Here is a 115,343-nt window from a genome sequence, read left to right on the forward strand (position 1 = left end):
ACCGGAATGATATTGATGACCTGGTTTTGTTTGTGCGGGTACCTGTTTCGCTAGGTATTCCCGGCAACGGCTACAATGCCAACATTGGCAAAATGCGCAACGAGGGCTTCGAGTTTAACTTCACCTCGCAAAACATCAACCGCCCCGATTTCACCTGGTCGACTAACTTGAACTTCTCGACCAACAAGAACCGGGTACTGGAGCTCAACCAGGGGGAGGATATCCTCAACACCTATAACATCACCCGTGTAGGAGAGTCAATCGGCTCTATCTATGGTTACGATTTTGTAGGCGTAAACCCCTCCTTCGGCTATCCGATCTACCGTAAAGGCGATGGTTCGCTGGTGCAGGCCAACGTAGACAACAACACCTACTACCCCTACGACCCGAACAACACCGGTGCGGTGCTGGGCCCTGCCTCCGGTGCAACCCCCGCCGGTCAGGTGGCCCGTACCACGCCGCTGCAGGCCGATGCCGACCGCAAAATTTTGGGCAACTCCAACCCGACCTGGTTTGGTGGCATCGACAACAACTTTACGTTTAAGGGCTTCGACCTGAATATTTTTGCCCGCTTCTCGGGAGGAAACAAAATCATGAACGTGTCGCGCCAGCAGCTGGTGCGCATGGATTTTGTAAACAACGGCACCGAAATTCTGGACCGCTGGACGCCATCCAACACCAACACGGATGTTCCAAAGCTCAAGTTCCGGAACTCCGACTTCATTAACCTGAATAACGCCTCTGTTTCCCGCTTTGTAGAGAAGGGTGATTTCTTCCGCCTGCAGAACGTAACACTCGGCTACACCCTGCCTTCTACCATAGGTGGAGGCTTACTGAGCCGGGTAAGAGTGTTTGCTCAGGCACAGAATATCTTTACCATCACGAAATACAAAGGGCTTGACCCAGAAGTGAACTCGAACGGCGAAACCAACCAGCAGTTTGGCGTTGACTTCAACAGCAACCCGCAGCAGCGGGTATTCACGGGTGGTCTAAACGTTGCTTTTTAATTTTTTCTCAGCATGAATACTCGTTTTATATTTACTCCTCGGCCGGCTCGTCGACTAGCTCTGCTGGCTCTGCTGTCGATGGGAATTGCGTCCTGTGATGTGACGGACGTTTCGCCTCAGGACGCCCTGCCGGAAAGCTCCGCCTTTGAAGATGCGGCCAAGGCCAACCTGTCGGTAGCCGGCATGTACGACGCCGCGCAGTCGGGCTTCTACGACCCACTCAACGGAACGGCTATTGCCGTGCGCGGCTATCCTTTTGGGGCGGCTGCCAACGAGCTGGGCGACGTGCGGGGCGAAGACGTTGCGGACTTGGCCGGCTTCTTCGGCATTGTGTACCAGAATAACATTACCGCCAGCAGCCCCAACATCGTTAACATCTGGTCCACCCTATACTCGCTCATCAACCAGGCCAACGTGGTGATTGAGGGCGTGCAGGGAGCAGGAAAGCGGGGCGCACTCACGGCGGCTGATGCGGCTGCTTTCGAAGGCGAAGCACGCTTCCTGCGTGCCCTGGCTTACCATGAGCTGTTGCAGCACTTTGCCCGGCCTTTCGCCGACGGTGCCGGCAGCAAGCCCGGGGTACCGTACCGTGACTTTGCCATTAATACCATTGAAACCGTTGATAAAGCGCGGGGCCAAGGGCGCAATACGGTAGCGGAGGTATACGCTAAAATGCTCGAGGATCTGAAGTTTTCGGAAGACAACCTCCCGGCATCCCGTACTGGTTCGGCAACCGTAACCCGCGCTACCAAAGCAGCCGCTATTGCCCTTAAGCAGCGCATCTACCTGCACATGGGCAACTGGGCCGCGGTAGTGACAGAGGGTAACAAGCTTATTTCTGCTGCTGCTCCCTTCACCAGCCCGATTGGTGGTCGCGCACTTGCCCCCTCTCCCGGAGCTGCCTTCCCCGGCGGAACCGCTGTTACGTCCGAGAATGTTTTCTCGATCGAAAACAGCTCCGACGACAACCCGGGTGTGAATGGTGCCCTGCCTTCTATCTACGGCTCGCCCAACACAACTGGCAACGCGCTTCCCGGAGTACAAGGGCGGGGTCTGATTGCCATCAGCCCGACCCTGTTTAATGCATCCTTCTGGACCTGCTCGGATCTACGGCGGACCCAGCTGCTGCAAAATACGACAGCGCGTTACTTCAGCTTTAAGTACAAGGACGCTCCGAACAACTCGGACTTCGCGCCTATCATCCGCTACGCCGAAGTATTGCTCAATCAGGCAGAAGCTGAATCGCGTCTGGGCAATTCGACCCGCGCCTTAGCCCTGCTGAATGCGGTGCGCAACCGGTCTGTTGTAAATGTGGCAGATCAGTTCTCGACTGCTAATGGCAACGTACCAGCCGGCAACGCGCTTACCCGTGCAATTCTTAACGAACGCCGGATTGAGTTTGTGGGCGAAGGATTCCGTTGGGATGATATTCACCGTTTGGCGCTGGACCCTGACTTTGGCACAAAAGGCATTCCGAGCAAGCTCACGGCTACTCAGGCAGTATTGGCCAACTACAAGTGCCCTACCCCCGGTAACCCGGCACCGGCTATTAATGGAGGATACGCGGCCATTGCGTACGATGACTTCCGCTTCCTGTGGCCTATCCCTTCCATTGAAGTAGCCAACAACCCAACTCTCCGGGCGCAGCAAAATCCTGGTTACTAGCCTAGTGGCAGCCGTGCTAATGAGCGCAGGCACGGCACTGGCTATTAGCCAGGCAACATAAAAAGAGAAGGCCCTGATCAGATTGGTCAGGGCCTTCTCTTTTTATGTAACCAACGGTTCTACGAGCGACTTTGAGGAGCTATGGAACCTACACACAAATCTGGTATATCCAATTGTCAGTCACCCAAGCCTCAAAGCAGTTATAACTAATCCTACCATCATTCCGATGCTTTATCCACTTTCGGAAATTTGCTTGCGACACCTGCTATTTCGGTTCTTTATAAGTACTCAATCATACTTTTGAGTGCAAGTCGTCAATCCGCAACACCACCTCCGGCCCCAGGTCCGGCCCATTTAGCCACGCCATTATTTGCTCCGCTACCTCAACAGGTTTACGCAGCTGGCCCTGCTGGTAGAATTCAGCAAATTTATCGGCTTCGCTGAAGTTGAGGGCGTCGGCCGAGCGGATATGCTCCTGCATGGGTGTGTCGAGGATGCCGGGCGAGAGGCTGCGGATGCGGACGCTGCTACCGCGTAGCTCCTGCTCTTTCTGGGCCGTGCGCGAAAGGGCATCGAGGGCGGCTTTGGAGGCCGAGTAGGCCCCCCAGCCATCGACAGCGCGCTGGGCGGCCCCGCTGCTGATGTTGAGGATGGTGCGCGGTATTTCGCGGCCCTGATAGGCGCTCAGGAAGGTGTTCATGAGCATGGCCGGGGCCAGCAGGTTTACGTCGAACACGAACTCGAAGTGCTCGTTGGGCTGCTCGCCCAGGTAGCCGATTTCGCCCAGCACGGCCGCGTTGTTGATGAGCGTGAGGCTGGTGGCATCGGGGAAGCGGGCGAATACCTTGTGCAGGTTGTGCTGCACGGCGGCCAGGTCTGAGAGGTCGAGGGGTTGGTGCTGGTAGCGCGCGTGCTGGATGGTGGCGTGGCGGCAAATGCCGATAACGGTGGTATCGGGTCGGGCCAGGGCGGCCTCGGCCAGTGCCCGGCCCAGGCCCCGGCTGGCCCCGGTAATGAGGTAGTAGTTCATTTTAGGTGATGAAGTGATGGAGTAATGAGGTGAAATGGTGAGTGCCGTTCAATGTCAGCCCAGCCACCGCAATACTTACGCGGGTGTTTGGGCTGACGTTGAACGGCACTCACCATTTCACCTCATCACCTCATCACTCCATCACCTCATTACAGAATGTACTGGCTCAGGTCGCGGTTACGGACCATGTCGGTGAGGCGCTCCTCGACCAGGGCGCGGTCGATGAGGATGCGGGCGTTGGCGCCGATTTTGTCGGGCACGTCGAAGAGGATGTCGTTGAGCAGGCGGCTCATGACGGTGTGCAGGCGACGGGCGCCGATGTTCTCCACTTCGCTGTTCACCTCGAAGGCGATTTCGGCCAGGCGCTCCAGGGCTTCGTCCTCGAAAGTCAGCTCCACGTTTTCGGCTTGGAGCAGGGCCTCGTACTGCTTGGTGAGGGCGTTCTTGGGGTCTTTGAGAATCTGGTAGAAGTCGTCCTTGGTCAGGCTTTGCAGCTCGACGCGGATGGGGAAGCGACCCTGCAACTCCGGGATGAGGTCGGAGGGCTTGGCGACGTGGAAGGCGCCGGCGGCGATGAACAGGATGTGGTCGGTGTGGACGATGCCGTACTTGGTGCTCACGGCTGAGCCCTCCACGATGGGCAGCAGGTCGCGCTGCACGCCTTCGCGGCTCACATCGGGGCCGCCGCCGCCCTTGCTGCTCTTGCTGGCTACCTTGTCGATTTCGTCGATGAAGATGATGCCCGAGTTTTCGGCGTGACGCACGGCCTCGTCCTTCACCTCGTCCATGTCGATGAGCTTGGCGGCTTCCTCATCGAGCAGGATTTTGCGGGCCTCGGCCACGGTTACCTTGCGCTTGCGGGTTTTCTTGGGCATCATCGAGCCCAGCATATCCTGGATGCCGGCCATGCTGGCCTCGTCCATGCCGCCGGGGGCGCCCATTACGCTGATGCCGCCACCGCCCTGCTGCACCTGAATCTCGATTTTGCGCTCGTCCATTTCCCCGTTGCGGATTTTCTCGCGGAACCGCTCCCGGGTGCGCTCGTTGAGCTCGTGGTCGGAGTCGGGCACCTCGCCGGGGCTGGTGGTGGGGAAGCCCAGGGCCGGCTTGGGGGCCGCGCCAGACGCTGCCGTGACGGGCGGAATCAGGATATCGAGGATGAGCTCCTCCACGATTTCGGCGGCTTTCACTTTCACTTCCTCCTTGCGGCGGGTTTTCACCATGTTCACCGACTGCTCCACCAGGTCGCGCACCATGCTTTCCACGTCGCGGCCCACGTAGCCCACTTCGGTGAACTTGGAGGCTTCCACCTTCACGAAGGGCGAGTCGGAAATACTGGCCAGACGACGGGCAATTTCGGTTTTGCCCACGCCGGTCGAGCCAATCATGAGGATGTTGTTGGGCACGATTTCGTCGCGCATTTCGGGGGCGGCGCGCAGGCGGCGCCAGCGGTTGCGCAGGGCAATGGCCACGTGGCGCTTGGCCTCGTGCTGGCCGATAATGTACTTATCGAGTTCGACCACGATTTGGGCCGGAGTCAGAAAATCTGCGGATTCAAGCATGTAGGGGTAATGTGATTTAATGTAATGGTGTAAAGCCACCTGTCATCCGTCATCTGGCATCCGCGAAGCGAAGGATCTTATCACGTAAGCACAGTTTACGCGGACGTAAGAAGGTCCTTCGCTTCGCGGACGCCAGATGACAGGCTAAACAACAGCCAACGGCTACTGCTGTTTCTTGAACAGCGAGTCGAGGTTGCGAGCGACGGTGAAGTAGTTGGCGCCGCCCGAGGCGTGGTAGCCGGCATGGGTGTAGTCGAGCTGGAACTGGCTCAGGCGCAGCATCACGCCGAACGAGAAACCGGCCCCGCCGGCCGCATTATCAAGGCGCAGCTCGCGGCGCTGGAGGTGGTTGTAGCCGACGCGCACGTTGAGGTTCTTGCTCAGCAGCAGCTCGCCACCTACCACGAAATGCCGGGCCAGCTTGTCGCCCAGGGTCTTCCTGGGTTTTACCTCCTCGCCATTCTCGTCAATCTGACCGCGCTGGCTGGGGTCGAGGTACACAATATCGAGCTGCTGGAGGTGGTGGGCGGCCAGCGAGAAGCGCAGCGGCAGGTGCTCGGGCTTGATGGACGCGCCCAGTTCCACATCGAAGGGCATGGGCTCCCGGTCGGCGCCGTCGTAGGCCTTGAGCTGCACGCCGGCGTTGCGCACCACCAGGCCCACCGTGAAATCCTGGGTGGGGTGCTTGAACAGGCCGCCCACGTCGACCAGGGCGGCGTAGGAGTGGTTACCGGCAATGCCCGAGCCGGCCAGCCTGAGCGTGCCACCCAGCGTGAACACGCCCGAGGTGTAGGAGTCGGAGAGGCTCAACGCGTACTCGTTCACCGAAAACCGGCCCAGCGAGTTGCCGGCCGGGTCGAACTGCTCGAAGTCGCCGTAGTTGAGGTAAGTCAGCCCCACGCCTATGCGGCCAGCCTTGGCCGTGTTAAACACGTACACCGCCGTGCTCTGCCTGATGTCGGCCAGATAATCCACGAATCCCAGCGCCAGCCGGCCGTCCATATCGGCGTTAAGCAAAGCCGGGTTGGCGTAGAGCATGGTGCCGTCGGCATCGCGCGACGACGTATTGACGCCGCCCAGCCCGGCCAGCTTGGCGCTGGTGGGCAGGTTCAGGAACGAGAAGGCCCGCTGCCCCCCAATCTGGGCCTGGGCTGCGCCCAACGTCAGGCCCGAAACGGCGAAAAGAGCGGCGGTGCAGCGTAGGAGTTGGTTCATCAACGACAAGATAAAGCAGTTCCCGGACAGGACGTTGCGAGAGGGGAAATTATTGTGCTGACGTTTACCCCACCCCCGGCCCCTCCCCGGTGGGGAGGGGTGCCAGACGCGAGAACTGTTCTACTAGAACGCACCCCCTCCCCACCGGGGAGGGGGCCGGGGGGTGGGGTACCCTACTGCACTTCCACGCTCGGCCCTAGCGGCGCGGGCGCTTCGTCGCGGACGACCAGCTTCATGGGGTGAGCCACTTTCTCATCCAGCAGGGCCACGCGTAGCACGTCGTCTACGCGGTCGGCATAGTGGATGGTGAGGCCCTGGAGGTAGTGGGGGGCTATTTCGTCGATGTCTTTGCGGTTTTTGGGGCAGAGGATGATGTCCTTGATGCCGGCGCGGCGGGCGGTCAGGATTTTCTCCTTGATGCCGCCAACGGGCAGCACCTTGCCGCGCAGGGTTATTTCGCCCGTCATGGCCAGGTGGCTCCGGATTTTGCGCTGAGTGAACACCGAGGCGATGCTGGTGAAGATGGCAATGCCGGCGCTGGGGCCGTCCTTGGGCACGGCGCCCTCCGGAAAGTGGATGTGCAGGTCGTACTGGTCGAAGAGGCGGTAGTCGATGCCCAGCTCGTCGGCGCGGCTGCGCAGGTAACTCAGCGCCGTTACGGCCGACTCTTTCATCACGTCGCCGAGCTGGCCCGAGAGCGTGAGCTTGCCCCGGCCGCGGCTCAGCAGGCTTTCAATGAACAGAATGTCGCCGCCCACGCTGGTCCAGGCCAGGCCGGTTACCACGCCGGCGGTTTCGTTGTCCTGGTACTGGTCGCGGTCGAAAATAGGCGCGCCCAGAATGCGCTGTACGTCGGCCGGTTGCAGGGTGGCGGGGTAGGTTTCATCCATGGCCTTGCTTTTGGCCACGTTGCGCACCAGCCCGCCGAGCTTGCGCTCCAGGCTCCGCACGCCGCTTTCGCGGGTGTAGTCGTCAATCACGCGCTGCATGGCCGCGGTGCTCACCGTGGTATCCTTGGGACCCAGGCCGTGCTCTTCGAGCAGCTTGGGCCAGAGGTGCTTTTTGGCAATCTGGGTTTTCTCTTCGAGCGTGTAGCCCGTCAAATCGATGATTTCCATCCGGTCGCGCAGGGCGGGCTGGATGGTGTCGAGCGAGTTGGCGGTGGCGATGAACAGCACCCGGCTCAGGTCGTACTCCACCTCCAGGTAGTTGTCGGTGAAGGTCGAGTTCTGCTCGGGGTCGAGCACTTCGAGCAGGGCCGAGCTGGGGTCGCCCCGGAAGTCGGAGGCCAGCTTGTCAATCTCATCGAGCACGATGACGGGGTTGGATGCCCCGGCTTTTTTAATCTGAGCGATGATGCGGCCGGGCATGGCCCCCACGTAGGTTTTGCGGTGGCCCCGGATTTCGGCCTCGTCGCGCACGCCACCTAAGCTCAGGCGGGCATACTTGCGCCCCAGGGCTTTGGCAATGGAGCGGCCGAGGCTGGTTTTGCCCACGCCGGGAGGGCCGTAGAGGCACAGAATCGGCGCTTTCAGGTCATTTTTCAGCTTGAGCACCGCGAGGTACTCGATGATGCGCGCCTTCACCTTTTCCATGCCGTAGTGGTCCTGGTCGAGGATGCGCTGGGTGCGCTTGAGGTTGAAGTTGTCCTTGGTGTACTCGCCCCAGGGCAAATCGAGCAGGTACTCGACGTAGTTGACGCTGATGGGGTACTCGGCGGCCTGGGGGTTGAGGCGGCCGAGCTTGTCGAGCTCCTTCTCGAAGTGCCTGGCCACGGCCTCGGGCCACTTTTTGCCCTTGGCCCGCTGCCTGAGCTTGTCGGCGTCCTGCTCGGGGCCGTCGAAGCCCAGCTCGTCCTGGAGCACCTTTATCTGCTGGCGCAGGAAGTAGTCGCGCTGCTGCTGGTCGATGTCGGTGTGGACCTTGGTGTGGATTTCGCGCTTGATTTCCAGGTGCTGAATTTCCTTGAGCATCAGCTCCAGCAGCTTGGTGCCGCGCTCCACGCCGTCGTTGGTTTCGAGCAGCTGCTGCTTCACGCTCACCTCCACGTTGAGGTTGGACGAGAGAAAGTGCGTCAGGAAGGCCGGCGACTCGATATTATCCAGCGCCACCTGGGCTTCCTGCGGAATTTCGGGATTGAGCTTGAGCATGCGCGAGGCCGCCTCCTTGAGCGACGACACCAGCGCCTTGAGGCTCTTGGAGCTTTTGCCCGGAAACGCCTCCGGCGCGTAGCTCACGCGGGCTGTGTGGTAGGGCGTGCTCTGCACTTCCTCTTCGATGCGGAAGCGCGACTGGCCCTGAATAATGATGGTCGTGTTGCCGTCGGGTAGCACCAGCATTTTGAGGATGCGGGCCAGCGTGCCCACCTGGTACATATCGGCCAGGGTCGGGTCGTCGGACTCGCCGTTTTTCTGGGCCACCACGCCAATCAGCTTGTTGCCCTTGTAGGCCTTGCGCACCAGCCGGATGCTTTTTTTGCGCGTTACCGTAACCGGCAGCACCACGCCCGGAAACAGCACCGTGTTGCGTACCGGCAGCAGTGCCAGCACCGCCGGCTGCTCGCCGGGCGCCATCGGCTGGTCGGGGTCGGCGGCCACAATGGACACCATTTCGGTGGAATCGTCGGTCATCAACAGCAGCGAGGAAAGCGAGGCGTTCGGGGGGGTATAGGAACTCATGCGGGTAGTAAGTCGGGCAAAAAAGGAAGTCCGGGTGCCACAATGACAGGGCATTGCCCGGACCAGGGCTCCTTTGCGGCGGAGCCGGGCCGAAGGTAGGGCTTCGACAAGCGCCGTGCCACGGCCGCCTTTTGCCACATCGGCAGAAGGGCGGGCGGTGCATGAGCGAGTGAGTTGGTGAGTGAGTGGATAGGGAAGCAGATTGGATGGCGGTCATGCTGAGCGAAGCGGAGCGTAGTCGAAGCATCTCTACCGCAATGCTAATCCTGACGTCAGATAGTTACCACTGCCCGCGAGATGCTTCAACTACGCTCCGCTTCGCTCAGCATGACCGTTCTTTTAATCCCGGGCCTGACACCCCACCAACCACATCAAAATTTTCCTATTTTTGACGCCGGCCCGCTGACCATTGCCGGGGCACGCGTTTATTATGTTCCGATTCGCCTTTTTATTTCTAGTCGGCGGGCTACTGCTGGCCCTTGGCCGGCCGGTGCCAGCAGCCGCGCAGCAGAAGCCGCCCACCTACGCCCAGCGGCCCCTGTCGGCCAAAGTTATCCGCCAGTTGCGGGCCCGGCCCGACGCTACGCCGGTGTTTCCGAACGTGAACCGGCTGGCGTACTTCCGCGACAAAAAGGCCCTGCGCGCCATTCAGCAGGCCGAAAAGCGCAAGAACTGGCCGGCGGCCCGCAACCTGCTCGAAACCTACGTGGGCCAGTTCGGCATCGAGAATTTCTACCGCGACACCCCGCTGCTGTGGCGGCTGGGCCAGCTCTGGGACAAGGCTGGCGACGAGCAGCGGGCCCGCGCCTACTTCCGCCTCGCCCTCAAGCACCGCCGCCAGAGCCTGACCAAGGTGCAGCAGTACTACGACTCGCTCGAACAGAAGGAAACGGAGTTGTACGTGCCCCTCCAAAAGTACTACGAGCTGGTGGAGTACCGCAAGAGCATCGCCACCTTCCGCCCCCCGAAAGGCGTGTACACCAGCATGGGCGAGGCCATCAACTCCGATAAGGAGGATTACGGCCCCACGCTCAACGCCGACGCCAACCTGCTCTATTTCACGTCGAAGCGCAAAACCCGCGGCCGCTTGCAGGAGGTTTCCGACGAGGATATTTACCAGTCGCGCTTCGAGAACGGGCTCTGGACCGAAGCCGAGGCCCTGCCCAAGCCCATCAACTCATCGTACAACGAAGGCTCGGCCTGCATTACCAAAGACGGCAAAACGCTCTACTTCGCCCGCTGCGAGTGCCCCACCTGCCAGGGCAACTGCGACCTGTACGAATCGACCCTGCGGGACGGCAAATGGACCATGCCCAAAAGCCTGGGGCCCAACGTAAACTCGCCGGCCTGGGACTCGCAACCCACCTTGTCGCCGGGCGAAGACACGCTGTACTTCGCCTCCGACCGGCTCGGCGGCTTCGGGCTCTCGGACATCTGGTTCACGGTGAAAAACAAGGCCGGGCAGTGGCTGCCGGCCCAGAACATGGGGCCCGTGGTAAACACCCGCGAGAGTGAGGTGAGCCCGTTTTACCACCCGCTTTACCACGTGCTGTACTTCAGCTCGCGAGGGCAGCTGCTGAACTTTGGCGACTTCGACATCTATAAAACCTACCGCACCCGGGGCCGCTGGCAGGAGCCCATCAACATCGGGCCGCTGGTGAACGGCAAGGGCTCGGAGTACTATTTCACCATCGACGCCGACTCGAAAAACCTGTACTATGCCCGCTCGGAGCAGGCCAACATGAAAAACCTGGACCTCTACTCCTTCCCGCTGCCGATGGAGGCCCAGCCCACCGCCACCACCCACGTCGAAGGCTCGCTCATCGACTCGGTCAGCCGCAAGCCCCTCAATGGCCTGGTCAGCATCATCGACACCGACAACGGCATCGAGGTGGCCAGCAAGTACCTGCGCGACGACGGCACCTTCGATTTCGACCTTATGGAAGGCTCGCACTACGTGATGCTGATTCAGAGCCCCGACTTTTTCAGCGTCGAGAAAAGCTTTGCGCTGAAGAACGATACGGTGTTTCAGCTGATGACCAACGCCATCGACTACCAGCTGCCGATGGTGTTCCAGAACATCGAGTTCGACCAGGACAAGGCCACCATCCGGGCGGCCATGCATCCCACCCTCGACCGGATTACCACTTTCCTCGTCGACCACCCCACGTTCCGGCTCAACATTGCGGGCCATACCGACAGCCGCGGCGACATTGATTTCAACCTGAAACTGTCGCAGGACCGGGCCGAGGCCATCCGCCGCTACATCGAGCAGAAGGGCAAGCTGCCGCCCAACCGCGTGGAAAGCATGGGCTACGGCAGCGAAAAGCCCCTTAAAGAGGAGAGAACCCGCGAAGATGCCCGCACCAACCGCCGCGTAGAGTTCCGCATCATCAAGCCCGCCGGCGACGAGCAGTTCAAGGCTGACCCCGCACCTACCGGCCAGCCCGCGCCCAAGCCCGCCGGCGGGGATGATGGGTGGTAGCGGTGAGGCGGGATGATTGACCGAATTAATTGGCTGTCATCCTGAGCGGAGCGAAGGACCTTATCACGTTGGAACGAATCGTTGTTGCGATGGTCGTTCCAACGTGATAAGGTCCTTCACTCCGCTCAGGATGACAGACGGTTCTTGCCAGACCTCACCAACCCGCTACCACTTCAATTCCTGCTCCTCGTTGCCGCTGCGGAACAGGAAGCTTTCCTTTTGCTTGCCGGCGGTAAGGTTAACCAGGTTCATCTGGTCGGGGAAGATGGTCAGCAGCAGGCCCTGGCGGAGCGTAACGCTGGTGGCTGTGGCCGGCAGTGGGGCCGTGAAGAACAGCCAGTGCGAATCGGTTTCCTTTTGCAACCCCACCAGCGTGAGCGGCAGCGGCCGGCCGGGCTGGGCGCTGAGCTGCACCTCGCGCCGCAACAGATTCAGCAGCAGCGGGTCGAGTTGGGCGCGGGAAAGCCGGTCGATTACGTGGGGGGCGGGCTGACCCTGGGAAAGCGCGTTTTCCAGGTCGTCGGTGAAAACTTTGAGCGCTATTTCGAGCCGCTGCTTGTCGGGGTTGACGCGCACCTCCATCAGGCTGGCGTGGTAGGTATGGGCCCAGGCCGCAAGGCTGAGCAGCAGAAGCAGCGGCAGGATTCGGAGGAGTTTGGGCATATGGTTTCGGGAATAATTTCCCGCAGAGGCGCGCGGAGGGTATCGCGGAGATTGGCAGAGCCGTTCCGGAATGACCGCCGCGGGTTTCTGCGAGAAAGATACACGGCAAGAAAAAGCCGTGCCACCTAAACAGGGAGCACGGCTTTTTTTAATTCACGGCAACCAATTAGTGCCCGAAGGCTTTGATGAGCGGGTTGATGATGAGCGTGAAGGCCATCAGGCCCAGAATAATCAGCATGCCCACTTTCTGGGCGTTTTCCATAAAAGCGTCGGAGGGCTTACGGCCGGCCACCATCTCGTAGAGCAGGAACACCACGTGGCCGCCGTCGAGGGCCGGGATGGGCAGCAGGTTCATGAAGGCCAGCACCATCGAGAGCAGGCCCGTAAGGGTCCAGAACCGGAGCCAGTCCCATTTGCCCCCGTACTGCTGGGCAATTTCAATGGGCCCGCCCACCGATTTACGGAACGAGGCCTCGCCCCGGAAGATTTTACCGAAAGCCTTCATCTGGGTCGTGACGACGCCAAATGCCTGCTTGGTGCCCACCGGAATGGCTTCCAGCAGCCCGTAGTTGCGGGTTTCGAACTTGAGCAGCGACTTGGGCAGGAAGCCGATTTTGCCGTCCTCGTCCACCTTCACGTTCAGGCTCACGGGCTGGCCGGCCCGCTCCACGCGCACGGCCACCGGCTTGCCGGCCTGCTCCTTAAGCGCCTTCTGCAGCTCCGGGAAAAAGCGGATGCTTTGCTGGCCCACCGTCAGAATACGGTCCTGGGGCAGCAGGCCGGCTTTGGAAGCGGGGCTGCCGGCCACTACCTGGTCCACCACGAAGGGGTCGAGGGGCTGCACGAAGCGCTGTTCGCCCTCATCGGCCAAGCGGTCCATGAAGTTTTCGGGCACCGGCACATCCACCAGCTGGCCGGCGCGCTCCACGGTGTAGTAGGCGCTGGAGCCCAGGATCACATCGGGGCTGTACACGTCGCTGAAATCGTCGAAGGGCCGGCCGTTGATTTTCACGATTTTGTCGCCCTCACGGAAGCCCATTTCCTGGCCCAGCTCGCTCGGCACAATGCCATAGCGCACCTCCGAGGCCGGCAGGTAGCTCTGGCCATAGTTGAAGGTGAGCAGCGTGAAGATGACGATGCCGGTAATCACGTTCATGATGATGCCGCCCAGCATGACAATGAGGCGCTGCCAGGCCGGCTTCGAGCGGAACTCGTCGGGGGCGGGCTCGGCGGCCAGGCTGGCGGCGTCCTGGGTTTCATCGACCATGCCGTGGATGGCCACGTAGCCGCCCAGCGGAAACCAGCCCAGGCCGTATTCCGTCTCGCCGATTTTCTTTTTGAACAGGGCAAAGTTCATCACCCCCGGCAGCGGAAACAGGAAGTCGAAGAAGATGTAAAACTTATCGACTCGGATTTTAAAGTATTTGGCGGCCGCGAAGTGTCCGAACTCGTGCAGGCCCACCAGGAGCGAAAGGCCCAGCAGCAAGTTGCCGGCCATGATTAATCCTTCCAAAGGGGGTATTTATTAGGTGATGAGGTGAAAGGTGACAGGGAGCGGGGAGCAGATAAAGCAACGGTCATGCTTCATCTTGCGTCCGCGAAGCGGAGCGAAGTCGAAGCATCTCTACCGCTTCGTTGCGATGGTAAGCAGTCGGCAAGGTTAGCATTGCGGTAGAGATGCTTCGACTTCGGCTCCGCCTCCGCTCAGCATGACGTTCTTTTTTCCCTTACCAACGCGCCACCGCCCATCAAACAACGCGCCGCGGCCCCGGGTTCGCCGGATTCCGGTCAGCCTGTCAGGCGCGCACCGCGCCGAGCAGGTCGGCGGCTACGCGGCGCGTTTCCTGGTCGGTGGCCACGTAGTCGGCGAGGGTTGGAGCGGCAAGGTACGAAACCCGCGCGAGGCTGGTTTCTACCAGGTCCGACATCTGCAGGAAGCCGATTTCGTCGCGCAAAAAGGCGGCCACGGCTATTTCGTTGGCCGCGTTGAGGATGCAGGGCGCGTTGCCGCCCCGGCGCATGGCTTCGAAAGCCAGTCCCAGATTGCGGAAAGCGCTGGTGTCGGCGGCCTCGAACGTCAGCTGCGGGTAATCGAGAAAATTGAAGCGCGGGAATTCGTTGGATAGCCGTTGCGGGTAGCCCAGTGCGTACTGAATGGGCAGCTTCATGTCGGGCAGACCGAGCTGGGCCTTCAGCGAGCCATCCTCGAACTGCACCAACGAATGCACGATGCTCTGCGGATGCACGATGACTTCTACCTGCTCGTCGCGGAGTCCGAACAGCCACTTGGCCTCAATCACCTCCAGGCCCTTGTTCATGAGCGAGGCCGAGTCGATGGTGATTTTGGCACCCATGTCCCAGTTGGGGTGCTTGAGGGCCTGGGCGCGGGTTACCTGGGCCAGCTGCGCGCGGCTGCGACCCCGGAACGGCCCACCCGAGGCCGTGAGGATGATTTTCTCAATCGGGTTCTGCTCCTCCCCCACCAGGCACTGGAAAATAGCCGAATGCTCCGAATCGACGGGCAGCAGCTTCACGCCGTGTTCGCGCACCAGCTCGGTTATCAGCTGGCCGGCCACTACCAGCGTCTCCTTGTTGGCCAGGGCAATATCGTGGCCGGCCTTGATGGCGGCCACCGTGGGCAGCAGCCCGGCGTAGCCCACCATGGCCGTCAGCACCACGTCGGTTTCGAGGCGGCCGGCCACCTCGGTCAAAGCCGCCGCGCCGGCCAGCACCTCGGTTTCGGGCTGACTGGCCAGGGCCTCACGCACCTGGGCATAGCGGCTTTCATCACCAATAACCACGGCAGCGGGCCGGAACTCGCGGGCCTGGGCCACCAGCAGCTCGGCATTCGACTGGGCCGAGAGGGCCGACACGACAAAGCGGCCCGGCTGGGCGCGGAGCACGTCGAGGGCCTGGGTGCCGATGGAACCGGTGGAGCCGAGCAGGGCGACGCGCTTGGGGGGTTGGGGGGGCATGGGGCGGGATTGTTAGTGCTGTTGTTCCGGCGTTGCGCCTCACGGGGGCCTCGCGTGCGCCTCACCCCTAGCCCCCTCTCCGAAAAAGGAGAGGGGGAACTAGCACTAGTTTTCTAGTCTAGTCGGGGTTGCTTTAGTTTTAAAAGCTAGAAACTAGCCCCCCCCTCTTCGTTGAGGAGAGGGGGCTAGGGGTGAGGCGCACGCGAGGTGCCCGCGAGGCGCAACGCCGGAACAACAGCAAAACTACGGCTTCCGGCGGCTTATCGGCTTCGGCTTAACCCCCACGGCCCAAAAGCGCGTACTTTGGGCTTCCACCAGCCTTCTTCCCGCCGTGAGCACCTCCGCCGCCCCCGATACTGCCGCCTTCGACAAAGCCCGCACCGGCCTCTGGGCCAGCCTGCAAAAGCACCTGGCTTCCATCTACGCCGCCGAAACCGACTACCGCGCCGCCACCCGCTTCACCGACACGTTTCCGTTCTCCAACTCGGCCGCCACGCCCCAGCAGCTGCTCGACTACCAGCACCAGCGGGCGGTATTGCGCGACCTGTTCGTGGACGAAACCACCCAACTCGACACGCTGGTGAAAGCCATCCGCACCAAGGACTACGCCGAAACCGACAAGAAACAGCTACTGCTCCTGATTCTGGGCTACCTCGACCTGGCCGAAACCGTATTCGCCCTGCTCGACACCCAGCGCCCCAGCCAGCTCGAACCCGATGAGGAGCTGGACGAGGCCCGCGGCCGCTTCGAGCGCATCCGCAATTTCGTGCGCCTCAATATCCGGGGCGTAGCAGGGCTGCTAAAGGGAGTGTAGCCTTACCCCACCCCCGGCCCCTCCCCTCCGGGAGAGGGGTGACAGACGCGAGTTCAACGATTTGGTAGAACGCACCCCTCTCCCGGAGGGGAGGGGTCGGGGGTGGGGTGCTTCGTTCAACTAACAGCTAAAATCCGCACCGACTTCCCATTAAATACCACCGCTTCGCCCGCCCGCTTGCCGGCTAACGCCACCGCTACCGGCGCGGCGGCTGATACGGCGAAGTAGTCGGTGCCGTCGAGCGGGAGCTTGCCGGCGCTGATGCCGAGGTAGAACCAGCCCATCGAGGTGTGCACCAGCGCGCCGGGGCGCACGGCGTCACAGGGCAGGTCGGGGCTGATGCGCTGGATTTCGGCTAGCAACTGGCGGGCCTGCTGGAACTGGACCAGATTTCGGTCGCGCTCATTCTGGGCCATGGCGCGGCCGGTTTCGTACTTGTCGCCGGCGCTGCTCTTGGTTTCGGAGTTAGCCGACTCCTGGGCCGCATTGATGGCCGCCTGGATGGCGGCCAGCCGCTCGTGCACGTAGGCCAGGCACAGGGCGTGCAGGCGGGGTTTTATAGAGCTCATACTATAATTCAGGAAAGACGTAGCAAGCAGCAGCGCTAGGTAAAGGGGCTTTACAGGGTTGTTTTGAACTGTTTAAAGTTAGATTGACCGGGACTGATTACTATTGGAGGATATCATTTAAACTTTATTAATACAGACTATCGGAAAGCTGAATGCTGTCCGGCATCTTTACACCCTACTGCGAATTACCTTTTTTGGCTTTTGGCTATCTGCATGAAACAACATTATTTCTTCTTATTTCTACTGGCTGTTTCACTTGGCAGCTGCGGCAAGGACAGAGAAGACATTCCTTTGGTATTGGAAGGTGAGTATCGGGCGGACAACGTGCTACTTGCCGCCAACCCCATCATCATGTACACCCGTAACGGGCGGGTCGATAATCCAGCCGCAATCGACGGATTCATGAAACGCAACCAGTGGGCTGGCGTTACCGGATTTTCCCGCACTAACGTCGATATTTCCTCCGAAGCCACGTTTACTCTTGCTATTCGCGCTGATAACCGGGCAACGCTTGTTTCCCGCTACCAGACCAGCTATGATACCATCAAGGCGGAAATAACCAGCAAGGCGGTCAATCACTTTGTGTTGGCCAACGCAGATTCCCTTGGCCCCTTGTTGCTACCCAACGTTTCTAACACCTGCGTTCAGTTTATCCAGAAAGTTAAGCTCATTTATCCAGGCGAACAATGCAAACTCCTTTCACCAGCTACTGGCTACGGAAAGTCCTGTAAAATACGCCCTGTAAGAATAATAGGCGTCAAAGACCGAAAGCTGTTTATTCCGCAGTTCAGCTGGCTGTTTAAGAGTTCAGGCCCTAACTCCTGCGGCTATTCGCAACTAAACGAATGGAACTTCTTCAACACTGCCGCGCCAGCTCAATTGAGCAGCGGCGACACGCTGGTGATACAGGAGCGTCAGATACCACTACTAAAACAGTAATAGGCTGCACAGACCGTCAGCAATTGCGCTCCTTATATCGACTCCCAGTCCACGTCGGCTTATTCTTCCGGTAAAACCGAAACCCGCTTATTAAAGAGGAAGTCTCACCTTCAGCAGTAGTTTGCTTTCAGACTCTCAACCAAAAAAGCCGACCCCAACGGGCCGGCTTTTTACATGGTCGCGGAAATACGATAGTCGGTTTAGCGGTTGTCGGTTTTGGCAACGGGCAACGCTTTGCGAGGCAGTTTCTGGTCGCGCATGGCGGCCTGGTACACGAACGAGGCTACTACCACGGCGGCCTGCTTGAGGTCGTCGGCGGGCAGGCGCTCGTAGGTGTCCATGTTGGTGTGGTGGGTGCGAGTGCCGTAGTCGAGCGGGTCCTGGATGAACTGGAAGCCCGGCAGGCCCACCGCGTCGAAGGCCAGGTGGTCGGTGCCGCCGGTGTTGCGCAGCGTTACGGTGGTGGCGCCCATATCGGCGAAGGGCTTCAGCCAGTCGGCGAAAATGGGGGCGGCGGCCTCGTTACCCTGGGCATAAATGCCGCGGATTTTGCCGGCGCCGTTGTCGAGGTTGAAGTAGGCGGCCAGCTTCTCGTGGTCGGGCAGCAGCTGCATGGTGGCGGGGTCGGCGAAGTGGTTTTTCACGTAGTTGCGCGAGCCGAACAGGCCCTGCTCCTCCTCCCCCCACAGCGCGATGCGGATGGTGCGGCGCGGCTGCACGCCGGCCGCTTTCAGCAGGCGCATGGCCTCCATCATCACGGCCACGCCGGCCGCGTTGTCGGTGGCCCCGGTGGCGGCATGCCACGAGTCGATGTGGGCGCCAATCATGACGACTTCGTTTTTGAGCTTGCGATCGGTGCCGGCAATTTCGGCCACCACGTTGTAGCCTTTCAGGTCCTTGTCCTGGAAGCGGGTGCGGGTTTCCATCTCCACTTCCACCGGCAGGCCGGCGTCGGACAGGCGGATGAGGCGGAGCAGGTCCTCGGGGGCCATTTCTATTTCGGGCAGCACGGGCTTGGCATCCACGGCGTAGGGGGCACCGTTGGAGGTGAAAAACGTGCCGTCGGAGCCACCGCGGGTGCTGAGGATGGCGGCGGCTCCTTCGGCCTGCACCATGTCGAGCAGCTTGCCGCGCAGGGCGAACATAGCGCGGCGGTTTTTCAGCTGCTCATCGGCCTTGGGGTCGGCGGGCTTGGGCGCGGCGTTGGGGGCGGGCAGCTGGTAGTCGGCCATTTTCTGCAGCTCCTCGGCGGTGTAGCGCTTGGCATCGGGCTCGAAGGAGGGCGTGGGCGGGTTGGCCACGTCGAGCAGCACGATTTTGTCGCGCAGCTGGCCCTTGTACTTCTCCAAGTCGGCTTCGGAAGCGGCCTTCACCACCATCACCCGCTTTTTGAGCGCGCCATTGGTGCCGGGCGTCCAGGCCTTGGGGGCCCCGATGAGGGCGTGGTAGTAGGGGGCCGTCATGGCCAGGTACGATTTATCGATGTTCCAGCCGCGGCCAAACGTGCCCCAGGGCTCGATGTTGGCCTTGGTCAGGCCCCAGTCGGCGAGCTGCTTGCGGCTCCACTCGTTGGCACGGGCCAGGCCGTCGGATCCGGCCAGGCGCGGGCCGCTCACGTCGGTCAGGTAGAAGGCCGTTTCCATCACGCGGGAGCGGTTGAGGCCTTCATCTTTGATTTTGGCAAGCATGGCCGGGTCGGCCTTAGTGGCGCCGGATTGGGCCAGCGCGGGGGCGGAAACAGCCAGCGAGCCGGCCAGCAGCAGGAAACGGAAAGTGTGCAGCATAGAAAATAAGGAGAGGAGGAACAATCGGCCACGGAGCCAGCCCAAATACCCGCGAACCCGAATCGGGTTGCATCAGCAGGGGCTGATGGCTGCTGCATTCGGCCTTCAGCTCCGGCATTTCGTCACTTGAAACCGGGGGGCGTTTCCCGCCAACCCAACCCCGCCCCCGTTGCGCCCGTCTAACCGCATGCACTCCCAACCCCGCCCGCATGAGCCTCTGGCAGATTATTCAACGTCTTTTCCCGTACGTGCGGCCCTATCGCGGGCTGGTGCTGGGCACGCTGCTGCTCACGCTGGTCGGCTCGCTGGCGGCCCAGGTCAACCCCTTCGTACTGCGCTACACCGTCGATACGGTGCAGGGGCTGCTCAACCAGAACAAGGGCCTGGCCCAGGGCATGGATTTGCTGCTGCTGGTGAGCGGGCTGCTGCTGGGCAAGGAAATCATCTACACCTTCATTCAGTTCGGGCAGCGGTATTTCGGCGAGAAAATCCGCATCAGCGTGTCGGGTAGCCTTATGCACGAGGCGGTGCAGCGCGTGGTGGGCTACCAGCTGGGCTTCTACGCCGACACCGGCAACCAGACCGGCAAACTCCAGACCCGCATCGACCGGGGCGTGGAGAGCCTGATGAAGCTGGTGCAGAATTTCTTTATCGACATTCTGCCGCTGTTTGCCAACTCGGTGGTGGCGCTGGTGGTGATGTTTGCGGCCAACCTGTACGTGGGGCTGGTGGCCGTGGCGGTGCTGCCGGTGTACTTCTGGCTGAGCTTCCGGCAGGCCGACCGCCTCAACGGGACCCGCCGGGCGCTGCGGGGCCTGCGCGAGGCCCGCAGCCAGGGCCTGGTCAACCTCATCGATTCGGCCATCGTCATCAAAAGCTTCGTGCGCGAAGACTACGAGGCCACCAAGCAGAACCAGCTCCAGGACGAGCTCCAGGCCGCCCAGCTCCAGACCCGCCGCATCAGCTTCCGCTACGACGGCCTGAAAACCTTCACCGAGCAGATTGGCGTGGTGCTCATCATCGTGCTGACGGCCTACCTGGTGCTCGACGGGCAAATCAGCATCGGGGCCATCATGTTCCACATTCTGCTGTTCAACAACGTGTCGGCGCCCATCCGGCAGCTGCACCGCATTTACGACGAGATGAACGACGCCCTCACCTACTCCGAGGGCTTCTTCGACATCCTCGACGCCCAGAACGCCGTGGAGCCCACCGGCCCGCTACAACCGCCCCACCTGCACGGCACCTTCGACATCTGCAACGTCGATTTCACCTACCCCAGCGGCACCCAGGCCCTGCACGACGTGTGTCTGACCATCAAAGCCGGCAAAACCACCGCCCTGGTGGGCCTGAGCGGGGCCGGCAAGAGCACCATCATCAACCTGCTCTGCAAGTTCTACGCCCCCGACCGCGGCCAGATGCTACTCGACGGCCAGCCCCTGGCCGACTACGACACGCACGCATTGCGCCGGCAAATCGGGCTGGTGCTCCAGAAAAACCACATTTTCAAAGGCACCATCGAAGAAAACATCCGCTACGGCGTAATGGACGCCACCTTCGACCAAATCAGGCAGGCGGCTCGCCAGGCCTACCTGCACGAGCAGATTATGGAGCTACCCAAGGGTTACCAGAGCGACGCCCAGCAGCTCTCGGGCGGGCAGCAGCAGCGCATCGCCATTGCCCGGCTGTTTCTCAAAGACCCGCCCATCATCTTCCTCGACGAGCCCACCGCCTCGCTCGACGCCATTGCCACCGAGCAGATCAAGAACTCGCTCGACGCCATCAAGCAGGGCCGCACGGTGGTCATCATCTCCCACAGCCTCGCCCAGATTGTGGATGCCGACTGCATCTACGTGATGAAGCAGGGCCGCATGGTGGAGCACGGCACCCACGAGCAGCTCTACGACCAGCGCGGCACCTACCGCGAAATCTTCGACGCCTCGGCCCGCAGCCTCAACATCGAAAAGCTGGCCCGCGTGCTGGTCGATGACGGCGACGAGCTGGGCGACACTGCGGGGTAGCCGGGCAGTAACGCGAACTTTGTAGTTCGCGCCCCAGAACGACAGGCACCGAGCTGCAAACGACCAGTACAGGGCCTAGAAGAAATATAGGCGTAACCAGCGCGGGGCCGCGAACTACAAAGTTCGCGTTACTAGTCCAACGCTTCCGGCCAGTATGTGTAGGGCCATTGTTCCCAGCTTTCAACTAAGCAGGCTTTCACCGGGTTATTCACCACGTAGGCAACCACGCGCTGCATCTCTTCACCGCTGCGCACGATATGGTCGTAGGTTTCGCGCTGCCAGAACTGCCCGGTTCGGTTCAGCAGCTTATTGGCTTGCAGCGCCGTGTAGCCCTTGAGGCGTTGCAGCGTATCAGCCAGCAAAGGCGCATCTTCTGCCAAGGAAACAACAGCATGCACATGGTTAGGCATGATGCAGAAACAAATAAGGTGGTATGCTTTTCCATGAAAATGGCGTAGCGAAGCAGCTACCAATTCGGCCACAGCCGGCTCGCGCAGCCAAACGGGCCCGTGCGCCGCGCCGTCCAATAGCGCATCGAAGCGGCCGAAATAGCGGCGCTGCTGGGCGTAAGTCAGCTCGGCGCTATCTGCTTCGCTGCTCCGAAACTGATTCTGCAACCGGGCTACTACACTGCTGGGCAGAGAGTCCGCCAGACGGAAAGTCAAAAACAGATCGGCGCCGGGTGGCAGACGGTGCGGGAGGTTGCGCTCATAATGCAGCAGCTGTCTCATGCAGTTAAGATAAGACAGCAGCGTGAACTTTGTAAGCGCCGACGAACGACTGACATCGGGCTAATAGAGCGATAGTAGCGCGAACTTTGTAGTTCGCGGCCCCGAACGACCGACAAAGGGCAAAACCGAATTCATGCTACCTGCTACCCGGTCGTTCAGGGCCGCGAACTACAAAGTTCGCGCTACTACCGCTCTATTAGTTCACCATGACCCTCGACCTCACCGGCATTACCAGCAAAACCGCCATTCACCAGCTGTTCAAGGAGCAGCTGGGCTTTGAAGATTGGTATGGCCCGAGTTGGGACGCCTTCTGGGATTCTATCATCGCCATCGTGGAAATGCCGCTGGTACTCACGCTCACCAACTGGCAGGAATTCGCCCAACATTGCCCCCGCGACATGCAGATTCTGCGGCAGGTGATGCAGGACTACGCCGAGGAAATGGCCCTTAAGCGCATCGAGTTGGCTTAATAGTAATAGCCGGAGCAGTAGCGCCGGGCCAGCACTCTGCCTGACTCTTCGGACGTTTTGAACCGCAAAACAACGGCCTCCGGTTACCTGGGTGTTTGCGAATGATTTTGAGCGCCTATTTTGCCAATGCCGCAGATATCATATTTTAGCCCTCGGCCAGCTTTTGCTTAGGTCTTCAGCCATCCAGAAAATGCGCCATCGAACCTCGCGTACACTCTTTTTAGCCCGAATAATACTGGTGGCCCCTCTGGTGGCGGTGGCTGGCTGGGCTCAGGCCCAGACGACCGAGGAAGCCAGCGCCCTGTACCTGAGCGGCCAACTCGACCAGCTCATTGCGCAGGGCGAAACCTCGCTGCGGCAAAACGACGAGCAGCCGATTTTGCACCTGTTGGTCGGCCGCGCTTATGCCGACCAACACCGGTTTAATGAGGCGGTTCCGCATCTGGAGAAAAGCGGCCAGGTGCCGCCCGGCCCCGATGGCGTGCGCGCCTGGAGCCTGGGCTACCTGGGCCTGGCCTACTACTATACCAACCACCCCGATCAGGCCCGCACCGCCCTGGCAGTGTGCGTAGCCCTCAACAGCACCCCAAACGCTACCCGGTACGCGCAACGGCGGTTGCAGGCCTACCAACTCACTCCTTTTTTCGCCGAATGGAAAGTGGTGGAAACAGCCCACCTGCGGCTTCATTTCCAGTCGCCGGAACAGGTGCCGGCCCTGGCCCAGTATGCAGCCGACCGCGAGCGGGCCTACCAGAGTATTGAAGCTACCTTTCCGGTGCCCGCAGCCAAGAAACTCGACTTTTACGTCTGGAACAACACGGCCGATTCGAGGCCGGTTGTGCAGCGCAACCTGGGGTTTGCCGTGCCCGAATACCTGCTGGTGAATGCCCGCCAGAACCAGACCCGCGGCCACGAACTGGCCCATGTGCTGGTGCAGCACAGCCTGTCGCCCACGCACCGTAGCCAGCTCATCAACGAAGGTGTGGCAGTTTACCTGGACCAGACGGCCACCAACCGGATGCAGCGTGCCCGGCAACTCACGCGGGGCCGCACCGACGTCTGGCACCTCTGGGAACACCCCGAAGAAACCGACGAAGCAGTGCTCTACGCCGTGGGCGGGGCGCTGTTGGAGTACGTAGCCACCCACGTTCCGCCAGCCCAGTTCCGGGCCCTGCTGCAAGACCAACGGGCCGAAATGCACCGTTCCTGGCTTGCCCCGGTGGTGGCGGCTTTTGAGCACGAGCTGGCCCAACCCGAATAGCCCGCCCGGCAGCAGCCCATTTTACTTTCCGGCGGGCCGATTAGCGGCTCCGGCTGTTATAGCCCCTCCCGCCGCGGGTGCGGTGGGGCATCCCATCTGAATCTGAACCCCGGAAACATGAATAACGCCCTTGTAGTGGGTGCCAGCGGCATCATCGGCAGCAACCTGGCCCGCGAGCTGCTGGCCCATGACTGGCCCACCTACGGTCTGTCGCGCACGCCCCGCCCCGACGATGTGCCCGGCCTGCAGCCCGTCGCCGCCGATTTGCTCGACCCCGCCAGCCTGACCGCGGCTCTGGCCGGCCTCGCCCCCACCCACGTGTTCATTACCACCTGGATGCGCCAGGACACCGAGGCCGAAAACATCCGCGTCAATGCCCTGATGATTCGCAACCTGCTCGACGCGCTGGCCCCGCAACAATCGGTGCAGCACGTGGCGCTGGTTACCGGCCTCAAGCACTATTTGGGGCCGTTTGAGGCCTACGTGAACGGGGGCACGCCGCCACCCACGCCCCTGCGCGAGGAGCAGCCCCGCCTGCCGCTCGACAACTTTTACTACGCCCAGGAAGACGAGGTGTACGCCGCTGCCGCCCGCGACGGCTTCACCTGGAGCATCCACCGGCCCCACACCATCATCGGCAAGGCCGTGGGCAACCTCATGAACCTGGGCACCACACTGGCCGTGTACGCCAGCATCTGCCGCGAAACCGGCCGGCCCTTCCGCTGGCCCGGCTCGGAAGCCCAGTGGAATGGCCTCTCCGACGTAACCGACGCCCGCATTATCGCCCAACAATTGCGCTGGGCCGCCACTGCCGAAACTGCCCGCAACGAGGCCTTCAACATCGTGAATGGCGACGTGTTTCGCTGGAGCTGGCTCTGGCCCCGGCTGGCCGCCTGGTTCGGGGTGGAAGCTGTGGGGTTCGATGGCACCATTCACCCGCTGGAGGCCGAGATGAGCGCCGATGCCCCCGTGTGGCGCGATATGGCGGCCCGCTATCAGCTGGCCGAGGCCAACCTCAGCCGCCTGGCCTCGCCCTGGCACACCGACCTCGACCTGGGCCGCCCCATTGAGGTGATGACCGACATGAGCAAGAGCCGCCGCCACGGTTTCCTGGCCTACCAGACCACCGAGGACTCGTTCTTCGACCTGTTCGCCCAGCTCCGCACCGACCGCCTGATTCCGTAAGTGAAAGCTGAGAAGTGAGTACAGAGAAGTGAGCCGTGAGATATGGGGCAGTACCATGTATCACGGCTCACTTCTCTGTACTCACCTCGCACTTCTCACTACTCAAAAAACAACCTCTTAGCGCGGCTGCCAGGGCTGCGGGCCGCCGAAAACGCGCCGGGTGGTGTATTGCGCCGCTTCTTTGCGGCTGAGTTGCCGGCTCCAGGCCACGCGCCGGGCGGGTTGCGCACCGGGGCCGCGGCTCTGGTACTCGGCGTAGCGGGCGGTTTTCTCGTTGTCGGAGTTTTTCCAGTTGTCCCAGCCGGCGGGCCTGATATGCGGGCCCATTTCGCAGCGCAGGTAGGCCACGCTGGCCGCCGGCCGCCAGGGCCGCCCCAACGACACGTTGGTGGCCAGCGCCGAATCGGCCCTCAGCTGGCAGTTAAGAAACACGAAGCCGTAGGGCTGCTCCGGGGGCGTGGAGGCGGCTGTGATGTGGGAGTTCTTCTTGCTGACAATGGTGCATCGGTCGAATACAGCCGTGCTGGCCCCAAAAATAAAGTCGGTGGTGCCCTCGATGTGGCAGTTGAGAAAGTACTGCCGGGTGTGGCCGGCAGCCAGAAACAGCGTGTCCTGGTCGCCGACGATGCGGCAGTTGCGGAACACGGCGCGGTCGGCTTCCACGTGCAGGGCCACGGCCTGGCCGGCGGTGCGCCCGGCCGTATTGCGGAACGTCAGGTTTTCGGCCGTAAAGTTATTGCCCTGCACCAGCACCGAGTACGACGAGTAGGTATCAATGCCGTTGGCCCCGCTGTGGTCGTCGTAGGTGAGGATGGTCTGGTCGCGGTCTTCGCCAACGAGCGTGATGTGGGTTTTGAGCGTCGGCACCACCAGCTTTTCGCGATACACGCCCTTTCTGATGCGGATGACGGTGGTAGTGGCCCGCTGGTTGGGGACGGCATTTATAGCGGCCTGCACCGTGCGGTAATCGCCCGAGCCATCCGGGGCCACTACCAGCTCGGAGGCCGGGCGGGCCGCTGCCAGCAGGGCCAGTAGCAGCAGCAGACACACGGTCAGCAGGGTCGTTTTCATTGGGCTAGTCTTGGGTGGGGTCCCAGCCGCGGAGCACGGTGGTCAGGGTGTACTGGCGGGCTTCGGCGGCGCTCAGCTGGCGGCTCCAGGCTACGCGCCGGGCGGGTTGCGCACCAGGGCCGCGGCTCTGGTATTCGGCGTAGCGGGCGGTCTGCTGGTTGCTCTCCTTGTCCCAATGGTCCCAGCCGGTGGGCTTTATCTGGGGGCCCAGCTCGCAGCGCAGAAACACGGTTTTGGCGTAGGGCCGCCACGGCCGGCCCAGGTAAAAGCTGCCGGCGGGCGCGCTGCCGGTAATGATGCAGCGGTTGAACACGTAGCCGTAGCGGGTGCTGTCGGGGGTGGAAGCGGCCGTGAGGAAGCCGCTGGTTTTGCCGAAAATAGTGCACCCCTCAAACCACGCCGTGCTGCTGCCGAAGATAAAATCGACGGTGCCCTCGATGTAGCAGTTCTCGTAGTACTGGCGGCTGCCGTAGCCGTAGGTGTAGAGCGTATCCTGAAAGCCCAGGAAGCGGCAGTTCTTAAACCGGGCCCGGTCGCCGGCCACCCACAGGGCCACCGCCTGCCCCACCGGCCCCGAGGAGTTCTGAAACGTGAGGTTTTCGGCCGTGAAGTCGCCGCCGTAGATGTAGCAGCTGGCCGAGCCCGAGGTGCCCTTATCCTCCCCGAAAATGTTCTTTTTCTGGTTGTAATCGTCGTAGGTGAGGATGGTTTTGGCCGGGTCCTGCCCCACCAGCTTCACCAGGTTTTTGGAGCCGGCCAGCAGCAGCTTTTCCTTATAGATACCGTTTTTAATGAAGATGGTGGTGACTTTCTTGCGGAAGTCGGGCACGGCATCGAAGGCGGCCTGCACCGTCCGGAACTGCCCGCTGCCGTCCTGGGCCACCACAAAATCGTAGGCCGGCGGGGCTGTCGCCTGCACCCGGCCGGGCAAGCCGCCGGCCAGTAGCAGCAACAGCAGCAGCAAATGCCGGAGGCTGCAACGCCCGGGAAGCCGGGCCGGAAGGCGGAGGCGCATGGTTTTCGGGGGATGAGAAGGCATAACGGGCAGAACAGGCGCAACTAGCCTCCGGGGGCCAGCCCGGACCGGAGCCCCGGAGCACAGCAGCCGTTGCAGCAGCCCATAATACCGCTTCTGGCCGGCTTTTGACAGCAAGAGCCCGGCTATTTTCCCGCAAACGATGTCGGGAACGTTGCCGGCCCCGCCTTGGTTTCTGCGGCCCGTCGCCTTCCAGGAGAATAGCCTGGCCGTGGCCGGTTGCGGGCGCCGGGCCACCGCTCACGGCCTACCTTTGCGGGCGGCGCGGGGGGGGGGCAGTCGAAAGGCTGCGAACCTGTCTTTTTCCCGCGCGGTGTTGCTTATGAACTGGTTTCTCGTCTTTGTAATCCCGTTGCTGGCGCTGCTGCCCATCTCGCCCACCCATGCCCGGCCCACCCCGCCGCCGCTGACGCGCATCATCCGGCTACCTGCCGAGCTGGCCGAGCGCGAAAACCAGTTTTCGGGCCTCTGCACCTACCGCGGCCAGCTGCTGCTGCTCTCCGAAAGCCGCCTGCAGGAGCAGGCCGAAGCCAAAGTGTACGGCCTGGCTTTGGCTGACCTCGACCAGCAGTTGGCTGGCTCCACGGCGCCACTTCCTTTTCGCAAATACGCCATCCGGGGCCTGGCTGAGGCCCGCGCCCGCATCGATGGTACCGGCCCCATCTACGAGGGTCTGGAGGGCCTGACGATGCTGCGCGACACCGCCTATTTCTCCATCGAAACGGTTACGGCGGCCCCCAACTGCTACCTGGTACGCGGCGTGCTGGACCAGGCCCGGTCCGTCATCCAGCTCGACAGCAGTTATCTGGTAACGCTGCCCAAGCCCCGGCTGCCCGATGGCACCGTGGCCTACAACGCGGGCTTCGAGGCGCTGGCCACCTATCGCCACCGCGAGCTGCTGGCGCTGTTCGAGTACAACTACCTACCCCGCGGCAACGCGGCCCTGGCCCTGCGCAACGGCCGGCAGCGGCCCGTGGCCCTGCCGCCGCTGCCCTTCCGGGTAACCGACCTGGAGCCCGCCGGCCGCCGCCGCTTCACGGCCATCAACTACTTCTTCAACGGAGCTTCCGATGCCGTGTACCGCATGGCCCCGCCCGACCCCAACGCCCGCCTGATTCAGGACAGCACCGGCCGCTACCAGAGCTACAACCGCCTCATTAGCCTGCGCTACACCCGCCGCGGCATCAGCTGGAAGCCGCTGCTCACGCTGCCCGTCGAATATCAGACCTACAACTGGGAAGGCCTGGCGGCTTACAAGCGCGGCTATTTCCTCATCAACGACAAGTACGGCCCCTCGGGCCAATCAACGCTGCTGTACCTGCGGCGGCGGTAGGGAGTGGCTGGCCGTCGGCTGCTGCGCCTGCGACAAACTATTTTATTACCATTACCCGATATGCCCTCTCCATTATCCCGTTTTTTTCAGCAACATGCCTCCGCCCTCCCCGAGCCGAGCCAGCTTTCCTACCACCTCCCGGCCTGGGTCCGGTTCGACTTGCAGGGGGTTCTATCACCCGACGATACCGACTATTTTGCCCAGGTGCTGCATCGGGCTTCTACTTTGTTTGAGGCGTCATTCAGCCCTACTGATGAGGTGCTGCTGGTCTACCAGGAGCCCCGTTACAAACGAAGCCGCATCCGCAGCCGCAACTACCTGTTCCGGCAGCTGGGTATCGGCAAGTCTGACCTCACGTTCCGGAAAACCTGGGTTCCCAACAATCCCGAGGCCTACCACGAAGGACATTGGGTGCAGGCGTTCTTCTCCACTGCTGCCGCCCGCGTACCGCACCGGGCGCTGCTGGCCGCCATCAGCCACCTGGATTTTCCGGCTCCGGGCAGGCCCACCATCCGCGGCCTGCTTTACTTCTTCAACCAAACCCGGGGGCTGATTTTCTACATGTACGATGACCGCGGCCTGGTCATCAGCAGCGACTCACCCGAAACGATTCGGCCCTTCTACCAGCACTATAACGACTGGATTCTTGACTACGACCGGAAGCAGATAGATGCGTTGTTTGTCAACTCATAGCTTCCCCCCAAAACGCCACAACGCCCAGCCAAACCGGCCAGGCGTTGCTGTTTGCCAGAAAAAAAGCGAATTACGACTTCGCGCCCGTTACCAGCTCTACGATTTCCTCTGAGATGCCGGTGGTGCTGAAGCCGCCATCGTGCATGAGGTTCTGCATGGTCACATAGCGGGTCAGGTCGGAGAACAGGCTCACTACGTAGTCGGCGCAGGCTTCGGCGGGGGCGTTGCCCAGCGGCGAGAGGCGGTCGGCGTACTCGTAGAAGGCGTCGAAGCCGCTGATGCCGGTGCCGGCGGTGGTTTTGGTGGGCGACTGCGAGATGGTGTTCACGCGCACTTTCTTGAGCTTACCCAGGCGCTGGCCGTAGCTACGGGCAATGCTTTCGAGCATGGCTTTGGCCTGGCTCATATCGGTGTAGTCGAGGAAGGCGCGCTGGGCGGCAATGTAGCTCAGGGCCACGGCCGAACCCCACTCGTTGAAGGCGTCCTGCTTTTCGGCCACGGCCAGCATCTTATGGAAAGAAAGGGCCGACACGTCGAGCGTCTTCTGGTACCACTCGTAGTTCAGCTCGCCGTAGTGCTTGCCCTTGCGGATGTTGGCGCTCATGCCAATGCTGTGCAGCACGAAGTCGAGCTTGCCGCCGAGCTGCTCCTGGGCGCCCGAAAACAGGTTTTCCAGGTCCTCCATCGAGGTGGCATCGGCCGGAATGATGGGCGCGTTGCACTGCTCCGAGAGCTTGTTGATTTCGCCCATGCGCATGGCCAGCGGGGCGTTGGTGAGCACGAAGCGGGCGCCTTCGGCGTGGCACTTGAGCGCCACTTTCCAGGCAATGGATTCTTCATTGAGCGCGCCGGAAATGATACCGACTTTGCCCGCGAGTAGGTTACTGGCCATATGGGGAGGTGTGTAGAGTGTAGATTGGAACCACAAAAAAGGCGAAAAAATAGGGAATGGTCATGCAGAGCGGAGCGAAGCATCTCGCGTGCTAATGTTGCAGTGGCGACTTTTCGCGTTTGATCACCGCTGCAACATCAGCACGCGAGATGCTTCGCTCCGCTCTGCATGACGTTCTCTTATCCTCTCTCTACCCCGCCATTTCCACCCCGCGCAGGGCCAGCAGCTCGCGGGCGCTCTGTGTAGCGTGTAGCGTGGGGTTGGCGCCGGAAATCATCTGGGCAATTTCGTGGATGCGCTCCTCCTGATTAAGCTGGCGGATGCGGCTCACGGTGCGGTCGGCGCGGTCTTCCTTGTACACGAAGTAGTGGGCGTCGCCGGCGGCGGCCATCTGGGGCAGGTGGCTGATGGCAATGAGCTGGTGCTTTTTGGCCATCTGCTGCATCATGCGGCCCACTTTCAACGCAATTTCGCCACTGATACCGGTATCGATTTCGTCGAATACGATTGTCGGCAACGCGGTTTTATCGGCCAGCATGTACTTGATGCACAGCATGAGGCGCGAGAACTCGCCACCCGAGGCGGCCTTGCTCAGCGTCTGGGGCTCGGCGCCCTTGTTGGCCGTGAACAGAATGCTCACCACGTCGATGCCGCTGACGGCGGGGGCACCGGCCTCGTGGCTGACTACGATGCGGGCGTGGGGCATCCCGAGGTCGGTGAGCAACGCGGCCAGCTCCTTTTCAAACTTCGGGAAGGTCTTGCGGCGGGCTTCGGATAAGCGCAGGGCCTGCTTCTGCACGGTGGCCAGAGTGGTTTCCACGTCGCGGCGCAGGCGGCTGATTTGCTTGTCGAGGTTGAGCACCGAGCTGACCTTGTCGCGCAGGTCGGCGCGCACGGCCAGCAGGTCTACCACGTCGCGCACCTGGTGCTTGCGCTGGAGGCTGTAGAGCACGTTCAGGCGGCTCTGCACCTCATCGATGCGGGCCGGGTCGCCCTCGGTACGGCGCTCCACCTGCTCAATCTCGTCGGTGATGTCGCGCAGCTCAATCAGGCAGCTGTCGAGGCGGTGGCGCAGCTCCTGCACGGGCTCGGAGTAGGGCGCAATCTGGCCCAGCAGCACTACGGCATCCTTGAGGGCCCCGGTGGCGCAATACTCGCCTTCGCTCAGGCTTTGCAGGGCGTGGGTGAGCTTGTACTTGATTTCCTCGGCGTGCTCCAGCTCCTTCACTTCCTGCTCCAGCTCGTCCTGGCGCTCATTGTCGAGACTGGCTTCCTCCAACTCATTCAGCAGAAAGCTGTGGTAGTCGAGTTCCTTGTTGGCCTGGGCTACCTGGCTTTCGAGGGCCTGCAGGTCGGTTTCGAGCTTGCGGTACTGGCGGTAGGCGCTGCTGTATTGGGTGCGGGTGGGCACCAGATTGGCATACAAATCCAGCAGGTTCAGCTGAAACACGGCGTCGCCGAGCAGCAGCGTATCGTGCTGGGAGTGGATGTCCATGAGGTTGGCCCCGATGTGGCGCAGGGTTTCCAGCGTCACGGGCGTATCGTTCACGAAGGCCCGGCTCTTGCCATTCGGGCTCAGCTCGCGCCGCAGAATGCACTGCTGGTCGTAGTCCACGTCCTCGGCCTCGAAAATATCGCGTAGCTGGTAGCTGCTGATGTCGAAATGGCCCTCCAGCACGCACTTTTTGCTCGTATCGAAGAGCATGCGCGAATCGGCGCGGTTGCCGAGCAGCAGCCCGATGGCCCCGAGCATAATCGACTTGCCGGCCCCCGTTTCGCCGGTAATAATGTTGAGCAGGGCCGAGGGTTTCAGCTCCAGCTTCTCAATCAGGGCGTAATTCTGAATTCGCAAATCAACCAGCATACCGAACAACGTAAAGGCCGGAGCGCCGGCCGTGGCTACTAAAACGCAGCTACGGCCCCGTATCAAACGGCCGGGCCTAGCAGCATTAGCAAAGCTACTAGTTCGGTTAGTCAGATGCTAGTTATTTTCGCAGGAAAGGTTTTTTGAGCGGCAAGCTGCCAGCCACAAGCCGCAAGCCGACGTGCAAAGGCCTTTTTTAAGCGGCAAGCCACAAGCTTCAAGCGGCAAGCTGACGTTGAACATCAGCTTGCCGCTTGAAGCTTGTGGCTTGAAGCTCCTTAGGGCTGGCGCAGAATCGTTTCGTACTTGGCCGAGTTGGTGGGGTCGGTTTCGGAGAGCAGCGTGACGAGGCTGGTTTTCTGCTGCTGGTCGGGGCTGGTGCGGAAGACGTTGGAGATTTCGTCGGCTTTGGTCTGGAAGAAGGAGCGGGCGAACAGGGTGCCGGGGCGGCGCTGCACGGCCTTTTGCACGTCCTGCAGGGCCGTGAACATGTTGGTGCGGGCTTCTTCGGGCTTGGTAATGAAGATATCGAGGCCCTGGCGGTAGTAGGCGTACATGCCGCTGCGGAAGGCCTGCAGCTGCGGGTCCTGCAGGTTATTGAGCAGCCAGTAGCGGTTGCTGCTGTTCTCGTCCTTCCAGCCGGGGTCTGCCTCGTTGGTGATATTCTGCGAGGCGGCCGTGTTCAGAATCTGCCGGGCCCGGTCGTAATACGGGCCGCCGCTCAGGGGCGCGAAGCTGTCCTGGTCCAGCCCGATCATCAGGTAGGCGTAGAAGGAAAGCAGCGACGAGAGGTTGCCAACGAACGTGTTTTCGGAGTACTCCAGCGGGTTCTGGGGCGAGTAGTTGAAAATCCAGCCGCGGTCGGCGAAGCTCAGCACGTTGCTCTCGTAACCGGTGCCGTACACCGGCCGGGTGCTCACGATGCGCACCGTGGCGCGGTAGGTGCCGTTCTGCGGAATTTCGGTGATGCCCACAAACAGCCGGCAGCGGATGCGCTCCTCGGGGCGGTACGCCCGGTTGGTGAAGGCCCGGGTGTTGAGGAAGTTCTGCATGTCGTTGCGCAGATTCTGCACCAGCTGCGGGTCCGAAATGGTCACGTTTTCGGTCGAAACCGTGACTTCGGCCTGCAACTCCTGGGCCCGGACCGGGCGCAGCAGCACGAGCAGCGGCAGCAAAAACAGCAACGGGAACTTAGACATGGCGGGCGGCTAAACGGTCGAGCACGACGCCCACAATATCGAGGGCGACGCTGGTTTTGGATTTCAGCCCGAAGGCCGTGGCGCGGCCGTCGGCTTCGAGCAAAGTTACCTGGTTGGTGTCGTGGCGGAAGCCGGCACCGGCGTCGCGCAGCGAGTTAAGCACTATCAGATCAAACTTTTTGCGTTCGAGTTTGTCCAGCGCGTGGGCCTGCTCGTTCTCGGTTTCCAACGCAAAGCCCACCGAAAATTGTTCGGGGCGCTTGGTTTTTCCGAGCTCGAAGGCAATATCCACGTTTTTCACCAGCTCCAGCGTCAGCCGCTCGCCGCTTTTCTTGATCTTCTGGGCGGCCACCTCGGCGGGGCGGTAGTCGGCCACTGCGGCGGCAAACACCCACACATCGGCCAGCCGGGCCGCGTCGGCGGCGGCGGCGTACATCTCGGCAGCCGTCTGCACCCGCGTGGTCAGAATGTGCGGGCTGCTGGGGTCGGGCAGGTGGGTGGGGCCGCTGATGAGCGCCACTTCGGCCCCGGCCGCGGCAAAGGCTTCGGCCAGCGCGTAGCCCATTTTGCCGGTGCTGTGGTTGCCCAGAAACCGCACCGGGTCGAGCGGTTCGTACGTCGGGCCGGCCGTTATGAGTACGCGCATGCTTTTTGGAATTATGAATTATGGATTTTGAATTATGAATTCCGTTCAGCTAACCGAACGGCTCCTTCATATTTCTCAATTCAAATCCGGTGTTGAGGCAGGCTTTTACAGAACTAATTCATAATTCATAATTCATAATTCATAATTCATAATTCATAATTCATAATTCATAATTCATAATTCATAATTCATAATTCTTTCAACGATATCCTCGGGCTCCAGCATGCGGCCGGGGCCGCTCAGGCCACTGGCCAGTTCGCCGGTCGGCGACTCCCACACGGTGGTGCCGTAGCTGCGCAGGCGGGCCAGGTTGGCCTGGGTGGCGGGGTGCTGGTACATGTCGAGGTCCATGGCCGGGGCCACGAACACGGGGCAGCGGGCCGAGAGGTACACGGCGTCGAGCAGCGTGTCGCAGAGGCCCTGGGCCAGGTGGGCCAGCGTGTTGGCCGAGGCCGGAGCCACCACTAGCGCATCGGCCCACAAACCCAGCTCCACGTGATTGTGCCACTCGCCGGCCCGCTCATCCTTGAGAAAGCCCTGCAGCACCGGGTTCTTGGACAGTGTGGCCAGCGTGAGCGGCGTAACGAAAGCGGCGGCAGCGGGCGTCAGGATAACGCGTACTTCGGCGCCGGTCTTCACCAGCAGGCGCACCAGCGGCGCGGCTTTGTAGGCGGCAATGCTGCCACTGATGCCCAGCAGAATTTTTCGACCCGTTAGCGGCATAGCTGGCAGGTGGCGAAGCGCGGCTCCGCCTTCCGGTTAAAGGTAAACCCGGCCGGCGGCGGGGCGCTTTGCCCCACACGCCAAAGCCTCCCCGCCGGCCAGACGAATCCGGATGGCGGGGAGGCTGCGGCTGACCGGAGAGGCCAAATTACGCGTTCTTCTCGGCTTCCTGCTCGGGCGTGCTGTAGTACACCTTGCCTTCGAGGAACTCCTCGATAGCCAGGTTGGTCGGCTTGGGCAGGCGCTCGTAGTGCTTGGAAATCTCGATTTGCTCGCGGTTCTCAAACACCTCCTCCAGGTTGTCGACGGTGGTGGCAAACTCGGCCAGCTTGCCGTTGAGCTCCTCCTTCAGCTTGATGGACAGCTGGTTGGCGCGCTTCGAGATGATGGCGATGCTCTCGTACACGTTGCCGGTTTCGGGGGTGAAATCCGACATGTTGCGCGTAACGATGGAAGCGGAAGTGTTGGTGGGCGTCTTCATATGAGGAGTTTTCGGGGTTCTTAAATGGTAGCGGACGCAAAACGTCTTACTTGGCGGCGGCCGTTTCGGCCGCTTTCAGCTTGTCGGCCGCGGCGCGGGCGGTGTCGTACATCTTCTCAGCGTCTTTCAGCTGCTTGCTCTGCGGGAAGGTATCGATGAAGTTCTGGTAGAACGCCAGCGTCTCGTTGTAGCGTTCCAGCTGCTTTTCGGCTACCGACTCGGTGGCCAGATCGAACTGGGCGCTGAGCTTCAAAAAAGCCGCCTGCTCGCCGTAGGCCGAGGCCGGATACTGCTGCTGAAAGCCGGTCAGCGCCGTTACGGCCGACTGGTAGTAGCGCAAATCGTAGTAGAGCTTGGCCGACAGAAACGCCTTGTTTTCCAGCTTCTTCTGCAGCTCCTGCGACATGCCCTCTACCTCGGGCCGGAACTTGCTTTCGGGGTAGCGGTTGAGGAACTCCTGGATTACCTCCAGGGCCGTGTAGGTGTTGGTCTGGTCGAGCTGAAACTCGGGCGAGTCTTTGAACAGCGACTTGGCCTGCATGAAGTAGGCCTCCTGGGCGTACTCCGAGTTGGGGTAGGTGTCGTGGAAGGTCTTGAAATAATACGCGGCCAGCGTGTAGTTGCGCTGCCGGTAGTTGGTGTTGGCAAAGTAAAACTGCGCCTTTTCGGCCTCGGGGCGGCCTTTCAGCAGCGGAATCAGCTCCTCGAGCAGCGTACCGGCTTTAAAGAAATCCTCCTTCTCGTAGTACTGGATGGCAGCTTCATACTTTTTGTTCACATCGGTGCTCTTGAGCAGCTTCTGGTAGCCGGTACAGGAGCCGAAAAGCAGGGCGCTCAGCAGCAGAACAAAGAAAGCAGGACGGAATGACAGCATAAGGGCGCAAAGGTACGAATTAGTAGTTGGTAGTAGTTGGCCGGCCGCTCCAGGCTCCCAGGGCTGAAGCCCTGGGCTACGGAGCCGGGCCGAAACGCCGACTCGCCCGGGGATTCAGCCAAGGGAAACCCGAAACTTCGGGCTTATTTCCTGGCCGGCACTTTACCCCTGGATTTCACCGGCGGCTTTTTCGGGGCCGGTGCGGCTTTCTTCTTGGCCTTGGCCGGGGCCACGGCGAAGTGCTTGCCCAGGGTCTGAAGGCGGGTAGGCCGGTCGTCGGGCCGCCAGCGGAAATCCTTGAGCCGGGCTTCTTCGGGCTTCAGCTCGTTGGGCGGGATGAACTTGGCTTCGGGGTTGGTGATGAAACTGATGGTTTGCAGCTCGTCGTCGGCGAAGCGCAGGGCCATGGTGGCCGAAAGCGACTTGTTGACGCCCGAAACGGCCGTGTCGCCCTCAAGAGCATAGTAGAGGCTCTCGGCGTTGCCAACCACATTAATTTTTTTTATGGCCTTCTCCCCGAAGTACGCTACCATTGTGCGGCCCTTTACCTGGTTGTAGTTGCCCAGCGTGTCGATGCCAATGGTAAAGGCGTGGCCATAGAGCCGCATCTGGTCGACTTTGCCCCGGCGCTGGCGGATTTCCATCGAGTCGGCCGTGAGCTGGTTGTTCTTGTTCCACAGCACCGGGTCGTGGCTGAGGTAGATGATGGAATCCTGCCGGTCGTAGGTGAGCGAGTCGGCCCGGCCCTGCAGATCGGACCGGAAGATGCGGGCCTTTTTGTAGGCGTAAATCACGGCGCCCTTGTTGAGCGGCGGCTTGCCCTCGATGCTGACCAGCGTATCGGCCGTGAGGTAGAGCGTGTCTTTGCCCGAGATGTTGCGCATCACCGGCCGCGAGCCATACACCTTGGCGCGGCCCTGGGCCCGCCAGTAGCGCCCCACGTCGCCCCTTATTTCAAGGTTGTCTTTCTTGGAAATCATCGATACCCGGCCCGTAGCCACGCCGTAGGCGGTCAGCTCGTTGTAGAACAGCTGGTCGCCGCCGAGCAGGTAGGTGGGGGTTTCTATTTTGGCGTTGCGCCCGAAATTGGCCTCCTTGGTGACGGTGTTGTAGGTGCCGTTTTCGGCGTACAGGTTCTTGTCTTTGCCCGTGATGCGGGTGGGGCCGAAGAAGTAGGCCACCTTGCTGATGGTGTTGTACTGCAGCGTATCGGTGGTGATGACGTTTTCGGGCGTTACCAGCTTCACGTTGCGCTTGAAGCTGAACACTTTGCTGACGGTGTTGTAGTAGCCGAACTGGCTGTCGAGCGTGTTTTTGGGGTCCTGCAGGTGGCCGCCGGTGCTGTAGTAGGCAAGATTGTTGGCCAGGTCGTAGTCGAGCAGCTGGGTGGTCAGCGTCATGCGCGGGTCGCGCAGCGTTACATTGCCGGTCATCCGGGCCTTGCGGGTATCGCCGTCGTAGGTGCCCCGGTCGCCAGTGATGGTGATGGTGTCGTTCTGGATGATGCGCACGTTGCTGAAGGCCTCGATAGCGTTGCGGTTCAGATACTGGTACATCGAGTCAGCGTAGAGCAGCGTGGTGCCCTGGCGCAAACTCACGTTGCCCAGCAGCTTGCGGATTTCAACCCCATTAAAGGTGCCGCCCTCCAGCGACCCAGCAGTCAGCAGTTCAATGGGCTGGCCGCTGCCGGGCTTGGCCGCAGGCTTGCCTTGCGACCAAGCCAGCAGCGGCAGCACCAGCAGTAAAAGAAGAAAAACAGACTTAGACAACGACATTTCGGCGCAAAGGTAGGCAAGCAGGGTGGCTAACGTGTTTCTTTGTGGATTATTGAAAGGAGCTACTAGCTGATGGACTGCAATCCGTGGCTTCATGCTGTAGAGACGCAACATGTTGCGTCTCGTCGTTGCTGATGCTGGCTGTACGCGGCCGTTCAACAACGAGACGCAACATGTTATGTCTCTACACCGTGCTGGAAACTCAAACGCTCTACTCGTCCTCCTACTTACCGCTTAACGTCGCTATCAGCTACTAGCTAACAGCCCAAAACACATGCTCGACCAAGTCCAACAGTTCATTCAGGAGCACCAGCTCTTCTCCCCCACCGATACGCTGCTGCTGGCCGTCAGCGGCGGGCTCGATTCGGTGGTGCTGGCCGACGTGCTGCACCGGCTCGGGCAGCCGTTTGCCGTGGCCCACGGCCACTTCGGGCTGCGCGGCGAGGAAGCCGACGCCGACGAGGAGTTCGTGCGCAAGCTGGCCCAGCAGTACAAGGTGCCCTGCTTCGCCGAATTCTTCCAGACCAAAAAATTCGCCGAGCAGGAAGGAATTTCGACTCAAATGGCGGCCCGGGCCCTGCGCTACGAGTGGTTTGAGCGGGTGCGGGCCCAGCAGGGCTACGCCGCCATTGCCACCGCCCACCACCAGCGCGACACGGCCGAAACCATGCTGCTCAACCTCACCCACGGCACCGGCCTGGCGGGCCTGCACGGCATCCGGCCCAAAACCGGCCACCTCGTGCGCCCGCTGCTGGGCCTGAGCAAGCCCGATTTGTTTGATTACGTGGTGGAGCGCCGCCTCGTGTGGCGTGAGGATGCCAGCAACGACTCGCCGGTGTACCAGCGCAACCGCCTGCGGCTGGAGGTGCTGCCGGTGCTGCGCGACATCAACCCCAACCTCGACCAGACCATGAGCACCACGGCCGAGCGGGTGGGCGGGGCCGAGGAAATCGTGCGCCGCTACGTGGCCGATACCGCCGCCCAGGCCCAGCGCACCGAACCCGAAGCCACCTACCTCGACATCCGGCTGCTGCAAAACACGGCCGCCACGGCCCTGGTGCTGCACGAGCTGCTGCGCCCCTTCGGCTTCGCCTACCCGGTGGTGAAGGATATCGTGCGCAGCTTCGGGGCCGAGCCGGGCCGCCGCTTCGAGTCGCCGACGCATTTGCTGGTGAAGGACCGCGAGCAGCTGGTCATCACCCCGCGCCGGCTGACGCAGTTCGGCACCCACCAGCTGCAGGCGGGCCAGGAGGTGCTCAAAATTGATGGGCTGCACCTGCGCACCGAACTGCTCGAAGCACCCGAAGGCTACGAGCCGCCCCGCGGCAAAGCTCTGGCCGCGCTTGATGCCGACAAGCTGCGCTTCCCGCTCACGGTGCGCCCCTGGCAGGAGGGCGACTGGTTTATGCCCATCGGCATGAAGGGCAAAAAGCTGCTCTCCGACTTCCTCATCGACCAGAAAGTGCCCCTCAACCTGAAAGACAGCGTGTGGGTGCTGGCCACCGCCGACGGCAAAATAGCCTGGGTTATCGGTTATCGGCCCGACGAGCGGTTTAAGGTAACGGCCGAGACGGAACGGGTGCTGGTTGTAAGGAGGATGTAGGGTGAGCGAAGTGAGGCAACTTAACGTCATTCTTCGACTGCGGCTGCGGCTTCGCTCAGAATGACGTTTAGTTGTCTCACTTCTAAACTCTATGCCGTAGCTTTACGCCCGACCTAATAGTTCACCCCAAATTTCCCCGCTCAATGAAAGTTACCGTAGTTGGAGCCGGCAATGTAGGCGCGACCTGCGCCGATGTACTGGCCACCCGCGAAATTGCCAACGAGATTGTTCTGGTTGACATCAAGGAAGGTTTCGCCGAAGGCAAAGCCCTCGATATCTGGCAGAAAGCCCCCATTATCGGCTACGACTCGCGCACGGTGGGCGTAACCAACGACTACGCCCGCACCGCCGGTTCGGAGGTAGTGGTAATTACCTCGGGCCTGCCCCGCAAGCCCGGCATGAGCCGCGACGACCTGATTTCGACCAACGCCGGCATCGTGAAATCGGTGACCGAGCAGGTGGTGAAGCACTCGCCCAACGCCATCATCATCATCGTCAGCAACCCGCTCGACGTGATGACCTACCAGGCCCACCTGACCTCCGGCCTCGACCGCACCAAGGTATTCGGCATGGCCGGCATCCTCGACACTGCCCGCTACCGCGCCTTTCTGGCCGAAGCCCTCAACGTGAGCCCCAAAGACATTCAGGCCGTCCTGATGGGTGGCCACGGCGACACCATGGTGCCCCTGCCCCGCTACACCACCGTGGGCGGCATTCCCGTAACCGAGCTTATCGGCAAAGAGGAGCTGGACGCCATCGTGCAGCGCACGGCCGTCGGCGGCGGCGAGCTGGTGAAGCTGATGGGCACTTCGGCCTGGTACGCGCCCGGCGCGGCCGCGGCCCAGATGGTGGAAGCCATCGTGCGCGACCAGCGCCGCGTGTTCCCCGTCTGCGTAAAGCTCGAAGGCGAGTACGGCATGGACGGCGTATACCTCGGCGCCCCCGTTATCCTGGGCAAAAACGGCATCGAGAAAGTAATTGAGCTCCAGCTCAACGACGACGAGAAAGCCCTGCTCGAAACCTCCCGCGGTCACGTGAAAGAGGTAATGGACGCGCTGGACAAGATGAATAAGGCTAACGCTTAGATCTTAAAAGTATACCGGATTCCTGATTTTCAGTTGTGCTTTACGGCCGCCCTGCTTCTGCGGGGCGGCTGTTTGCATTGGTGGAGTGGGCGAAATGTGTACTTTTCAATCGTAAAGCACCCTATGCATTTTTACTTCACCGATACCAACCCCGACATTACGGCAGCCTGGGAACAGGTTTTCGCCGACGTACCCCAAGTGACCATCCGCCACGGCTCCATCTTCGAGGTGCCGGCTGATGTGCTGGTCAGCCCAGCCAACAGCTTCGGCTACATGAACGGCGGCATCGACTTCGCCATCTCCAAAACGCTGGGCTGGCACTTGGAGAAGGAATTGCAAGAAGTTATTCGTACCAAGCACTATGGCGAGTTGCTGGTGGGCCAAGCCGAAATACTACCCACTGGCCATGCGCAATTCCCCTACCTGGTAGCAGCCCCCACCATGCGCACGCCGATGACCATCACGCGCGGGCCCAACGTGTACCACAGCATGCGTGCCTTGCTTCTACTACTCGAACACGGCACCTTACCCGAGGGCCGTCTCATCCGCGACGTAGTGCGGACGGTAGCCGTGCCCGGCCTGGGCACCGGCGTAGGCCAGGTCCGGCCCCTGGTATGCGCACGCCAGATGCGCATCGCTTGGGAGGATGTGTACCGGCATAAATACGCCACCGTGGCCGGTTGGGAGGAAATGTGCGGCAACTACGCCTATTTCTACACCCACGAGCCGAAGGATATTCGGTATGACATCCCGTAATCTACTCAGCTACAATATCCCTTAATGAAGCCCCGCAGCCACCCCACATGAATGAGGTGGCCGTGGGGCTTTTGAAAACTTATCAAGAGCCAATAAGCAGGCATAAATCAGCGGCATCCAATCATCTGCAACATCTGTGATTTATTGTTGGCTGGCCTTGAAGAGCTTCTGCTTTTCCTCTTTGGAGAGGCTTTCGTAGCCGGAATGGGAGATTTTGTCGAGGATGAGGTCGATTTCGTCTTCGCCGGGGTGGGTGGCGCTGGCTTTGCGGCTGGCGGCGGGGGCGGTTGCGTTTTTGGCCGATGAAACCGCGGCCGGGGCTGGATTGCGGTGCGTAACGCGCAGGTTGGGGCGGCGCGAGAACACCCGGCCCAGCCAGTCGCCCACGGCCTGCACGGGGCGTCCCAGGTCGCGGCCGGCCCGCAGCTGCCGGATGAAGATATAGCCCAGCAGCGCCCCGCCAATGTGGGCGATGCCGCCGCCGGGGTTGCCCTGGTTGATGGCCAGCACCGACAGCACAATCACGACGGCGGCAATGTACTTGATGCGCACCGGCCCGAGCAGAATCAGGTTGAACTGGTACTCGGGCATGAGCGTGGCGGCAGCCATAATGATGGCCGTAACCCCCGCCGAAGCCCCCAGCAGCGGGATGCCCAACGATGGGCGCAGGGCCGGAATCAGGTTGTAGGAAAGCACGAAAAACAGCGCGCCGGCCAGCGCGCCCAGAATGTACACGCTCACCAGGCGCCGGTCGCCGAGGTACTCGCGCACCAGGGCCCCGAACCAGTACAGGTTGATGAGGTTGAAGAGGATGTGCAGAAAGCCCTCGTGGGTGAAGGCATAGGTGAGCACCGTCCAGGGGTGGCGCAGCAGGCCCGGCAGGTCGGAGGGCAGCTGAAACTGGCGGATGAGGTTGGGGTAATACTGCGCGTAGGTGCCCGTCAGCTTCATAATGGCTTCCGTGAACACCAGAAACACGAACACCAGCACGTTGATGAGCAGCAGCTGGTTCAGGGCATTATCGCGACGGTTGAAGGCGGTCCGGATGTCGTTGAAAACACTCATTTCGTTTCTCGTTTTTCGTTGCTCGTTATTCGCGGCCGGCTGCTCGTTGGCTGGTGCTGCTTTCCGCTGAATCCTTTAAACAACGAAAAGCAGAAAACGAGCACCGGAAAGCGAAATACTAGTAAAACTGCTTACGCCCCCGCTCCCAGAACATAACCAGCACGAAGCCCACCAGCAAACCGGCCACGTGGGCAAAGTGGGCCACATTGTCGCCGGGCGTTTGGTTGACACCGCTGTACAGCTCGTAGAGCCCGTAAAGCGGCACCAGGTACTTGGCTTTGATGGGCACGGGCAACGGGAATATAAAGAGCGTAGTGTTCGGGAACAGGTAGGCAAAGGCGAACAGCACCCCGAACAGCGCCCCCGAAGCCCCTACCATCGGCAGGTTGAGGCTAGCTTTATACGCTTTACCCATATCAGTAAGAATATCCTGAATCAGACGCTGGTCGTTAGGCGTTTCATGCAACTGATTTATGTTGGGTCTGTAAGCCTCAGTATAGGCTTTAAAATTGTTCTGCACGAAATCCATTAAATGCACATCTGAGGGGTCTTGTTGAAAGACCTCAATGTCATGGCGCATCTTATTCATCTCGTAGTAGCGCAGGCCCGAGTAGAGCATGCCCGAGCCGAGCCCGCAGACCAGCCAAAAAATCAGAAACCGCTGTCCGCCCCAGCGCTGCTCCAGCAGCGGCCCGAACACCATTAGGCCAAACATGTTGGAAAAAATATGTCCGATGCCGCCGTGCATGAACATATAGGTGAGGAACTGCCAGGGCTGAAAAAACTCGGAACCCACCGGATACAGCGCCAGCAAACCCAGCCCGCCCGGCAGATAATTGGCCAGCAGAAAAAATACCACGTTGGCGATGAGCAGGTTGCGGACCGTCGGCGTGAGTTGGAACATGTAAGAGGAGCTAGAAGCGGGAAATAAGGAACTGCAAGCGGCAAATGGAGAGCGAGCAGCAGAGAGTAAGAATACAAAGGAACGTCATGCTGAGCGAAGCGGAGCGGAGTCGAAGCATCTCTACCGCTTCGTTGCAGCCATTGGAGTTAGCATAGCACGCGAGATGCTTCGGCTCTGCTTTGCTTCGCTCAGCATGACGTTCCTTCAACCCCACCCCTACCCAAACAGCTCGCGCAGCTGGCCCAGCTCCAGTAGTACGATGGTGCGGCGGCCGTCGGGGGTGTAGTTGGGCACGGTGCAGGCGAAAAGCTTGTCGACGATGGTGGTCATTTCGCGCTCCGAGAGGCGGGCGCCGGCAGCGCTGGCTGCTACCCGGCGAGCCAGGGCACGGGCCATCTGCTCGCGCCGGTCGAGCCTGACCGGGCCGCCACCGCTGCGGAATTGCTCAATCAGGCCTTCCAGCAGCTCCTTTTCGTCGCGGGCCGGCACATCGGCCGGAATGCCCTCCACGGCAATGGTGTTCCGGCCGAAATCGGTGAAGCGGAAGCCCAGGGCCCGCAGCGCGTCCTCCACTTCGCGCAGAATAGCGAAATCCTGGGGCGTGAAGGTGATGGTGCGCGGGAACAGCAGCGTCTGGGAGGCACTCACGTCGCGCTCCAGGGCCTGGGCGTACTGCTCGAACAGAATCCGCTCGCGGGCCGCCACCTGGTCAATCAGCATCACGCCCGACTTCACCGGCACCAGTAGATACTGCTGGTGCAGTTGCAACACCTTGTTGCCCGGCCCGGTGCTCGACTCGCGCAAGGGCAGTTCGGGCGCGGCGGCCGTGCCCGGCAGCACCTCCAACGGCAGCGAGGCGGCCTCGGAGTTGGCCTGGGCGGCGGCAGCCGGGGCGGCGGGCAGCACTTCGCCCGTTTCGGGGTCCACGTTTTCGGGTGCGGGCGGCGGGGCCTGGGGCGGAGCGGCGGGGGCGGGCGGGGCCACGGGCACTTTGGGCACGGGTACGCCGGCGGCGGTGGCCTCGTGCTCCACGTCGGGCAGGCTTACGCGGCTCAGGCTGCGGTAGAAATCTTCCAGCTCCTGCTTGGCCTGCTCGGTGGGCCGGGGCGTGAGGGGCCGCTCGAAGGCGCTGGCGCCACTACTTCGGCCCGAAGTGCGCGGATTGGCTAAATGGTTGGCGGCGCTGGCGGCGGCGGCCAGCGCGTCGGGCCGGCTGCCGCTGCCGGTGCCGTCGTCGAAGGGGTTTTTCTCGGTGCCCGACAGCTGCAAGGGCCGGATGGCGCCGAAGTTCACGTCGCCCGCAAAATCGAGCGAGGGCGCCATGTTGTGCAAACCCAGGCTCTGCTTTACGGCCGAGCGCACGATGGCGTACACCGTTTTCTCGTCCTCGAACTTGATTTCCGTCTTGGTCGGGTGCACGTTGATGTCGATGCTCTTGGGGTCGAGCTCCAGAAACAGCACGTAGAACGGGTGCGTGTCTTTGGGTAGCAGGCCCTCGTAGGCCGTGAGCACGGCGTGGTTGAGGTAGGCCGAGCGGATAAAGCGGTTGTTGACGAAGAAGAACTGGTCGCCCCGGCTTTTCTTGGCCGACTCGGGCTTGCCGATGAAGCCGCGCACGGTCAGAAACGGCGTTTCCTCCTCTACCTGGGCCAGCTGCTCCTTGTAGCCGTTGCCCAGCAGGGCCACGATGCGCTGGCCCAGCTTGCCGGCCGGCAGGTTGAACACCTCCAAATCGTTCTGGAACAGCGAGAAGGCAATGCCGGGGTTAGCCAGCGCTACGTGCTGAAACTCGTCGAGGATGTGGCGCATCTCCACGGCGTTGCTCTTGAGGAAGTTGCGGCGGGCGGGCACGTTGAAAAACAGGTTCTTCATACTGATGCTCGTGCCGTCGGGGCAGGCCACGGGCTGCTGGCTCGTGATTTGGGAGCCTTCCACCAGCAGCAGCGTACCGGTGTCCTGGTCGCGGGTTTTGGTGCGCAGCTCCAGCTGGGCCACGGCGGCAATGGAGGCCAGCGCCTCGCCCCGGAAGCCCAGCGTGCGGATGCGGAATAGGTCGTCGGTGGTGCGGATTTTACTCGTGGCGTGGCGCTCCAGGCTCATGCGCGCGTCGGTCGGGCTCATGCCGGCCCCGTTGTCGACCACCTGTACCAGCTGCTTGCCGGCTTCCTTCACGATGAGCTGCACCTGCGTAGCGCCGGCGTCGACAGCATTTTCGAGCAGCTCCTTCACGGCCGAAGCCGGGCGCTGCACCACTTCGCCGGCCGCAATCTGGTTAGCCAGGTACTCGGGCAGCAGTTGAATGATATCGGGCATTTTATTTGGGGAGAGGCGAGGAGTTGGGAGTTAGCGGATAGAATAGGAGATGAAAGAACAAAGGCCGGCTGTCATGCTGAGCGCAGCACAGCGAAGTCGAAGCATCTCGCGTGCGATGATAACTCTAACGTTGAGCTAGCTTAGCAAAGTCAGCACGCGAGATGCTTCGACTCCGCTGTGCTGCGCTCAGCATGACAACCTTTTTACCCGCTTTTTTCCAACCGCTATTCACGAGTTATCCGCCTGATAACAACCGACGTCGGGAATTTCTCCGTAAGTTTGTAGCCAACTTTGGCCGGCCGTGCCGACACGAATCGGTTAGCTTCGGCGTTGGGCGAGGTGAGTGGCCGGGTTGGAAGGGCGGCAGCGCAACCCGCGGCCGACTTTTGCCCAGAACTTGATTGAAAGAGCAAAATTACTGTTTTTCGGCTCGTCATCCGCTAGTACCAATTTAGTCAGAATCACCGGGGCCGATGCGCAAAGAATTTAGGATTGGGCTTTTTTTGCTGGTCCTGGCCCTCACCGGCCTGTTTGTTTCCTCCTCCGCCCCCCCGGCGGCCGACATGGGCCGGCCCATGACCGCGGCCGAGCAGCAGTGGGTGGATAGCGTGTTTACGGGCCTGACGCCCGAGCAGCGCCTGGGCCAGCTGTTTATGGTGGCTGCCTACTCCAACAAAGACCGCAAGCACGTTCAGTACACCGAGTTTCTGGTCAAGAACTATGGCATCGGCGGGCTGATGTTCCTGCAGGGCGGCCCGCGTCGGCAGGCCAACCTCACCAACCGCTACCAGGCCGCCGCCAAGGTGCCGCTGCTCATTGCCATGGATGCCGAGTGGGGCCTCGATATGCGCCTCGATTCGAGCATGCACTTCGCCAAGGGCATGACCCTGGGCGCCATGAACGACGACGAGTACGTGTACCAGATGGGCCGCGAAATTGCGCTCAACCTCAAAACCCTGGGCGTGCACGTGAGCTTCTCGCCCGTCATCGACGTCAACTCCAACCCCAGCAATCCGGTTATCGGCAACCGCTCGTTTGGCGAAGACAAGGAGCAGGTGGCGGCCCGCGGCGTGCGCTACATTAGCGGCCTGCAGGACCACGGCGTGCTGGCCGTGGTCAAGCACTTCCCCGGCCACGGCGACACCGACGTCGACTCGCACGTGGCCCTGCCGGTCATCAACTCCGACCTGGCCCGGCTTACCAACATCGACCTCTACCCCTTCCGCAAGGCCATCGACCAGGGCGTGATGGGCGTGATGGTGGGCCACCTCTACGTGCCGCTGCTCGATACCAGCCGCACGCTGTCGGCCACCATTTCGCCCAACCTCGTTACCGGTTTGCTCAAGGAGAAAATGGGCTTCCGGGGCCTCGTGTTTACCGACGCGCTCAACATGAAGAGCGTGTCGAATCTCTACAAGGCCGGCGAGCTGGACGCGCTGGCGTTGCTGGCCGGCAACGATGTGCTGCTGTTTTCGGAGGATGTGCCCATGGCCATTCAGAAGATCAAGGAAGCCATTGCCAGCGGTAAAATTGCCCAGGCCGACGTGGATGCGCGGGTGCGCAAGATGCTGCGGGCCAAGTTCTGGGCCGGCCTCAACCGCTACCGCCCCATCGACGTGCCCAACCTGATGCAGAACCTGAACCGGCCCCTGAGCCGCATGGTGCAGCAGCAGATTTACGAGCACGCCGTGACGGTAGTTAAGAACGAGGACGATATTCTGCCCTTCCAGCGCCTCGACACGCTGCGCATTGCTTCCATCACCATTGGCTCGCAGGCCGACACCTACCGCGAGACTATGGGCAAGTACCAGAGCGGGCCGGTGTACGCCGTGCCCAACCGCTACGCCCCCGACTCCACCTTCAGCCGCATCAGCCGGCAGCTGGCGCCCTACAACGTGGTGGTGGTGAGCCTGCACAACATGAACAACACGCCCACCCACAACTACGGGCTGGGCGACGGGGCGCTGAAGTTTCTGAAGACGCTGCAGGCCAACCCGCGCCTGAAAACGGTGGTCGTGCTGTTCGGCAACGCCTACGCCCTCAAAAACGTGGAAACCAGCCGCAACCTGGTGTGCGGCTACGAAGACAACTTTGCCTCGCAGCTGGTGGTGCCGCAGGTGCTGTTCGGCGCTTTGCCGGCCAAGGGCCGCCTGCCGGTTACGGTGTCGGAAAACCTGAAGTACGGCCAGGGCCTGCCCACCCCCGATTTCCGGCGTCTGCGCTACGGCACGCCCGAAGAGGTCGGCCTCGACTCGCGCATTCTGGCCCAGATCGACAATGTGGCCCTGGAGGCCGTGGCCTACGCCGCGGCCCCCGGCTGCCAGGTGCTGGTAGCCAAGGATGGCATGGTGGTGTTCGACAAAAGCTACGGCTTCTACACCTACGACAAGGAGCAGGCCGTCAACAACGGCACGCTCTACGACCTGGCCTCCGTTACCAAAGTGGCCGGCACGCTCCAGGCCATTATGTGGCTCAAGGATGAGGGCCGCCTCAACCTCGATGAAAAGGTAGCCACCTACCTGCCCGAGCTGAAAACGACCAACAAAAAGGACATGACGGTGCGCGAGGTGCTCATGCACCACGCCGGCCTCAAGCCCGGCATTCCTACCTGGGAGCGAACCATTACCAGCAGCGGCCCCAAGCCCGAGTTCTACGCCAGCACCGAGTCGGCGCAGTTTTCGCGCGAGGTGACGCCCAACCTGTTCAGCGCCAGCTCCTCCGACGATACCGTGTGGAACTGGGTGCAGGAGTCGGCCCTGCTGCCCAAGGTGAAGGGCAAGTACCCCGTCGAGTACTCCGACCTCAGCTTTATTGTGATGAAGCGGCTGGCCGAAAAGCTACTCCAGCAGCCGCTGGAGCAGTTCCTGGCCAAGCAGTTCTACCAGCCGCTGGGCCTGGGCTCGATGACCTACAACCCGCTCGACAAATTCCCGAAGTCGTGCATCGCGCCCACCGAAAACGATAACTATTACCGCCACACCCTGCTACAAGGCAGCGTACACGACCAGACGGCGGCCCTGGTGGGCGGCGTAGGCGGCCACGCCGGCCTGTTTGCCAACGCCAACGACCTGGCCGTGCTCATGCAGATGAACCTGCAGAACGGTCGCTACGGCGGGCAGCGCTACTTCCAGACCCCGGTAGTAGCCGAGTTTGCCCGCGGCACCGAGGCCGGCAGCCGCCGCGGCCTGGGCTGGGACCGGGGCGACCCGAGCAAGCCCTCGGGCCCCACCAGCAACCTGTCGCCGGCCAGCACCTTCGGCCACACCGGCTTCACCGGCACCTGCGTGTGGATGGACCCGGAAAACAAAATCCTCTACATCTTTCTTTCTAACCGCGTCTACCCCGACGCCAACAACAAGAAGCTGGTGCAGTACAACATCCGCACCCGCATTCACGACGTGATTTACAAGGCCCTGCAGAAAACTTGATCACGGATTAGCACGGATTTCAGCGGATTTCACGGATTTTGTAGACGGCTCGACTTTTCTCACGCTATTCTTATCTGTTTTGCTGTCAGGTTCCCCGTGCTTATTTCTGCAACGAGTTTATCCATTCTGCTTAGCTACCACGTTTACTTCACTTCCTGCTCTGTCCCCACAGCACGGTTACGGTTACAAAATCCGTGAAATCCGTTAAAATCTGTGCTAATCCGTGATCCATGAACATCGGTATCGTTTGTTATCCCACTTTCGGCGGCTCGGGCGTCGTGGCCACCGAGTTGGGCAAGGCCCTGGCTCAGCGCGGGCACCGCGTCCATTTCATCACCTACAGCCAGCCGGTGCGCCTGGATTTCTTCAACGAGAACCTGTTCTACCACGAGGTCTACATTCCGCCCTATCCGCTGTTTCAGTTTCCGCCCTACGAGCTGGCGCTGGCCAGTAAGATGGTCGACATCACCCAGAACGAGAAGCTCGACGTGCTGCACGTGCACTACGCCATCCCGCACGCCTCGGCCGCCTACATGGCCAAGCAGATTCTGCTCACCCGCGGCATCCGTATTCCGGTGGTTACTACCCTGCACGGCACCGATATTACGCTCGTGGGCAAGGATGCCAGCTACGAGCCGGTGGTTACCTTCAGCATCAACCAGAGCGACGGCGTAACAGCCGTTTCGGCCGATTTGCGGCGCGAAACCTACGAGCACTTCGCCATCGAGAAGGAGATTGAGGTGATTCCCAACTTCATCAACCTGGAGCGCTTTCAGAAGCAGGCCAAAAACCATTTCAAGGCTGCCATTGCCCCCGAAGGCGAAAAGCTGCTGGTGCACACCAGCAACTTCCGCTCGGTGAAGCGGGTAGACGACGTGGTGAATATTTTTGCCGGCGTGCGCGCCCAGATGCCCGCCAAGCTGCTACTGGTCGGCGACGGCCCCGATCGGCCGCGCATCGAAAAGCTCTGCCGCGACATTGGCCTGTGCCAGGATGTACGCTTTTTGGGTAAGCTCGAAGCCGTGGAGGAAGTGCTCAGCATTGCCGATCTGTTCCTGATGCCTTCCGAGAAGGAAAGCTTCGGCCTGGCAGCTTTGGAGGCCATGGCCTGCGAGGTGCCGGTTATCAGCACCAACGCCGGCGGCATTCCCGAGCTCAACGAGCACGGCGTCACCGGCATGGTCAGCAACATTGGGGATGTAGAAGACATGGTGAAAAATGCCCTCTACATCCTCGACGACGAGAACCTGCCCCGCTTCAAGGCCGCCGCCCGCGCCCGCGCCGAAACCTTCGCCCTCGACAACATCGTGCCCCTCTACGAAGCCTGCTACCAGCGCGCCATCGATGTGGTGGCCGTGGGGGTTTGATGACCATCATTGCGAGCAAAGCACTTGAAGGAAGAACAACCGAACAAGTTGTGGCTTTTTGCAACTGATGGCAAAATGGATTTAGCTATCTGAAATAGCATTTAGACGATAGTGGACAAGAATAGGAGGCTAGAGGCTCCTCTTGAAATCGTCTCTTAGCATAAAAACGTTTCTCAGACTGAACTTGGAATAAGGACGGTTCTCTGCTTTCATCCGGAACGTGGCCGGCTCAGTACTTTAGCGGGGAATAGGCTCCATATTGGTCGTTTACGAAACTCATCTCCTTTGAGCATTTCGTAAACTTTGAATCGTAGACGAGTTTCTTAAACTCGCCCCGCCCTATTGGGGCCAACTAGCCACCAAGTACTGAGCAGCTGCGAGGTGTTCACGGAAAGGAGCCTTTAATCACTCCTAACCGTGGCTACCTTGGGCCTTTCGAATTGCCGTCCTTTCCATGCGTCGCTCCCTCTGGCTTCTTTTGCGCTTATTGCTCCTCGTGAGGTTGCCTGCGCTGCCAGTGGCGGCACAGCAACTTCCTCCGCCTCCCGATACCATCGCGGTGCCCTACCGCCTGCGCCAGGCAGATTGTGCCCTGTTTCCGGCAGCGGCCACCTTGCCGCCGGAACTGGCCAAGCTAGCGCCCTCACCCGGCCGCTTTACCCCGACCCGCCGGGACGTCCGGACCGCCGAAAAAGCCTTGCGCCGGGTCTCGCTAGCGCGGGTGAATGCCCAACTGCAACCGGCCTATTACGCGCAGTACCCCGCGCTCATCCAACAGCACTTGGCCGACTACCGGCGCCAATACTTTGGATTTGTCAATCCCGAAGGCCACCGCTGCCTCTTCCTCAATCTGTTTATTGAACAGCGAGAAGAGGTGCTGGGGAGCGTGCCGTTCTGGTTACGGCAAGCCGTCTGGACGTACGATGGGGGCAGTGCCTATTGGTCCATTTGTTACGATTTGACCACGCATTCATTCTATGATTTTCGTCACAACGACGAGGGATAAGACAGCTTGGCGGCGGAGGCCTGTGTTTGCGCAAACGGTGATTTGAGCAAACTAAATGTCCCATAAAACTTTACAAACGGTCATCTGGAAAACGTTATAAGCTCGCCCTACCTTAGAACGAGCAGTCTGAATCTCTGCCGGCTAAACGTGGTACGGCACCACTAAGGCGCAGTGCTTTGCAGGTCATTCTTGTGCTGTTCCGTCGCGCTTTAGCAAGGAGGAATTAACGCCGCTAACGGCTCTTAATATCGTACCTCCTCGTAATACCAACTCAATCCCCTTTAGAACATAGCCACCGCCTCGCGCTTTACGGCCAGGATGGCAGCGGCGGTGGGGTCGGGGAGCTCGTCGTTCATCATCGTTTCGAGGATGCGGCGGGCCAGCTCGGGGCCGCGGGTCTCGGCGGGGTTGGGCAGCTTCTGAAACTGGCTGCTGATGAGGTTGCTGATGCTGTTCTGGGCCTGCTGCACGGCGGCCCAGGTTTCGGGCTGCATATACAGTTGCTGACTGAGGTTGTGCTCCACTTCGGCCCTGATTTCCTGGAGCAGCAGCCGGTGGTAGTCGGCGGCCGGCAGGTTGGCGCTGCTCACCCGAATCAGCAGGTTCTGGGGGCTGAGGCGTTCGAGTAGCAGCGTGACGCGCTCCAGGGCTTGCAAACGAAGCGGCAGGGTGGTTTTGCTGGCTTCCAGGCGCATTTCCAGCAGGCGGCGCTGCTGCTCGCGCTCCAGAAACTGCTGAAACAGGAAGTAGATGGCGCCGGCTACAATCAGGGCGGGCAGAATGATTTTGAGCAGGTCGAAAATATACGCGGTAGTGTCCATGCGGGTAGATAGAGGAAAGAACGGGGCCCCGGAGCGGCGCTCCGGCAGCCGGCACGGCTTGGGGCCACCCGTTATGGGGCAAAGATAGGGCGTGAACCGGCGGGGCCAAGCCGTTGTTGTAGCCCCGAACGCCGGGCCTGCGCACCCTAGTGTGCCGGGCCGCCGTTGGCGGGGCCGTGCCCCGACTACCGCCGGCGTTGTATCTTTGCCTCCACTTCTCCTCAAAACGAAATCACTATGGCAACGGCCGTTTCCACCAAGCTTGCTCCGATTACCCTCACTCCCCGCGCCCTGGAGGAGGTTCGCAATATTCTCGTTGAAAAAGCGGTTCCCGGCGAATACGGCCTGCGCGTAGGCGTGCAGGGCGGCGGCTGTTCGGGCATGAGCTACCTGCTGGGCTTCGACAAGCCCAAGGAGCAGGACGAAACCTTCGACATCGACGGGGTGCTGCTCATCATGGATAAAAAGCACGCCATGTATGTGCTGGGCATGGAAGTCGACTTCCAGGACGGCCTCAACGCCCGCGGCTTCATCTTCAGCAACCCCCAGGCTAAAAGCACCTGCGGCTGCGGCTCCTCGTTCTCGGCCTAATCCCCGCTTTTTAGCTAGTTACTGGCTCTTTCCCTAAAGAGACTGATTGTAAAAAAGCAGGAGCCGCACCTGATTGGGTGTGGCTCCTGCTTTTTTACAATCAGTCTCTTCTTACTATCTATCTAGGCCACCTGAGGAACGCCGGGCAGCAGGGGTTTGGCCAGAAACGCGCGCACCTGGGCCAGGCGGTGGCGCACCTGGGCCTGCTCATAGGCGCGGGTGATGGTGGTGTCGGTGGCCTGCTCGATCAGGTCGCACTGCTTCAGCAGGCTCTGGCGGCGCGTGTAGGAGCCGGTGCGGCGGGCCACGGTTTCGAGGGCCGTGAGCTGGCGGACGAGGACGGCCACGTTATCGTCGCCGCAGCTGCGGATCTGGTCGAAGGCCAGGCGCACAAAGTCGCCGAAGTCGCGGGTGTGGGCAATAACGCGAACCTGGCCATCGGCGGCGCGCAGGGGCTGGTGCAGCGCCCGGCTGGCCAGAAACGCCAGCATGGCCCCCAGCCGGTCGATGCACATAATGGCCGTGGTAGTATCGTTGATGCCGGGCGAGAGGGCCTTGAGGGCAATGTCGACAATCTGGCGGAAGCCGAATGCCACGTCCTGCTGGTCGATGCTGCGCTGGCTGTCGATGGTGAAGTAGCCGTTGAGGCGGCGCTGCTCCTGCTCGCCGGGCGGCCGGTCGGCGGCGTAGTAAGCCACCGACAGCAGCGGCGTATCCAGGGTCACGAAGTCGCCGGGGCGGTGTTCGAGGCGGACTACCGCGTTCTGCTCACCGGCGAAATCGAGCAGCTCCTTGCTGGCCACCCCCTGCAAGTAGCCCGAGCCGGCGGCGGCCACCGGGTGCCAGCGCAGGTCGGCGGTGCGCAGGTTGTCCTCGGCCTCGGGCCCGGCTTCCTCCCCCACCTGCTTGGGGAAGATGCGCGTCATGCTCCTGATGGTTTCCTGGCCCGCCTCGGCAATAATGTTGGCCGCCTGAATGGAAGTGGCAATGTGGTGAATAAAGAAAATCAGCATCCCGATGCTTACCACCGCCATTAAGAGGGCAAACGACACGGCCAGCGGCGGGATGAAGCCGCCCTCGTCGCCGCCCCGAATTGTGCGCAGCACAATCAGGCAGTACACGAAAATGCTCACGAAAAAGCCCATCACCACCTGGTTGGCCCGGTCGCGCATGAAGTTGCGCAGGATGCGCGAGGTGTACTGCCCCGACACGGTGGCCAGGGTGGAAAGCGTGAGCGAGAAGATGAGGGCCGCCACCGTAATGGCCGAGCTGGCAATGGCCGAGAGCATGCCCCGGGCGCCATCGGCGCCGGCCCCAAACAGCAGCGGGTAGTCGGCCGTCCACTTGTTGCTGGTGCCCGCGTCGATAATAACCAGCCCGTAGGCCAGCAGCAGCGCCGCCACTACCATCAGCGTGGGCACAAACCACAGGCTGGCATTGAGGCGCAGCCACCAGGTTTTAATTCGGTTCATAGAGGGCTAGGTTTGGCTGAGTCGTCGGGCTTGGTTGGTGGGGCACCCGGCACGTTGGCCAGGGCCGACTGCGCGCCGGAGCTGGTGCTTTTGAGGGCCGTGAGGGTACCATCGTTTTCGAGCACGACGGCGGCCGTTTGCTCCAGCGCCCCGATGCCGTTCTGCCGGAGCGCCCCCAGAATTTCGCCCTCCGTGATGCGCTGCTTTTTCATGGCCGCGCGTAGCATCCGGCCCTCATACACGAGCAGGGTGGGCTCGGCCTTCACCAGTTTATCAACCGCCGTAAAGCGCACCGACAGCCAGGTAATCACGAATTGCAGGCCGATGAGCAGGGCCAGGGCCAGCAGGCCGTCGAGCAGGGGAACAGTTTTGCTCAGCAGCGTCGATGCCAGCGTCGAGCCCAGCGCCACGGTCACAATCAGGTCGAAGGCGTTCATCTTCGAGAGAGTGCGCTTGCCCGAGGCGCGCAGCATCAGCACCAGCCCGGCGTAGGCCAGCACACCTACTATCAGGAGCCGGATGATGCTGTCCCAACCAGTGAAGAAGATTTTATCCATGATTCGGGATTTGGTGCTCGTTGCTTCGTTTTTAGTGCTTCGGCAGTGCGCCTTCCCAGCTGTTGGCAACTGTCTGAAGCCGTTCGAATTAGCCTAAAGGGATAACAGAAAGCGGCAGCGACGCAATCCTTTGCGACTCTACATGGTGCCTGGTTAACGCAAACCGCTTTCTAAGCAGCCACAGCCAAGCCCGAAGCACAAAAGCGAAGCCCTAAACTAGCGGGCAGGCGGCGCGACATTAGGCGGCGAAGGGACCGGCTTCTTGGGGTCGTCGGGCGGGTCGGCGAGGGTGCCGGGCTCGGCCATGGCTACCTGCACGGGCAGGGCGGGCATTTTGGTGGGCAGGCGCAGCTCCAGAATATCGGGCGGCAGGGCGTAGCCACCGGCCATCAGAGCAATTTTCACCCGGTTCATTACCCGGCTGCGCAGCTCCAGCGTACCGCGGCGGTAATCTTCGGTGTTGGTCCAGAAATACACCTTCAGATTCACGGTGCTGGTGGCCAGCTCATCGACCACGGCAAAGGGCTCGCGCTCGGTGAGCACCTCCGATTCCTGGCGCACCTGCTCCAGAATCAGGGCAATGGCGGCGGCCACATCGTCGTCGTAGTCCACGCCCACCACAAACTCCTGGCGGATAAAGCCGTCGCGCGTGAAATTGATGAGCGGCTGCTTGAGCACAATGGCATTGGGAATGGAAATGTCGCGGCCGTCGAAGGTGCCCATTTCGGTGGTGCGCAGGTTGAGCTTGGTAATCTGCCCGAACATGTCCTGAATCTGCACCGTGTCGTTGACCCCAAACGGCCGGTTGAAGGCCAGGATGATACCGGCCAGAAAGTTCTCGGCAATGTCCTTGAAAGCAAAGCCCACCACGAAGGCCGACAGGCCCGCCGCGCCCAGAATGCCGCCCACCACGCCCGAAAAGCCCAGCACATTGAGCGCCAGCACCAGCCCCAGCAGCACCAGCACCCAGCGGCCCACCTGGGTGAGAAAGTCGGTCAGCAGCGGGTCGTCGGAGCGGACGCTGAGCTTGGCCGCCAGCCAGCTGCGCAGGCGGCTGGCGCCTATCCAGACCACGCCCATGATGACGGCCGCAATCAGCAGCCGGGGCAGCATGTAGAGAAACTGGTCCCAATACGTATGGAGCACCTGGTTGAAATCGTCGAGCATACGGTGGAGTTGTGGGGCGGTGCAGGTTGTACGGGGTTATCAGTTGCCAGTTGCTAGTTGCCGGTTGCCGGTTGCCAGTTGCCAGTTGCCGGTTGCTAGTTGCCGGTTGCTAGTTGCCGGGGCTGAAGCCCTGGGCTGGTCGGCGGACATTGTTGAGCGTTGCGTGGCCCGGGGCTGCTGGCCTGGGCCACGCAACGCCGGCAGTGGGCCGCCGGCAACTGCTGGCTGACAACTATCTTGCGGCTATGCGCCTTCCCCTTCTCACGTCCTTCCTGCTGCTGAGCGCCTTCGGGGCGCGGGCCCAGGCTTTCACACCCGCCGAGCTGGCCCGCTGGCAGCGGCAGGCCCGGCAGGTCACCATCACGCGCGACACCTGGGGCGTGCCCCACGTAAGCGGCAAAACCGACGCCGATGCCGTGTTCGGGCTGCTGTACGCGCAGTGCGAAGACGACTTTGCGCGGGTGGAGGCCAACTACCTCGACGCGCTGGGCCGTCGGGCCGAGGTGGAAGGTGAAAGCGCCCTGTACTACGACCTGCGCGCCCGCCTGTTCATGGACAGCACCCGGGCCGTGGCCGAGTACGCCCGTAGCCCTGCCTGGCTGCAACAGTTATTGCAGGCCTTCGCCGACGGCACCAACTATTACCTCGCTACCCACCCGCAAACCAAGCCGCAGCTGCTGCGCCGCTTTCAGCCCTGGATGCCGCTGCTGTTCTCGGAGGGCAGCATCGGCGGCAACGTGAGCGTGGTGCCGGTGGAGCGACTGAAGGCCTTTTACAGCCGCCAGGTGGCGCCCGGCACCGGCTGGCAGCCCCCGCAGCGGCCGCACGCTCCGGCCCGCGAAGACTTGCTCGACCGCTCGTCGCTGGGCTCCAACGGCTTTGCCATCGGGCCGCAGCTGAGCGCCAGCGGCCACCCGCTGCTGCTCATCAACCCGCACACCTCGTTCTACTTCCGGCCCGAAGTGCAGATGACCAGCCAGTCCGGCCTGAACGCTTACGGGGCCGTTACCTGGGGGCAGTTTTTCATTTATCAGGGCTTCAACGAGCACTGCGGCTGGATGCACACTTCCAGCTACGCCGACTCGATGGACGAGTACCTCGAAACCGTGGCCCAGCAGCCCGACGGCCGCTACACCTACCGCTACGGCGCCGAGCAGCGGCCGGTGCGCCAGCAGCCCGTGCGCGTAGCCTACCGCGCCGCCGATGGCCGCACCAGGTTCCGCGAGTTCACCGCCTACCACACCCAGCACGGCCCGGTGGTGGGCGAACAGGACGGCAAATGGCTGACGGTGCGCATGATGGACGCGCCGGTGGCAGCCCTGGAGCAGTCGTACCTGCGCACCAAGGCCACCGACTACGCCAGTTTCCGGGAGGTGATGAAGCTCAACGGCAACGCTTCCAATAACACCGTGTTTGCCGACAGCAAGGGCACCATTGCCTACTGGCACGGCAACTTTATGCCGAAGCGCGACCCGCAATTCGACTGGAGCCGGCCCGTGGATGGCAGCAACCCGCGCACCGACTGGCAGGGCCTGCACCCGCTGGCGGACATCGTGCAGGTGAAGAACCCGGCCAGCGGCTGGCTGCAAAACTGCAACGCCACGCCCTTCACGGTGGCCGGCCCCGGCAGCTCGCCCGCCCCGGCGGCCTACCCCGCCTACATGGCCCCCGACGCCGAAAACTACCGCGGCCTGAACGCCGTGCGCGTGCTCAGCCAGAAGGCGAAGTCGAAATTCACCGTCGATACGCTGCTGGCCGCCGCCCGCGACCCGCACCTGACGGCCTTCGACGAGCTGCTGCCGGCCCTGGCTGAGGCCTACCAGACCGTGGCCGACGGCCCCGACGCGCCCCAGGGCGACATCCGGGAGGCCATGACGCTGCTGCGGGCCTGGAACCACAACTACGCCACTACTTCGGTGGCCCAGACAGTGGCCACCTACTGGGCCGAGCGGCTGCTGCGCCTGGCCCGCCCCCGCGCCCAACCCGGCCAGCCCCTCGACCAAATGGCGCTGATTCGCTTCGCCATCCAAAGCACCACGGCCCCCGAAAAAGTAAACGCCCTCCAGGAAACCCTCGATGAGCTGACAACTTCCTTCGGCAGCTGGCGGCAGCCCTGGGGCGACATCAACCGCTTCCAGCGCCTCACCGGCCGCATCGACGAGGTGTACGACGATAAGAAACCCAGCCTGCCGGTGGCCTTCACGTCGTCGGCCTGGGGCTCGTTGGCCGCTTTCGGTTCGCGCGCCCGGGCCGGTACCCAGAAGCGCTACGGCGACGTGGGCAACAGCTTTGTGGCCGTAGTCGAGTTTGGCCCCCGCGTGAAGGCCCGCTCGGTGCTGGCCGGCGGCGTCAGCGGCCACCCCGATTCGCCGCATTTCCGCGACCAGGCCGGCCGCTACACCCAGCAGCAGTTCAAGGACGTCTGGTTCTACCCCGAAGACATCAGGCAGCACGCCGAGCGCACCTACTCGCCGGGGCAGTAAGGGTGCGTTGTGAGGGTGAAGGGGAAAGGGGAAAAGAACGTGTCATGCTGAGCGCAGCCGGAGGCGAAGTCGAAGCATCTCGCGTGCCATGCTAACTCTGTCGACTGCAACGAAGCGGTAGAGATGCTTCGACTTCGCCTCCGGCTGCGCTCAGCATGACACGTTCTTTTCCCCTTTCCCCTCCCCTGCCACCCTCCTTTCCCCACCTTCCTATGTCCCCATTCCACCGCCCTACCCTGCTGGCCCGGCTCTCCAGTGAGCCCGAGTGGGATTTGCTCGTTATCGGAGGCGGGGCTACGGGGCTGGGCGTGGCGCTGGATGGGCTGAGCCGCGGCTACCGCACGCTGCTGCTGGAGCGCGACGATTTTGCCAAGGGCACCAGCAGCCGCAGCACCAAGCTCGTGCACGGGGGCGTGCGCTACCTGGCCCAGGGCGACGTGGCGCTGGTGCGCGAGGCCCTGCACGAGCGGGGCCTGCTGCTGCAAAACGCGCCGCACCTGGTCAGCAACCAGGAGTTCATCATCCCGAACTACAGCTGGTGGGGCGGCCCGTTTTACACCATCGGCCTGAAACTGTACGACTGGCTGGCCGGCCGCCGCAGCTTCGGCGACTCGCGGCACCTGGGCCGCGCCGAAACGCTGCGCCGCCTCGGCAACCTGCGCCCGCACGGCCTGCGCGGCGGCGTGCTCTACCACGACGGCCAGTTCGACGATGCCCGCCTGGCCATCAACCTGGCCCAGACGGCCCTCGAAGCCGGCGGCACCGTACTCAACCACTGCGCCGTAACGGCCCTGCGCAAAAACGCCGCCGGCCGCCTGAGCGGCGCCCGGGCCACCGACCAGGAAACCGGCCGCACCTACGAGTTGCGGGCCAAAGTGCTAGTGAATGCCACCGGCGTGTTCGTGGATGAGGTGCTGCGCCTCGACGAGCCTGCTGCCCGCCCGCTGGTGCAGCCCAGCCAGGGCGTGCACCTAGTCGTGAGCCAGGATTTCCTGCCCGGCCCCGGCGCGCTCATGCTACCGCAAACCGACGACGGCCGGGTGCTGTTTGCCGTACCCTGGCAGGGCCGCCTGCTGCTGGGAACTACCGATACGCCCCTGTCCGCCGCCAGCCCCGAGCCCCGGGCCCAGGTGGCCGAAATCGACTTCATCCTGCGCACCGCCGGCCGCTACCTGCGCCGCGCCCCCACCCGCGCCGACGTGCTGAGCGTGTTTGCCGGGCTGCGCCCCCTGGCCGCTCCCGCCAAGGGCTCCACCAGCACCAAGGAAATCTCGCGCAGCCACAAAATTATCGTGTCTGAAAGCGGCCTGCTCACGATTACGGGCGGCAAATGGACCACTTACCGCCGTATGGGCGAGGATGCCGTGAACCGGGCCGTAGCGCTCGGCTCGCTGCCGCCCGCCCCCAGCCGCACGGCCCAACAGCCCATCCACGGCGCCCAGCCCACCCCCGACCACCACGCGCCCCTGGCCGCCTACGGCACCGACGCGCCCGCCCTGCGCCAGCTCATGCGCGAGCAGCCCGAACTGGCCGAAAAACTCGTGCTGGAATTTGCCTTCACCCGGGCCGAGGTAGTGTGGGCCGCCCGCCACGAGCTGGCCCGCACCGTGGAAGACGTGCTGGCCCGCCGGGTGCGGCTGCTGTTTCTCGATGCCCACGCCGCCATACAAGCCGCCCCTACCGTAGCCGAGCTGCTGGCCCGCGAGTTGGGCCACGATGCCACCTGGCAGCAGCAACAGGTTGCCGAATTCACGGAACTGGCCCGGGGGTACGTGCTGTAGCCAGCCGGTTCAAGTCGGCTTTCGGTGTCAGAAGATTGGCGGATGGTGGGTTGTTGGCGGGTCGACTTCCTCTAAGCCAGTTACTGCCTCCCAAAGTAACTTTCGAGTCGATAGTATATACACCGCTGTACAGACGCGACCCTTCGCGTCTCGTCGTTGCTGACATTGTTCAGTTGAACGGTCAGCATTCGACTGGCTCCCCCTCTCCTTTTTCATTCCGCGCATCAAGCGGCGTAGGGGGCCGGGGGGTGAGGCGCAACGTCAGCAACGGTAAGACGCAATAGGTGGAACATCGCCATTGAACCAACCCACCAATGTCAGCAACGACAAGACGCAAAGGGTTGCGTCTCTACAGCGGTATAGCAACCGGAAACCCGCGCTAGCTCTTCAGCTCGTGCGGGTAGCCGATTTGCTCGGCGTCGGCGGCCAGCTGGGGCCAGTCGGTGAGGTCGGGGTTCAGGGCCTGGGCGGTGGCTTGCGTGAGGGGCTCGTGCTGGTAGAAGCGGGCGACGTCGGCGGTTTCGAGGGGCTCGCGCTCGGTTTCGTCGAGGTAGTAGCCGTTGGCCCAGTCGGCGTAGGTTTCGGGGTTCTGGTCGAAAATGGCCATCAGGTCTTCCGAGCCATCGTCCTCCGCCTCATCCACTACGCCCGTCTGCCAGCCGTGGGCGGGCGTGTACCACAGGCAGAAGCTGGTGCCGATGGACTCCACCGGCTCGCCGAACATAAACTCCTCAAAGGCCGCCGGCAGGCCGCGGGTAAGCTGCTTTTTATCGGCCGGCTCGTGGCCCGAGAGGGAGCCGTTGATGCAGCAGCCTTCGGGCCGGAACAACACCAGCAACTGGTCGCCTTCGCCGTCGTTCATTTCCAGCAGCTGCTCGTCGGCGTCCCAGTGCGGGTCGTAGGTGTAGTAGCGGTATTCGGGGTCGGGCGAGTTGATGGCGTCGAGCATGGCCAAGGCCTGGCCGAGGCGTTGCAGGTCGGCGGCCGGCGGCAGGCCGGCAGGGTGATGGGTGGAAAGCATGGCGGCAGGAATCAGGAAAAAGTGGACGGCAGCGGAATGAAGCGCCGAAGATAGACTGCCAGTTTCTATATTGGCTGCTTCCTCCCCGCCAATGCAGCTCTACTCCTACTGGGCCCGCGCCACCTCCACAACGCCCGATGCCGACGGAACTCCGCTGGAACTCGTCGCCTACGCCGGCAGCGACGACAGCCCGGCAACCGCCCGCGCCCACGCCGAAGTGCTGGCCAATGAGCGGGCCCACCGGCTGCTGGCCGGGGAGGAAATCGTTGGCCAACCCGAAGATTACCCAACCGAGGGAGTCCCAATCCGCGAGCACGTGGTGCGGCGCCTGCCCGACGGCCGGGGCGGGCAGCTGGCGGCCGTCACCCGCAACCACTACGGCTGCCTGGTGCTCAGTACTGCCCGCTTCATGGTTATCGACGTGGATGACAGCGGTTTGCAGCAGGGAGAGCCCGCGGTAGCGTGGCGGGGCTTCCTGGATTTCTTTCAAAGCCTGTTCCGGCCTACGCCGCCCGCCCCCCCGCCATTGCCGCCCCGGCAGCAGCTGGAAATGCGGCTGGCGGCCTGGTTACAGCTCTACCCGGCCTGGAATTTCCGGCTCTACCGCACCCGCATGGGTTTCCGCCTGCTCGTCACGCACGAGCTGCTGGCCCCCGATTCGGCCACCGCCGGGGAGGTATTCCAGGCCATGCGCGCCGACAGAACCTACGTGCGCATGTGCCGCCGGCAACAGTGCTACCGCGCCCGCCTCACGCCCAAGCCCTGGCGCATCGGCTGGCACCGCCCGCCCTACCCCTTCCCGTTCGACACGCCCGAGCAGCAGCAGGAGCAGCAAACCTGGCAACAGGAGTACGACGCCCGCCGCCCCGGTTTCTCGGTCTGCGAGTGGCTGGGCGAGTACGGCAGCGGCCAGGTCCTGCCGGAGCTAAAACCCCTCATCCAGCTCCACGACACCGCCTGCCTGGGCAATTTGAAGCTGGCGTAGGTGAGAAGTGAGAAGTGAGAAGTGAGAAACGGTACGTCATGGCGAGGCCGAAGGCCGAGGCAGTCCGTGCGAGCAAAATATGAAGCCTTGATAAGCAAAAAGCCCCTACGTCTGTGCTGACATACGGGGCTTTGGGGTTCTCAATGGTTCTCATTTTGTCCGGCCAGATTGCTTCGGCCTCCGGCCTCGCCATGACGTACCGTTTCTCATATCTCACCTCTCATATCTCATATCTCATATCTCAATACGTCTTCGTCATATCGGCCGGCACGACCAGTACGAAATCGGCTTTCTGCTGATTATCCTTCTCCAGCTTGCCCAACTGCTCCTGCGAAACGGTGCTGATGGTCAGCACCTTCAACTGCGGGTTTTGCTGGCGCAGGTAGGCCAGGATGCCGTCGTGGTTGTCGGAGTGGTAGCTGCCGTTGAGGTGCAGCAGCAGGTGGTTGGCGGGCCGGGCCTGGTTCAGGAAAAAGGCCATGGCGGCGTCCTTGAGGGCCTGGGCCTGAATGATGTTCTGCACCCCGGCGGCGTGGGCCGCGTCGCCGCCGAACATCTTCACCATGTTCTGGTAGCCGGGTAGATCGTAATCCACCGTCAGCGGCAGCGGGGGCAGCCAGGCTTTGGTGGTGGCGCTCAGCGTATCGAGGGCGGCGAGGCTGCCTTTGGCTACCAGCGAGGCGTAGCGGCGCGGCACATTGGTGCCCACCACCCGGAATTTCTGTTTTCGCGCCAGTTGCAGCAGCGGCTGGTAGTCGGTGCCGTAGTTGGGCCAGGGGCGGCTGCCCGCCTCAAAGGCCTGGTCATCCAGCTCGCCGGTGGTGTACTGGTCCACGAGCGGCTGCACGTCGCGCTCGAACATTTCGAGGCCCAGCACCAACTGGCCCTGCTTCAGGCGCAGCAAATCCTGGGTGAGTTGCAGTTGCAGCCAGTGCGCGATGGGGTCGTTGTGCTGCTCACCGAAAAATACCACGTCGGCGGCGGCCAGCTTTCGGAGCATGGCCTCGTACCCGGTGGGTTTGCCGGCGTCCGTGAACAGGCGGTAAGCCGGCCGGTCCTGGCCCGTTGCCAAGAGGGAGCTAATGAGCAGGAATAGAAAGAGAAGCGTGCGCATCTTCCAAAGATACAAGCTCTGCGGACCTCTGCGAAACCCACTGCGCCCCTCTGCGGGAAATACCGTTGCTACGACGGGTTCCCGCAGAGGGGCGCAGTGGGTTTCGCAGAGGTCCGCAGAGCTGTTCTAGCCCTTATAAAACAGCCACTTCGACAGTTCCTTGTACGTAACTTTCTTGCCGTACATAAGCACGCCCACGCGGTATATGCGGGCCGCAATCCAGACGGTGAACACAAAACCGGCAATCAGCAGCCCGATGGAGAGGGCCAGCTGCCACACCGGCACGCCAAACGGCAGCCGGATAACCATGGCAATGGGCGAGGTGAACGGAATCATCGACATCCAGAAAGCCACCGGCCCGTCGGGGTTGCGCAGGATCACGCTCACGCCAATAATGTAGCTCAGAATCAGCGGCATGGTTATCGGGAACATGAACTGCTGGGTGTCAGTCTGGTCGTCTACGGCCGCCCCAATGGCCCCGAACAGCGCCCCATACAGCAGGTAGCCGCCCAAAAAGTAAATCACGAAGCCGAAGGCAATCATGCCCAGCGGCAGCCCGCGCAGGGCTTTAAACACGCTGAACCGCTCCGATACGGCGGCGGCCGCGTCGGGGGTGGTGGCGTTGTCGGTGCCGGCTACTTCGGCCCCACCCATTACCTTGGCGGCCCGCTCGGCACCGCCGGGATTGGCGGCAGTTTCGGTGGAAGCAGTGGCGGCCAGCTTGTCGGCAAACACCGCCGTTACGGCCGAGGTAGCACCCACCGACAAAATGCCCCAGAGCAGAAACTGGGTGAGGCCCACGGCCGCAATGCCCACAATCTTGCCCATCATCAGATCAAACGGCTTTACCGATGAAAGCATCACCTCCATAATCCGGCTCGATTTCTCCTCGCCCACGCCGCGCATAATCTGCACGCCGTACATGAAAATGAACAGGTAAATCAGCAACGCCAACGCGTAGGCAATGCCCGAGGTGGCCAGCGCATTGCTGTTTTTCTCCTTGCCGGTTTCATCGAGGTTGATGCTGGCTACGTCGATGTTGGTTTTCAGCGCATCAAGCTTTTCCTGCGACAAACCCGAGGCCCGCATCTTGTCTTCCGAAAACAGCTTGTCGAGGGCCGTTTCCACGGCCTGCTGCTTGCGGATGCTCACGTTGCCCTTGGCATAGAGCTGCACCCCCTTGGGCGCCTCCAGGCTCAGGCCAGCCGGCAGGTACAGCAGCCCGTCGTCCTCCGATTTCAGGTAGTCCTTTTTCACCGTTTCCAGCGTCCCCTGCACGGGCTTGAACTGCATCTGCTTGGTGGAAACGAGCCGGGCGCCGAGGTTCTGGCCGCTGGTATCGAGCACCTGCACCACGTCCTGGGTGTCGTTGTCGGAAGTGGCAATCTTGACGATGAAGAAGCCGAACGCAGCCACAATCAGCGGCACGAGCAGCGTCATAATCAGGAAGCTGCGCTTTTTTACCCGGGTCAGGTACTCGCGCTGGGCAATGAGCCAGAAGTTGGAAGGCATGGCTTTGAGAACGTAAGGTCTGGGAGTCTGGGATGCAATTAAAAACGGACGTCATGCAGAGCGCAGCGAAGCATCTCGCGTGCTGGCGTTGCAGCACTAACTTAACGTCAGCACGCGAGATGCTTCGCTGCGCTCTGCATGACGTTCTTTTACCGCTTTGGAAGCTACGCTGCCGGCGCTTCTTCGAGCAGCGTTTCGGGCATGGTTTCGCGCACCCGCCGGATGAAGATTTCGTTGATGCTCGGAATCAGCTCGCGGAAGGCGTGCACCTCCACGTTGCCGATGAGGTAGCGCAGCAAATCGTTGGGCGTGGTGCCGGCGTGCAGCCGGATGATGTCGTGGAAGTGGCCGTTTTCCCGCTCGTTGTGCTCCAGCACCTCAAAATCGGGGTGCATCACCATCAGCCGACCCTGGCCCTCTACCGAGTAGGTCTGAGTCCGGAAGGTGTCCTTCACGGCGCTGACGGGCCCGTCGAGCACCTTGCGCGAGCGGTTGATGAGGGCAATGTTGTCGCACATCTCCTCCACCGATTCCATGCGGTGGGTGGCCAGGATGATGGTGGCACCCTTGTCGCGCAGGGCCAGAATTTCGTCCTTGATGAGGTTGGCGTTGATGGGGTCGAAGCCCGAGAACGGCTCGTCGAGGATGATAATGCTGGGCTCGTGGAGCACGGTGGCGATGAACTGCACCTTCTGCTGCATGCCCTTGCTCAGGTCTTCCACGTTTTTTTCCACCCAGGGCGCCAGATCGAAGCGCTGCACCCAGGCCTTGATGCGCTGGGTGGCGTCGGTGCGGCTCAGGCCCTTGAGGCGGGCCAGGTACAGCAGCTGCTCGCCCACTTTCATCTTCTTGTACAGCCCCCGCTCCTCGGGCAGGTAACCGATTTCGGCAATGTGCTTCGGGGCCAGCTTCTCGCCCCGGATGCGGATTTCGCCCGCGTCGGCGCCGGTTATCTGGGTGATGATGCGGATGAGCGAGGTTTTGCCGGCGCCGTTGGGCCCGAGCAGCCCGTAAATGCTCCGGTCCGGAATTGCCAGGCTCACATCATTCAGGGCGACGTGCTCGCCATAGACTTTGCGCACGTTCAGGGCTTCGAGGGCTGGTTGCATTGATATTGAGCTGTTGGCTAGTAGCTGTTAGCATTGTGTTCCGAAGACAGCAATTCCCGGCCACGTACTAAGGGCGTTGCCTTTGACCGGAAGCTTAAATGTAGCGTTTTCTGAATTCTTAGTTGGACGATTTTCAACCAACCGGCCGCCTCAGTCCCGCAACTCGCGCAGGGCCGCTTCCAGCTGGTCGAGGTGCTGGCCATAAAGGCGCTGCAAATACCAATGGGTAAATCTTCGCGTCAGGAAGTAGGCACACAGGCCAGTAAATGCAAAGACCAACAGCAAAATGCTCATGCTCAGCAGCAGCTTCTGACCCTCAAGTTTCTGGGCGATGCGTCCGCCAATAAATAGGAGTCCAATTCCCAGCGATATGGGCAACGACCACATAGTTGCCCGAAAGTAAAGAGCAACCAAGCCGCGCAGGCTGGTAAGGCGCTGCTGTACTATGTCGAGCAGGGCACCGCTGGCATCACTCAAACTATACAGCAACGCCAGCTTATACCGAAAGTATAAGCCACTAAGCAGGCACATAATGGCCATCCAAGCGGCCATAGTCAGGTAATAAGCATCGTTAGAGACTATTGCAGCCGCTATGCACCCGGCAAAAATCAACACGACCATTCCAATTTCCATCCAGGCATTACGCCGCATCCTACCAACCGGGTTAGCGGAGTTGCGCGCCAGTAATAGGGCTAAACCGGCAGCATCGTGCGCATCGGCGGTGTCGGAAGCAGTTTGCGCCTGCCACTTACCACGTAAGTCATCGAGTTCCATCAGGCGGGTTGGGTTAGAAGTTGGCGAAGCTTTTCCTGCACGCGGTGCATTTTCACGCGCACATTGTTTGGGGTGATGCCGAGGATGCCGGCCATTTCGGCATAAGTTTTCTCTTCGAGATAAAGCAGCACAAAGGCTTTTTCGACGTCGGAGAGACGGGCAATAGCCCGGTAGAGCTCGGCCAGGTCGTCGGGGTCAGGACCTTCGGGCGGGGGCGCGGGAACCTCGGGCAGGCCGTCGGCGGGGCCGGGCAGGCGGGCGGCGGCCGGGTGGCGGGTGCGGCGGCGCAGGTCGGAGATGGCCACGTTCAGGGCCACCCGGTAGAGCCAGGTGCCTACCTGCACCTCGGGCCGGGCCTCGTAGCGCGGCCACGCCCGCCACAGCTGCAGCACGATTTCCTGGTACAAGTCCTGGCGGTCGTCGGCGTCGGGGCAGTACAAGCGCGCCACCCGCCGCAGCCGGGGCTGGTGGACGTTGAGCATTTCCAGGAATTCCGGCGCAAGCGGGGCAGATGCCATCAGGATAACATTTGCAGCATATATCGGCCGTTTCCGGCAAGCATTACAGAAGCAGGATAATTTATTTCCCTGCCAGATAACGTACCGTCGTAGCAACCAAGCGGCCTGATCCGTCAAAAGTGGCAACCGGTCGGCAAAACAGGCCGAAATTCATATCAGCAGTATGGCAAACCAAAACAAGCTGAACTGAAAACGCCCGCCTCCCTTTTGGGAAGCGGGCGTTTTCAATTCAGCTTGTATCAGGTCCGCGCTAATCCGCGTTCCTACTGAAAATACTCCTTCACTTTTTCGAAGAAGCCTTTGTCGTTTTTGCCGGGGCTGGGCATGAAGTTGCGGGAGTCGCGCAGCTTTTCGAGCAACTCGCGCTCCTCGCCGCTCACGCTTTTAGGCGTCCAGACGTTGAGGTGAATAAGTTGGTCGCCGCGGCCGTAGCCGTTGATGTCCTTGATGCCCTTGCCGCGCAGACGCAGGATTTTGCCCGGCTGGGTGCCCGGCTCCACCTTTATTTTCACCTTGCCTTCGATGGTCGGCACCTCGATGTTGGAGCCCAGCGCGGCATCCACAAATGAGATGTACTGCTCGAACATGATGTTGTTGCCCTCGCGGCGCAGCAGCTCGTGTGGCTCCTCCTCAATCTGGATGAGCAGGTCGCCGGGCACGCCGCCGCGCTCGGGGAAGTTGCCCTTGCCGGTCATGCTCAGCTGCATGCCCTCGGCCACGCCGGCCGGAATGTTGATGGGAATGACCTCCTCATGCAGCTGGCGGCCGTCGCCCTTGCACACGTCGCAAGTGCTGGTGACTACCTTGCCCTCGCCCTCGCAGGTGGGGCAGGTGCTGGCGCTCACCATCTGGCCGAGCATGGTGTTCACCACGCGCTTCACCTGGCCCTGGCCCTGGCAGGTCTGGCAGGTTTTCAGGTCGGTGCCGTTTTTGGCGCCGGTGCCCGAGCAGGGCTCGCAGGCCACGTAGCGCTTCACTTTTATCTTTTTCTCGACGCCATTAGCGACTTCCTCCAGATCGAGCTTGAGCTTGATGCGCAGGTTGGAGCCCTTGCGCACGCGCCGTCCGCCCTGCTGGCCCCGGCCGCCGCCGAAGAAGCTCTCGAAGCCCCCGCCGCCGAAAATATCGCCGAACTGGCTGAAGATGTCCTCCATGTTCTGGGCGCCGCCCCCGCCGCCGCCCATGCCGGCGTGGCCGTGGCGGTCGTAGCGGGCGCGCTTCTGCTCGTCGCTGAGTACCTCGTAGGCCTCGGCGGCTTCCTTGAACTTGTCCTCGGCCGTGGGGTCGTCGGGGTTTTTATCGGGATGGTACTTGATGGCCACCTTGCGGTAGGCCTTCTTAATCTCGTCGCCCGCCGCGTTTTTGGCCACGCTCAGCACCTCGTAATAATCTCGCTTGGTTGCCATAGTTGTTAGGCTGTTAGCTGACAGCTACTAGCTGTTAGCTTTTGTTCTGCTTTTTGTCTTCGACTGATGATTAAATCGAAAGCGGCATGTAGTTGTCCGGAGCGACTACTCGCTCTTGTTGCGCTCAGGCGCGGTGTTTGGTCAAACGGCACGAAAGCTAACAGCTAAAAGCTGTCAGCTCAGCCCTTACTGCCCCAGCACCACTTTGGCGTGGCGCAGCACTTTGTCGCCGAGGTAGTAGCCCTTCTCCACCTCGTCCACCACCTTGCCCTTAAGGTCTTCCGACGGGGCCGGAACCTGGGCAATGGCCTCGTGCAACTCGGGGTCGAAGGCGGTGCCCACGGCGTTCATCGGGGTCAGGCCCTTCTGTTCCAGGGTTTTAATCAGCTTGTTCTGGATAATATCGACGGCCTCGCGCACGGTGCCGGCATCCTGAGTGTCCTGGGTATGGTGGCGGGCCCGATCGAAGTCGTCGAGCACGGGCAGCAGCACGGCCATCAGCTCCTGGTTGGCGCTCTTGAACAAATCGATGCGCTCCTTGCTTGTGCGCCGCTTGTAGTTCTCGAATTCGGCCGCCTGGCGCAGGTACTTATCCTTAAGGTCGGCCAGCTCGGAGCCGGCCGCCGGGGCGTCGGTTTCGGGCGTCGTCTCGTCGGTCATTTCGCCAGCGGCAGCGGTGGCGGGGTCGGTCATATTGTCGTCCTGGGGCAGGTTCTGCTCGTCAGCCATAGTCGTAAAATATCGGCGGAAAGGGTTTTTCACTGGATTAGCCATGTAGGCAAGGGGCCGGTTGCAAGCAATAGGCCAAAGGCTGTCTGGCTGCCAGGTTGGCACAAAAAGCGAGTAGGGTGCGGGGCCTGTTCCCGCTCGTTGTTGACCGATACCGCCTAATCAAGCGAATACTGTTCGGTTACAACAAGCGGGAACAGGCCCCGCACCCTACTCGTTCAATCGGCCCTTTACTCCGCGTGCAGCGCCGTCCAGATCAGGTCCTTCAGCGGCTGAATGTTCTTGTTGGTGAGGCTGGAAATGAAGATGGTGGGCAGTTCGGTGGGCAGCGTGGCCCGGATTTCGGCCTCCAGCTCCTCATCGAGCATATCCGACTTGCTGATGGCTAACAGGCGCTTTTTGTCCAGTAGTTCGGGGTTGAACTGCTCCAGCTCGCTGAGCAGTACCTGGTACTCGGCGTTGATGTCGGGCGAGTCGCAGCTGATCATAAACAGCAGAATCGAGTTGCGCTCGACGTGGCGCAGGAAGCGGTGGCCCAGGCCCTTACCTTCGGCCGCGCCCTCAATAATGCCCGGAATGTCGGCCATCACAAACGACTTGTAGTCGCGGTAGGCTACCACCCCGAGGTTGGGCGTGAGAGTGGTGAAGGCGTAATCGGCAATTTTGGGCGTGGCGGCCGACACCACCGAGAGCAGCGTGCTTTTGCCCGCGTTCGGGAAGCCCACCAGGCCCACGTCGGCCAGCAGCTTCAGCTCCAGAATCACCCACTCGTCGATGCCGTCCTCGCCGGGCTGGGCGTACTGGGGCGCCTGGTTGGTGGCCGACTTGAAGTGGTCGTTGCCCAAGCCGCCGCGGCCGCCGGGCGTCAGAATCAGGCGCTGGCCGTCCTCGGTAATTTCGAGCTTCTTCTCGCCCGTTTCGGCGTCGCGGGCCACGGTGCCCAGGGGCACCTGGATGATGATATCCTGGCCCTGCTTGCCGGAGCGCAGGTTTTCGCCGCCGCCTTCGCCGGCCTCGGCAATCAGGTGTTTTTTGTACTGCAGGTGCAGCAGCGTCCAGAGCTGGGAGCTGCCTTCCAGGATGATGTGGCCGCCGCGGCCGCCGTCGCCGCCATCGGGGCCGCCGTTGGGCAGGCCCTTGGCCCGGAAGAAGTGGTGCGAGCCCGCCCCGCCCCGACCCGAGCGGCAATTGATTTTAACGTAGTCGATGAAGTTATTGGAAGCCAAATCTGGAGGAGCTAGAAGGTAAAAGCCAGGAGAATAGAAGCGGAGGTGAAAAAACCTGTCATCCTGAGCATGTGGCGTATCAAGCCAGTGTCGAAGGACCTTGTTAAGGCAGCACGAATCGTTGTTGCGACAGTGCTACCGTAGTAAGGTCCTTCGACACTGGCTTGATGCGCCACATGCTCAGGATGACAGGGGGTTTGGAAGCTGCTCTATTTCAACAGCCGCAAAGTTACGCTTTTACTTCCTGGGTAGCCTGCTGGCTGCCTTCGGGGGCGGCGGGCTGGTGCTGGTCGAGAATGGCGCAGATCTGCCCGAAGATTTCGTCGATGCCACCAATGCCGTTCAGGGCGTGAAATTTGTTCTGGGCGGCGTAGTAGCCGGCTACCTGGGCCGTTTCGGTGTTGTACACCGTCACGCGGCGGCGGATTTTAGACTCGTCCTGGTCGTCGGGGCGGCCCGAGGTTTTGCCCCGCTCCAGCAGGCGCTTCACCAGCTCCTGCTCCTGCACCTCCAGGGCCACCATGCACGTTACCTTGGTATCGTGCTCGGCCAGCAGCCGGTCGAGGCTCTCGGCCTGGGGCACCGTGCGCGGGAAGCCATCAAAGATGAAGCCCGCGGCCTGCTCGTTCTCCTGCAGGGCCGAGCCAATCATGCCGATAACCACCTCGTCGGGCACCAGCAGGCCTTCGTCCATGAGCTTCTTGGCCTGCAGGCCCAGCTCGGTGCCACGGGTAATCTGGGCCCGCAGCAGGTCGCCGGTCGAGAGATGAACCAGGTTATAGCGGGCAATCAGCTTCTGACTTTGCGTGCCTTTACCGGCTCCGGGAGGGCCGAAGAGTACGAGATTGAGCATGAGCAGCGAGGAGTTACGCGGAAGGATAAAATGGGGGGGGGTTGGGAAATATAAGCACGAAACGGCAAACGCCCCGCGCAAAGCTACGGCCGGAATCCGGCATCGGCAGCGGCAGTCCGGCTTATACGGCCTGATAGACGTCGGGGTAATTGCGGCCCAAACCGTCGAAGTCGAGCCCATAGCCCACGATGAAGTCGTTGGGGATGGGCAGGCCCACGTAGCGCAGCGGTAGCTCGTGGAGCAGGCATTCGGGCTTGAGAAACAGCGTGGCGACTTCCAGCGAGGCCGGCTGCTGGGCACCCAGCGTATCGAGCAGCATGCGCATAGTGTGGCCCGTGTCTACGATGTCTTCTACCAGCACCACGTGGCGGCCTTGCAGCTCCTCGGTCAGGCCCAGCACTTCCTGGATTTCGCCGGTGCTGCTGGTGCCCTGGTACGAGGCCACCCGGATAAAGCAGACCTCGCAGGGCAGGCTGATGTGCTTGAGCAAATCGGCGGCGAACATGAACGAGCCGTTGAGCACCACTACAAACAGCAGCTGCCGGCCGGCATAATCCTGATTGATGCGGCCGGCCACTTCGGCAATGGCCGCCGTCAGCTCCCGGGCCGACAAATAAGGCTTAAACTCTTTGTCGTGCAGCGTAATATGGTCGGGGTTCATCCGCTTGAGGTTGGGCGCAAAGTCAATAGGCAGGTCAAAGGTAGGCTTTAGCGGTTAGTTGTTGCTGACTGGCACCCGGAAAGCCGCCTGTCCTCCTGAGCCCGCGAAGGACCTATACCGAAGCCAACAGCAAAGAGTTGTTGCTGATTTGGGTTCGCAAAGCCACCTGCCATCGTCCGCAAAGTCACTTGTCCTCCTGAGCCTGCGAAGGACCTGTACAGAAGCTATTACGAGGAATTACCTTCTGTACAGGTCCTTCGCAGGCTCAGGAGGACAGGCGTTTCTTTTTCCGGCCTCCTGCCCTACCGTACCACCACTACTGCACCAGTTGCCGCTGCCGGGGCCGCCATCCGTATGTGGCTGGCCGGCACTTCCGGGGCCTGCACTACGCCGCGCGAAGGAGCGGCAATGTGCGGAGCAATTACGAGCGAAACGATGCTCATCAGCTTGATGAGGATGTTCATGCTGGGTCCTGAGGTGTCCTTGAACGGGTCGCCCACCGTGTCGCCCGTAACGGAGGCCTTGTGGGCGTCGGAGCCTTTGTACTGCATCACGCCGTCAATCAGCACGCCCTTTTCAAACGACTTCTTGGCGTTGTCCCAGGCCCCGCCGGCGTTACTCTGGAAGATGGCCATCAGCACCCCGCTCACCGTGACGCCGGCCAGCGTGCCACCCAGCACCTCGGGCCCGAAGGTGAAGCCCACCAGCACCGGTACCACCAGGGCAATAGCACCCGGCAGCATCATCTCGCGGATAGCGGCCTGGGTGGAAATGGCCACGCACTTCTCGTACTCGGGCCGGCCGGTGCCCTCCATGATGCCCGGAATCTCGCGGAACTGCCGCCGCACTTCCTGCACCATGGCCATGGCCGCCCGCCCCACGGCCGAAATAGCCAGGCCCGAGAAGATAAACGGAATCATAGCCCCCACGAACAGCCCCGCCAGCACCCGCGCGTTGCTGATGTCGATGCTCGTGATGTTGGCCGTGCCCATAAAGGCCGCGAACAGGGCCAGCGACGTGAGGGCCGCCGAGGCAATGGCGAAGCCCTTTCCCGTGGCGGCGGTGGTGTTGCCCACGGCGTCCAGAATATCGGTTCGCTCGCGCACTTCCTTGGGCAGGTCGCTCATTTCGGCAATGCCGCCGGCGTTATCGGCAATGGGGCCGAAGGCGTCGATGGCCAGCTGCATGGCCGTGGTGGCCATCATACCGGCGGCGGCAATGGCCACGCCATAGAGGCCCGCAAACTCGTAGCTGAGGATGATGCCCGCCGCCAGCACCAGAATCGGCAGCACGGTGCTTTCCATGCCCACGGCCAGCCCGCCGATAACGGTGGTAGCGTGGCCCGTGGAGCTTTGCCGCACGATGCTCAGCACCGGCCGCCGGCCCATGGCCGTGTAGTACTCGGTGATGATGCTCATCAACGTGCCCACCACCAGGCCCACCACCACGGCCCAGAACACGCTCATGGCGTTAAACGTCACGCCCCGAATCACGAGGTCTTCGGCGGGCAGCATCCAGCGGATGATAAAGAACGAGGCTACCGCCGACACGGCCACCGACACGTAGTTGCCGAAGTTCAGGGCCGCCTGCACGTTGCCGCCCTCCTTCACCCGTACCAGCAGAATGCCAATCAACGAGGCCACGATGCCCATGCCGGCAATCACCATCGGCAGCAGGATGGGCGAGAGGCCCTGAAACTGGTCGCCGCGGGCAATAACCTCACGGCCCAGCACCATGGTCGCCAGAATGGTGGCCACGTAGGAGCCGAACAAGTCGGCGCCCATGCCGGCCACGTCGCCCACGTTGTCGCCCACGTTGTCGGCGATGGTGGCGGGGTTGCGGGGGTCGTCTTCCGGGATGCCGGCTTCCACCTTGCCCACCAGGTCAGCCCCCACGTCGGCGGCTTTGGTGTAGATGCCGCCGCCCACGCGGGCAAACAGGGCAATGCTTTCGGCCCCCAGCGAGAAGCCGGTGAGCACCTCCAGGGCCGTTTCCATCTCGATGCCGTTGGCCGTGCCGCCCTTACTCACCACAAACAGCTGGTAAAAGACGATGAAGAGCGAGCCCAGCCCCATCACGGCCAGTCCGGCCACGCCCATGCCCATCACCGAGCCCCCCGAAAACGACACGTTCAGGGCCTTGCTCAGGCTGGTGCGGGCCGCCTGGGCCGTGCGCACGTTGGCCTTGGTGGCAATCTTCATCCCGATGTAGCCCGCCAGCGCCGAAAGGAACGCGCCAATAATAAAGGCAATAACAATCACGGGACTCGATTTCTCGCCCGTGCTGCCCAGATAGAACAGAAAGGCCGAGGCAATCAGGCCGAAGATGACCATCACCCTATACTCCGCCTTCAGGAAGGCAATGGCGCCATCGGCAATGTAGCCGGCAATGGTGCGCATGCGCTCATCGCCGGCGTCCTGCCGGCTCACCCAGCCCGAGCGCACCCAGGTATATACAAGCGCAAAAAGGCCCAGTACGGGCACAGCGTAAAGAACAGGCATCATAAGCGGTGGGAAGTGGGTTTGGTTGAGGAAGCGTTTAGGTGGGGTAAAATAGAGTTTATTACCCAATACCCAATGGGTTAGCGGCAAGCTACAAGCCGCAAGCTTCAAGCTGACCGCCTACTAGTTCAGCAAAGCAAAGAGCCCTATCACACCAAGTAGCCCAAAAAACAGCTACTCTCGACGTGATGGGCTCTTCCTTGTCTGCCAGAAGGCAGTGTGGTCAGCCTGAAGCTTGCGGCTTGTAGCTTGCCGCTTTCCTACAACTCCTTTATCAGTACCTGATACAGTGCCAACATGCTCTCCACATCCCGCTTGTCCACAATTTCGTCGGGTGAATGCACATTGTCTTCGGGGGCGCCAATGAAGCACCAGTCCCAGGGCTGGGCGCCGTGCTGCAGTTCTTTAGCGTCGGAGCCGCCGCTGCCCTCCACTTCCAGCTGGTGCGGGATGCCCGAGGCCGCGGCAATCCGGCGGATGCGGTCCACGTAGGCGCGGCGCGGAATCAGCGAGTCGCGCAGGCTGATGGCCACGCCCTGGCCGGGCTGCACACCTTCGGTTACCCAGGTGATATCCGAAATTAGGGCCTGGCGTACACCGTAGGTTTCGTAGATGTACTTGGCCAGGTAGGCTACTGAGCCGCCGCCATGCTCCTCCCAGCATGAGAAGACCACGATGCCGTGCTCCAGCGTTTCGCACAGCCGCAACGCATTCCAGACGCCCAGTCGGTTATCGAGGTAGCAGCTCTGCACAGTGGTTTCGGTTTCGCGGAAGTCGCAGTAGAATGTCAGTTCCGTACCCCGGTCGAGGTCGCGGTGATAGTCGTAGCTCAGGGCGCCGGTATGGTCGTCCACGACCAGCAGGCAGTCGATAGCCCCCTGCGAATCCTCCCCCACCAGCCGGTAGCCGGTTTCGGCCACCGGCCCGCCGATGCGCACCAGTTGCCGGCCGTAGCGCACGGTGAAGCCGATGCTGTCGAGGTGGGCAAAAACGGCGGTCCGGGGTCTACCAAACACCAGAATAATGCAATCCTGAAATTCCGACCCGGCTAGTATCTTTGGGGCCGTGTGCCACTGGGCCTGATGCTGCTGCACGTAACGTAGCACAAATTCTGTGAGTTGGGTTTCGTGGCCGGCAGGGGCCGGAATCTGGCACATAGCGCGTAAAAGCTCCATTCGCTGTATTTTTTTTGTCCAAAATAGCGCTAAAAGTTCTACTTTAGCCTTTCCGTCGGGCAGCAGCGGGCCCGTTTTCACTTTAGCCTGCCGCCGCGACTTGCCGAGCGTATGCGTCAATTGTTACAATTATTCTTTTCCTTCCTGCTGTTACTGCTACCCTGGGTTGCCCGTGCCCAGCAGCCGGCGGTTACCCCGCCCCCGCCCTCTGAGGCTACCCGCTCGGAAAAGATGGGCCCCGACTCCACCCACTCCGATCTGCTGCCCGACTCGACCCGGCAGGTGAAGCTGGAAAATGTTGATGTGGCTCCGGCCGCCATCGATATTTCGGGCTGGCTGCTGCTCGACAAGGATATACAGACCGAGCTGGAGGGGGCCGTGTACAACCTCTACAACTTCAAGTACGACAAGGCCGAGCGGCAGTTCCGGAGCCTGCGCCGCCGTTACCCCAGCCACCCGTTGCCCTACTTCCTGCTCGGACTCAGCACCTGGTGGAAAATCGTGCCGACCGGCGTTCAAACCAAGATCTATGACCGGCAGTTTTTTGCCTACATGGATACCACGATAACCAAGGCCGAAGCGCTCTACAGGAAAGACAATAAGAACTACGAAGCCTGCTTTTTCCTGGCTGCCGGCTACGGCTTCGACGCCCGTCTGCACGCCGAGCGCCGCGACTGGCGCAAGGCTACCGTGAGTGCCAAACGCTGCCTGGACTACCTCGATAAAAGCAAGGAAGCCAACGGCCTAAGCCCGGAATTTCTGTTCGGGCAGGCGCTGTTCAACTATTATGCCGTCTGGATTCCGGAAAACTACCCGCTGCTCAAACCCGTGTTGCTCTTCTTTCCGAAGGGCAACAAGCAGTTGGGCTTACAGCAATTGCGCAACGTAGCCGAAAACGGTTTCTACGTGGGCCCCGAAGCCCGTACTTACCTCATGCGCATCCTGCTCATTGAGGAAGATAAGCACTCCGAAGCCCTGCCCGTAGCCCGCTACCTGGCCACCACCTACCCCGACAACGCCTTCTTCCAGCGCAACTACGCCAATGCCTGCTTCCGCGAGGGCCAGTTTCACGAGTGCGAGCGGGTAAGCCGCGACATGCTCGATAAGCTGGGCCGCGGCCTGCCCGGCTACGAAGCCAACGGTGGCCGCTATGCCACCTACTTCCTGGCTTACTTCATGCAGCACAAGTACAAGAACCTGGATAAGGCCCGCGACTACTACCAGCGCTGCATCGTATTTGCCGAGCAGAACGGTGAAACGAATTACGGCTTCTATCTGTTCGCCAACCTGGCTCTGGCCCGTCTCGCCGCTGATGCCAAGGATACCCGCTCGGCCCGTCGCTACTACACCGTCATCCTGGAGAAATCCGACCGGAAGTCGGAGCAGTACAAGGAAGCCCGGGAGTATCTGGCAGCGAAGTAGGGTCGCAGACTTAAGTGTTCATCAGCTTAACCGGAAGCTGGTTAAGCTGTCCTTGCCAAGCCCGCTTAGCGGAAGGCTTGAAATTGCCTGCAAGGCTCTTTGTGAATTTGGCATGACGTACTTTACGCTATTACTGCCAGCAGCGCCCTCTATTCGCTTCCATATATGGACTTAAAGGACCTCTTCCTGACGCCGTTTTATCTGGCCCTGTTCTACGGGCTGGCTTTCGCGGTGCGTAAGCGGTTTACAAACGCTTTAACCAAAAAGTATTTTATCCCGGCGCTGTCCGTCAAATTTCTGGGGGCTATTTCGCTGGGCCTGATTTACCAGTTTTATTATGGTGGCGGCGATACGTTCAATTATTACACGCACGTAAAAATAGTTTACCAGGCTTTCAGCGACTCTCCTGCACTAGGGCTCAAGTTAATCTTCGGACCGGCAGTTTACGATCCGTTGACAATAAAATACACCGGTCAGATGTACTGGTATGACTCTGCCACTGAATACTTTGTTGTTCGTGTGGCTGCATTTTTTGCTTTGTTATGCTTCAATACTTATTCGATTATCGGCCTGTTTTTCGCTGCGCTCAGTTTCTCGGGAATGTGGGCAATGTATCTTACATTTCTACGCATATATCCCCTGGCCTATAAGAAACTCGCTATTGCCGTATTCTTTTTACCCTCAGTATTTTTCTGGGGCTCCGGACTATTAAAGGACTCCTTGTGCATGGGGGCATTAGGATGGGTCTTTTACGGTTTCTATCATGCACTTATAGAGCGCAAAAGCATACCGACGGCCCTTACTCTGGGTGGGATTGGCATATATGTGCTGATTTCGGTGAAGGTGTATATCCTGCTTTCCTTTATGCCACCAGCTTTACTCTGGGTTTTCAACGAGAACAACCAGCGCATCAAAAGTGCTTCGGTGCGCTTATTTCTAAAACCTTTGTTTTTGTTGGTAGGCCTGGGCTCGGCTTATTTTGGTGCCACCAACCTGACCGCTGGCGATGAACGGTTTGATGTTGATAAAATAGGGGAACGCACTAAAATCACGCAGGAGTATTTGAGCACGTATGTCAGTAGCGGTTCATCTTACAATATTGGCCAACTTGATGGCTCTATCGGCTCTATCGTAAAAGTAGCCCCTCAGGCCATCATCGTCTCGCTATACCGTCCCTTTCTCTTCGAAGCAAATAACCCGGTTATGTTATTGTCAGCTCTGGAGGCTACGCTGTTCATTTATTTAACTATTTCTCTATTTTATCGCACAGGAATTTCGAAAGGCCTACGCTTAATTGCGGCACGCCCTATTCTCTTATTCAGCTTTTTATTCTGCCTCATATTTGCGGTAGGGGTAGGAGTAAACAGTGGCAATTTCGGCACATTGGTGCGCTACAAAATCCCGTTGATGCCGTTTTACTTAGCCGCCCTGTACATCATGCAGTCGATGGCTCAAACCAGGAGCCGGCCCAAAACAGGCACCACGGTTCAGCTGAACAAAGCCAGGAAATTTGGCTCGTTAGCCACTACCGAGTAGCGTTGCTCCACCGTCTGGCGGGCCGCCAGCCCCATCCGGGTGCGCAGATCGGGGTCAAGTAGCAAACGGCGCAGGGCAGCTTCCCACTCGTCCGGGGTCGTGCAGATATTGCCATTCGTGCCATCCGTTACCACTTCGGTATTCATACCAACCGGCGAAACCAGGGCCGGCTCGCCCAGGGACATGTACTGCAGGGCCTTGAACGCACACTTGCCCTGGGCCCACTTATCATCCTCCAGCGGCATCAGCCCCACGTGAAAGGCCAGTAGATCGGCAATTTCGGTTTCCTTGCGCCAGGGCTGGTACACTAAACTCTGCAGGGGCAATTCGGGCGGCTGGTTGGAAATTACCCGGAACTCGAAGTCGAATTCCTGTTCCAGTTTAGCCAACACCGGTACCACTTGGGCAATGTACTTAAGCGTGGAGTGCGTACCCGTCCACCCAATAACCAGCCGGCCCGGGGCAGTCTGGTCGCGGACCTGATTGTGCAGGTGTTCGGTGTCGATGGTAGTAGGATTGATGACGGCCCGTGGGTTAAACTGCCGGGCGTAGTCGCGCAAATAGGCATTGCCGCAGCTCACCTTGTAGGCCCAGCGGCAAATGCTTTCCACCTTGTGATGCCACTTGATGCCCGCCACGATTTTATTGGCCGCCGAGGTGTTGGGAATCCAGATGGCGTCGTCGAAATCGTAGATAATTTTCTTACCCCATACTTTCGCCAGTAGCCACTCAAATATGGGTGGCCCGATGGGCGAAGCCTCCCGATGAATGAAGACATAGTCGTACTTGCCCGCCGTAAGCAGTTGGGCAGTACGCCGCACAAAACCGCCAAGAATGCCCAGCGCCTTGCGCACCTGGTGGCCAGGCAGATACAGAATGCGCCAGGTAGCCTCCGAAATAAACGGCGCTACCCGGTACTTATAGCCAGCTTTATCAAGGGCGTCGAAGTATTGCTCGAACCGGAACCGCTGCGATGGGGCCTTACCGGTAGGATAAGGAACCAGAAAAAGAATCTGCATACGTAACTATAAACTCCGGGCGGAAGCGCAATCCGGTAGTAGGGAACAAAGGTAACGCGGTTGGCTTCGATAAGCTGCCCGGCCGCGCAGCCTATGCTTCGGCATCGACTGGTATCTTTGAGCTAGCCCCCTTACCCTCATGCTGCCCTCGCCCCTGCCCGCTGATTTTATTCCCTTCAACCGCCCGCATTTAGCAGGGCCGGAGCTCGAATATATCCGGCAGGCGGCCGCTGCCGGGAAGCTTTCGGGCAACGGTGAATTTACCCGGCGCTGCCAGCAGTTTTTCGAGCAGCAGTACGGCATTGCGAAGGCTTTGCTCACAACCAGTGGCACTGCGGCGCTGGAAATGGCGGCCCTGTTACTCGATATCCAGCCCGACGACGAGGTTATCGTGCCCAGCTACACGTTCACTTCCACGGCCAACGCTTTCGTGTTGCGCGGGGCCCGCATCGTGTTTGCCGACAGTTGCCCCGATCATCCCAATCTGGATGTTGCGCAGCTTGAAGCCCTCATCACGCCGCGCACCCGCGCTATTGTACCGGTGCACTATGGCGGCCAGGCCTGCGATATGGCAGCCCTGCTGGCACTGGCCGAGCGCCACAATTTGTGGGTGGTCGAAGACGCCGCTCAGGCCATTGAAGCCAGCTACCAGGGCCGCTCCCTGGGTACCTTTGGCCATCTGGCTGCTTTCTCCTTCCATGAAACCAAGAATCTGAGTGCCGGTGAAGGGGGCCTGCTGGCCGTCAACGACCCACGGCTGGCCGCCCGCGCTGAAATCATCTGGGAAAAGGGCACCAACCGCGCCGCCTTTGCCCGGGGCGAAGCAGCGCGCTACGAATGGGTCGACGTGGGGTCCTCCTTCCTGCCCTCCGAACTGAACGCCGCCTATCTATGGGCGCAGCTGGAGTCCCGTAAGATCATCCAGCAGCGGCGGCAGCAGCTCTGGGAGCGGTACGCCGCCGCACTCGGTCCGCTAGCTGCTGCCGGGACTTTCCAACTGTTGCCTGCCCCCCCCATTGGCACTCAGCCCAACTGGCACCTGTTCGCCCTGTGCTGCTCATCCAGAACCGAGCGCGACGCCCTGCTGGCCTACCTGCTGCGTCACCACATTCTGGCCGTGTTCCACTACCTCCCCCTGCACGCCAGCCCCTACTACGCCCCCCGGCACGATGGCCGTTTGCTTCCCAACGCCGACCGGTTCGGCCAGACGCTGATTCGCCTGCCGCTCTATCACGATTTGCAATTTGAGCAGCAGGACCGGATAATTAGATGTATCGAAAACTTTTATAAGCGGAAGTCACATCGCACGTTGTAGGGTGCGGGTCTTGCCCCCGCCCACCGTTTAACGAATCCAGCAACTGTCGCCCAACAACGGGCGGGGACAACCGAAGGACAGCGAAGCTAAGCTCCGCACCCTACACCGTGTCAGCAGCCCGCTTAACGACCGACCGGCATAACAGCAGGCACGTAGAGTCTGCCACCTGGCCGCTGGACGCCCCGCTCCCCTACTCCGCCAGCACCGCCGCGTACAGCTTCCCCAACTGCTCATACGTGGCCTCGGCCCGAAACTTATGGCGCACGAACTCCCGGCCCGCAGCGGCATACTTACGGCGCAGCTCCGGGTCGGCACCTAGTGCCAACAGCGCCTGGGTCATGGCCGGCACGTCCCGGTTAGGCACTAAAATCCCCGAACGGCCGGACTCGAATAACTCAGCCGGCCCTCCGCAGTCGGTAGCAATTAATGGGGTTCCGAAGTAGAGTGCGTCGAGGCAGGTTAGCGAAAAGGATTCCGATTCGGAAAAATTCAGCACGATATCGGCCTGTTTGATGGCCGCTTCTACATCCTGCACGAAGCTGCCGAAGGTCACGACCTGCGCTAAGCCGGCCGCCGACACCGCAGCTTCGAGCTGCCGCCGGTAGGCCCGGTTTTTCTCCAGCCCCATGTCGCCACCCGCGAAGTGCAGGCGCAGGCTGGGCTGCTGCGCATAAGCCGCTTTAAATGCTTCCACGGCGAAGTTCTGCCCCTTGCCCATAATGTAGTTGCCCAGAAACAAGGCTCGTACGGTACCATCAGGGCGGGCCGTCAGGTCAGTCGGTGGGTACTTCTCACCCTCCGGAACCGGATCGAAAACGACCTGCACCTGGGGCAGTGGCCGGAAATACGAGTATACGGCCTCCGATACGCAGACCACCCGCTGGGCCAGATGCTCAGCCACCCAGCGCCAGGTACGCGCCAGCGGCTGCATCTGCGTATGGGGCAGAAACCGCACGTGGGTTATCAGGGGCCGCCCGGTGAGGAGCCGCGCTACCACGCCCGTCAGGTTATAGAAGTCGTTCATGTGCACTGCGCCCGCCCGCTCCCGGCGCACCAGCGCCGCCAGCCGCCAGCCGTTGAGCAGCAGCATGGGTCCGTAGAGTAGCAAGCTGCGCACCCGCTTGCTGATTTCCACGAAGGGCAGTTGGTGCACCCGGTAACCGGCCGCTTCCAGCACCCCCCGCCCCTTGCTGCCGCTGGGCAGCACGTACACAAACTCGTATCGGTCGCGCAGCTGGTCGGTAGCGTTGCGCATAGCCATCAGGGCTCCGGTTATGGCCGTCGAATTGTCGACAATTATGATTTTGGCAGGCCGACGCATTAAGCTATCAGAACTTTCTGTACTAGATCAAGCCACTGTTGCGCCACTTTTTCTCTCGTGAAGTTCTGCATGCGCTTACTAGCAAGGTTTCCTAAACGCTGTCGCTCAACTTCATTTTCCAGGAGCGCACACAATGTATCTACCCAAATCTGCTGGTCACTTTGTAGAGAGTCTGTTTTATCCAATACGGGCATCAGAAAACCGAAATCAGCCTTCTCAGCCCGCCGAATGTTCCGGACAGCTACATCGGCAGCCGCGCTCAGTATTTCCCGGGGCCCCGTGGGGCAGTCTGCCGCTATAACCGGCCGCCCGCAAACCATCGCCTCACCCAAAGCCATAGGAAATCCTTCATTTAAAGAAGGCAGGACAAATAAAGTACTACGGGCAATAAATTTGTGCGGGTTGTCCTGAAAGCCGGCCAGTAGCACTGCTGCCTGTTCTGCCTGCCCTGGAGCATCCGTTGCCTCATAAACTGGTAACTCCAGCGCCTGGCAACGGGCAACAATAGCCTTGTACTGTTCACCCTGTCCGACGAGCAGCAACTTACAGGTCGGGTTTCTCTGCCTGACCCCGGCAAATACATCAAGCAAAGCAAGCAAGTTCTTCTCCGGTGCAAACCGACCAGCAGTAGCTATTACGGGGTAGGTCGCCATAATTCCGGCGTAGGGTTCCGGTAAGCTCTGGGCGGCCCGCTGACGAATCAGGCTATCATCAAAATAATTATTAATTACTCCGACTCGGTCTGCAGGTATACCTATCTCATCAACCAGTTCTGCCCGAATACCCTGGCTCACGGTTACTACGTACGAGGCCCGGCTATACAGAACCGGAATAAGCAGACGACGGCGTAGCCAGCCTAATGGACCGGTGATATTTCGGTCGTGCAGCTTTGAGCCGTGAACACACAGGATCTTTTTACCAGTATTCCCGCTCAGGATATTAACATAGTCTGCCCCCTCTAAATGACTGATAGTTACCGCTATGCTGCGTGCTTCTTTTATCTGCCGCAGCTTCTGGCAGCGCTGCCAGAAATGGCCCATCCGGGATAGTACGCCCCCACCACCAGCCACTGCCAGTGTCAGCAACTCCCCACTCGGAATATAGCCATCAGCCTGCTCCAGATTGAATACGCACTCGGTAAGCCGGTAGGTGGGCGCGAACAATTGCGCATGATCTGCAAATACCCGCTGTGCTCCTCCCATTCCCAGATTAGGAATCAGCAGCAGCAACGGCGGATTCTCCTGTAGCTTGGTCATGGCTTAGAAAAGGTGCTTGAGAGAGGCCAGAAAGCGCCGCCGCCACAGAACTGTCGGATCGGCCTGCACGGCTTTAGCCAGATAGCGTAGCGTGTCCAGGCGTCGGGTCTTGGTCAAGGCAAGCGTGAGCGTTATAAACGTGTAGCGGTTGGCCACAAAGTAATCCACCTGCTTCGGATACCGTCGGGCAAAGTTCTTATTGCCCGCCATGAGTTCAGCAAAAAACTCATCCCGCACCCGTATGGCATCGGGGGCGATGGTGTTGAGGCTGCGGCCATCGTGCTCGCGCAAACAAAAGGTGCACTCTTCTATACTATGGAATGTGTATTGGCTGGCAATGCGCAGCCACAGCTCCCAATCCTCCGCCGAAGCCAACCGACGATCCTCCACGAAGGGGTTGTCCAGTGCCACGTCGCGTCGTACGAATACGCTATTGCAGGCAAGGAAATTATCGTGCAACAGGGCTTCATTTGTCGTCTGCCGGCTGAAATCTTTGACCTGCGCCAACACCTGGCCGTCATCGGCAATTATCTCATACCCGACATGCACAACTTCTACCTGGTCATGTTGGCTGACGTATTCCCTCACTGCCCGCAAATGACGGGGATACATTTCGTCGTCGCAGTCAAAGTAGTTTACGTATTGCCCCTTGGCTTGCCGCAACCCGTGGTTGCGGGCGGCACCCCGCTCTGCGTTGGCTTGCGTGAACACCCGGATTCTGGCATCAGTTGTCGCTATTTCCCGGGCTACCGCCAGTGTCTGGTCGCGGCTGCCATCATCAATGAGCAACAGTTCGAAATCCGTTTCCTGCTGCTGTAAAATAGTTTCTACGGTAGCGGCGAGAATATCTGCCCGGTTGTAGCAGGGCATTACAATTGAAAAGAAAGGGGACGACGTCATCACTGCTATTATAAAAGGCCTTTATTTTGCAGCAAACGCTTGTACTGCCTGGCCAGTTCTACCTGGCTGCTATCTGGATTGCGCAGCAGCCGTAATCCCAGCCAGCGAGTGAGATAGTATGCCTTGGTGCGTACCGCTCCATACTCACGGCGCAGGAACACATCCTCGTTCTGCAGGATCATGCGCTGCTGATTCAGTTGCTTTTCGCGGCGCGTACTCTGGGAAAAATGGTGCAGTATGTGGGCGCTGGCAACGTAGCGGATACTGTAACCAAGTTTCCGGATGGCGTAGCTCCACTCCAGGTCTTCGGCGTACATGAAGAACTCATCGGGCAGCCGCTGTCCCGGCAGTTCGGTCAGTATCTGGCGGCGGAAGTGAAAGTAAGTCCCCCACACCCAATCGGGCTCACTATCCGACAGGTGGTGGAAAAAGCCTCCCTGAAGCAGCCGGCCCGCACGGGCCGGCCCCAGCAGTTTTTGCAGGCGCAGTAGTTCGACCAGCTGCAGGCGGGCCGAAGGGAAACGGCCGCATTGGTATTGCAGTTGGCCGGTAGGAAATTCCAGGCGGGCGGTAGCTATACCCAATTTCGGATCGGCTGCCAGGGCTTCGTACGTCAGCGTCAGGGCATCATTCAGGCAGGCCGCATCCGAGTTGAAGAGCAGAATTGTTTCGCCCGAAGCGTGCTGAATACCCAGGTTGTTGCCCTTGGCAAATCCGGAATTATCCGGATTCTGTACCAGCTTGATGGAGTTGCCGAAACGCTCGGTGAACAGCGCCGGGCTGCACTCGGTGGAAGCGTTATCTACGAGAATTATCTCGTAGCTGACTCCTTTGGTATGCTGCTGAATCGAGGCAATAGCTTCACTCGTGAGCTGAAAGGTGTTGTAATTGATTATAATAACAGAAACCTGAACCATAGCGGTAAGCATTAAGCAAGAATTTCAGTAAAAAGCTGCTGATATGCCTTTGCGCAGGTATCCATATCAAATTTGGTGCGAATGCGGCGCGCCCCCTGCCCGTGCGCTGCCAACGCTGCGGGAGCGTCGATGTACTGCTGCATGCAGCTGAGCAAACTCTCGGGCTGGGGAGTACCCTGGGGCTGCATAGCCACCAGCTGGCCACCCGGCGCTTCGTTGGCCGGAGTTATTATTTCCGGTATACCGCCTAAGTTGCTGGCAATAACCGGAATGCCGTGCTCGTAGAACTCGATGATGGACAGTGGCAATCCTTCGGAGAAGCACGAAGGCATAAGGCCGATATCGCACAGCGGCATGTATTGGTGAGGATTATCGACGTTGCCTACAAAGATAATTGCAGGCTGCTGCCCCCCCAGGCGGGTCCGGATGTCATCCAGGGCAGGGCCCTCACCCATGCACAGAAACTTCATTGCCCGATCAGGATTGTTTTCCAGCAGGCGCAGAAAAGCATCAACGGCGTAGTGCCACCCCTTTTGCTCGGTACCACGGCCTATCATGCCAAACACCAGGTCGGTGGGCTCTATGCCCAGCTCCCGCCGATCGGGCACTTGGCTCAGCACGGCAGCAGAGGCCGCCCGTACCCCGTTGTAAATCGTTACGACCGGCACTGTAAGTGGGGCTGTAACAGCGTTCTGGCCCTGCTGCACGGTGTTGTGCTCCGACTGGAAATCGGCCGCCATAATCCGGGCGCCAAGCACCCGCATCTCCTCTGAGAAGGCCGTGGCCCCGGAATGCCGGAGCAGCTGCGCCGCGTTGTTGGAAACCGCCACCACGGCCTTGCCCAGATTAGCGAAAGGTACGAACGACCAGTTGCCCATCTTGATGAGCATCGAGTAGCCGCCGTGGTCGGTAATCACGACCGGAACCGACAGCCAGCGGCACAGCGTAGTCAGTCGTGAGTTTTCTACCAGCACTTCGTGCCCATGCACTACCTCAATCCGGTAATAGATTACCGCAAACAGCAGAAGCAGGGTTTTGCATTTCTCATGAAAAGAGAATCGGGCACCCAGGCGGTAGAGCAGGGCATTTATTTTCCAGCATAGCTTATTAACCAGCGGATAGCGGTCCATGGCTATAACCGGCACTTTGGGGCTGAGGTATTGCGCCACCATGCCCTTATCGACCAACTGCTCACCCTGATTAAACAGGTAGACGGTATGGCCCTGCTCGGCCATGGCAGAAGCCAATGAAAGCGCCAACACATGAGAACCAGCCTTCTCCAAACACAGCGTAGTTGATAGTATTCTCATGTGGTTCTTTTCTTACTGTTTGGCGATGGTACGCTCGAACAACTCCTCGTACTGGTCGGTGCAGGAGCCCATCGTGTAGTGCTGCGAAGCCCGGCTGGCGTTGGCCGCGTGCTCGTTGTACACCGCGGGTTCGAGGTAGTAGCGCTCCAGAGCCTGAAACAGTTCATCCGGGCGGGGCTGCTGCGTAACGGGATCCAGCGAAATGAGTTGGCCGGTGGGCCCGACCGCAGAGGCCAGCAGCTCGGGAATACCGCCTACCCCGGTAGCTATCGACGGCAAGCCGTAGCTCATATACTCGATCAGTACCAGTGGCAGCGCCTCGGCCGGAAAGTAGGTGGGCAGCAGGCCCACATCGAAGCCGGCGATATAGAAGTCGGGGTTGGGCACCCGGCCGGCAAAGATAATATCCGGCTCGGCGGCGTACGTGTGGGCCAGCTCGTCGAGGTACTCGCTGCCGCCTACCAGCACCAGCCGCAACGGCCGGAGCCGGGGCTGCTGGCTCAGGCGGCGAAACGCATCAATGGCCTGCTGCCAGCCTTTGTCGGCCCGCCCCCGGGCCACCATTCCTACAACAAATGCATCGGCCGGTAGCCCCAGCTGCCCGCGCATGGCGGCGGCAGTGTACGTGGCGTTGGTGATTACGCCATTGTAGATAGTCTGCATCGACGGCAGCCCGGGAAAAGCCTGGGTCAGGTTAACCCGGCAGTAGTCGGATACGGCGACCACCTTCGCGGCCCCCCGCAGCACACCCACAAAGTCGCGGCGGCCCGTTGCCAGGAAGTGGTTGTACTCCCCGTGCTCGGTAATAACCAGGGGAATGCCGGCCTTTTGGGCAACTGGCAGGCTTAACGCATCAGAATAGGTTGCGTGGCTGCTCACCACATCGACACGGTAGCGGCGCAGACATGCCGCTAGATAGGCCTGTTGCTGCTGCTGGTAGAAGCCGGGAACCATACCCAGACGCTGCTGCAGCGCATTTATTTTGTACGACCAGAAGCTGCGCTGCGGCCGATCGAGCATGGACAGCACCTTCACCCCGGCAGGCAGCAGCCGCTTCACCAGGTCGTGGTCGATCAGTTCGGCCCGCTGGTTGAAAACGTACACCGCGTGGCCACGCCGGGCCAGCTCGGCCGCCAGATTCATGGCTAGTATTTCGCCGCCCCCAACCTGCAGCGACCACGTAGAAATAAGGATTCTCATACCGGATCAGGAGTTGCGAAAGCGCCTTAAAAACCAGTAAGTACCATTCACTAAAAAGAACTTGCAGTGTCTCCACTGGATCATTTTATTAGTAAGCCCTCTAGCGCCTGTTAGCCAACTGCCCTTGTATAAATTCAAAAAATCCTCTTGGCTAATCAGCAAAAAAAGCCGCTGCATGTTCAGTTCTCGGATAGGCTTACAGTAAGCAACAGCGGGTAGTTTACTAATTTTTACCCTCATCAAAATCCCCCAGTGAATCATCCTAGCATTGTCGTTCACAGCGCTAACTGGATGGACGCGCACTAGTGCATTGACATCATCATGGTGATCATAGAAAAACCGGGCATCTGATGCTGCACAGCGGATCCAATACTCCCAGTCCTCACATGCCATCAGTTCATTGTCGAACTCACCTACCCGCTGAACCAGTTGCTGGCGTAACATGGGGGCATGCACGACCATAATATTACCTTTTACTACTTCTTGTAATACTTCTGAGCCTTTGCCTGCAACCTGGGGCATCCACGCTTTATCCTGCATATCAATAGAGTCGCTAAACCGACTATTTGCACCATGCCGGAAATAGCGCACTTTCCCATATACCAAATCAACTTCTTGATGATTCTCTAAAAAGCGGACGTTACGTTCTAATTTACGTTCCGGCAATAAGTCGTCCGCATCAAGGAATTGTATATACTGACCTTTAGCAGCCCGTAAACCTGTATTCCGAGCCATAGATGGCCCTCCATTATCCTGATGAATATACCGGATGCGGGCATCCTGCGCGCACAGCTCGGCGCATACTTCTCTGGTATTATCCTTAGAGCCGTCATCAACTACAATACATTCCCAATGCGGGTATGTCTGCTGCTGCAGACTGGCAATAGTTTCGGGCAGAAAATGGCCGTAATTGTAGCAGGGTACAATTACGGACACCAATGGAGAAGACGGGTGACTCATTAGAAAGCTTGTTCGTACAAAAACCGCAGCTGCAAATACTGGCTATTATAAGTTATTGGCAATCAACTCATCATAGGTATGCACTGCGGCGATACGGCCGTCCTTCAATTCGTAGATCCGGTCGCACTGGCGCAGGGTGGTAATGCGGTGGGCGATGATAAGAATCGTTATATCGGTACCCGCGAGCTTATGAATGGCCTCATTCACTTCCCGCTCCGTCTGGTTGTCGAGGGCACTGGTGGCCTCGTCCATTACCAGCACCTGGGTTTGCTTGTAGAGTGCCCGGGCAATGCCGATGCGCTGGCGCTGGCCGCCCGAAAGCCGGGCGCCCCGCTCACCCGAAATAGTATCGAGCCCCTCGGGCAGCGTGCGCACAAACTCATCCAGCGAGGCCTGCTCCAGCGCATACTGCAGGCGCTGCTCGTCCGGGTGCTCTTCGCCCAGCGTAATGTTGTCGCGAATGGAAGCTTCCATCAGAAAGGTATCCTGCTTCACGTAGCCGACCAGCTCGTGCCAGGCCGTGGTGTACTCCCCGGTCAGGGCAGTACCATCTACCCTGATGCTGCCCTGCTGCTGCGTATAGAAGCGCAGCAACAGGTTCATGAGGGTGGTTTTGCCCGAGCCCGAGCTGCCAATAAACCCGATCTTCTCCCCTTTCTGCACCGTGAAGCTCACCTGCTTAAGCACTGGCTCGGGGGTGCCTGGGAAAGCGAACGTAACGTCGTCAAACTCAATCTGCCGCTTGAATTCAGGTAGGGGCAGCTGCAGCGGGGGCGTCGACTGCCACTCCTGCTCCCGGAACAGCGCCAGCGAATCGAAGGTATAGAGGTGCTGCTTTATGGTAACCAGCGAGGTGATGATGCGGTTGACGGAGGGCATCAGGCGGTAGGCCGCCGCCGCAAACAGCCCGACAATGGTTACCAGGCTGCCCGTGTCGTTGGAGAACAGCAGCGAGTAGAGAAAGATGGTAACCACGGCCAGAATGGCCACCATTTCGATAACCCGAACGGGCAGCAGGTTGTAGAGGTAGGCGCGGGCCTCCAGGTCCTGCAGGTACTCCTGGTTTTCATACACGCGCCGCCGGAAGCGCGAGAGTTTGTTGGCCAGCTTCAGCTCCACAAATCCCGCGAAGGTGTCAATTACCAGGGCGTAGGCCTTGGGCCGGTTGGCATCAATCTGCAGGCCCAGCGTTTGGGAACGGTTGCGCAGGGTGCGGTACGTAAGCAGCGCCGTGGGCACCAGCGTAACCATCAGAATAACGAACAACACCGGCTGGTAGAGCAGAATACCCAGCACCACCACAAACACAATAATTATCTCCGACAGAAAGATGAACAGCTGCCGGATAACCCCGTTGAGGTACGAGTTAGGCATTACCAGCGCATCGTTCACCATGCGGCCGGTACCCATTTCCTGAAACTTCCAGAAAGGCAGGCCGGTGTACTTGGCGAACTGACGGTCGATGATGCTCAGGGCAATATCGGCCGTGAAGCGCACCTGTTTGTAGTTGATCCAGCTCGTGAACAGGTTCTTGATCAGGAAGAAGACGAAGATGGCCAGAATGGCAAAAATCAGAAAAGACTTCTCCGACTGAAAGTTCAGCGCATCGTACAGCCAGGCCGACCAGCGGGTTGTCTGGACCGAACCCGGCGACGACGCCAGCATGACCACGGGCACCAAAGATGCCAGCCCGAAAACGTCGAGTAGGGAAGCAACCAGCAGCAGGATAAACATGCCTACTGCCCGCGTCTTGTCAGCGGGGGTAAGGTAGTGCAACAGGCTCCGCAACGCCTGCCCAATCAGGTTATTCTTCAACATCAACAGTATTTGGCCTTCGTAAGCAGAGCCGTAATCTATCTGAGCCGTGATGCTCAGGCAAAAAGCCAAGTGCTTTTAAGCCTGCAAAGGTAGCCAGCTCCGGATAAACTATTTGGCGTCATAGGCATATTACGTACGCAGAGTGCCCCGCAACAGGTCAAACGCTTTGTAGGGTAGCCCCAAAGAGGCCATGACGTACAACAACCCTGCCGTTAGGGAGCGTTGGTTCTGCCACCGCTTCTTCAGCCACTTCGAAGCAGACGCACCACCGGTCTTATAGATCAGTTCGGCCTGCTCGTTTACATGCTCGTTGATGATGGCATCACCCTCCGCGCTGTAGCCGAAATGCTTAACCAAAAGCTCAGCCGTTGATTCGTAGAATTTTGTGGAGCGAGAATGCCAGATAGAAGTAGGAATCAACCTATATTTTACAGAAATATAGTCCGAGTAGACGAATTTGTATTTTCTAGCGAGCCTCAGCAGCATGTCCCAATCCTCGTAGAACAAGTTGCCATCAAATCCTCCCATTTCTTCAAGCAGTTGGGTCTTGAATAAGATACTCGGCGCTGGCACAAAGTCTCTCCTCAACAGATTTTCGAATACGTTTTTTTTTAACAGATCTTCGATATCTGCTTTAGACTTTTTTAACAAGGATTCACCTTGCATTTCGCCACGCTCATTCATTATATAAGCGTCGCTGAAAACAAAAGCAACATCATCTTCAGATGATTCCAGTATAGGGACTTGCACAGACAATTTATCCGGCATCATCATATCATCGGAAGCAATTATAGACATATACTTACCAGATGATTGTTTCAGCATCTCGTTAGCCACGGCACATACGCCTTTATTGAATTCGTGCTTAACGAACACATACTTTATGGCCTGTTTTTCAAGCCATTCATCAATCTTCGCAACTGAATCATCAGTCGAGTAATCGTCAATTATAATTAACTCTATATTGGAATAAGACTGGCTTTTGATACTTTCCAGAGTATGAATAAGGTATTTTGAGTTATTGTATGAAGACATACAAACGCTAACAAGCGGCACTTCGATTGATATCATTTCCTTATTCATGACTTGAAACAACTTGTGGATCTAATTTTTTCAAAAGTTTAGCTGGATTACCCCCAATGACAGAAAATGATTCAAATGATTGATTTACATAGCTATTTGCAGCAACAACACAAAAATCTCCCAAAACCACATTAGGCATGATTACGCTATTTGCTCCAATCCAACAATCGTTTCCGATTTTCACCTTTCCCACTATCAATGGAAAGTATTTCTGCATAGCTGTGCTTGCGTTAGGCCCAGAGCTAGACATTATGTTTACATTCTGAGCAATACTTACTCGCTCACCTATCTCAATATGGTCAGCATAACCTTGTATAAAACAATTAGGCCCTATATAAGCGGACACTCCGATATGCAAAACATTATTGCTTGAACCGAAAACAGTACAATATTTACTTATTTTTACATTATCGCGAATATCAACATTATTCAAAGAACTTGTGCCATCCACTTCGACATTTTTACCAAGTTTGATATTAGATAATATCATCGTTTTTTTTAGAAAAAAGTTTCAAACATTTATAAAAATATTCAATAGCAATATCATCTATATTTTGATGAACAGGAATGAAAAAACTGTGTTCACCATAGAAAACGCTACAATGAATACCACAAGACCACATAAATTCTTTTAGCTCAACTAAATTCCAGACTTCAGGGGCCTTAAACATGAACACCCCAGGCACTCCATCATTCTTAGAAATGAATTTAAATCTATCAACTATTCCAATATCCTTTAAAACAAGCGACAATTTTCGATGATTCTCTCTTCTCTTATCCGATATTAATTCAATATCATTGTGGAATACTGCCAAACTAGTGCGCAAATAGTGCAATGTCTCATCATCTACTAGATGTCCACCAGCCACTGAATTACCAGCTAGTACTCCGCCCATTTGCATAGGGAAATATTTAGCAAAACTGTATATTACAAAGTCCCCTATTTGACCAATTTTGTTATCAATAGTTGAAGAAGCGTATGAATAACAACAATCTTCTATAATAGGCAACCCGAATCTTTTTAATTCATCAACACCATGGTAAGGAACGCCGAATTCATGATTAACAAATATCGCTTTTGTATTGTTTTCAATAATACGAGACCAACTACAATGCATTGATATTTGATTAGTTACACAAGCACTAATATACTTGTTTCCTGTACTGGTTAATATAGTAACACAATCCGCCCGATCTAAATTTATTCTTTTTAATGCTTCATCTATTGCTTGCCTGCCATTCGCAGTATACACAAAAGGCTTCTTAGTTATATGCTCTGCTACACTATTATCTACATTTGATGTATTTACACGGACGCCCTCTTTGTATTTTACAAATCTATTATCAAAGGGATTCAACCTATATATTGGAAGAAGATCCGAATCTATATCAAATACAAATCCCTTATTCACAAATGGTTTACTCATAATTTCTAAGCGTTTTTTTATAAGAATCTATAACTTCTATAACAGAACCAAATCCCTCCTTTTGATTAAGAAGGCCAGAATTCAATATTCCTTTGCTAGTGGATATACCGAATGAAAATCTTGAATATTTACCCTTGATTTCTATCAATATGAAATTTAAAATTGCATCAACTGCACCATTTTTCTTGCCTATGTCATTAGCTGAGATATACTGGGTGTGAACAAAGCCATTGTTGCTATCTGAAAACACAACCACTCCGGCTATTATTTCACCCTCTATATTCGCTATATAAAGCTTAATATTATCGGGAAATCTTGATTTGAGCAGTATTATCTCATTTAATGAATGAACAGGGATGACTTTATGGCTGTTCCACAAATTGTCAGTTAATAAATCCCAAAAATCTTTAAACTCATTACTTTCACTAATTACAACATTATTTCTTTGCGCTTTTCTGATATTATCCTTCCTGCCTTTACTAAATGTCAGTTCATAAGAAAGATCGACTACCGAATTCAATTCTCTGCTATGTAATACAAATCCTTTATCAGAAAAATAGAACAGGTTTGCTTCGCTGTAACGCGAACAGAATACACTAGGCACTGGCTTGATTATGACTTCACTAAATCCCTGTTTAATAAAATTATGAATTAGCAGATCATATATGGATTCTATCAAATTATATTTTAGATTATTTACATAAACCAAACCTCCATAGGTAAGGCCAGGATGAGCAATCAGTACAGCACTATTTTCATCAGAGTGTTTTCTTCCAGCAACGAAAACAGCTATTAAATCCTTTTTATCAAATATCAAATACGAGAAATCTTCAAATACAGCAGCGTGATACTCCATGTATTCTCTTCTAAACAGGAACGTTCCATTGATAGATTTATCAATGAAGTCGTTCCAAGCTTTATTATAATAATCAGAATATCTGACAACCTGCAAATCGTTTCCCATTTTGTTACTTACTTTCAGTAATTTTATGCAGTGATTTCATATTCTCAAAGTCTGTATATGACCTAATATAATCCTCTTCAATATACTCCTGAGAGGTCAAACACATTAATACTGCTTGATGAGAGAACATAATTGTCCGCCAATACAGCTTAGGAATATACAGTCCGACATTTGGCGAATCCAGAATAAATTTTTGATTCTCCCCCCTTAAGTTTTCCAGGTCAAATTCTATCCGACCGCTTGTGGCGAAAATTATCTGCTCCAGATCGTGGTGGGCATGGTGGCCACGAACTACCGAGTCGGGCGTGTCGTAAGTCCAGTAAACCCGTTTAATCTCAAAAGGAAGTTCACTGTTCTGGGCAACTGTGATAAAGCCCAACTCTGCGGATCCGGTTTTTGCGAACTCGATTAGATGGGGCACAGACATGGCTCTACTTCCCCTCATAAAAATCATGTATGGCGCTGGCCACCGCTGTTACGTTTGCCTCGGTCATTCCGGGCCACATCGGCAGGCTCAGGCTGGTTGCTGCCAATTGCTCCGCTATTGGAAAGCTTCCCAGCGCGGGCTGCAGATGCGCGTATGCCTGCTGACGATGGGGCGGCACCGGGTAATGAATCAGCGTACCAACACCCGCTTCCGTCAGGTGCTGCTGCAAAGCATCTCGGCGGGCAGTGCGTACTACATACAGATGGTAAACGTGCGTGCAACCAGCGGCAGTAAGTGGCAGTAGCAACTCATCGTTTCCAAGTCCCGTTAGCTGTTCGTTGTACCAGCCGGCAATCTGCTGGCGCTGGCGCGTCCATTCGGGCAGGTAATTAAGTTTCACCCGCAGCGCTGCCGCCTGCAACTCATCAAGGCGCGAGTTGTAGCCGATTACTTCGTTGTAGTATTTCTGTCTGGAACCGTAGTTGCGCAACGTCCGCAGGGTCTGGGCAACTTCGTCGCTGCTGGTAGTTATAGCTCCGGCGTCGCCGAGTGCGCCTAAGTTTTTACCGGGGTAAAAGCTCGTTGCATTGGCGTGTCCGAAGCTACCGGTCAGGCGGGCATCAGCCGTAGCCCCCTGGGCCTGGGCATTATCTTCTATTACGGCCAGGCTGTGCCGGCGCGCAATCTCCATAATGGCCGTCATCTCACAGGCCTGGCCATACAGGTGCACGGGCATTATGGCCCTGGTGCGCGGGGTAATGGCTGCTTCGATCCGCTGGGGGTCGATATTGTACGTAACCGGGTTGGGCTCGACCGGCACAGGCACTGCGCCTACGTACGAAACTGCCAGCCAGGTAGCAATATAAGTGTTGGAAGGAACCAGTACTTCGTCGCCGGGACCAATACCCAATGCCAGCAACGACAGGTGCAGGGCATCCAAGCCGTTTGCTACCCCAATGCAGTGCGCACTCTGGTTGAAGGTGGCGTAAGCCGCTTCAAACTCACTCACCTCCTGCCCCAGTACGTACCAATGCGAGTCGTAAACCCGGCCCAATGCCTCCATTATCTCTCCACGGATAGGCTCGTGCTGAGCAGCAAAGGACAGAAAAGGGATTTTCATACAGGTGCAGGATGGTGATGGTGGGGCAAAATTAGGTAATGTTTCCCAGTGTTCTGCGGGTCTGTGTCTGACCGCAAACCTTTGCGCTCCGGTTTTCTGCCGGTCGGGCAGCCGGCTCCCTGCTCCCTGTCTGCTCCATCATTCCCTTCGCCGCAGCGTTTTACTGGAAGTAACCGGCTCTTTGCGAAGGGCTGCGCCGCACCGGCTTACCTTTGCCCTGGCTGATTGCTGTGCCGAGCCACCGGCGGCTGAATAGTATAACTTTTTCAATAGGCCACGGCACTCACAACGGTTGGTCGGGAAAAACCCACTAACCCGGCAATTTTATTGCCTTTTCACCGTTCGGGTAAATTGGTCAGCGTCCTTGCCCTATGCCACAAGCCTCTTTACCCTCCTCCCCCAAGCGCCAGTACGAGCTTGATCTGCTGCGCTTTGCAGCGGCTTTGGCAGTTGTACTCTTCCATTACACTTTCCGGGGCTACGCGGCCGATGGCTACAGCCCGATTGCCTACCCCGAACTGGCTCCTTACACGAAGTATGGGTACCTGGGGGTCGAGTTGTTCTTTATTATTTCCGGCTACGTCATTCTGCTTAGCACGTATGGCAAAACAGTCCGGCAATTCTTCGTTTCCAGGGTAACACGCCTCTATCCGGCCTTCTGGGTGGCATGTACGCTCACCTTCGTAGTGGAGCGACTCTGGGGCAAAGGGCCGGCTGATCCGGCTATGGCATCCAACCTGGAGGCCAGCTTCCGGCAATACGCCTACAACATGACGATGCTGCAGGATTTCTTTGGCGTAACGGCCATCGATGGCGCCTACTGGTCGCTCAGCATCGAAATCACCTTCTACTTTATTATTTCGCTGCTCATTGGCTACCGCCTGATACGGCACATCGACGTCATGCTGGTGCTGTGGCTCGGGTGCGTGTTTGTTACGGGCTCTTTGCCGGCTACCGCGCCTTTCGCGTATCTGCTGTTTCCGCAATACGCCCCGTATTTCATTGCCGGCATGGTGTTTCAGCTCCTTCAGCAACCTGCCCAGCGTACTTACCTGCGCTACCTTATACTTTTTACTTCCTACCACCTGGCCGTACAAAACAGCCTGGCGCAGGCCGAGCTGCTGGGCAGCACATACCACACGGTATTTTCCCCTTTAGTGGTCGTGAGCATCATTACGCTTTTCTACCTGTCTTTTATGCTTATCGCTCTGCGCATAGTAACCCTCAACCGCTTCGCTTGGCTGGCCTGGCTGGGAGTTGTTACTTACCCGTTGTATCTGCTACACAGCAATATTGCCTTCGTAGCCTTTCACCGCATCGGGCACCTGTTCAATAAATACCTGTTGCTGGGCCTGACTTTAATTGTCATGATTGGTGCAGCGTATCTGATTCACTTTTTCGTTGAACGGCCTTTCACCAAAAAATTGCGCTCCTATCTGCAACAGCTGCTGGTTCAGTTCGACACGTGGAACATCAGAGAACCCGTACTGGGCGACGCCTCGGCCCGCCGCGGGGGGGCATCCGGCGGCCATGGTGCGGCGGCGGATGAGGTATCATCGGCAAAGCACTAGTCAATACCTTTCTACAGCGGTTTTCGGGTTGCGGTACAGGCTGTAGCCCAGCCCCCTACACCGCATCAGGCTGCAGGGGGCTGGGCAGTCTCCTACTCAAACATATGCCTTCTGCTACGCGCCGGAGGGGCCTTTATGCGCACGCTGTCGAGGCCAAAATAAGCCGCGACGCCTTCATTGGCAATATCCTGCGGGAACGGCTCCAACTCATGCAGAAACAGAGTGGCCGGATATTGATATTCGTTTGGCAGAAGCGCCGGTACGCTCGCGCTGAGCTGGCCTGCCTGCCGCAACCGGCCGAGCAGCGCGTAACGCTGCAGCTGCGCCTTATGGTATTGTGGCGCTTTAAACGCAAGATCTACGTAGGCTACATGCACTGCACTGCTATAGCCCGCTACAAGAAATGCCAGCCATACCACCCGTGCCCCCCGACCGGCGCGGCGGCTTACCCGCCAGCTTACCGGCAGCGCCCATTGGCTGGCTGCAGCGGCTACCAGTGCAAACCAGCACAGCAGAAACAGGAAGTACACGACGTTCCATACCCGGGCCGGAACATCGTTGGTTGCCCAGAGCGTGGGTATTGTCAGCAATACCATTCCCACTGCGCCGGCAATGGCTGCACCAAGCCACCTGGAGGGCACCCCAACCCGCTGCCGCGGCTGCAGCCACCACAAAAACAAAATGGTTGCCGCTAATAAGGCGCCGTTGCTCACCCATGCTGCCAGGTGTGAGGCCGTCAGATAAAGGCTCTTGCCCCCTATTATACCTGCCCGATACACAAAAGGCAGGCCAGCCTGCACCTTATCGGCCCGCGCGAAGTTGCCTGGGGCAGCAATGGCCACTGCGGCCCCAAGGCCACTGGCAACCAGCACAACAACCGGCCAGATACTGTTCTTTTTCGTTTGGGCCAGCATCCATAAAATAACCCCGCCCAGGGCTACTGGTATCATCAGCTCGTTGGTTCCCACCAATAAAACCCCGCTTATGGCCGCTCCGATGCCCCAGCCGGCCTGCCTGATACGATGGGTGGTTTGTATACTCCGACCGATCAGGCCGATCAGTACCAGACCCAGTACCAGCCCAGAGGTGTAAACCGCGGCGCCATTATACCAGTACAGGGCCGAGGCGACCAGGGGCGTGCCACACAGGTATAGCAGTGTGCCATATAAAGATAAACGTCCTTTCAGGGAAGCTGAAAAAGTATATCCCAGCCCGCCAATGGCAAAATACAGCGCGCTTACCAAGGCAAGCAGCAGGGCTATCGGCGCCAGCCGTAGCGCCAGCAGCCAGCAATCCAGTGATGGGGCCTCATACACCAGCCCATACAAAAAGGAACTGGTGTAGCGCCCCGTCCAGTGCTGATAATAAAACTGTATACTTTGCCAGAAGCTATACCGGCGAGCTAGTACCGCCGCCTGAAAGTCGTCGTCGGTGGGGTGATTAAAGGCACTGATAAGCAGAAAGGGCAACAGGCACAAGCAGAGCATCAACCACTCCGCCGCGGGTGCGGTAATCAGGCGTATGAGCTGCCGACTGGCCAGTTCGAGCCGTTGCCTCAGGAAAGTGCGCGTCATGCCTTCCTGTCTTCCCGCCGACTCTTTATACATACACTTCCTTCACCACATACAGGGGCCGCTGCCGGGCCGCATCGAGCCCGCGCCATACGTATTCGCCGATAACGCCCAGAGCCGTCATTTGAAAGGCCGATACAAATAGCAGCACAACCATAAGTGCCGACCAGCCTTCCGGCTTCTGACTACCGAATAGATGAAGTCCGATGATGTACAGACCATAACCGAAAGCGGCCAGCCCCAGTACCAGGCCCATTACCGAAATGGCCCGGATGGGAAAAAAGGAAAAGGCAAGGATGGAATCAATGAAGAGCTTGGCTTTTTTCTTCAGCGTCCAGCGCGACTTGCCGATTTCGCGCTTGCGGCGCACGTACGGAATATTTACATAAGGGTAGCCCAGCCACACCATCAGGTAGAACAGGTTGCTGTTGCGCTCCTGCAGAGTGATAATGTGCTCGGCCACCTGCCGGTCGAAAAACACGAAGTCAAAGCCGCCATCCGGAATGTTGGGCAGGGCAATTTTCTTCATCAATACATGGAACGCGCGGGCAAATAGCTGTTGCAGACCGGTTTCTTCGCGGTCCTGGCGGTTGCCGATGATGAGTTTGAAGCCCTGCTGCCAGTAGGCATACATCTGCACCATCAGTGCCGGCGGGTCCTGCATATCGGCCGTGATAATAGCCATACAGTCGCCCGTAGCCTGAGCCATGCCGGCCACGATGGCGTTGTAGGAGCCTACGTTACCGGCCAGATCCACAATGCATATCCGATCCGGATACAGTGTGCGGGCCCGTTGCAGGGCTCCAAGCGTATCATCGCCCGAGCCATCATTCACGAACACGTATTCGAAGCTGACTTCAGGCGGGAAGTTGGCCTCGTTAGCTACCAGCTCGCGCACTGTTACCGGGATGTTATCCTCGTTGTAATAGCAGGGAATAATTATGGACAACTTGGGCATAGGGAGCTGCTGATACTATCGAACGTTAACTAGCACAAAAAGCTACGAATCCCCGTCGCCACGGCCCGTACGTGCTCCTCAGTCATGCCGGGGTACATAGGTAAGCTCAGGCAGGTGGCCGCCAATTCCTCGGCAATAGGAAAAGCCCCGGCTGGCAGCTGCATAGCCGCGTAAGCCTGCTGCCGGTGCGGCGGCACCGGGTAGTGAATCATTGTGCTGACGCCCTGGGTGGCCAGCTGCTGCTGCAGGGCATCGCGCTGCGGGGTGTGTACCACGTAGAGATGATAGACGTGCGTAGCCCCGGTGGCCACTACCGGCCGGCGCAGGCCGGCAATACCGGTCAGGTGCTGGTCATACCAGGCAGCCACCTGCTGGCGCTGGCGGGTCCATTCGGGCAGATGGCGAAGCTTCACTCCCAGCACGGCGGCCTGCAACTCATCGAGGCGCGAGTTGTAACCCACTACTTCGTTGTAATATTTCTGCTGCGAGCCATAATTACGCAGCACCCGCACCTTCTGGTCCAGCGCAGCATCGTTGGTGGTTATAGCCCCGGCGTCGCCCAGCGCCCCCAGGTTTTTGCCGGGGTAGAAGCTCGTACCGTTTACGTGGCCAAAGCTGCCGGTGAGCTGCCCGCCAAAAGCAGCACCCTGCGACTGGGCGTTATCTTCCACCACGTAGAGGCCATGCTTGTTGGCCAGTTCCATAATTGGACCCATCTCGCAGGCCTGCCCGTACAGATGGACCGGCATAATAGCACGAGTGCGGGGCGTTAAGGCAGCCGCAATACGGCCGGGGTCCAGGTTGCTGGTGGCGGGGTTAGGTTCTACCGGCACCGGGGTAGCCCCCACCTGGGTTACGGCCAGCCAGGTAGCGATGTAGGTATTAGAAGGCACTATTACTTCATCGCCGGCCCCGATGCCCAGTAACCGCAAAGCCAGCACCAGCGCGTCGAGGCCGTTGGCCACGCCCACTGTGTGGGCCACTTGGTTGAAGGCAGCATACGCCTGCTCAAACGCTTTTACCTCGTCACCCAGCACGTACCAGTACGAGTCGTATACGCGGCCCACAGCAGCCATAACTTCCTCCCGAATGGGCACATGCTGAGGCTGGAAGGAGAGAAACGGAACAGTCAACATGCTCATAGGACAGCGGAATTGTTGTTTTTTACAGGCAAGCGAGCTTTCAATAGCAAGCCGACCGACTTAAGTGCTTTTATTATTCAGGACTGGTTACCGTCGCACGCCAATACATGACTGGTGCTGCCCAACCGGAACCCCAGCTTCTCGCAGGTGCGAAACACGGCCCCGTTCGTAGCCTGTGTGGTCATCAGCACCTGGGGCAAAGATAGCACGGCAGCCCGGCGCACGGTTGCCGCTACCAGTTTTAGATGCCAGCCGCGGTTCTGAGGCCCTACGGCCGTGAGCAGCACCCGTGAGGCCCCGCTGCCGGGCACCCCGGTTTCAGCCGCCATATCGCCAATGGCCAGAAACGAGTCAACGGGCAGGCCGGCCTCATCAGGCACCAGCACGGCATGGGCGTAGCTGCCTTCAGTGGCGGCTTCAGCATAACGGGCCAATAGCGCATCGGCACAAGCCTCCCCAAACCAGGGGTCGGCATGAAATCGGTCGAAGAGGTTGCGGGCCGCGGCCGAAATCCGGCCGATGTGCGCCGCCTCTTCGGGCCGGGCCAAGCGTACCGGCGCGGGCGCGGGCAGGGTAGCCTCAGCTACCGGGCAATAGAAATTGAGCCGGGTCTCGATAAGCCGCCAGCCACCGCCCGTTAATGCTTGCAGCAGGGCCGTGTCTTCGGCTGGTATAACGCTGAAGGCGTAGTAGGGCCCGCGGGCCGCTAGTCTAACTCGCAGCTGAGTCGCCGCCGCCCTCAGTGCGGCCGGGGTAGCATCAGAGCCAAACAAGCCCGTGAAGAGCCGGTAGGTAGACGTACCAAAAAACTCAGAATCCCAGGGTAGATGCTGCAACAGCCATTGACTTTGTCCGTCGGCAGCCGTCAGCACCTCCTCCCCCACCTGCTTACCAAAGCGGGCGGCCGCGCCGGTACCATAGCGCACCTGTTGCGGTTCGGTGGGCAGGTGCCGCAGGAAATGTGTGGGTGAGTGCCGGAGCAGGATTTCGGCGCGCGACCTTACCCAATCAGCATTGGGAGTAGTTATGCCTGCGAGGTCCATATCCGCTTGAATTCATCGTGGTTGCGGATATAGTCGGCCTCCTGATACGGAACCGAAGCCAGCACCAACTGCACGGCCGAATGCGAGTATTGCATGGTGTGCCACGCCTGGGGTGGTACGTAAAGCCCCACGTGCGGATCTTCGAGCCGGAACAGCTCTATCGTGCCATCGGCCAGCTCCGTAGTTACCGTGATGCGGCCGGCGGCGGCAATAAGTACCTGCTCGGTGCGGTGATGAGCATGGCGGCCCCGCACAATACTTTCGGGTGTATAGTAGGTCCAGAAAATACGCTGCACCGCAAACGGCACCAGCTGGCTCTGCTCGGTAACAGAAATGTAGCCGATGCCCGGCTCTCCTAACTTCGGGAACTCAATCAGGTGCGGATTGGGAAATTGCGACATAAATTGATAAAGATGTGTAGCCTCATGCAGTCATGAAGCAAGACTTGGGTAAAGTTAATGTTTCGCCCCTATCCTACCACACCCTGACTACAGGCTTGTTACACAAAGCCCCTGCATTTGCGGCCCGCCGATACCCAACAGTAGCTTAAATCAAACCAGCGGGCCAGGCCTGTCGAACGGCAGTATAGGTCTTGCATCCTGTATACCCGGTGTTCTTAGGTAGCAACGACCCTGCAACAGAGTTTTATACACATCTACAGAAACCTGGCGTCCGCTCCACTCAATAGCATATTTCCCGGCTGCCTCCCTCAGCTCTGCACCATACCGAAGCTAGCCTCCGTACAGGCTGGCTATAGGCTTTTCGGCTCCACCAGCTTATCGATGGCTTACAAGCAGGATAGCACTATTTGAGGTCAACGATTTCTGTCGCCTCATTGCCCGGACGGTCGCGGGCCAGCACCTGCAGTTGCCGGGATACGCCGGCTGGATGCACTTGCTGGGTTTCGTAGTTCCACCAGCCGCCGCACTCCGGCATAGCAGCACCTTCCTCCAGCACTCTGCCGGCGGCATCCAGCACCCGCACACGTACTGCCGCAACTCCGCAGGGTTTATGCGCCTGTATCCGTAGATGCTTCCCCGCCTGGCCCTGATAATCGTCAGCCTCCACGGCCAGCAGCTGCGGGGGCTTGGCAAAGTCTGCCAGGGCCGTGCGGTACACGCTGCCAAAGCGGCCCGGCTGCACGAAAGGCTGGTAGTAGGACCGACCTTCAGCGCTGGCGGCCTGTTCCCGACCATACCTGGCAGCGTCCCCAAACTTACGCCGATGGGCCTGCTGCGCAGCCGAGCCCGGTTGCTTGCTGCTGGCCGGAGCCTGCTGCACGTACGTATCGCCGTCCGCACTCATCCGGAACACCAGATTACCCACCCGCCCACTTAAACCCGCAATGCCGGAGCCCGCTTCTATCTTCACCCGTGCCATATCTGTAGCCGTTTAACAGAATCCAATATACTATTTTGGTGGGCTGCGCCAGCAGAGCCGGGTGGCGCAAAAAAAGCACCCCGAAGCTCAGCTTCAGGGTGCTCGTTTACTCATTTCAATTCTTTATTTAGAAGCTGCGCGGGGTGTTATCCACCTTACCGGCCATTACCTCGCTCACGTGCTCCTTAAAGTACTCCAGCGTCCGGCGCAGGCCCTCGGCCCGGTCTACCTTCGGCTCCCAGCCCAGAATTTCGCGGGCCTTGGTGATGTCGGGCTTGCGCTTCATCGGGTCGTTCTGGGGCAGTTCCTGGTAGGTAGGCTGGAACTCCACGTTCATCAGGCGGGCAATTTCCTCGCCGAAATCCTTGATGCTGATTTCGTCGGGGTTGCCGATGTTGACGGGCAGCGCATAGTCGCTGAGTAGCAGCCGGTAGATGCCCTCTACCAGGTCGTCCACGTAGCAGAACGAGCGGGTCTGCGAGCCGTCGCCGAATACGGTCAGGTTTTCGCCGCGCAGGGCCTGGCTCAGGAAAGCCGGTAGCACCCGCCCGTCGTTGAGGCGCATGCGCGGGCCGTAGGTGTTGAAGATGCGCACGATGCGCGTTTCCAGGCCGTGGTGGTTGTGGTAGGCCATGGTAATGGCTTCCTGGAAACGCTTGGCCTCGTCGTAGCAGCCGCGCGGGCCCACCGGGTTCACGTTGCCGAAGTACTCCTCTACCTGCGGATGGATCTCGGGGTCGCCGTACACTTCCGAGGTGCTGGCAATCAGCATGCGGGCGCCCTTCACCCGGGCCAGGCCCAGCAGGTTGTGGGTGCCGAGCGAGCCGACTTTCAGAGTCTGAATCGGGATTTTGAGGTAGTCGATGGGTGAGGCCGGCGAGGCAAAGTGCAGGATGTAGTCCAGCTTGCCAGGCACGAACACGAACTTGCTCACATCGGCGTGGTGGAATTCAAAGTGTTCGTTGCCGAACAGATGCTCGATGTTGGCCAGGTCGCCGGTGATGAGGTTGTCCATGGCAATGACATGGTAACCCTCAGCCAGAAACCGGTCGCAGAGGTGGGAGCCCAAAAATCCGGCTCCGCCGGTGATGAGTACACGTTTTTTATCAGACATACAGAGAAGTTCTAAAGGAAGAGGATGTTGCCGAACAGGTTCCGCCAAGGAGCCTATACCGGCTCCTGATGGCCGGTCCGGACGCCGATGCAGTGGTAGGCAAACCCAGCCTGCTCCAGTTCCTGCTTGTCGTAGATGTTACGACCATCAAAGATGACCTTCTGCTTCATCAGCCGGCTCACAACGGTGAAGTTGGGCACCCGGAATTCGGGCCACTCGGTTACAATAAGCAGCGCGTCAGCGTCGATGAGCGCTTCCATCTGGTCTTCGGCGTAGGTAATCCGGTCGCCGAGCGAGTGCTTGGCTTCGGTTACGGCCACCGGGTCGTAGGCCGATACGGTGCAGCCTTCGGCCAGCAGCTTCTCAATAATCACCAGCGAAGGCGCCTCGCGCATGTCGTCGGTCTTGGGTTTGAACGACAGGCCCCATACGGCCATCTTCTTGCCCTTTAATTCGGCGCCAAAGTGCTTTTTCACTTTGTTGAAGAGCACTTCTTTCTGGCCCTCGTTCACGCTTTCCACCGCCTGCAGCACCTGCATCTGGTAGCCGTTTTCCTGGGCCGTTTTGATAAGCGCCTTCACATCCTTGGGAAAGCAGGACCCGCCGTAGCCGATACCGGGATAGATGAACTTAGGGCCGATACGGGCGTCGGAGCCGATGCCACGGCGCACCATGTTCACATCAGCCCCCATGATTTCGCAGAGGTTGGCAATGTCGTTCATGAACGAAATTTTGGTGGCCAGCATGGAGTTAGCCGCATATTTCGTCATCTCAGCCGATGGAATATCCATGAAGATAATCGGGTGGCCGTTGAGCAGGAAGGGCTTGTAGAGGCGGCTCATCACGTCCTCGGCCCGCTCAGAAGCTACGCCCACCACAATGCGGTCGGGCTTGAGGAAGTCGTCGATGGCGGCGCCTTCCTTCAGAAACTCAGGGTTGGAAGCAACATCGAAGTCAACTTGGGCGCCGCGTTTTTCCAGCGCCTGCTCAATTTCGCGGCGGACCTTAGCAGCCGTGCCCACCGGTACCGTGCTCTTGGTCACAATAACGCCGTAAGAATTCATGTGCTCGCCAATGCCGCGGGCCACGGCCAGCACATACTTCAGGTCGGCCGAGCCATCTTCGCCGGGGGGGGTGCCCACGGCAATGAAGGCTACGTCGCAATCCTTGATGGCCGCACCCAGATCGGTGCTGAAGTGCAGCCGTCCGGCATCCACGTTGCGGGTCACCATCTCCTCCAAGCCCGGCTCGTAAATGGGTAAAATACCCTGGCGCAGGTTGTCGATTTTACGCTGGTCGATATCAATGCACGTCACGTCGATGCCAACTTCGGCAAAGCAAGTGCCCGTTACCAGGCCCACGTAGCCGGTACCTACAACTGCAATTTTCATATAGTAAAGCTCAGTAGAACAAATTTTCTCTTTTGAAGCCGCAAAGTTACGCTATTGCAGCACGCCGTATTTTACGATGCAATAGATGGCCCTAAATCCGTCGCGCCAGCCGATTTTCTTGCCTTCGGCGTAGGTGCGGCCGTAGTAGCTGATGCCCACTTCGTAAATGCGTACGCCGGGTACGCGGGCCATTTTGAGCGTAACTTCGGGCTCGAAGCCGAAGCGCTTTTCCTGCAGCTGCAGGCCCTGCACCAGTTCACGGCGGAACAGTTTGTAGCAGGTTTCCATGTCGGTGAGGTTGAGATTGGAGAAGGCGTTGCACAGCGCAGTGAGCCACTTATTGCCGATGCTGTGCCAGAAGAACAGAATGCGGTGCGGCTTGCCCCCAATAAAGCGCGAGCCGTATACCACGTCGGCCACACCGCGCAGCACGGGAGCCAGCAGGATGTTGTACTCCTGGGGGTCGTATTCCAGGTCGGCATCCTGGATAATGACGAACTCGCCGGTGGCCGCCCGGATACCGGTGTGCAGCGCCGCGCCCTTGCCCTGGTTGATGGCGTGACGATGGTAGCTCAGCGCCAGCTCCGGATACTCGGCCGCGTAGCGCCGCACCACGGCGGCGGTGTCGTCGGTCGAGCAGTCGTCTACCACAATCACCTCCTTGCTAAAGCCACCAATCAGCTCCACGGCCCGAATCTGGTCCAGTATCCGCGCGATGGTCGCGCCTTCGTTGAAAGCCGGAATAATGATGGATAGCATGCTTTAGGCTAATAGCTATCAGCTGTTGACTGTTAGCTTTTCGTGTTTATTTCTCCCTTGCGTCGGCGGCCAAACGAAAGCTGACAGCCAAAGCGCTAGGCCATCCACTTCTTCCACCACCACTGGAACACGATGAGCGCCCAGATGCGGGCGTGCACGTCGCCGGGGCTGCTGGAAAACAGCTGCTTTTTGAGCTGCTGCACCGCGCCCACGTCGAAAATCCCCTGGGCCTCAATGAAACCGTCGGACAGAAGATCGTCCTCGATAAGCGGGCGCAGCTCGCCGCGGAACCACTTGAGCAGCGGCACCTCGAAGCCCTTTTTAGGACGCTTGTAGAGCTCTTCGGGCAGCATGGGCCGGAAGGCGTCCTGCACGATTTTCTTTTTCATGTTCGCGTCGATCTTGCTGCTTACGGGCAGCGAGAAGGCGAAGCGCACTACGTTGGGGTCGAGGAAGGGCGGGCGCACCTCCAGCGAGTTGGCCATGCTCATCATGTCTACCTTAGCCAGCATGTCGTAGGGCAGTACCATGCGGGTGTCGGTGAGCAGCACCTCGTTCAGGTCGCCGCCGGCGTGCAGGTCGCCCAGCAGGTCGCGGCGGCGGCGCTCGGCCAGCTTCTTACCGATTTTGCGGCGGGCAGCGGGGCTGAGCAGGGCGCGGGCATCCTTTTCGGAGGCAAACGAGGCCCAGTCCCAGTACCGGTCTTTGGGGCCGCTGAGCATGCCGCGCGAGAAGCGCTGAAACTGCCGCACCTTGTTGCCCAGAAACGAGTTGCGCGACTTGGGCAGCACGCTCCAGAGCATATCGAGGCCCGCTACGGCTTCGGCCTTGAAGCCGCCCTGCCGCACCTGAAACTCGCCCATGTGCTTGTTGTAGCCCGCGAACAGCTCGTCGGCGCCGTCGCCACTCAACGCCACGGTGGCCTTTTCGCGGGTGCGCTTGCTGAGAATGTACACGGCCAGGGCCGAGGAATCGGCAAACGGCTCGTCGAGGTAGTTGAGGACGTCGAAGATGTGGTCGTACAGGTCCTGGTTGCGGAGCGAGAAAACCGTGTGGTTGGTTTTGTAGCGCTCGGCCACCAGCTTAGCGTACTTGGTTTCGTCGAAAAAGGGCTCGTCGGCAAAACCAATGCTGAACGTGTTCAGGTGGGGCGTATGCCGGGTGGCCAGCGCCACCACCACCGATGAGTCGATGCCGCCGCTCAGGAAGGCGCCCACGGGCACGTCGGCCACGAGGCGGCGGGCCGTGGCCTCGTCGAGCAGCTCTACCAGTTTGGCCTGCTGCTGCTCGTAGGTGGTCTTGTTCTTCTCGACTTTCTTGGGGTCGTACGGAATCTTGTACCACTGCTTGCGCACCACCTTTTTGCCCTTGATGAACAGGTAGTGGCCGGGCAGCACTTTCTTCACGCCCTTGAAAATGGTAGCCGGACCGGGAATGTAGTTGAGCTGCAGATACTGGTTGAGCGAGGTGTAATCGAGCTTGCGCGGGATACCCAGCGCCAGCAGCGACTTCATCTCGGAGGCAAACAGCAGCTTGTCCTCGTCGCGGTACACGAGCAGGGGCTTTTCGCCCATCCGGTCGCGGGCCAGGAACAGCGAATCCTCCTCCTTGTCGTAAATGGCGAAGGCGAAAAAGCCGTTGAGCTTCTTGAGGAAGTTGCGCCCCTCGGCCATGTACAGGTGCAGGATAACTTCGGTGTCAGTCTGCGAGTGGAAAGTATGGCCTTTTTCAACCAGCTTCTGCCGCAGCTCCTGAAAGTTGAAGATTTCCCCGTTGAAGGCAATGGTGTAGCGCCCCGAGTCGTCGGTCATGGGCTGGTTGCCATCGGCCGACAAATCGAGGATGGCCAAGCGCCGGAAGCCCAGACCGCAACCGTCGTAGATAAAGTGTCCCTGCGAGTCGGGCCCGCGGCTGACAATGGCGTCGGTTGAGGCAGGCAGGGCGGCCAGCGCACTGCGGCCCGCGTCAGTAAAAGCGAATACTCCGGTGATTCCACACATATGGCTGGCAAAAGTACGAACTATTGCGACGTAGGTTGGCAAAAAACTGTACTCCATCGTCGTAACCAAAGCTGCGCCCGGCTAGTACAACCCTCACTGCCGGGCAGCCCTTCCCGGCTGGCGCCGGCCAACCGTCCGGCGGCCAGCCCCGGCCGCTGCCCGCTTCCCTCCCACTCCTTCACCTTTCTTCTCCCTTTCGATATGAGTCTCCAGCAAGATTTTGAAGCCGCCGCCATGAGTGTCGACCGCCTGCCCGGCGAAATGGCCGCCGCGCACATGACCGAACTCTATGGCCTCTACAAGCAGGCCACCGACGGCGACCACGACGCCAAGCGCGACGAAGTGGGCGACGACGAGCCCGATAACCCCGACGGCCCCAAGGGACTTTCGCAGGGCCAGTGGGATGCCTGGAGCAAGCTCAAGGGCATGCCCCAGGACGAAGCCAGGCAGCAGTACATCAGCCGTGCCAACGAGCTGGTGAAGCAAGCCGGCAAGGATCAGCCCCAATCAGCCGCCGCCGAAAAAATCGGTGCTCCCGGCACGGCCCAGGCCAGCCCCACTGCCCAGGCGCAACAGGAAGCCGGCCAGTCGCAGCAGGGCGGCCTGCGCGGCAACCTCAAGGAAGGCACGCCCTATGGCGGCGAGGACACGCTCAAGAACGCTCAATAAATCGCAGCAGTTGCCGATAAAAGGGATGACGCAGATTCGTTCATAAGGCCCAATAGCCGCCTGAACGAATCCGCGTCATCCCTTTTATCTACAACTGCTGCGATTTAGTCCGTGATCCAGATTTTGCCGGGGTTCATGATGCCGTGGGGGTCGAACACCTGCTTGATGCCGCGCATCAGGTTCAGGTTGGCTTCTTTTAGGGCAATGCCGATGTAGCCTTTCTGCACCAGCCCGATGCCGTGCTCGCCCGAGATGGTACCGCCCAGCTTCACGCAGAGTTCGAAGATTTCGGTGATGGGCTGGCGCAGGCCCACGTTCCACATCTCGTCGTCGAGGTCGCCGCGGATGATGTTGACGTGCAGGTTGCCGTCGCCGGCGTGGCCGTAGCAGACGCTTTTGAAGCCGTAGCGCCGGCCGATTTCCTTCACGCCCCTGAGCAGCGTAGGCAGCTCGGCCCGGGGCACTACGGTGTCTTCCTCCTTGTACACCGAGTTGTAGCGCACGGCGTTGCCAATGTTGCGGCGAATGCGCCAGAGCTCGTCTTTCTGGGTGGCGTTGTCGGCCAGCAGGATTTCGCCCACGTCATACGTTTCCAGCACGGCGTACACCTGCTCGGCTTCCTTGTAGAGCTGGTCGAGATCCTGGCCATCGAGCTCGATGAGCAGGTGGGCCGTAATGTCGGCGGGCAGCGTGAGCGGGATTTTCAGGTAGTCCGACGACCAGGCAATAGCCTCGCGCTCCATAAACTCCATGCCCGACGGGATGATGCCGGCCCGGAACACGGCCGCTACTGCCTCGGCCGCCTGGGCCTCCTGGCGGAAGGGTACCAGCATCAGAATATTGTGCTTAGGAAAGGGCAGCAGCCGGAACACGGCTTTGGTGATGATGCCCAGCGTGCCCTCGGAGCCCACCATCAGCTGGGTGAGGTTGTAGCCGGTGGAATTCTTGAGCGTGTTGGCCGCCGTCCAGATGATGTCGCCGGTGGGCAGCACCACCTCCAGGTTGAGTACGTAGTCGCGGGTGGTGCCGTATTTCACGGCTTTGGGGCCGCCGCTGCTGTGGGCCAGGTTGCCGCCCAGAAAGCAGCTGCCCTTGCTGGCCGGGTCGGGCGGGTAGAACAGCCCGACCTCCTGCACCGCCCGCTGGAACACCTCGTTGATAACACCCGGCTCGACGGTGGCCTGCAGGTTGCGCTCATCAATTTCAACAATGTTGTTTAGTCGCTCGGTGCTGAGCACCAGGCCCTGGTGCAGCGGCAGCGCCCCACCGCTCAGGCCCGTGCCGGCCCCGCGGGCCGTTACGGGAATATGGTTTTCGTGGCAGAGGCGCACAATTTGGCTGACCTCGCGGGCGTTAGCCGGCTTTACCACCACCTCGGGGGCGTAGTGCAGATCCTCGGTGTGGTCGCGGCCGTAGCCGGCGTACTCGGCGGCCTCGGTGCGCTGGGCCGTGAGCACGTGGGCCGGGCCGACAATTTCTTCAAACTGAGCCACTAAGGCCGGAGTCAGCACCTGGAAGTTCATGAGCGAGCGGGAGAAAGTGAGCGGGGCGCGTATCTTTGCACCAATGCAGGAATACAGTACGAAGGTAAGTTATTCGGCCTGGTGGCGGCAATGGGCGCTGCCGGTTTTAGTGCTCCTGGCCCTTAGTGCGCTGCCGGGCTGCAACGCCGGCAAGGTAAATTACCGCAACGGCCGCTACCACTCGGCCCGCGATGTGGCCCGCATGAAGGCGGCCGAGCGGGCCCGCGGCCGGGGCCGGGCGCCGGTTACGGTCAAAACCAAATCCAAAACCGCCGCCGGCCGCACCAAAATGGTGTCGCGCCGGCCCGGCGCCTCCCCCATCGCGGCCAACGTGCCGGCCCCCATTGCCGAGGTTATCGAAACGGCCCGCTCGTACCAGGGCACTCCTTATCGGTACGGCGGCACCACCCGCCTGGGCATGGACTGCTCGGGTTTGCTCTACGAATCGTTTGCCGCCATCAAGGTCAGCATTCCGCGCTCCAGCAACGAGCAGGCCCAGTGGGGCGAGCCCGTAAAGCCGCAGAATCTGCAGCCGGGCGATTTGGTATTTTTTGGAGCTTCACCTGGCAGCAGCACTATTACCCACGTAGGAATGGTGACGGTGGCCACGCCTGAGAGCGTGCAGTTTATCCATTCATCCAGCTCACTGGGCGTTATTGAGAATGCGCTGGAGACCGATTATTATCTGAGCCGATTTATTAAGGCAGTAAGGCCCAGGTTATAAAACCAACTCCTTACCTTTGCGCCCATTAAGCCGCCGGAACCATCTTCCCCAGATCCGGCACTGAGTATGAATTCAGCATAATCATCATACTGCCGTAATATGCGCCGGGTTTGCCGGCAGTATCTTTGCGGCAGTTTTTTCTTTTTCAAAAGCACACTTTTCCACCCATTTCCCTCTTCTATGAGACGCCACCTTTACGCTTCAGTAGCGCTGGTACCGATGGCACTCTTGTCTGCTCACATGAGCTGGGCACAGGTTTCCACTTCGGCTATGAGCGGTATCGTTACCGACAAAACCGGAGAGGGACTACCCGGCGCCACGGTAATTGCTGTGCATACGCCTACCAACACCCAGTACGTGGCCCCCACCAACTCGGACGGCCGCTTCAACATTCAGGGCATGCGCGTCGGCGGCCCGTATACCGTCCGGATTACGTTTGTGGGCTACCAGGACGTAACGCGCGAAAACCTGTTCCTGACCCTGGGCCAGAGCTTCCGCCTCGACGTTAATCTGAGCGAAACCAGCACCCAGCTGAAGGAAGTGGTAGTGAGCGGCAAGCGCAACTCGCTCATCAACTCCGACCAGCAGGGCTCGGTAACGGCCGTGCAGCGCGAGCAGATTGAGCGCCTGCCCTCCATTACCCGTAGCCTCAACGACTTCACCCGCCTCACGCCCCAGGCCGGACCCAACAACGCCATCGGCGGCGGCAACTCCCGCCAGAACAACTTCACCGTCGACGGTTCCGACTTCAACAACAACTTCGGCATCGGCGGCAACCTGCCCGCCGGGGGCTCGCCCCTCTCGCTCGACGCCATCGACCAGCTGGTAGTGAGCGTAACGCCTTACGACGTGCGCCAGGCAGGTTTCGTCGGCGCGGCCATCAACGCCGTTACGCGTTCGGGCACCAACGAGTTCACAGGCTCGGCTTACTCCTACTACCGCAACCAGAGCTTTATCGGCAACAACGTTGCCGGTGAGAAATTCGACCTGCAGGATTCGCGCTTCTACCAGTACGGCTTCCGCCTGGGTGGTCCCATCATCAAGGACAAAGTCTTCTTCTTCGCTAACGCCGAGATTGAGGAAAACCGCACCCCCGGCCAGACCCGCCGCGTTTCTTCGCCGGAAAACCCCTACGGCTCGGCCACTAACATTGTGCGGCCAACCGGCGCGGAGCTCGACAACATCAGCAACTACCTGAGCGAGCGGTTTGGTTACTCGACCGGCGGCTACCAGGGCTACGACTTTACCAGCCCCCGCACCAAGTACCTGGCGCGCGTCGACTGGAACATCAACCCCCGTAACCGCTTCAACATCCGCTATAGCCAGACGGAGGGCAAAACGCCTTCCTTCCCGAGCACTTCGTCAAGCCCCCTGACCAACTTCCCCACGGGCACGGGCCGTACCGACCTGAACGCGCTGCCCTTCCGCAACGCGGGTTACTTCCAGGAGTCGAACTTCTACTCCGGCGCCGCCGAACTCAACTCGACCATTGGTTCGAGCATGACCAACACGTTCCGCGCCACCTACACCAAGCAGAACGACCCGCGCAGCTCCGACAGCAAGATTTTCCCGTTCGTGGATATCCTGAAGGCCGACGGCACCAACGCCCCAACGCCGTTCACGTCTTTCGGCTACGAGCCCTTTACGCTGGGCAACCTGCGCGACGTGGAAATCTACTCGGTGCGCGACGACTTCTCGTGGCTGCGTGGCCGCCACAACATCACGCTGGGCTTCCAGGGCGACTATAGCATCACCAAGAACGGCTTCCAGCGCTTTGCCGCCAGCTACTACCGCTTCAACTCGTTCGAGGATTTCCAGGTAGCCAGCAACCCCAACTCGACGCCGGCCCAGCTGTTCGCTTCCCGCCCAACCGACTTCGCTTACACGTACTCGCTCTCGCCTAACTTCGAGCAGGCTTTCCCTACCTTCAAGTTCGGGCAGTACTCGGCTTACGCCCAGGATGAGTATTCCTTCGCCGACAACTTCCGGGTACTTTTCGGCCTGCGGGCCGACTACGTAACTTACCCCGAGAAGCTGCAGTCGCACCCCCTCATCGCGCCGCTGACTTTCGCCGGTGGCGAAAAGGTGGATGTATCCAACCTGCCTAAGTCGAGCATCCTGCTCTCGCCCCGCATTGGTTTCAACTGGGACGTGCAGGGCGACCGTTCGGTGCAGCTGCGCGGTGGTACCGGCATCTTCACGGGCCGCGTACCCTATGTTTGGATCGTGAGCCAGGCCGGCGACGCCGGTTTGCTGCAGGTAACCCGCAATTTCTCGGGCGACGCCATCGTCGACAGCAAGGGCAACAGCCAGCTGCCCGGCGGCTACCGCGGCTTCAACGAGAATCCCGGTTTCTACCGTCCTGAAACCGTTCCGGTGGCCGGTACGGTTATCCCGAGCGTAATCTCGGCCGTAGCCCGCGACTTCCGCTTCCCCCAGACCTGGAAAACCAGCCTGGCTATGGACGTGCAGTTGCCCGGTGGCCTGGTTGGTTCGTTGGAAGGTATCTACAACAAGGACCTGAATACGGCTGTATTCCGCAACGTCAACCTGGTTGAAGGCGTTAACCTGAACACGCGCAACTACCCCGACAACCGCCTGATTTACCCCTCAGCCAACAACCTGAAGTTTATCAACCCCATCAACGGGGCTGGTCAGGCCGTAGCCAATGGCGCTGCCGGTGGTGGTGCGTTCAACACGATTGTGCTCGACAACGCCAGCAAAGGCTATTACTGGTCGGTAACGGCCAAGCTGGAGCGCCAGTTTGCCAGCGGTGTCTACGCCTCGGTGGGTTACACCCGCTCCGATGCGCGTAACCTTTACGACGGCGGTGGCGACCAGCCCCTGTCGGCCTGGCAGCAGACGCCGACCGTTAACGGTGCCAACAACCTCTCGCTCAGCTACGCCAGCTACGTAGTGCCCGACCGCCTGATTGCTTCGCTCTCTTACAAGAAGGAGTACATCGGCCACCTCGCTACGACGGTTTCGGTGTTCTACGAAGGCAGCCGCCAGGGCCGCTTCTCCTACCTGTACGCGGGCGACTTCAACCGCGACGGCGCCAACGCCGACCTGATTTACATCCCGCGCGACGCTTCTGAAATCACGTTCGTACCCCAGACAGTGGGTTCGGGCGCTACCGCGAAAACGTTCACGGCACAGGAGCAAAGCGACCTGTTCTTCCAGTATGTCGATCAGGACAAGTACCTGAGCAAGCACCGCGGGCAGTATGCCGAGCGCAACGGCGCCCTGCTCCCATGGCGCAACCAGTTCGACATCAAACTGCTCCAGGACCTGTTCACGGACCTGGGTGGCAAGCGCAACACGCTGCAGCTCAGCCTCGACGTAGTTAACCTGGGCAACCTGCTCAACAACGACTGGGGCATTGTCAAGCAGACCAATGCCAGCTCGGTATTGGTGCCTACCAACCAGAACGCCCTGGCCGCCAACGGCACGACCCAGCCAACCTTCCGCCTGCAGCTCGACCGCGGTGGCCTGGTGCGCGAAACGTTCCGCAACAATCTGGGCGTGACTTCTACCTACTACATGCAGGTGGGCCTACGCTACATCTTCAACTAAGCGAACTACTTAGCTTTCCAAAAACGGGCTGGCGGCATCGCCAGCCCGTTTTTTTTTGGTGTCTGCCTTGCAGAATCAAAAAGGTGGCGTACTTTTGCCTCACCAAAACGCAACCGGCGGCTTGGTGCAGTACACCACGAGGGGGATTAGCTCAGCTGGCTAGAGCGCTTGCATGGCATGCAAGAGGTCATCGGTTCGACTCCGATATTCTCCACTCCCGTTTCGCAACCGGCGAAGCGCGTACTACCCCGGGGGATTAGCTCAGCTGGCTAGAGCGCTTGCATGGCATGCAAGAGGTCATCG

Annotated in this window: 94 protein-coding genes and 2 tRNA genes (2 of these 96 running past the window's edge); 30 read left to right on the plus strand and 66 right to left on the minus strand. The window is 59.7% G+C overall.

Features of this window, described 5'->3' with window-relative positions; genetic code table 11:
* Together BMY67_RS12585 and BMY67_RS12590 are read left to right on the plus strand one after the other, a co-directional pair.
* Positions 1-1,007: the end of a SusC/RagA family TonB-linked outer membrane protein gene (locus BMY67_RS12585; protein ID WP_092772095.1), read on the plus strand. 2,161 nt of this gene lie to the left of the window's left edge; 1,007 of the gene's 3,168 nt are visible here — the last part of the coding sequence; its start codon lies off the left edge, out of view; it ends in the stop codon at positions 1,005-1,007.
* Positions 1,008-1,019: 12 nt separating this feature from the next.
* Positions 1,020-2,672: a RagB/SusD family nutrient uptake outer membrane protein gene (locus BMY67_RS12590; RefSeq protein WP_092772097.1), complete on the plus strand. Its 1,653-nt coding sequence runs from the start codon at positions 1,020-1,022 to the stop codon at positions 2,670-2,672.
* 292 nt (positions 2,673-2,964) lie between these two features.
* Here BMY67_RS12590 and BMY67_RS12595 read toward each other — a convergent pair whose 3' ends face one another.
* The 4 genes from BMY67_RS12595 to lon all read right to left on the minus strand — a co-directional run bounded on the left by BMY67_RS12595 (position 2,965) and on the right by lon (position 9,109).
* Complete coding sequence (locus BMY67_RS12595; protein WP_092772099.1) at positions 2,965-3,702, minus strand: SDR family NAD(P)-dependent oxidoreductase; 738 nt, start codon at positions 3,700-3,702, stop codon at positions 2,965-2,967.
* Between the two features lie 149 nt (positions 3,703-3,851).
* On the minus strand, positions 3,852-5,264 hold the full coding sequence (hslU, locus tag BMY67_RS12600; protein WP_092772101.1) for an ATP-dependent protease ATPase subunit HslU: 1,413 nt from the start codon (positions 5,262-5,264) through the stop codon (positions 3,852-3,854).
* 162 nt (positions 5,265-5,426) lie between these two features.
* On the minus strand, positions 5,427-6,479 hold the full coding sequence (porQ, locus tag BMY67_RS12605) for a type IX secretion system protein PorQ (RefSeq protein WP_092772103.1): 1,053 nt from the start codon (positions 6,477-6,479) through the stop codon (positions 5,427-5,429).
* 173 nt (positions 6,480-6,652) lie between these two features.
* A complete protein-coding gene (gene lon / locus BMY67_RS12610; protein ID WP_092772895.1) occupies positions 6,653-9,109 on the minus strand; it encodes an endopeptidase La in 2,457 nt (818 codons plus the stop codon).
* A 478-nt stretch (positions 9,110-9,587) separates the two neighbouring features.
* Between lon and BMY67_RS12615 the strand changes: the two genes are divergently transcribed.
* Entirely contained in the window at positions 9,588-11,642 is a 2,055-nt protein-coding gene (locus BMY67_RS12615; protein WP_245745039.1) for an OmpA family protein, read from the plus strand.
* Between the two features lie 165 nt (positions 11,643-11,807).
* On the opposite strand, the gene BMY67_RS12620 is transcribed toward BMY67_RS12615, so the two are convergent.
* From BMY67_RS12620 to BMY67_RS12630, 3 genes are all read right to left on the minus strand, one after another.
* Positions 11,808-12,305, minus strand: coding sequence for a DUF6702 family protein (locus BMY67_RS12620; RefSeq protein WP_092772105.1), 498 nt, complete (start codon positions 12,303-12,305; stop codon positions 11,808-11,810).
* 166 nt (positions 12,306-12,471) lie between these two features.
* On the minus strand, positions 12,472-13,818 hold the full coding sequence (gene rseP / locus BMY67_RS12625; protein ID WP_092772107.1) for an RIP metalloprotease RseP: 1,347 nt from the start codon (positions 13,816-13,818) through the stop codon (positions 12,472-12,474).
* A gap of 283 nt (positions 13,819-14,101) precedes the next feature.
* Positions 14,102-15,280: a 1-deoxy-D-xylulose-5-phosphate reductoisomerase gene (locus BMY67_RS12630; RefSeq protein WP_092772109.1), complete on the minus strand. Its 1,179-nt coding sequence runs from the start codon at positions 15,278-15,280 to the stop codon at positions 14,102-14,104.
* 331 nt (positions 15,281-15,611) lie between these two features.
* Between BMY67_RS12630 and BMY67_RS12635 the strand changes: the two genes are divergently transcribed.
* On the plus strand, positions 15,612-16,094 hold the full coding sequence (locus BMY67_RS12635; protein WP_092772111.1) for a hypothetical protein: 483 nt from the start codon (positions 15,612-15,614) through the stop codon (positions 16,092-16,094).
* A 116-nt stretch (positions 16,095-16,210) separates the two neighbouring features.
* On the opposite strand, the gene BMY67_RS12640 is transcribed toward BMY67_RS12635, so the two are convergent.
* On the minus strand, positions 16,211-16,663 hold the full coding sequence (locus tag BMY67_RS12640) for a 3-oxoacyl-ACP synthase (protein WP_092772113.1): 453 nt from the start codon (positions 16,661-16,663) through the stop codon (positions 16,211-16,213).
* 213 nt (positions 16,664-16,876) lie between these two features.
* Between BMY67_RS12640 and BMY67_RS12645 the strand changes: the two genes are divergently transcribed.
* Positions 16,877-17,602: a hypothetical protein gene (locus tag BMY67_RS12645; protein WP_092772115.1), complete on the plus strand. Its 726-nt coding sequence runs from the start codon at positions 16,877-16,879 to the stop codon at positions 17,600-17,602.
* Positions 17,603-17,802: 200 nt separating this feature from the next.
* Here BMY67_RS12645 and BMY67_RS12650 read toward each other — a convergent pair whose 3' ends face one another.
* Positions 17,803-19,386, minus strand: coding sequence for a M28 family metallopeptidase (locus tag BMY67_RS12650; protein WP_092772117.1), 1,584 nt, complete (start codon positions 19,384-19,386; stop codon positions 17,803-17,805).
* A gap of 209 nt (positions 19,387-19,595) precedes the next feature.
* Between BMY67_RS12650 and BMY67_RS12655 the strand changes: the two genes are divergently transcribed.
* Positions 19,596-21,407: an ABC transporter ATP-binding protein gene (locus BMY67_RS12655; RefSeq protein WP_092772119.1), complete on the plus strand. Its 1,812-nt coding sequence runs from the start codon at positions 19,596-19,598 to the stop codon at positions 21,405-21,407.
* Between the two features lie 131 nt (positions 21,408-21,538).
* Here BMY67_RS12655 and BMY67_RS12660 read toward each other — a convergent pair whose 3' ends face one another.
* Positions 21,539-22,138, minus strand: coding sequence for an REP-associated tyrosine transposase (locus BMY67_RS12660; protein ID WP_092772121.1), 600 nt, complete (start codon positions 22,136-22,138; stop codon positions 21,539-21,541).
* 206 nt (positions 22,139-22,344) lie between these two features.
* Between BMY67_RS12660 and BMY67_RS12665 the strand changes: the two genes are divergently transcribed.
* The 3 genes from BMY67_RS12665 to BMY67_RS12675 all read left to right on the plus strand — a co-directional run bounded on the left by BMY67_RS12665 (position 22,345) and on the right by BMY67_RS12675 (position 25,054).
* Positions 22,345-22,608 carry a barstar family protein gene (locus BMY67_RS12665; RefSeq protein ID WP_092772123.1) on the plus strand — a complete coding sequence of 88 codons (264 nt, stop codon included), beginning with the start codon at positions 22,345-22,347 and terminating at the stop codon, positions 22,606-22,608.
* Positions 22,609-22,798: 190 nt separating this feature from the next.
* Entirely contained in the window at positions 22,799-23,869 is a 1,071-nt protein-coding gene (locus BMY67_RS12670; RefSeq protein ID WP_143069816.1) for a tetratricopeptide repeat protein, read from the plus strand.
* 117 nt (positions 23,870-23,986) lie between these two features.
* Positions 23,987-25,054 (plus strand): SDR family oxidoreductase, encoded by a 1,068-nt coding sequence (locus BMY67_RS12675; protein WP_092772126.1) that lies wholly within the window; start codon positions 23,987-23,989, stop codon positions 25,052-25,054.
* A gap of 117 nt (positions 25,055-25,171) precedes the next feature.
* Here BMY67_RS12675 and BMY67_RS12680 read toward each other — a convergent pair whose 3' ends face one another.
* Together BMY67_RS12680 and BMY67_RS12685 are read right to left on the minus strand one after the other, a co-directional pair.
* Positions 25,172-26,125: a pectinesterase family protein gene (locus BMY67_RS12680; RefSeq protein WP_092772128.1), complete on the minus strand. Its 954-nt coding sequence runs from the start codon at positions 26,123-26,125 to the stop codon at positions 25,172-25,174.
* A 4-nt stretch (positions 26,126-26,129) separates the two neighbouring features.
* Positions 26,130-27,140, minus strand: a complete 1,011-nt coding sequence (locus tag BMY67_RS12685; protein ID WP_177189813.1) for a pectinesterase family protein — start codon at positions 27,138-27,140, stop codon at positions 26,130-26,132.
* A 343-nt stretch (positions 27,141-27,483) separates the two neighbouring features.
* Between BMY67_RS12685 and BMY67_RS12690 the strand changes: the two genes are divergently transcribed.
* A complete protein-coding gene (locus tag BMY67_RS12690; RefSeq protein WP_092772132.1) occupies positions 27,484-28,494 on the plus strand; it encodes a hypothetical protein in 1,011 nt (336 codons plus the stop codon).
* Positions 28,495-28,554: 60 nt separating this feature from the next.
* Positions 28,555-29,187 carry a DUF3885 domain-containing protein gene (locus tag BMY67_RS12695; RefSeq protein ID WP_092772134.1) on the plus strand — a complete coding sequence of 211 codons (633 nt, stop codon included), beginning with the start codon at positions 28,555-28,557 and terminating at the stop codon, positions 29,185-29,187.
* A 70-nt stretch (positions 29,188-29,257) separates the two neighbouring features.
* On the opposite strand, the gene BMY67_RS12700 is transcribed toward BMY67_RS12695, so the two are convergent.
* The 8 genes from BMY67_RS12700 to BMY67_RS12735 form a co-directional block, all read right to left on the minus strand.
* Complete coding sequence (locus tag BMY67_RS12700; RefSeq protein WP_092772136.1) at positions 29,258-30,079, minus strand: enoyl-ACP reductase FabI; 822 nt, start codon at positions 30,077-30,079, stop codon at positions 29,258-29,260.
* A gap of 190 nt (positions 30,080-30,269) precedes the next feature.
* Positions 30,270-31,943 carry a DNA repair protein RecN gene (gene recN, locus BMY67_RS12705; RefSeq protein WP_092772138.1) on the minus strand — a complete coding sequence of 558 codons (1,674 nt, stop codon included), beginning with the start codon at positions 31,941-31,943 and terminating at the stop codon, positions 30,270-30,272.
* Between the two features lie 278 nt (positions 31,944-32,221).
* On the minus strand, positions 32,222-33,142 hold the full coding sequence (gene porD, locus BMY67_RS12710; protein WP_092772140.1) for a type IX secretion system protein PorD: 921 nt from the start codon (positions 33,140-33,142) through the stop codon (positions 32,222-32,224).
* Positions 33,135-33,788 carry a phosphopantothenoylcysteine decarboxylase domain-containing protein gene (locus tag BMY67_RS12715; RefSeq protein WP_092772142.1) on the minus strand — a complete coding sequence of 218 codons (654 nt, stop codon included), beginning with the start codon at positions 33,786-33,788 and terminating at the stop codon, positions 33,135-33,137. The genes porD and BMY67_RS12715 overlap by 8 nt, the downstream gene beginning before the upstream one ends.
* A 174-nt stretch (positions 33,789-33,962) precedes the next feature.
* Positions 33,963-34,511 (minus strand): flavoprotein, encoded by a 549-nt coding sequence (locus BMY67_RS12720; RefSeq protein WP_092772144.1) that lies wholly within the window; start codon positions 34,509-34,511, stop codon positions 33,963-33,965.
* A 148-nt stretch (positions 34,512-34,659) separates the two neighbouring features.
* On the minus strand, positions 34,660-34,992 hold the full coding sequence (locus tag BMY67_RS12725; RefSeq protein ID WP_092772146.1) for a DNA-directed RNA polymerase subunit omega: 333 nt from the start codon (positions 34,990-34,992) through the stop codon (positions 34,660-34,662).
* A 46-nt stretch (positions 34,993-35,038) separates the two neighbouring features.
* Positions 35,039-35,866 carry an outer membrane protein assembly factor BamD gene (locus BMY67_RS12730; RefSeq protein WP_092772148.1) on the minus strand — a complete coding sequence of 276 codons (828 nt, stop codon included), beginning with the start codon at positions 35,864-35,866 and terminating at the stop codon, positions 35,039-35,041.
* 143 nt (positions 35,867-36,009) lie between these two features.
* Complete coding sequence (locus BMY67_RS12735; protein WP_177189814.1) at positions 36,010-37,641, minus strand: OstA-like protein; 1,632 nt, start codon at positions 37,639-37,641, stop codon at positions 36,010-36,012.
* Positions 37,642-37,915: 274 nt separating this feature from the next.
* On the opposite strand from BMY67_RS12735, the gene tilS reads away from it, so the two are divergent.
* From tilS to BMY67_RS12750, 3 genes are all read left to right on the plus strand, one after another.
* The gene (tilS, locus tag BMY67_RS12740; RefSeq protein WP_092772152.1) at positions 37,916-39,244 is read left to right on the plus strand and encodes a tRNA lysidine(34) synthetase TilS; all 1,329 of its coding nucleotides are present in this window, start codon (positions 37,916-37,918) and stop codon (positions 39,242-39,244) included.
* A gap of 143 nt (positions 39,245-39,387) precedes the next feature.
* Positions 39,388-40,329 carry a malate dehydrogenase gene (gene mdh / locus BMY67_RS12745; RefSeq protein ID WP_092772154.1) on the plus strand — a complete coding sequence of 314 codons (942 nt, stop codon included), beginning with the start codon at positions 39,388-39,390 and terminating at the stop codon, positions 40,327-40,329.
* A gap of 123 nt (positions 40,330-40,452) precedes the next feature.
* Positions 40,453-41,085 carry a macro domain-containing protein gene (locus tag BMY67_RS12750; RefSeq protein WP_092772156.1) on the plus strand — a complete coding sequence of 211 codons (633 nt, stop codon included), beginning with the start codon at positions 40,453-40,455 and terminating at the stop codon, positions 41,083-41,085.
* 141 nt (positions 41,086-41,226) lie between these two features.
* Here the strand turns inward: BMY67_RS12750 and BMY67_RS12755 are convergent, their stop codons facing one another.
* The 3 genes from BMY67_RS12755 to mutL all read right to left on the minus strand — a co-directional run bounded on the left by BMY67_RS12755 (position 41,227) and on the right by mutL (position 45,367).
* On the minus strand, positions 41,227-42,150 hold the full coding sequence (locus BMY67_RS12755; protein WP_092772158.1) for a rhomboid family intramembrane serine protease: 924 nt from the start codon (positions 42,148-42,150) through the stop codon (positions 41,227-41,229).
* 118 nt (positions 42,151-42,268) lie between these two features.
* Positions 42,269-43,054 (minus strand): rhomboid family intramembrane serine protease, encoded by a 786-nt coding sequence (locus BMY67_RS12760; protein ID WP_092772160.1) that lies wholly within the window; start codon positions 43,052-43,054, stop codon positions 42,269-42,271.
* A 216-nt stretch (positions 43,055-43,270) separates the two neighbouring features.
* A complete protein-coding gene (gene mutL, locus BMY67_RS12765; RefSeq protein WP_092772162.1) occupies positions 43,271-45,367 on the minus strand; it encodes a DNA mismatch repair endonuclease MutL in 2,097 nt (698 codons plus the stop codon).
* 473 nt (positions 45,368-45,840) lie between these two features.
* On the opposite strand from mutL, the gene BMY67_RS12770 reads away from it, so the two are divergent.
* The 3 genes from BMY67_RS12770 (at position 45,841) to BMY67_RS12780 (ending at position 51,168) form a co-directional block, all read left to right on the plus strand.
* Positions 45,841-48,795, plus strand: coding sequence for a serine hydrolase domain-containing protein (locus BMY67_RS12770; RefSeq protein WP_092772164.1), 2,955 nt, complete (start codon positions 45,841-45,843; stop codon positions 48,793-48,795).
* A 230-nt stretch (positions 48,796-49,025) separates the two neighbouring features.
* Entirely contained in the window at positions 49,026-50,162 is a 1,137-nt protein-coding gene (gene bshA / locus BMY67_RS12775) for an N-acetyl-alpha-D-glucosaminyl L-malate synthase BshA (RefSeq protein ID WP_092772166.1), read from the plus strand.
* Positions 50,163-50,616: 454 nt separating this feature from the next.
* Entirely contained in the window at positions 50,617-51,168 is a 552-nt protein-coding gene (locus BMY67_RS12780) for a hypothetical protein (protein ID WP_092772168.1), read from the plus strand.
* A gap of 281 nt (positions 51,169-51,449) precedes the next feature.
* On the opposite strand, the gene BMY67_RS12785 is transcribed toward BMY67_RS12780, so the two are convergent.
* Positions 51,450-51,989, minus strand: a complete 540-nt coding sequence (locus tag BMY67_RS12785; protein WP_092772170.1) for a DUF7935 family protein — start codon at positions 51,987-51,989, stop codon at positions 51,450-51,452.
* A 237-nt stretch (positions 51,990-52,226) separates the two neighbouring features.
* Between BMY67_RS12785 and BMY67_RS12790 the strand changes: the two genes are divergently transcribed.
* Positions 52,227-52,580 (plus strand): HesB/IscA family protein, encoded by a 354-nt coding sequence (locus tag BMY67_RS12790; protein ID WP_092772172.1) that lies wholly within the window; start codon positions 52,227-52,229, stop codon positions 52,578-52,580.
* 122 nt (positions 52,581-52,702) lie between these two features.
* Here the strand turns inward: BMY67_RS12790 and BMY67_RS12795 are convergent, their stop codons facing one another.
* The 3 genes from BMY67_RS12795 to BMY67_RS12805 all read right to left on the minus strand — a co-directional run bounded on the left by BMY67_RS12795 (position 52,703) and on the right by BMY67_RS12805 (position 55,776).
* Positions 52,703-54,052: a DUF2254 domain-containing protein gene (locus BMY67_RS12795; RefSeq protein ID WP_092772174.1), complete on the minus strand. Its 1,350-nt coding sequence runs from the start codon at positions 54,050-54,052 to the stop codon at positions 52,703-52,705.
* On the minus strand, positions 54,049-54,609 hold the full coding sequence (locus tag BMY67_RS12800; RefSeq protein WP_092772176.1) for a DUF421 domain-containing protein: 561 nt from the start codon (positions 54,607-54,609) through the stop codon (positions 54,049-54,051). The genes BMY67_RS12795 and BMY67_RS12800 overlap by 4 nt, the downstream gene beginning before the upstream one ends.
* A 216-nt stretch (positions 54,610-54,825) precedes the next feature.
* Positions 54,826-55,776, minus strand: coding sequence for a mechanosensitive ion channel family protein (locus tag BMY67_RS12805; protein WP_092772178.1), 951 nt, complete (start codon positions 55,774-55,776; stop codon positions 54,826-54,828).
* Positions 55,777-56,021: 245 nt separating this feature from the next.
* On the opposite strand from BMY67_RS12805, the gene BMY67_RS12810 reads away from it, so the two are divergent.
* Together BMY67_RS12810 and BMY67_RS12815 are read left to right on the plus strand one after the other, a co-directional pair.
* Positions 56,022-58,259, plus strand: coding sequence for a penicillin acylase family protein (locus BMY67_RS12810; protein WP_092772180.1), 2,238 nt, complete (start codon positions 56,022-56,024; stop codon positions 58,257-58,259).
* 212 nt (positions 58,260-58,471) lie between these two features.
* Positions 58,472-60,040 carry a glycerol-3-phosphate dehydrogenase/oxidase gene (locus tag BMY67_RS12815; protein WP_092772182.1) on the plus strand — a complete coding sequence of 523 codons (1,569 nt, stop codon included), beginning with the start codon at positions 58,472-58,474 and terminating at the stop codon, positions 60,038-60,040.
* A gap of 379 nt (positions 60,041-60,419) precedes the next feature.
* On the opposite strand, the gene BMY67_RS12820 is transcribed toward BMY67_RS12815, so the two are convergent.
* Entirely contained in the window at positions 60,420-61,061 is a 642-nt protein-coding gene (locus BMY67_RS12820) for a hypothetical protein (RefSeq protein ID WP_092772184.1), read from the minus strand.
* Between the two features lie 91 nt (positions 61,062-61,152).
* Between BMY67_RS12820 and BMY67_RS12825 the strand changes: the two genes are divergently transcribed.
* Positions 61,153-62,046 carry a hypothetical protein gene (locus tag BMY67_RS12825; protein WP_092772187.1) on the plus strand — a complete coding sequence of 298 codons (894 nt, stop codon included), beginning with the start codon at positions 61,153-61,155 and terminating at the stop codon, positions 62,044-62,046.
* Positions 62,047-62,287: 241 nt separating this feature from the next.
* Here BMY67_RS12825 and BMY67_RS12830 read toward each other — a convergent pair whose 3' ends face one another.
* From BMY67_RS12830 to BMY67_RS12885, 12 genes are all read right to left on the minus strand, one after another.
* The gene (locus BMY67_RS12830) at positions 62,288-63,160 is read right to left on the minus strand and encodes a ChaN family lipoprotein (RefSeq protein WP_092772189.1); all 873 of its coding nucleotides are present in this window, start codon (positions 63,158-63,160) and stop codon (positions 62,288-62,290) included.
* A gap of 126 nt (positions 63,161-63,286) precedes the next feature.
* Positions 63,287-64,672, minus strand: coding sequence for an ABC transporter permease (locus tag BMY67_RS12835; protein WP_092772191.1), 1,386 nt, complete (start codon positions 64,670-64,672; stop codon positions 63,287-63,289).
* Between the two features lie 164 nt (positions 64,673-64,836).
* Positions 64,837-65,781, minus strand: coding sequence for an ABC transporter ATP-binding protein (locus BMY67_RS12840; protein WP_092772193.1), 945 nt, complete (start codon positions 65,779-65,781; stop codon positions 64,837-64,839).
* A gap of 150 nt (positions 65,782-65,931) precedes the next feature.
* On the minus strand, positions 65,932-66,555 hold the full coding sequence (locus BMY67_RS12845; RefSeq protein WP_092772195.1) for a hypothetical protein: 624 nt from the start codon (positions 66,553-66,555) through the stop codon (positions 65,932-65,934).
* Positions 66,555-67,037 carry an RNA polymerase sigma factor gene (locus tag BMY67_RS12850; RefSeq protein WP_245745040.1) on the minus strand — a complete coding sequence of 161 codons (483 nt, stop codon included), beginning with the start codon at positions 67,035-67,037 and terminating at the stop codon, positions 66,555-66,557. The genes BMY67_RS12845 and BMY67_RS12850 overlap by 1 nt, the downstream gene beginning before the upstream one ends.
* A gap of 299 nt (positions 67,038-67,336) precedes the next feature.
* Positions 67,337-68,479, minus strand: coding sequence for a molecular chaperone DnaJ (gene dnaJ / locus BMY67_RS12855; RefSeq protein ID WP_092772199.1), 1,143 nt, complete (start codon positions 68,477-68,479; stop codon positions 67,337-67,339).
* Between the two features lie 186 nt (positions 68,480-68,665).
* Positions 68,666-69,208, minus strand: a complete 543-nt coding sequence (locus tag BMY67_RS12860) for a nucleotide exchange factor GrpE (RefSeq protein WP_092772201.1) — start codon at positions 69,206-69,208, stop codon at positions 68,666-68,668.
* Between the two features lie 230 nt (positions 69,209-69,438).
* Positions 69,439-70,434 (minus strand): GTPase ObgE, encoded by a 996-nt coding sequence (gene obgE, locus BMY67_RS12865; RefSeq protein WP_092772203.1) that lies wholly within the window; start codon positions 70,432-70,434, stop codon positions 69,439-69,441.
* Positions 70,435-70,663: 229 nt separating this feature from the next.
* Complete coding sequence (locus tag BMY67_RS12870; protein WP_092772205.1) at positions 70,664-71,287, minus strand: adenylate kinase; 624 nt, start codon at positions 71,285-71,287, stop codon at positions 70,664-70,666.
* A 121-nt stretch (positions 71,288-71,408) separates the two neighbouring features.
* Positions 71,409-71,948, minus strand: coding sequence for a hypoxanthine phosphoribosyltransferase (gene hpt / locus BMY67_RS12875; protein WP_092772207.1), 540 nt, complete (start codon positions 71,946-71,948; stop codon positions 71,409-71,411).
* Positions 71,949-72,250: 302 nt separating this feature from the next.
* Positions 72,251-74,452 (minus strand): sodium-translocating pyrophosphatase, encoded by a 2,202-nt coding sequence (locus tag BMY67_RS12880; protein ID WP_092772209.1) that lies wholly within the window; start codon positions 74,450-74,452, stop codon positions 72,251-72,253.
* Between the two features lie 257 nt (positions 74,453-74,709).
* A complete protein-coding gene (locus tag BMY67_RS12885; protein WP_177189815.1) occupies positions 74,710-75,624 on the minus strand; it encodes a M20/M25/M40 family metallo-hydrolase in 915 nt (304 codons plus the stop codon).
* A gap of 111 nt (positions 75,625-75,735) precedes the next feature.
* Between BMY67_RS12885 and BMY67_RS12890 the strand changes: the two genes are divergently transcribed.
* Both BMY67_RS12890 and BMY67_RS12895 read left to right on the plus strand, forming a co-directional pair.
* Positions 75,736-77,046, plus strand: coding sequence for a tol-pal system protein YbgF (locus BMY67_RS12890; protein ID WP_092772213.1), 1,311 nt, complete (start codon positions 75,736-75,738; stop codon positions 77,044-77,046).
* 165 nt (positions 77,047-77,211) lie between these two features.
* Positions 77,212-78,582, plus strand: coding sequence for a hypothetical protein (locus BMY67_RS12895; RefSeq protein WP_092772215.1), 1,371 nt, complete (start codon positions 77,212-77,214; stop codon positions 78,580-78,582).
* Here BMY67_RS12895 and BMY67_RS12900 read toward each other — a convergent pair.
* Positions 78,534-79,601: a glycosyltransferase gene (locus tag BMY67_RS12900; RefSeq protein ID WP_092772217.1), complete on the minus strand. Its 1,068-nt coding sequence runs from the start codon at positions 79,599-79,601 to the stop codon at positions 78,534-78,536. The two genes, BMY67_RS12895 and BMY67_RS12900, sit on opposite strands and share 49 nt — an antisense overlap.
* Positions 79,602-79,740: 139 nt before the next feature.
* Between BMY67_RS12900 and rffA the strand changes: the two genes are divergently transcribed.
* The gene (gene rffA / locus BMY67_RS12905; RefSeq protein ID WP_092772219.1) at positions 79,741-80,916 is read left to right on the plus strand and encodes a dTDP-4-amino-4,6-dideoxygalactose transaminase; all 1,176 of its coding nucleotides are present in this window, start codon (positions 79,741-79,743) and stop codon (positions 80,914-80,916) included.
* A 190-nt stretch (positions 80,917-81,106) separates the two neighbouring features.
* Here rffA and BMY67_RS12910 read toward each other — a convergent pair whose 3' ends face one another.
* The 14 genes from BMY67_RS12910 to BMY67_RS12970 all read right to left on the minus strand — a co-directional run bounded on the left by BMY67_RS12910 (position 81,107) and on the right by BMY67_RS12970 (position 95,619).
* Positions 81,107-82,237, minus strand: coding sequence for a glycosyltransferase family 4 protein (locus tag BMY67_RS12910; protein ID WP_092772221.1), 1,131 nt, complete (start codon positions 82,235-82,237; stop codon positions 81,107-81,109).
* Entirely contained in the window at positions 82,237-83,493 is a 1,257-nt protein-coding gene (locus BMY67_RS12915; RefSeq protein ID WP_092772223.1) for a glycosyltransferase, read from the minus strand. The genes BMY67_RS12910 and BMY67_RS12915 overlap by 1 nt, the downstream gene beginning before the upstream one ends.
* 3 nt (positions 83,494-83,496) lie before the next feature.
* Complete coding sequence (locus BMY67_RS12920; RefSeq protein WP_177189816.1) at positions 83,497-84,363, minus strand: glycosyltransferase family 2 protein; 867 nt, start codon at positions 84,361-84,363, stop codon at positions 83,497-83,499.
* Between the two features lie 38 nt (positions 84,364-84,401).
* The gene (locus tag BMY67_RS12925) at positions 84,402-85,310 is read right to left on the minus strand and encodes a glycosyltransferase family 2 protein (protein ID WP_177189817.1); all 909 of its coding nucleotides are present in this window, start codon (positions 85,308-85,310) and stop codon (positions 84,402-84,404) included.
* Positions 85,311-85,321: 11 nt separating this feature from the next.
* Complete coding sequence (locus BMY67_RS12930; protein ID WP_092772229.1) at positions 85,322-86,620, minus strand: glycosyltransferase family 4 protein; 1,299 nt, start codon at positions 86,618-86,620, stop codon at positions 85,322-85,324.
* 12 nt (positions 86,621-86,632) lie between these two features.
* Entirely contained in the window at positions 86,633-87,820 is a 1,188-nt protein-coding gene (locus BMY67_RS12935; protein WP_092772231.1) for a glycosyltransferase family 4 protein, read from the minus strand.
* Between the two features lie 6 nt (positions 87,821-87,826).
* Entirely contained in the window at positions 87,827-88,756 is a 930-nt protein-coding gene (locus BMY67_RS12940; RefSeq protein WP_177189819.1) for a glycosyltransferase family 2 protein, read from the minus strand.
* Between the two features lie 69 nt (positions 88,757-88,825).
* Entirely contained in the window at positions 88,826-90,598 is a 1,773-nt protein-coding gene (locus BMY67_RS12945) for an ABC transporter ATP-binding protein (RefSeq protein ID WP_092772235.1), read from the minus strand.
* A 129-nt stretch (positions 90,599-90,727) separates the two neighbouring features.
* Positions 90,728-91,681, minus strand: a complete 954-nt coding sequence (locus BMY67_RS12950) for a glycosyltransferase family 2 protein (RefSeq protein WP_092772237.1) — start codon at positions 91,679-91,681, stop codon at positions 90,728-90,730.
* Complete coding sequence (locus tag BMY67_RS12955) at positions 91,674-92,171, minus strand: acyltransferase (protein WP_092772239.1); 498 nt, start codon at positions 92,169-92,171, stop codon at positions 91,674-91,676. The genes BMY67_RS12950 and BMY67_RS12955 overlap by 8 nt, the downstream gene beginning before the upstream one ends.
* Complete coding sequence (locus BMY67_RS12960; RefSeq protein ID WP_092772241.1) at positions 92,158-93,108, minus strand: DegT/DnrJ/EryC1/StrS family aminotransferase; 951 nt, start codon at positions 93,106-93,108, stop codon at positions 92,158-92,160. The genes BMY67_RS12955 and BMY67_RS12960 overlap by 14 nt, the downstream gene beginning before the upstream one ends.
* Entirely contained in the window at positions 93,101-94,072 is a 972-nt protein-coding gene (locus tag BMY67_RS19005) for a GNAT family N-acetyltransferase (RefSeq protein WP_143069817.1), read from the minus strand. The genes BMY67_RS12960 and BMY67_RS19005 overlap by 8 nt, the downstream gene beginning before the upstream one ends.
* Before the next feature lie 4 nt (positions 94,073-94,076).
* Positions 94,077-94,499 (minus strand): sugar 3,4-ketoisomerase, encoded by a 423-nt coding sequence (locus BMY67_RS12965; RefSeq protein WP_092772243.1) that lies wholly within the window; start codon positions 94,497-94,499, stop codon positions 94,077-94,079.
* A gap of 4 nt (positions 94,500-94,503) precedes the next feature.
* The gene (locus BMY67_RS12970) at positions 94,504-95,619 is read right to left on the minus strand and encodes a DegT/DnrJ/EryC1/StrS family aminotransferase (protein ID WP_092772245.1); all 1,116 of its coding nucleotides are present in this window, start codon (positions 95,617-95,619) and stop codon (positions 94,504-94,506) included.
* A 371-nt stretch (positions 95,620-95,990) separates the two neighbouring features.
* Here BMY67_RS12970 and BMY67_RS12975 point away from each other — a divergent pair, with 371 nt between their 5' ends.
* Positions 95,991-97,190, plus strand: coding sequence for an acyltransferase family protein (locus BMY67_RS12975; protein ID WP_092772247.1), 1,200 nt, complete (start codon positions 95,991-95,993; stop codon positions 97,188-97,190).
* A 92-nt stretch (positions 97,191-97,282) separates the two neighbouring features.
* On the opposite strand, the gene BMY67_RS12980 is transcribed toward BMY67_RS12975, so the two are convergent.
* From BMY67_RS12980 to asnB, 10 genes are all read right to left on the minus strand, one after another.
* Positions 97,283-98,764, minus strand: a complete 1,482-nt coding sequence (locus tag BMY67_RS12980) for a DUF6056 family protein (RefSeq protein ID WP_143069818.1) — start codon at positions 98,762-98,764, stop codon at positions 97,283-97,285.
* Between the two features lie 25 nt (positions 98,765-98,789).
* Positions 98,790-99,719, minus strand: a complete 930-nt coding sequence (locus BMY67_RS12985) for a glycosyltransferase family 2 protein (RefSeq protein WP_092772250.1) — start codon at positions 99,717-99,719, stop codon at positions 98,790-98,792.
* A gap of 29 nt (positions 99,720-99,748) precedes the next feature.
* Positions 99,749-100,861 carry a DegT/DnrJ/EryC1/StrS family aminotransferase gene (locus BMY67_RS12990; RefSeq protein ID WP_317040343.1) on the minus strand — a complete coding sequence of 371 codons (1,113 nt, stop codon included), beginning with the start codon at positions 100,859-100,861 and terminating at the stop codon, positions 99,749-99,751.
* Between the two features lie 77 nt (positions 100,862-100,938).
* The gene (locus BMY67_RS12995) at positions 100,939-101,904 is read right to left on the minus strand and encodes a GNAT family protein (RefSeq protein ID WP_092772252.1); all 966 of its coding nucleotides are present in this window, start codon (positions 101,902-101,904) and stop codon (positions 100,939-100,941) included.
* Entirely contained in the window at positions 101,886-102,305 is a 420-nt protein-coding gene (locus tag BMY67_RS13000; protein WP_092772254.1) for a sugar 3,4-ketoisomerase, read from the minus strand. Before BMY67_RS13000 ends, BMY67_RS12995 begins: the two co-directional genes overlap by 19 nt.
* Before the next feature lie 403 nt (positions 102,306-102,708).
* A complete protein-coding gene (locus BMY67_RS13005) occupies positions 102,709-103,284 on the minus strand; it encodes a hypothetical protein (protein ID WP_092772256.1) in 576 nt (191 codons plus the stop codon).
* A 127-nt stretch (positions 103,285-103,411) separates the two neighbouring features.
* Entirely contained in the window at positions 103,412-104,398 is a 987-nt protein-coding gene (locus BMY67_RS13010) for a UDP-glucuronic acid decarboxylase family protein (RefSeq protein ID WP_092772258.1), read from the minus strand.
* 53 nt (positions 104,399-104,451) lie between these two features.
* Positions 104,452-105,789: a UDP-glucose dehydrogenase family protein gene (locus BMY67_RS13015; RefSeq protein ID WP_092772260.1), complete on the minus strand. Its 1,338-nt coding sequence runs from the start codon at positions 105,787-105,789 to the stop codon at positions 104,452-104,454.
* Between the two features lie 51 nt (positions 105,790-105,840).
* Positions 105,841-106,548 carry a glycosyltransferase family 2 protein gene (locus tag BMY67_RS13020; protein WP_092772262.1) on the minus strand — a complete coding sequence of 236 codons (708 nt, stop codon included), beginning with the start codon at positions 106,546-106,548 and terminating at the stop codon, positions 105,841-105,843.
* A 95-nt stretch (positions 106,549-106,643) separates the two neighbouring features.
* A complete protein-coding gene (gene asnB, locus BMY67_RS13025) occupies positions 106,644-108,548 on the minus strand; it encodes an asparagine synthase (glutamine-hydrolyzing) (RefSeq protein WP_092772264.1) in 1,905 nt (634 codons plus the stop codon).
* 201 nt (positions 108,549-108,749) lie between these two features.
* Between asnB and BMY67_RS13030 the strand changes: the two genes are divergently transcribed.
* Positions 108,750-109,217 (plus strand): acyl-CoA-binding protein, encoded by a 468-nt coding sequence (locus BMY67_RS13030; protein WP_177189820.1) that lies wholly within the window; start codon positions 108,750-108,752, stop codon positions 109,215-109,217.
* Between the two features lie 104 nt (positions 109,218-109,321).
* On the opposite strand, the gene BMY67_RS13035 is transcribed toward BMY67_RS13030, so the two are convergent.
* Positions 109,322-110,740: an FAD-binding oxidoreductase gene (locus BMY67_RS13035; RefSeq protein WP_092772268.1), complete on the minus strand. Its 1,419-nt coding sequence runs from the start codon at positions 110,738-110,740 to the stop codon at positions 109,322-109,324.
* A gap of 43 nt (positions 110,741-110,783) precedes the next feature.
* Between BMY67_RS13035 and BMY67_RS13040 the strand changes: the two genes are divergently transcribed.
* The 4 genes from BMY67_RS13040 to BMY67_RS13055 all read left to right on the plus strand — a co-directional run.
* Positions 110,784-111,464 carry a C40 family peptidase gene (locus tag BMY67_RS13040; protein WP_245745041.1) on the plus strand — a complete coding sequence of 227 codons (681 nt, stop codon included), beginning with the start codon at positions 110,784-110,786 and terminating at the stop codon, positions 111,462-111,464.
* 180 nt (positions 111,465-111,644) lie between these two features.
* Positions 111,645-115,040: a TonB-dependent receptor gene (locus BMY67_RS13045; protein WP_177189821.1), complete on the plus strand. Its 3,396-nt coding sequence runs from the start codon at positions 111,645-111,647 to the stop codon at positions 115,038-115,040.
* A gap of 140 nt (positions 115,041-115,180) precedes the next feature.
* A tRNA-Ala gene (locus BMY67_RS13050) sits at positions 115,181-115,254 on the plus strand.
* A gap of 36 nt (positions 115,255-115,290) precedes the next feature.
* Positions 115,291-115,343: transfer RNA gene (locus BMY67_RS13055), tRNA-Ala, on the plus strand; it runs 21 nt beyond the window's last position.

The sequence above is a fragment of the Hymenobacter actinosclerus genome (assembly GCF_900111515.1).
Lineage (GTDB): Bacteria > Bacteroidota > Bacteroidia > Cytophagales > Hymenobacteraceae > Hymenobacter > Hymenobacter actinosclerus.

Excerpts from the sequence above, each read along its gene's own strand:
- BMY67_RS12850 (WP_245745040.1), bottom strand. The coding sequence starts at position 67,037 with ATGCTCAACGTCCACCAGCCCCGGCTGCGGCGGGTGGCGCGCTTGTAC.
- BMY67_RS12670 (WP_143069816.1), top strand. The coding sequence starts at position 22,799 with ATGCGCCATCGAACCTCGCGTACACTCTTTTTAGCCCGAATAATACTG.
- BMY67_RS12965 (WP_092772243.1), bottom strand. The coding sequence starts at position 94,499 with ATGTCTGTGCCCCATCTAATCGAGTTCGCAAAAACCGGATCCGCAGAG.
- BMY67_RS19005 (WP_143069817.1), bottom strand. The coding sequence starts at position 94,072 with ATGGGAAACGATTTGCAGGTTGTCAGATATTCTGATTATTATAATAAA.
- BMY67_RS12770 (WP_092772164.1), top strand. The coding sequence starts at position 45,841 with ATGCGCAAAGAATTTAGGATTGGGCTTTTTTTGCTGGTCCTGGCCCTC.
- tilS (WP_092772152.1), top strand. The coding sequence starts at position 37,916 with ATGCTCGACCAAGTCCAACAGTTCATTCAGGAGCACCAGCTCTTCTCC.
- BMY67_RS12935 (WP_092772231.1), bottom strand. The coding sequence starts at position 87,820 with ATGAGAATCCTTATTTCTACGTGGTCGCTGCAGGTTGGGGGCGGCGAA.
- BMY67_RS12985 (WP_092772250.1), bottom strand. The coding sequence starts at position 99,719 with ATGCCCAAGTTGTCCATAATTATTCCCTGCTATTACAACGAGGATAAC.
- BMY67_RS12780 (WP_092772168.1), top strand. The coding sequence starts at position 50,617 with ATGCGTCGCTCCCTCTGGCTTCTTTTGCGCTTATTGCTCCTCGTGAGG.
- BMY67_RS12715 (WP_092772142.1), bottom strand. The coding sequence starts at position 33,788 with ATGCGCGTACTCATAACGGCCGGCCCGACGTACGAACCGCTCGACCCG.
- BMY67_RS12895 (WP_092772215.1), top strand. The coding sequence starts at position 77,212 with ATGGACTTAAAGGACCTCTTCCTGACGCCGTTTTATCTGGCCCTGTTC.
- bshA (WP_092772166.1), top strand. The coding sequence starts at position 49,026 with ATGAACATCGGTATCGTTTGTTATCCCACTTTCGGCGGCTCGGGCGTC.
- BMY67_RS12920 (WP_177189816.1), bottom strand. The coding sequence starts at position 84,363 with ATGCCCTGCTACAACCGGGCAGATATTCTCGCCGCTACCGTAGAAACT.
- BMY67_RS12755 (WP_092772158.1), bottom strand. The coding sequence starts at position 42,150 with ATGAGTGTTTTCAACGACATCCGGACCGCCTTCAACCGTCGCGATAAT.
- BMY67_RS12700 (WP_092772136.1), bottom strand. The coding sequence starts at position 30,079 with ATGGCCAGTAACCTACTCGCGGGCAAAGTCGGTATCATTTCCGGCGCG.
- BMY67_RS12720 (WP_092772144.1), bottom strand. The coding sequence starts at position 34,511 with ATGCCGCTAACGGGTCGAAAAATTCTGCTGGGCATCAGTGGCAGCATT.
- BMY67_RS12680 (WP_092772128.1), bottom strand. The coding sequence starts at position 26,125 with ATGAAAACGACCCTGCTGACCGTGTGTCTGCTGCTGCTACTGGCCCTG.
- BMY67_RS12820 (WP_092772184.1), bottom strand. The coding sequence starts at position 61,061 with ATGCTTTCCACCCATCACCCTGCCGGCCTGCCGCCGGCCGCCGACCTG.
- BMY67_RS12950 (WP_092772237.1), bottom strand. The coding sequence starts at position 91,681 with ATGAATAAGGAAATGATATCAATCGAAGTGCCGCTTGTTAGCGTTTGT.
- hpt (WP_092772207.1), bottom strand. The coding sequence starts at position 71,948 with ATGAACCCCGACCATATTACGCTGCACGACAAAGAGTTTAAGCCTTAT.
- BMY67_RS12730 (WP_092772148.1), bottom strand. The coding sequence starts at position 35,866 with ATGCTGTCATTCCGTCCTGCTTTCTTTGTTCTGCTGCTGAGCGCCCTG.
- BMY67_RS12615 (WP_245745039.1), top strand. The coding sequence starts at position 9,588 with ATGTTCCGATTCGCCTTTTTATTTCTAGTCGGCGGGCTACTGCTGGCC.
- BMY67_RS13035 (WP_092772268.1), bottom strand. The coding sequence starts at position 110,740 with ATGAACTTCCAGGTGCTGACTCCGGCCTTAGTGGCTCAGTTTGAAGAA.
- BMY67_RS12835 (WP_092772191.1), bottom strand. The coding sequence starts at position 64,672 with ATGCCTTCCAACTTCTGGCTCATTGCCCAGCGCGAGTACCTGACCCGG.
- BMY67_RS12880 (WP_092772209.1), bottom strand. The coding sequence starts at position 74,452 with ATGATGCCTGTTCTTTACGCTGTGCCCGTACTGGGCCTTTTTGCGCTT.
- BMY67_RS12885 (WP_177189815.1), bottom strand. The coding sequence starts at position 75,624 with ATGGAGCTTTTACGCGCTATGTGCCAGATTCCGGCCCCTGCCGGCCAC.
- BMY67_RS12970 (WP_092772245.1), bottom strand. The coding sequence starts at position 95,619 with ATGAAAATCCCTTTTCTGTCCTTTGCTGCTCAGCACGAGCCTATCCGT.
- BMY67_RS12915 (WP_092772223.1), bottom strand. The coding sequence starts at position 83,493 with ATGACCAAGCTACAGGAGAATCCGCCGTTGCTGCTGCTGATTCCTAAT.
- BMY67_RS12655 (WP_092772119.1), top strand. The coding sequence starts at position 19,596 with ATGAGCCTCTGGCAGATTATTCAACGTCTTTTCCCGTACGTGCGGCCC.
- rffA (WP_092772219.1), top strand. The coding sequence starts at position 79,741 with ATGCTGCCCTCGCCCCTGCCCGCTGATTTTATTCCCTTCAACCGCCCG.
- BMY67_RS12955 (WP_092772239.1), bottom strand. The coding sequence starts at position 92,171 with ATGATATTATCTAATATCAAACTTGGTAAAAATGTCGAAGTGGATGGC.
- mutL (WP_092772162.1), bottom strand. The coding sequence starts at position 45,367 with ATGCCCGATATCATTCAACTGCTGCCCGAGTACCTGGCTAACCAGATT.
- BMY67_RS12590 (WP_092772097.1), top strand. The coding sequence starts at position 1,020 with ATGAATACTCGTTTTATATTTACTCCTCGGCCGGCTCGTCGACTAGCT.
- BMY67_RS13010 (WP_092772258.1), bottom strand. The coding sequence starts at position 104,398 with ATGTCTGATAAAAAACGTGTACTCATCACCGGCGGAGCCGGATTTTTG.
- BMY67_RS12595 (WP_092772099.1), bottom strand. The coding sequence starts at position 3,702 with ATGAACTACTACCTCATTACCGGGGCCAGCCGGGGCCTGGGCCGGGCA.
- recN (WP_092772138.1), bottom strand. The coding sequence starts at position 31,943 with ATGCTGGTTGATTTGCGAATTCAGAATTACGCCCTGATTGAGAAGCTG.
- BMY67_RS12665 (WP_092772123.1), top strand. The coding sequence starts at position 22,345 with ATGACCCTCGACCTCACCGGCATTACCAGCAAAACCGCCATTCACCAG.
- BMY67_RS12645 (WP_092772115.1), top strand. The coding sequence starts at position 16,877 with ATGAAACAACATTATTTCTTCTTATTTCTACTGGCTGTTTCACTTGGC.
- BMY67_RS12910 (WP_092772221.1), bottom strand. The coding sequence starts at position 82,237 with ATGCGTCGGCCTGCCAAAATCATAATTGTCGACAATTCGACGGCCATA.
- BMY67_RS13040 (WP_245745041.1), top strand. The coding sequence starts at position 110,784 with ATGCAGGAATACAGTACGAAGGTAAGTTATTCGGCCTGGTGGCGGCAA.
- BMY67_RS12890 (WP_092772213.1), top strand. The coding sequence starts at position 75,736 with ATGCGTCAATTGTTACAATTATTCTTTTCCTTCCTGCTGTTACTGCTA.
- lon (WP_092772895.1), bottom strand. The coding sequence starts at position 9,109 with ATGACCGACGATTCCACCGAAATGGTGTCCATTGTGGCCGCCGACCCC.
- BMY67_RS12945 (WP_092772235.1), bottom strand. The coding sequence starts at position 90,598 with ATGTTGAAGAATAACCTGATTGGGCAGGCGTTGCGGAGCCTGTTGCAC.
- BMY67_RS13015 (WP_092772260.1), bottom strand. The coding sequence starts at position 105,789 with ATGAAAATTGCAGTTGTAGGTACCGGCTACGTGGGCCTGGTAACGGGC.
- BMY67_RS12995 (WP_092772252.1), bottom strand. The coding sequence starts at position 101,904 with ATGGACCTCGCAGGCATAACTACTCCCAATGCTGATTGGGTAAGGTCG.
- BMY67_RS13020 (WP_092772262.1), bottom strand. The coding sequence starts at position 106,548 with ATGCTATCCATCATTATTCCGGCTTTCAACGAAGGCGCGACCATCGCG.
- BMY67_RS12810 (WP_092772180.1), top strand. The coding sequence starts at position 56,022 with ATGCGCCTTCCCCTTCTCACGTCCTTCCTGCTGCTGAGCGCCTTCGGG.
- BMY67_RS12980 (WP_143069818.1), bottom strand. The coding sequence starts at position 98,764 with ATGACGCGCACTTTCCTGAGGCAACGGCTCGAACTGGCCAGTCGGCAG.
- BMY67_RS13000 (WP_092772254.1), bottom strand. The coding sequence starts at position 102,305 with ATGTCGCAATTTCCCAATCCGCACCTGATTGAGTTCCCGAAGTTAGGA.
- dnaJ (WP_092772199.1), bottom strand. The coding sequence starts at position 68,479 with ATGGCAACCAAGCGAGATTATTACGAGGTGCTGAGCGTGGCCAAAAAC.
- BMY67_RS12845 (WP_092772195.1), bottom strand. The coding sequence starts at position 66,555 with ATGGAACTCGATGACTTACGTGGTAAGTGGCAGGCGCAAACTGCTTCC.
- BMY67_RS12695 (WP_092772134.1), top strand. The coding sequence starts at position 28,555 with ATGCCCTCTCCATTATCCCGTTTTTTTCAGCAACATGCCTCCGCCCTC.
- BMY67_RS12660 (WP_092772121.1), bottom strand. The coding sequence starts at position 22,138 with ATGAGACAGCTGCTGCATTATGAGCGCAACCTCCCGCACCGTCTGCCA.
- BMY67_RS13005 (WP_092772256.1), bottom strand. The coding sequence starts at position 103,284 with ATGGCACGGGTGAAGATAGAAGCGGGCTCCGGCATTGCGGGTTTAAGT.
- BMY67_RS12825 (WP_092772187.1), top strand. The coding sequence starts at position 61,153 with ATGCAGCTCTACTCCTACTGGGCCCGCGCCACCTCCACAACGCCCGAT.
- BMY67_RS12750 (WP_092772156.1), top strand. The coding sequence starts at position 40,453 with ATGCATTTTTACTTCACCGATACCAACCCCGACATTACGGCAGCCTGG.
- BMY67_RS12725 (WP_092772146.1), bottom strand. The coding sequence starts at position 34,992 with ATGAAGACGCCCACCAACACTTCCGCTTCCATCGTTACGCGCAACATG.
- asnB (WP_092772264.1), bottom strand. The coding sequence starts at position 108,548 with ATGTGTGGAATCACCGGAGTATTCGCTTTTACTGACGCGGGCCGCAGT.
- porD (WP_092772140.1), bottom strand. The coding sequence starts at position 33,142 with ATGTCTAAGTTCCCGTTGCTGTTTTTGCTGCCGCTGCTCGTGCTGCTG.
- BMY67_RS12690 (WP_092772132.1), top strand. The coding sequence starts at position 27,484 with ATGAACTGGTTTCTCGTCTTTGTAATCCCGTTGCTGGCGCTGCTGCCC.
- porQ (WP_092772103.1), bottom strand. The coding sequence starts at position 6,479 with ATGAACCAACTCCTACGCTGCACCGCCGCTCTTTTCGCCGTTTCGGGC.
- BMY67_RS12735 (WP_177189814.1), bottom strand. The coding sequence starts at position 37,641 with ATGTCGTTGTCTAAGTCTGTTTTTCTTCTTTTACTGCTGGTGCTGCCG.
- BMY67_RS12815 (WP_092772182.1), top strand. The coding sequence starts at position 58,472 with ATGTCCCCATTCCACCGCCCTACCCTGCTGGCCCGGCTCTCCAGTGAG.
- BMY67_RS12685 (WP_177189813.1), bottom strand. The coding sequence starts at position 27,140 with ATGCGCCTCCGCCTTCCGGCCCGGCTTCCCGGGCGTTGCAGCCTCCGG.
- BMY67_RS12790 (WP_092772172.1), top strand. The coding sequence starts at position 52,227 with ATGGCAACGGCCGTTTCCACCAAGCTTGCTCCGATTACCCTCACTCCC.
- BMY67_RS12930 (WP_092772229.1), bottom strand. The coding sequence starts at position 86,620 with ATGAGAATACTATCAACTACGCTGTGTTTGGAGAAGGCTGGTTCTCAT.
- BMY67_RS12760 (WP_092772160.1), bottom strand. The coding sequence starts at position 43,054 with ATGTTCCAACTCACGCCGACGGTCCGCAACCTGCTCATCGCCAACGTG.
- BMY67_RS12840 (WP_092772193.1), bottom strand. The coding sequence starts at position 65,781 with ATGCAACCAGCCCTCGAAGCCCTGAACGTGCGCAAAGTCTATGGCGAG.
- mdh (WP_092772154.1), top strand. The coding sequence starts at position 39,388 with ATGAAAGTTACCGTAGTTGGAGCCGGCAATGTAGGCGCGACCTGCGCC.
- BMY67_RS12975 (WP_092772247.1), top strand. The coding sequence starts at position 95,991 with ATGCCACAAGCCTCTTTACCCTCCTCCCCCAAGCGCCAGTACGAGCTT.
- BMY67_RS12620 (WP_092772105.1), bottom strand. The coding sequence starts at position 12,305 with ATGCCCAAACTCCTCCGAATCCTGCCGCTGCTTCTGCTGCTCAGCCTT.
- BMY67_RS12785 (WP_092772170.1), bottom strand. The coding sequence starts at position 51,989 with ATGGACACTACCGCGTATATTTTCGACCTGCTCAAAATCATTCTGCCC.
- BMY67_RS13045 (WP_177189821.1), top strand. The coding sequence starts at position 111,645 with ATGAGACGCCACCTTTACGCTTCAGTAGCGCTGGTACCGATGGCACTC.
- hslU (WP_092772101.1), bottom strand. The coding sequence starts at position 5,264 with ATGCTTGAATCCGCAGATTTTCTGACTCCGGCCCAAATCGTGGTCGAA.
- BMY67_RS12925 (WP_177189817.1), bottom strand. The coding sequence starts at position 85,310 with ATGGTTCAGGTTTCTGTTATTATAATCAATTACAACACCTTTCAGCTC.
- BMY67_RS12900 (WP_092772217.1), bottom strand. The coding sequence starts at position 79,601 with ATGCAGATTCTTTTTCTGGTTCCTTATCCTACCGGTAAGGCCCCATCG.
- BMY67_RS12990 (WP_317040343.1), bottom strand. The coding sequence starts at position 100,861 with ATGAGCATGTTGACTGTTCCGTTTCTCTCCTTCCAGCCTCAGCATGTG.
- BMY67_RS12805 (WP_092772178.1), bottom strand. The coding sequence starts at position 55,776 with ATGCTCGACGATTTCAACCAGGTGCTCCATACGTATTGGGACCAGTTT.
- BMY67_RS12630 (WP_092772109.1), bottom strand. The coding sequence starts at position 15,280 with ATGCCCCCCCAACCCCCCAAGCGCGTCGCCCTGCTCGGCTCCACCGGT.
- BMY67_RS12960 (WP_092772241.1), bottom strand. The coding sequence starts at position 93,108 with ATGAGTAAACCATTTGTGAATAAGGGATTTGTATTTGATATAGATTCG.
- BMY67_RS12800 (WP_092772176.1), bottom strand. The coding sequence starts at position 54,609 with ATGGATAAAATCTTCTTCACTGGTTGGGACAGCATCATCCGGCTCCTG.
- BMY67_RS12795 (WP_092772174.1), bottom strand. The coding sequence starts at position 54,052 with ATGAACCGAATTAAAACCTGGTGGCTGCGCCTCAATGCCAGCCTGTGG.
- BMY67_RS12640 (WP_092772113.1), bottom strand. The coding sequence starts at position 16,663 with ATGAGCTCTATAAAACCCCGCCTGCACGCCCTGTGCCTGGCCTACGTG.
- BMY67_RS12830 (WP_092772189.1), bottom strand. The coding sequence starts at position 63,160 with ATGCGCACGCTTCTCTTTCTATTCCTGCTCATTAGCTCCCTCTTGGCA.
- BMY67_RS12675 (WP_092772126.1), top strand. The coding sequence starts at position 23,987 with ATGAATAACGCCCTTGTAGTGGGTGCCAGCGGCATCATCGGCAGCAAC.
- BMY67_RS12650 (WP_092772117.1), bottom strand. The coding sequence starts at position 19,386 with ATGCTGCACACTTTCCGTTTCCTGCTGCTGGCCGGCTCGCTGGCTGTT.
- BMY67_RS12860 (WP_092772201.1), bottom strand. The coding sequence starts at position 69,208 with ATGGCTGACGAGCAGAACCTGCCCCAGGACGACAATATGACCGACCCC.
- BMY67_RS12870 (WP_092772205.1), bottom strand. The coding sequence starts at position 71,287 with ATGCTCAATCTCGTACTCTTCGGCCCTCCCGGAGCCGGTAAAGGCACG.
- BMY67_RS13030 (WP_177189820.1), top strand. The coding sequence starts at position 108,750 with ATGAGTCTCCAGCAAGATTTTGAAGCCGCCGCCATGAGTGTCGACCGC.